The 113586-nt window shown below is 46.1% G+C and carries 104 protein-coding genes and 1 tRNA gene; 43 read left to right on the top strand and 62 right to left on the bottom strand.

Annotated features, from left to right (window positions below):
• Positions 1–240 precede the first annotated feature (240 nt).
• The gene (locus BC343_RS11620; protein ID WP_078347262.1) at positions 241–1206 is read left to right on the top strand and encodes an IS110 family RNA-guided transposase; all 966 of its coding nucleotides are present in this window, start codon (positions 241–243) and stop codon (positions 1204–1206) included.
• Positions 1207–1408: 202 nt separating this feature from the next.
• On the opposite strand, the gene dacB is transcribed toward BC343_RS11620, so the two are convergent.
• A complete protein-coding gene (dacB, locus tag BC343_RS11615; protein WP_078347952.1) occupies positions 1409–2833 on the bottom strand; it encodes a D-alanyl-D-alanine carboxypeptidase/D-alanyl-D-alanine endopeptidase in 1425 nt (474 codons plus the stop codon).
• Between the two features lie 89 nt (positions 2834–2922).
• Positions 2923–4353: an APC family permease gene (locus BC343_RS11610; protein WP_078347951.1), complete on the bottom strand. Its 1431-nt coding sequence runs from the start codon at positions 4351–4353 to the stop codon at positions 2923–2925.
• A 160-nt stretch (positions 4354–4513) separates the two neighbouring features.
• Between BC343_RS11610 and BC343_RS11605 the strand changes: the two genes are divergently transcribed.
• A complete protein-coding gene (locus tag BC343_RS11605; RefSeq protein ID WP_078347950.1) occupies positions 4514–6751 on the top strand; it encodes a sodium-translocating pyrophosphatase in 2238 nt (745 codons plus the stop codon).
• Between the two features lie 287 nt (positions 6752–7038).
• A complete protein-coding gene (locus tag BC343_RS11600) occupies positions 7039–8028 on the top strand; it encodes a nuclease-related domain-containing protein (RefSeq protein ID WP_162276855.1) in 990 nt (329 codons plus the stop codon).
• 10 nt (positions 8029–8038) lie between these two features.
• Here the strand turns inward: BC343_RS11600 and BC343_RS11595 are convergent, their stop codons facing one another.
• Both BC343_RS11595 and BC343_RS11590 read right to left on the bottom strand, forming a co-directional pair.
• Positions 8039–9106 (bottom strand): phosphotransferase, encoded by a 1068-nt coding sequence (locus BC343_RS11595; protein ID WP_078347948.1) that lies wholly within the window; start codon positions 9104–9106, stop codon positions 8039–8041.
• Positions 9106–9534 (bottom strand): MarR family winged helix-turn-helix transcriptional regulator, encoded by a 429-nt coding sequence (locus BC343_RS11590; RefSeq protein WP_202909777.1) that lies wholly within the window; start codon positions 9532–9534, stop codon positions 9106–9108. The genes BC343_RS11595 and BC343_RS11590 overlap by 1 nt, the downstream gene beginning before the upstream one ends.
• Positions 9535–9644: 110 nt before the next feature.
• On the opposite strand from BC343_RS11590, the gene BC343_RS11585 reads away from it, so the two are divergent.
• Positions 9645–10190, top strand: coding sequence for a glycosyl-4,4'-diaponeurosporenoate acyltransferase CrtO family protein (locus tag BC343_RS11585; RefSeq protein WP_078347947.1), 546 nt, complete (start codon positions 9645–9647; stop codon positions 10188–10190).
• A gap of 175 nt (positions 10191–10365) precedes the next feature.
• Here the strand turns inward: BC343_RS11585 and BC343_RS11580 are convergent, their stop codons facing one another.
• Positions 10366–10884 (bottom strand): hypothetical protein, encoded by a 519-nt coding sequence (locus BC343_RS11580; protein ID WP_078347946.1) that lies wholly within the window; start codon positions 10882–10884, stop codon positions 10366–10368.
• 150 nt (positions 10885–11034) lie between these two features.
• Complete coding sequence (locus tag BC343_RS11575) at positions 11035–11724, bottom strand: OmpW/AlkL family protein (protein WP_078347945.1); 690 nt, start codon at positions 11722–11724, stop codon at positions 11035–11037.
• Between the two features lie 148 nt (positions 11725–11872).
• On the opposite strand from BC343_RS11575, the gene BC343_RS11570 reads away from it, so the two are divergent.
• The 6 genes from BC343_RS11570 to BC343_RS11545 all read left to right on the top strand — a co-directional run bounded on the left by BC343_RS11570 (position 11873) and on the right by BC343_RS11545 (position 16367).
• Complete coding sequence (locus BC343_RS11570; RefSeq protein WP_078347944.1) at positions 11873–12151, top strand: hypothetical protein; 279 nt, start codon at positions 11873–11875, stop codon at positions 12149–12151.
• Positions 12152–12153: 2 nt separating this feature from the next.
• On the top strand, positions 12154–12609 hold the full coding sequence (locus tag BC343_RS11565; protein ID WP_078347943.1) for a DUF4348 domain-containing protein: 456 nt from the start codon (positions 12154–12156) through the stop codon (positions 12607–12609).
• A 356-nt stretch (positions 12610–12965) separates the two neighbouring features.
• Positions 12966–14522: an amino acid permease gene (locus BC343_RS11560; protein ID WP_078347942.1), complete on the top strand. Its 1557-nt coding sequence runs from the start codon at positions 12966–12968 to the stop codon at positions 14520–14522.
• Between the two features lie 177 nt (positions 14523–14699).
• Positions 14700–15269 carry a MarC family protein gene (locus BC343_RS11555; RefSeq protein WP_078347941.1) on the top strand — a complete coding sequence of 190 codons (570 nt, stop codon included), beginning with the start codon at positions 14700–14702 and terminating at the stop codon, positions 15267–15269.
• 18 nt (positions 15270–15287) lie between these two features.
• The gene (locus BC343_RS11550; RefSeq protein WP_078347940.1) at positions 15288–15494 is read left to right on the top strand and encodes a hypothetical protein; all 207 of its coding nucleotides are present in this window, start codon (positions 15288–15290) and stop codon (positions 15492–15494) included.
• A 612-nt stretch (positions 15495–16106) separates the two neighbouring features.
• Positions 16107–16367, top strand: coding sequence for a hypothetical protein (locus tag BC343_RS11545; RefSeq protein WP_143822156.1), 261 nt, complete (start codon positions 16107–16109; stop codon positions 16365–16367).
• A 222-nt stretch (positions 16368–16589) separates the two neighbouring features.
• On the opposite strand, the gene BC343_RS11540 is transcribed toward BC343_RS11545, so the two are convergent.
• The 5 genes from BC343_RS11540 to guaA all read right to left on the bottom strand — a co-directional run bounded on the left by BC343_RS11540 (position 16590) and on the right by guaA (position 23910).
• Positions 16590–17243, bottom strand: coding sequence for a DUF2306 domain-containing protein (locus tag BC343_RS11540; RefSeq protein WP_078347938.1), 654 nt, complete (start codon positions 17241–17243; stop codon positions 16590–16592).
• Between the two features lie 138 nt (positions 17244–17381).
• Complete coding sequence (locus tag BC343_RS11535) at positions 17382–19790, bottom strand: ABC transporter permease (protein ID WP_078347956.1); 2409 nt, start codon at positions 19788–19790, stop codon at positions 17382–17384.
• 205 nt (positions 19791–19995) lie between these two features.
• Entirely contained in the window at positions 19996–21177 is a 1182-nt protein-coding gene (locus BC343_RS11530) for an RsmB/NOP family class I SAM-dependent RNA methyltransferase (protein WP_078347937.1), read from the bottom strand.
• Complete coding sequence (locus BC343_RS11525) at positions 21174–22424, bottom strand: ABC transporter substrate-binding protein (protein ID WP_078347936.1); 1251 nt, start codon at positions 22422–22424, stop codon at positions 21174–21176. The genes BC343_RS11530 and BC343_RS11525 overlap by 4 nt, the downstream gene beginning before the upstream one ends.
• Positions 22381–23910, bottom strand: coding sequence for a glutamine-hydrolyzing GMP synthase (gene guaA, locus BC343_RS11520; protein WP_078347935.1), 1530 nt, complete (start codon positions 23908–23910; stop codon positions 22381–22383). Before guaA ends, BC343_RS11525 begins: the two co-directional genes overlap by 44 nt.
• A gap of 83 nt (positions 23911–23993) precedes the next feature.
• Between guaA and BC343_RS11515 the strand changes: the two genes are divergently transcribed.
• Positions 23994–24518 carry a GNAT family N-acetyltransferase gene (locus BC343_RS11515; protein ID WP_078347934.1) on the top strand — a complete coding sequence of 175 codons (525 nt, stop codon included), beginning with the start codon at positions 23994–23996 and terminating at the stop codon, positions 24516–24518.
• A 190-nt stretch (positions 24519–24708) separates the two neighbouring features.
• Here the strand turns inward: BC343_RS11515 and BC343_RS11510 are convergent, their stop codons facing one another.
• The 10 genes from BC343_RS11510 to BC343_RS11465 all read right to left on the bottom strand — a co-directional run bounded on the left by BC343_RS11510 (position 24709) and on the right by BC343_RS11465 (position 38763).
• Entirely contained in the window at positions 24709–25116 is a 408-nt protein-coding gene (locus tag BC343_RS11510; protein ID WP_078347933.1) for a VOC family protein, read from the bottom strand.
• Between the two features lie 146 nt (positions 25117–25262).
• Entirely contained in the window at positions 25263–27731 is a 2469-nt protein-coding gene (locus BC343_RS11505) for a DUF5686 and carboxypeptidase regulatory-like domain-containing protein (RefSeq protein WP_078347932.1), read from the bottom strand.
• 243 nt (positions 27732–27974) lie between these two features.
• Positions 27975–28964, bottom strand: a complete 990-nt coding sequence (gene mgrA, locus BC343_RS11500; protein ID WP_078347931.1) for an L-glyceraldehyde 3-phosphate reductase — start codon at positions 28962–28964, stop codon at positions 27975–27977.
• A 231-nt stretch (positions 28965–29195) separates the two neighbouring features.
• Positions 29196–30503 carry a bifunctional folylpolyglutamate synthase/dihydrofolate synthase gene (locus BC343_RS11495; RefSeq protein ID WP_078347930.1) on the bottom strand — a complete coding sequence of 436 codons (1308 nt, stop codon included), beginning with the start codon at positions 30501–30503 and terminating at the stop codon, positions 29196–29198.
• 69 nt (positions 30504–30572) lie between these two features.
• A complete protein-coding gene (locus BC343_RS11490) occupies positions 30573–31388 on the bottom strand; it encodes an energy transducer TonB (protein WP_078347929.1) in 816 nt (271 codons plus the stop codon).
• A gap of 83 nt (positions 31389–31471) precedes the next feature.
• Positions 31472–31873: an ExbD/TolR family protein gene (locus BC343_RS11485; protein WP_078347928.1), complete on the bottom strand. Its 402-nt coding sequence runs from the start codon at positions 31871–31873 to the stop codon at positions 31472–31474.
• Positions 31870–32583: a MotA/TolQ/ExbB proton channel family protein gene (locus BC343_RS11480; protein WP_078347927.1), complete on the bottom strand. Its 714-nt coding sequence runs from the start codon at positions 32581–32583 to the stop codon at positions 31870–31872. Before BC343_RS11480 ends, BC343_RS11485 begins: the two co-directional genes overlap by 4 nt.
• Positions 32584–32654: 71 nt before the next feature.
• On the bottom strand, positions 32655–33743 hold the full coding sequence (locus BC343_RS11475; protein WP_078347926.1) for an HU domain-containing protein: 1089 nt from the start codon (positions 33741–33743) through the stop codon (positions 32655–32657).
• Between the two features lie 38 nt (positions 33744–33781).
• Positions 33782–35647 (bottom strand): TonB-dependent receptor domain-containing protein, encoded by a 1866-nt coding sequence (locus BC343_RS11470; RefSeq protein WP_143822155.1) that lies wholly within the window; start codon positions 35645–35647, stop codon positions 33782–33784.
• Between the two features lie 14 nt (positions 35648–35661).
• A complete protein-coding gene (locus tag BC343_RS11465) occupies positions 35662–38763 on the bottom strand; it encodes a tetratricopeptide repeat protein (RefSeq protein WP_078347924.1) in 3102 nt (1033 codons plus the stop codon).
• A gap of 280 nt (positions 38764–39043) precedes the next feature.
• Here BC343_RS11465 and BC343_RS11460 point away from each other — a divergent pair, with 280 nt between their 5' ends.
• Positions 39044–40189: a DUF922 domain-containing protein gene (locus BC343_RS11460; protein ID WP_078347923.1), complete on the top strand. Its 1146-nt coding sequence runs from the start codon at positions 39044–39046 to the stop codon at positions 40187–40189.
• Here BC343_RS11460 and BC343_RS11455 read toward each other — a convergent pair.
• The 5 genes from BC343_RS11455 to BC343_RS11430 all read right to left on the bottom strand — a co-directional run bounded on the left by BC343_RS11455 (position 40168) and on the right by BC343_RS11430 (position 47203).
• Complete coding sequence (locus tag BC343_RS11455) at positions 40168–40536, bottom strand: response regulator (protein ID WP_238381762.1); 369 nt, start codon at positions 40534–40536, stop codon at positions 40168–40170. The genes BC343_RS11460 and BC343_RS11455 overlap by 22 nt on opposite strands.
• A gap of 757 nt (positions 40537–41293) precedes the next feature.
• On the bottom strand, positions 41294–44218 hold the full coding sequence (locus BC343_RS11445; protein ID WP_078347920.1) for a M16 family metallopeptidase: 2925 nt from the start codon (positions 44216–44218) through the stop codon (positions 41294–41296).
• A gap of 275 nt (positions 44219–44493) precedes the next feature.
• The gene (locus BC343_RS11440; RefSeq protein WP_078347919.1) at positions 44494–45393 is read right to left on the bottom strand and encodes a nucleotidyltransferase family protein; all 900 of its coding nucleotides are present in this window, start codon (positions 45391–45393) and stop codon (positions 44494–44496) included.
• A 73-nt stretch (positions 45394–45466) separates the two neighbouring features.
• Positions 45467–46582 carry a M42 family metallopeptidase gene (locus BC343_RS11435; RefSeq protein ID WP_078347918.1) on the bottom strand — a complete coding sequence of 372 codons (1116 nt, stop codon included), beginning with the start codon at positions 46580–46582 and terminating at the stop codon, positions 45467–45469.
• 204 nt (positions 46583–46786) lie between these two features.
• A complete protein-coding gene (locus BC343_RS11430; RefSeq protein ID WP_078347917.1) occupies positions 46787–47203 on the bottom strand; it encodes a GNAT family N-acetyltransferase in 417 nt (138 codons plus the stop codon).
• Positions 47204–47341: 138 nt separating this feature from the next.
• On the opposite strand from BC343_RS11430, the gene BC343_RS30745 reads away from it, so the two are divergent.
• Positions 47342–48283, top strand: a complete 942-nt coding sequence (locus BC343_RS30745; protein ID WP_162276854.1) for a DMT family transporter — start codon at positions 47342–47344, stop codon at positions 48281–48283.
• A 56-nt stretch (positions 48284–48339) separates the two neighbouring features.
• Here BC343_RS30745 and BC343_RS11415 read toward each other — a convergent pair whose 3' ends face one another.
• On the bottom strand, positions 48340–49629 hold the full coding sequence (locus tag BC343_RS11415; protein WP_078347915.1) for a hypothetical protein: 1290 nt from the start codon (positions 49627–49629) through the stop codon (positions 48340–48342).
• Between the two features lie 56 nt (positions 49630–49685).
• Complete coding sequence (locus BC343_RS11410; protein ID WP_078347914.1) at positions 49686–49955, bottom strand: hypothetical protein; 270 nt, start codon at positions 49953–49955, stop codon at positions 49686–49688.
• A gap of 84 nt (positions 49956–50039) precedes the next feature.
• Between BC343_RS11410 and BC343_RS11405 the strand changes: the two genes are divergently transcribed.
• Together BC343_RS11405 and BC343_RS11400 are read left to right on the top strand one after the other, a co-directional pair.
• Entirely contained in the window at positions 50040–50378 is a 339-nt protein-coding gene (locus BC343_RS11405) for a hypothetical protein (RefSeq protein WP_078347913.1), read from the top strand.
• Positions 50379–50631: 253 nt separating this feature from the next.
• Positions 50632–51522 carry a zinc metalloprotease gene (locus tag BC343_RS11400; RefSeq protein WP_078347912.1) on the top strand — a complete coding sequence of 297 codons (891 nt, stop codon included), beginning with the start codon at positions 50632–50634 and terminating at the stop codon, positions 51520–51522.
• 230 nt (positions 51523–51752) lie between these two features.
• Here BC343_RS11400 and BC343_RS11395 read toward each other — a convergent pair whose 3' ends face one another.
• Entirely contained in the window at positions 51753–52685 is a 933-nt protein-coding gene (locus tag BC343_RS11395) for a hypothetical protein (RefSeq protein ID WP_078347911.1), read from the bottom strand.
• 316 nt (positions 52686–53001) lie between these two features.
• On the opposite strand from BC343_RS11395, the gene pruA reads away from it, so the two are divergent.
• Together pruA and BC343_RS11385 are read left to right on the top strand one after the other, a co-directional pair.
• Positions 53002–54639, top strand: a complete 1638-nt coding sequence (pruA, locus tag BC343_RS11390; protein ID WP_078347910.1) for an L-glutamate gamma-semialdehyde dehydrogenase — start codon at positions 53002–53004, stop codon at positions 54637–54639.
• Positions 54640–54859: 220 nt separating this feature from the next.
• Positions 54860–55198, top strand: a complete 339-nt coding sequence (locus tag BC343_RS11385; RefSeq protein ID WP_078347909.1) for a hypothetical protein — start codon at positions 54860–54862, stop codon at positions 55196–55198.
• An 82-nt stretch (positions 55199–55280) separates the two neighbouring features.
• Here BC343_RS11385 and can (BC343_RS11380) read toward each other — a convergent pair whose 3' ends face one another.
• From can (BC343_RS11380) to holA, 3 genes are all read right to left on the bottom strand, one after another.
• Positions 55281–55946, bottom strand: a complete 666-nt coding sequence (can, locus tag BC343_RS11380; RefSeq protein ID WP_078347908.1) for a carbonate dehydratase — start codon at positions 55944–55946, stop codon at positions 55281–55283.
• 22 nt (positions 55947–55968) lie between these two features.
• Positions 55969–56724 carry a YoaK family protein gene (locus BC343_RS11375; protein WP_078347907.1) on the bottom strand — a complete coding sequence of 252 codons (756 nt, stop codon included), beginning with the start codon at positions 56722–56724 and terminating at the stop codon, positions 55969–55971.
• 573 nt (positions 56725–57297) lie between these two features.
• On the bottom strand, positions 57298–58320 hold the full coding sequence (holA, locus tag BC343_RS11370) for a DNA polymerase III subunit delta (RefSeq protein WP_078347906.1): 1023 nt from the start codon (positions 58318–58320) through the stop codon (positions 57298–57300).
• Between the two features lie 191 nt (positions 58321–58511).
• On the opposite strand from holA, the gene BC343_RS11365 reads away from it, so the two are divergent.
• Positions 58512–58964, top strand: a complete 453-nt coding sequence (locus BC343_RS11365; RefSeq protein ID WP_078347905.1) for a type I restriction enzyme HsdR N-terminal domain-containing protein — start codon at positions 58512–58514, stop codon at positions 58962–58964.
• A gap of 109 nt (positions 58965–59073) precedes the next feature.
• Here the strand turns inward: BC343_RS11365 and BC343_RS11360 are convergent, their stop codons facing one another.
• The 3 genes from BC343_RS11360 to BC343_RS11350 all read right to left on the bottom strand — a co-directional run bounded on the left by BC343_RS11360 (position 59074) and on the right by BC343_RS11350 (position 64371).
• The gene (locus tag BC343_RS11360; protein WP_078347904.1) at positions 59074–60882 is read right to left on the bottom strand and encodes a response regulator; all 1809 of its coding nucleotides are present in this window, start codon (positions 60880–60882) and stop codon (positions 59074–59076) included.
• 103 nt (positions 60883–60985) lie between these two features.
• Complete coding sequence (locus BC343_RS11355; protein ID WP_078347903.1) at positions 60986–63673, bottom strand: valine--tRNA ligase; 2688 nt, start codon at positions 63671–63673, stop codon at positions 60986–60988.
• A 269-nt stretch (positions 63674–63942) separates the two neighbouring features.
• Positions 63943–64371, bottom strand: coding sequence for a tetratricopeptide repeat protein (locus BC343_RS11350; protein WP_143822153.1), 429 nt, complete (start codon positions 64369–64371; stop codon positions 63943–63945).
• A gap of 177 nt (positions 64372–64548) precedes the next feature.
• On the opposite strand from BC343_RS11350, the gene BC343_RS11345 reads away from it, so the two are divergent.
• On the top strand, positions 64549–65880 hold the full coding sequence (locus BC343_RS11345; protein ID WP_078347901.1) for an MBL fold metallo-hydrolase: 1332 nt from the start codon (positions 64549–64551) through the stop codon (positions 65878–65880).
• A gap of 147 nt (positions 65881–66027) precedes the next feature.
• Here the strand turns inward: BC343_RS11345 and BC343_RS11340 are convergent, their stop codons facing one another.
• The 4 genes from BC343_RS11340 to BC343_RS11325 form a co-directional block, all read right to left on the bottom strand.
• The gene (locus tag BC343_RS11340) at positions 66028–66474 is read right to left on the bottom strand and encodes a DUF1572 family protein (RefSeq protein WP_078347900.1); all 447 of its coding nucleotides are present in this window, start codon (positions 66472–66474) and stop codon (positions 66028–66030) included.
• A 39-nt stretch (positions 66475–66513) separates the two neighbouring features.
• Positions 66514–67344: an isocitrate lyase/PEP mutase family protein gene (locus BC343_RS11335; RefSeq protein WP_078347899.1), complete on the bottom strand. Its 831-nt coding sequence runs from the start codon at positions 67342–67344 to the stop codon at positions 66514–66516.
• 127 nt (positions 67345–67471) lie between these two features.
• A complete protein-coding gene (locus BC343_RS11330) occupies positions 67472–67879 on the bottom strand; it encodes an endonuclease domain-containing protein (RefSeq protein WP_078347898.1) in 408 nt (135 codons plus the stop codon).
• A 243-nt stretch (positions 67880–68122) separates the two neighbouring features.
• Positions 68123–69664, bottom strand: a complete 1542-nt coding sequence (locus BC343_RS11325; protein WP_078347897.1) for an acyl-CoA carboxylase subunit beta — start codon at positions 69662–69664, stop codon at positions 68123–68125.
• A gap of 98 nt (positions 69665–69762) precedes the next feature.
• Between BC343_RS11325 and BC343_RS11320 the strand changes: the two genes are divergently transcribed.
• The 3 genes from BC343_RS11320 to can (BC343_RS11310) all read left to right on the top strand — a co-directional run bounded on the left by BC343_RS11320 (position 69763) and on the right by can (BC343_RS11310) (position 72578).
• A complete protein-coding gene (locus tag BC343_RS11320) occupies positions 69763–70095 on the top strand; it encodes a hypothetical protein (protein WP_078347896.1) in 333 nt (110 codons plus the stop codon).
• A 143-nt stretch (positions 70096–70238) separates the two neighbouring features.
• Positions 70239–71843: a SulP family inorganic anion transporter gene (locus tag BC343_RS11315; protein WP_078347895.1), complete on the top strand. Its 1605-nt coding sequence runs from the start codon at positions 70239–70241 to the stop codon at positions 71841–71843.
• Between the two features lie 12 nt (positions 71844–71855).
• Complete coding sequence (can, locus tag BC343_RS11310) at positions 71856–72578, top strand: carbonate dehydratase (RefSeq protein WP_078347894.1); 723 nt, start codon at positions 71856–71858, stop codon at positions 72576–72578.
• 133 nt (positions 72579–72711) lie between these two features.
• On the opposite strand, the gene BC343_RS11305 is transcribed toward can (BC343_RS11310), so the two are convergent.
• A complete protein-coding gene (locus BC343_RS11305; protein ID WP_078347893.1) occupies positions 72712–73257 on the bottom strand; it encodes a hypothetical protein in 546 nt (181 codons plus the stop codon).
• 203 nt (positions 73258–73460) lie between these two features.
• Here BC343_RS11305 and BC343_RS11300 point away from each other — a divergent pair, with 203 nt between their 5' ends.
• Positions 73461–73868 (top strand): EVE domain-containing protein, encoded by a 408-nt coding sequence (locus BC343_RS11300; protein ID WP_078347892.1) that lies wholly within the window; start codon positions 73461–73463, stop codon positions 73866–73868.
• Positions 73869–74150: 282 nt separating this feature from the next.
• Positions 74151–75230 carry a family 10 glycosylhydrolase gene (locus BC343_RS11295; protein WP_078347954.1) on the top strand — a complete coding sequence of 360 codons (1080 nt, stop codon included), beginning with the start codon at positions 74151–74153 and terminating at the stop codon, positions 75228–75230.
• A gap of 55 nt (positions 75231–75285) precedes the next feature.
• Here the strand turns inward: BC343_RS11295 and BC343_RS11290 are convergent, their stop codons facing one another.
• Positions 75286–76320 (bottom strand): quinone-dependent dihydroorotate dehydrogenase, encoded by a 1035-nt coding sequence (locus tag BC343_RS11290; protein WP_078347891.1) that lies wholly within the window; start codon positions 76318–76320, stop codon positions 75286–75288.
• Between the two features lie 91 nt (positions 76321–76411).
• Here BC343_RS11290 and BC343_RS11285 point away from each other — a divergent pair, with 91 nt between their 5' ends.
• The 6 genes from BC343_RS11285 (at position 76412) to BC343_RS11265 (ending at position 82186) form a co-directional block, all read left to right on the top strand.
• Positions 76412–77179: an SGNH/GDSL hydrolase family protein gene (locus BC343_RS11285; protein WP_078347890.1), complete on the top strand. Its 768-nt coding sequence runs from the start codon at positions 76412–76414 to the stop codon at positions 77177–77179.
• Positions 77180–77308: 129 nt separating this feature from the next.
• Entirely contained in the window at positions 77309–79228 is a 1920-nt protein-coding gene (locus BC343_RS11280) for an ABC-F family ATP-binding cassette domain-containing protein (protein WP_078347889.1), read from the top strand.
• 419 nt (positions 79229–79647) lie between these two features.
• The gene (locus BC343_RS11275) at positions 79648–80889 is read left to right on the top strand and encodes a type IX secretion system plug protein (RefSeq protein ID WP_238381761.1); all 1242 of its coding nucleotides are present in this window, start codon (positions 79648–79650) and stop codon (positions 80887–80889) included.
• A gap of 239 nt (positions 80890–81128) precedes the next feature.
• Positions 81129–81653, top strand: coding sequence for an acyl-CoA thioesterase (locus tag BC343_RS11270; protein ID WP_078347887.1), 525 nt, complete (start codon positions 81129–81131; stop codon positions 81651–81653).
• A gap of 6 nt (positions 81654–81659) precedes the next feature.
• The gene (locus BC343_RS31570; RefSeq protein ID WP_238381760.1) at positions 81660–81818 is read left to right on the top strand and encodes a hypothetical protein; all 159 of its coding nucleotides are present in this window, start codon (positions 81660–81662) and stop codon (positions 81816–81818) included.
• On the top strand, positions 81818–82186 hold the full coding sequence (locus tag BC343_RS11265; protein WP_238381759.1) for a macro domain-containing protein: 369 nt from the start codon (positions 81818–81820) through the stop codon (positions 82184–82186). Before BC343_RS31570 ends, BC343_RS11265 begins: the two co-directional genes overlap by 1 nt.
• A gap of 80 nt (positions 82187–82266) precedes the next feature.
• On the opposite strand, the gene BC343_RS11260 is transcribed toward BC343_RS11265, so the two are convergent.
• Together BC343_RS11260 and BC343_RS11255 are read right to left on the bottom strand one after the other, a co-directional pair.
• On the bottom strand, positions 82267–82440 hold the full coding sequence (locus tag BC343_RS11260) for a spore protein (RefSeq protein WP_078347886.1): 174 nt from the start codon (positions 82438–82440) through the stop codon (positions 82267–82269).
• 31 nt (positions 82441–82471) lie between these two features.
• A tRNA-Cys gene (locus BC343_RS11255) sits at positions 82472–82542 on the bottom strand.
• 316 nt (positions 82543–82858) lie between these two features.
• On the opposite strand from BC343_RS11255, the gene BC343_RS11245 reads away from it, so the two are divergent.
• Positions 82859–83350: a hypothetical protein gene (locus tag BC343_RS11245; protein WP_143822152.1), complete on the top strand. Its 492-nt coding sequence runs from the start codon at positions 82859–82861 to the stop codon at positions 83348–83350.
• A 1-nt stretch (position 83351) separates the two neighbouring features.
• Here BC343_RS11245 and BC343_RS11240 read toward each other — a convergent pair whose 3' ends face one another.
• The gene (locus BC343_RS11240; protein ID WP_078347883.1) at positions 83352–84101 is read right to left on the bottom strand and encodes a TrmH family RNA methyltransferase; all 750 of its coding nucleotides are present in this window, start codon (positions 84099–84101) and stop codon (positions 83352–83354) included.
• Here BC343_RS11240 and tamL point away from each other — a divergent pair.
• Positions 84092–86485 (top strand): translocation and assembly module lipoprotein TamL, encoded by a 2394-nt coding sequence (gene tamL / locus BC343_RS11235; RefSeq protein ID WP_078347882.1) that lies wholly within the window; start codon positions 84092–84094, stop codon positions 86483–86485. The two genes, BC343_RS11240 and tamL, sit on opposite strands and share 10 nt — an antisense overlap.
• Before the next feature lie 358 nt (positions 86486–86843).
• Here the strand turns inward: tamL and BC343_RS11230 are convergent, their stop codons facing one another.
• The 6 genes from BC343_RS11230 to BC343_RS11200 all read right to left on the bottom strand — a co-directional run bounded on the left by BC343_RS11230 (position 86844) and on the right by BC343_RS11200 (position 91867).
• Positions 86844–87383, bottom strand: coding sequence for a hypothetical protein (locus BC343_RS11230; protein WP_078347881.1), 540 nt, complete (start codon positions 87381–87383; stop codon positions 86844–86846).
• Between the two features lie 49 nt (positions 87384–87432).
• A complete protein-coding gene (locus BC343_RS11225; protein ID WP_078347880.1) occupies positions 87433–87927 on the bottom strand; it encodes a TspO/MBR family protein in 495 nt (164 codons plus the stop codon).
• 187 nt (positions 87928–88114) lie between these two features.
• On the bottom strand, positions 88115–88777 hold the full coding sequence (locus BC343_RS11220; protein WP_078347879.1) for a DNA alkylation repair protein: 663 nt from the start codon (positions 88775–88777) through the stop codon (positions 88115–88117).
• A gap of 2 nt (positions 88778–88779) precedes the next feature.
• Positions 88780–89235: a YciI family protein gene (locus tag BC343_RS11215; protein WP_143822151.1), complete on the bottom strand. Its 456-nt coding sequence runs from the start codon at positions 89233–89235 to the stop codon at positions 88780–88782.
• A 275-nt stretch (positions 89236–89510) separates the two neighbouring features.
• The gene (hppD, locus tag BC343_RS11205; protein WP_078347876.1) at positions 89511–90635 is read right to left on the bottom strand and encodes a 4-hydroxyphenylpyruvate dioxygenase; all 1125 of its coding nucleotides are present in this window, start codon (positions 90633–90635) and stop codon (positions 89511–89513) included.
• A gap of 74 nt (positions 90636–90709) precedes the next feature.
• Positions 90710–91867, bottom strand: a complete 1158-nt coding sequence (locus BC343_RS11200; protein WP_078347875.1) for a homogentisate 1,2-dioxygenase — start codon at positions 91865–91867, stop codon at positions 90710–90712.
• Positions 91868–92340: 473 nt separating this feature from the next.
• Between BC343_RS11200 and BC343_RS11195 the strand changes: the two genes are divergently transcribed.
• The 4 genes from BC343_RS11195 to BC343_RS11180 all read left to right on the top strand — a co-directional run bounded on the left by BC343_RS11195 (position 92341) and on the right by BC343_RS11180 (position 94997).
• The gene (locus BC343_RS11195) at positions 92341–92637 is read left to right on the top strand and encodes a hypothetical protein (RefSeq protein ID WP_078347874.1); all 297 of its coding nucleotides are present in this window, start codon (positions 92341–92343) and stop codon (positions 92635–92637) included.
• Positions 92634–92918, top strand: coding sequence for a hypothetical protein (locus BC343_RS11190; RefSeq protein ID WP_078347873.1), 285 nt, complete (start codon positions 92634–92636; stop codon positions 92916–92918). Before BC343_RS11195 ends, BC343_RS11190 begins: the two co-directional genes overlap by 4 nt.
• Positions 92915–93910, top strand: coding sequence for a fumarylacetoacetate hydrolase family protein (locus tag BC343_RS11185; protein WP_078347872.1), 996 nt, complete (start codon positions 92915–92917; stop codon positions 93908–93910). Before BC343_RS11190 ends, BC343_RS11185 begins: the two co-directional genes overlap by 4 nt.
• Before the next feature lie 199 nt (positions 93911–94109).
• On the top strand, positions 94110–94997 hold the full coding sequence (locus tag BC343_RS11180; RefSeq protein ID WP_078347871.1) for a flavin reductase family protein: 888 nt from the start codon (positions 94110–94112) through the stop codon (positions 94995–94997).
• A 227-nt stretch (positions 94998–95224) separates the two neighbouring features.
• Here BC343_RS11180 and BC343_RS11175 read toward each other — a convergent pair whose 3' ends face one another.
• The 6 genes from BC343_RS11175 to BC343_RS11150 all read right to left on the bottom strand — a co-directional run bounded on the left by BC343_RS11175 (position 95225) and on the right by BC343_RS11150 (position 100531).
• Positions 95225–95923, bottom strand: coding sequence for a L,D-transpeptidase family protein (locus tag BC343_RS11175; protein ID WP_143822150.1), 699 nt, complete (start codon positions 95921–95923; stop codon positions 95225–95227).
• Between the two features lie 128 nt (positions 95924–96051).
• Complete coding sequence (locus BC343_RS11170; RefSeq protein WP_078347869.1) at positions 96052–97362, bottom strand: erythromycin esterase family protein; 1311 nt, start codon at positions 97360–97362, stop codon at positions 96052–96054.
• Between the two features lie 23 nt (positions 97363–97385).
• Complete coding sequence (locus tag BC343_RS11165; protein WP_078347868.1) at positions 97386–98138, bottom strand: LytR/AlgR family response regulator transcription factor; 753 nt, start codon at positions 98136–98138, stop codon at positions 97386–97388.
• Complete coding sequence (locus BC343_RS11160; protein ID WP_238381758.1) at positions 98135–99169, bottom strand: sensor histidine kinase; 1035 nt, start codon at positions 99167–99169, stop codon at positions 98135–98137. Before BC343_RS11160 ends, BC343_RS11165 begins: the two co-directional genes overlap by 4 nt.
• Positions 99170–99315: 146 nt before the next feature.
• Entirely contained in the window at positions 99316–99651 is a 336-nt protein-coding gene (locus tag BC343_RS11155; protein WP_078347867.1) for a DUF4288 domain-containing protein, read from the bottom strand.
• Between the two features lie 46 nt (positions 99652–99697).
• The gene (locus BC343_RS11150) at positions 99698–100531 is read right to left on the bottom strand and encodes a LiaF transmembrane domain-containing protein (protein ID WP_078347866.1); all 834 of its coding nucleotides are present in this window, start codon (positions 100529–100531) and stop codon (positions 99698–99700) included.
• 365 nt (positions 100532–100896) lie between these two features.
• On the opposite strand from BC343_RS11150, the gene BC343_RS11145 reads away from it, so the two are divergent.
• Positions 100897–101865 (top strand): hypothetical protein, encoded by a 969-nt coding sequence (locus BC343_RS11145; protein ID WP_143822149.1) that lies wholly within the window; start codon positions 100897–100899, stop codon positions 101863–101865.
• A 2-nt stretch (positions 101866–101867) separates the two neighbouring features.
• Here the strand turns inward: BC343_RS11145 and BC343_RS11140 are convergent, their stop codons facing one another.
• From BC343_RS11140 to BC343_RS11130, 3 genes are read right to left on the bottom strand one after another with little or no spacing between them, the layout of a single operon-like run.
• Positions 101868–102941, bottom strand: coding sequence for an agmatine deiminase family protein (locus BC343_RS11140; protein ID WP_078347864.1), 1074 nt, complete (start codon positions 102939–102941; stop codon positions 101868–101870).
• Positions 102942–102955: 14 nt separating this feature from the next.
• Entirely contained in the window at positions 102956–103309 is a 354-nt protein-coding gene (locus tag BC343_RS11135) for a four helix bundle protein (protein ID WP_078347863.1), read from the bottom strand.
• Between the two features lie 55 nt (positions 103310–103364).
• Positions 103365–104234: a carbon-nitrogen hydrolase gene (locus BC343_RS11130; protein ID WP_078347862.1), complete on the bottom strand. Its 870-nt coding sequence runs from the start codon at positions 104232–104234 to the stop codon at positions 103365–103367.
• A 192-nt stretch (positions 104235–104426) separates the two neighbouring features.
• Between BC343_RS11130 and BC343_RS11125 the strand changes: the two genes are divergently transcribed.
• The 4 genes from BC343_RS11125 to BC343_RS11115 all read left to right on the top strand — a co-directional run bounded on the left by BC343_RS11125 (position 104427) and on the right by BC343_RS11115 (position 108399).
• Complete coding sequence (locus tag BC343_RS11125) at positions 104427–105392, top strand: lysylphosphatidylglycerol synthase transmembrane domain-containing protein (protein ID WP_078347861.1); 966 nt, start codon at positions 104427–104429, stop codon at positions 105390–105392.
• Positions 105393–105713: 321 nt separating this feature from the next.
• Complete coding sequence (locus BC343_RS11120) at positions 105714–107492, top strand: aromatic amino acid hydroxylase (protein ID WP_078347860.1); 1779 nt, start codon at positions 105714–105716, stop codon at positions 107490–107492.
• A gap of 22 nt (positions 107493–107514) precedes the next feature.
• Positions 107515–107691: a hypothetical protein gene (locus tag BC343_RS30990; protein ID WP_156088747.1), complete on the top strand. Its 177-nt coding sequence runs from the start codon at positions 107515–107517 to the stop codon at positions 107689–107691.
• 3 nt (positions 107692–107694) lie between these two features.
• Positions 107695–108399, top strand: coding sequence for an SDR family NAD(P)-dependent oxidoreductase (locus tag BC343_RS11115; RefSeq protein ID WP_078347859.1), 705 nt, complete (start codon positions 107695–107697; stop codon positions 108397–108399).
• A gap of 231 nt (positions 108400–108630) precedes the next feature.
• On the opposite strand, the gene BC343_RS11110 is transcribed toward BC343_RS11115, so the two are convergent.
• Positions 108631–108972 (bottom strand): single-stranded DNA-binding protein, encoded by a 342-nt coding sequence (locus BC343_RS11110; protein ID WP_238381757.1) that lies wholly within the window; start codon positions 108970–108972, stop codon positions 108631–108633.
• Positions 108973–109119: 147 nt separating this feature from the next.
• On the opposite strand from BC343_RS11110, the gene BC343_RS11105 reads away from it, so the two are divergent.
• Positions 109120–109500, top strand: a complete 381-nt coding sequence (locus BC343_RS11105; protein WP_078347857.1) for a hypothetical protein — start codon at positions 109120–109122, stop codon at positions 109498–109500.
• 228 nt (positions 109501–109728) lie between these two features.
• Here the strand turns inward: BC343_RS11105 and BC343_RS11100 are convergent, their stop codons facing one another.
• On the bottom strand, positions 109729–110931 hold the full coding sequence (locus tag BC343_RS11100) for a cation:proton antiporter domain-containing protein (RefSeq protein ID WP_078347856.1): 1203 nt from the start codon (positions 110929–110931) through the stop codon (positions 109729–109731).
• 154 nt (positions 110932–111085) lie between these two features.
• Here BC343_RS11100 and namA point away from each other — a divergent pair, with 154 nt between their 5' ends.
• Complete coding sequence (gene namA, locus BC343_RS11095; protein WP_078347855.1) at positions 111086–112153, top strand: NADPH dehydrogenase NamA; 1068 nt, start codon at positions 111086–111088, stop codon at positions 112151–112153.
• A gap of 154 nt (positions 112154–112307) precedes the next feature.
• Here namA and BC343_RS11090 read toward each other — a convergent pair whose 3' ends face one another.
• The gene (locus BC343_RS11090; protein WP_078346504.1) at positions 112308–113342 is read right to left on the bottom strand and encodes an IS110 family RNA-guided transposase; all 1035 of its coding nucleotides are present in this window, start codon (positions 113340–113342) and stop codon (positions 112308–112310) included.
• Positions 113343–113586: the final 244 nt, after the last annotated feature.

Here is a 113586-nt window from a genome sequence, read left to right as displayed (position 1 = left end):
TGTCATCCTATGTTTGCTTATAGGAAAAAGTTAAGTGTTTAGAGTAAATTTAAAGTAGAAGAAAAAGGGTAAAGAGAAAGATCACGAGTTGTCATTGGCTGTAGGAAGCCGTTCGAAATGCAGATCACTTTACCCCTTTGCTTACAAGCTTGAACAGTTCATTAGGCCACAAGAGCCTGTATGTAGGATTGATAAGCAGTAAAGCAGGTTCTTCTACAGTATTTATCTCAAAACAAAGTTATGGAAACTCATGCAAATTACATTGGTGTAGACATTTCAAAAGCGTCCTTTGACGTATCAGCCGGCCGACGCCATTATCAGTTCAGCAACGAAACTACAGGCTTCGACGGCTTCTTAAAGCTATTGGATACAGATAGCCATATCGTGATGGAAGCATCCGGCCCATATTATTTAAGGCTTGCTTGCTTCCTGCATACGAAGGGCATTAAGGTAAGTGTGGTAAATCCTTTGGTGATTCGCCGCTACAGCCAAATGCGTATGTCCCGGGCTAAAACAGATAAGAAAGACGCACTCCTGATCGCAGAGTATGGTGCCATGGCTAAGCCGGAGCAATGGGCCCCACCACAGCAGCATGTGGTAGAATTACAGCAAACAGAAGCCATTTTATCAGGATTGAGCAAGCAGCATACTGTGTTAAGCAACCAGCTTGAAAGCTTTACAGCTACAGGAATGATGCAAAAAGCACTGAGGCAGACGATACAAAAAGAGCTATGCCACCTTAAACAACTTATATCACGGCTTTCAGCTAACATGGAAAAGATCGTTCTTGAACATTATGGGCAAATGCTATCAGGACTGAAAAGCATACCTGGCATTGGCAAAAAAACAGCGATAATGCTCATCCTGGTAAGCGGTGGTTTCGAGCGTTTCGGCGATTGCAGTAAATTAAGCTCTTACATTGGGACATGCCCGCGCCTGTTCGAATCGGGCAGCAGTGTAAAAGGCAGGCCAAGAATATGTAAAATGGGCATGTCTGCGATCAGGGCCTCATTGTATGTATGCTCATGGAGCGCAAAACGCTGCAATAAAGCCTGCCGGGAGCTTTATGAACGCTTGCTGGCAAAAGGAAAAGCCAAAAAAGTTGCTTTGATCGCAGTCGTAAATAAGTTGCTAAAGCAAGCTTTTGCAATAGCTAAAACTAACTCAACATATCAGGAAAATTATTCAAATATTATTTGCTTTTAAACACAGTTCATTTCGATGAGCACGTGGGCAGGAAAGGAGCGGGAGGGCGAAGAGAAAACTTCGACACTTCACTTATCCATAATGCAAGCCCGCCTATCGCTCTTATAAGTTTTCTCCTCACGCCTCGCTTTTCCCTGCCCACTGTTCGTCGAAACGACATTTTTTATCAAACTTCTGTTCCCCCTTCAGGGGGGTAGGGGGCTCACTTCAACTCATTCAGCACCGCAAACATCTTCGCCCTTATGCCGCTGCCTGTGCCGTTGTAATTGTTCACCATAATAGAAAAACAAAGTTCGCGGCCGTTGTTTTTTTGGAAACCTGCGTAGGCTTGTACCCCGCTGATGCTGCCGCTTTTCATTTTCATATCGTTATAAACCGGCAGGCTTTCATAAAAATCGCCGAACCATTTTTCCTGGTGGGCGGCTTGTAATATGTGGGCAATGGTAGAAGACGTTATCCTGTCCTCGGGCGAGAGGCCGCTGCCATCGTAAATGTTCATGCTGCGCGGGTCTATGCCTTTGGCATCCCAGAAGTTTTTCATCGTTTCCACGCCATCGCTGGTTACGGGTGTTTTGCCAAGTTTGGTGGCTAAGGTTGCCAGCAATTGCTCGGCATAAAGGTTCACGCTTTTTTGGTTAAGCCAGTAAACGATCTTACTCAATTCGGGCGATCTGATAACCGTTAAGTTGCCGGTTGCAGCAGGTATAACCAATGCTTTCTCTTTTAGCGTTAATGAGGAAGCCGGTTCGGTGCTTATGGTTATGCCCAGTTTCTTCAGCGTATCGTTCAGGCGCAGGGCGGCATCGTAGGCCGGGTCGGGGATGGCGGCGGAGATACTTTTTTTGCTTTGATCGATAGCGTAAGTGCCGCGCAGGTACATGGTTTTGCTGTTGAAGCCCGGCAGGTAGGGGTAAGCCAGGTCGCCGGTTTTAGGGGCGCCGGTTATTAGTTCGCTTTTGTATTGCAGGTAATAGGTATCGGGCACGGTGCCTGCTACCGTAATGGGTTGGCCAACGCTACCTGTGTTCAGTTTTATATCGAACTGGTTTTCGCGCCAGCAAAGGCCTGCAATGCCAGCGCCATAGTACGTGCCAAGGTCCTGGTATATCCAGCCATCGGGGATGCTTTGGTGGTTGTATGCGCCATCGTCGCCAATAATTTTACCCTGTATTTTTTTAATGCCAGCTTTTTTAATGGCATCTGCCATAGTGGCCAACACATTGCCTTCTTTGGTAGCGGTATAGCGCCAGCTGCCCAGGGTTGGGTCGCCGCTGCCTTTGATGATGATATCGCCGGTAAGCGTGCCGTTTTTATCGATACTGCCGGTGTAGCCTAACTGAGTTTCAAACTGATAATCTTTCCCCAAAACAAAAAATGAGGTGATGCTGGTAACGGTTTTCAGGGTAGAGCCCGGTGCCAAACCCATATCCGGGTTGGCGGCAAATACCTGTTCGCCGGTTTTGGCATCAAGCACAGTTAATGAAAGGGTGGCATATTTGCACTGGCTATCTTGCTGTAGTTTATTGAAAGCTATTTGCAGTTTTTGCTGCAGGCTTTGGGCGTGCAAAGTATTCCCTGCCAAAAGCAGGCTTATAATGGCTATTGATTTTAGTCTGTTGATGTTCATTCGGTAAATGGTTTTCACGCAAAGGCGCTAAGCCGCAAAGAAAAACTTAAGTGACTTAGCGCCTTAACGCTTTGTAAAATGCCTTATTATTAAACTACCGCATCGTGTTCGGGTTTAACATTACTTTGCGATATAAAATAAATAGGTATGCCTAACAGCACAATGCCTAATCCCGGCCAGGTGAACGCCGGTTTGTAAATGATAAGCAGCATGCAGAATGCAAGCCCCATTAAGATATAGATCGCAGGCAGCACCGGGTAACCGAATGCTTTGTAAGGGCGGTCGGCATTGGGTAGTTTTTTACGCAGTTTGTAAATACCAATAATAGTGAGCACGTAAAATAGTACCACTACAAATGATATCATATCTAACAAGTCGCCGTATTTGCCGCTGAGGCAAAGGATCGATGCAACAACGGCCTGTATCCATAGGCCAAATTCGGGTACGCCATTTTCATTAAGGGTGCCGGTCTTTTTAAAGAAAACGCCATCTTTCGCCATCGAATAATAAACGCGCGAACCTGCCAATATTAACCCGTTGTTGCAGCCAAAGGTTGATATCATGATCATTACAGCGATCACCAATGCTCCCTTGCTGCCAAATATTACCAAAGATGCTGCCACGGCCACGCGGTCTTTTTCGGCATTTACGATATCGTTCAACGACAGAACACCGGTGTAAACAATGTTGGCCGATACATAAATAATGGTTACTATGAGCGTACCGAAAAACAAGCTCAGTGCTACGTCGCGCTTCGGGTTCTTCATTTCGCCGGCTATAAAGGTCACATTGTTCCAGGCATCGCTGCTGAATATGGAACCTACCATGGCAATAGCAATGGCACCCAATGCTGCATCCATCGTGTAAGCGCTTGTTGTACCATCTTTAGCAAGTTTATGCAGGTCCCAGGCGTTGGCCCAGTTGGCGCTCCATATTTCGGGTTTAAAGGCCAGGAAACCGAAAATGATCAAACCGAAAAGGCTCAATAGTTTAGTCAGTGTAAAAGTAGTTTGTATCAGCTTGCCACCTTTTACACCTTTGGTATTGATGAACGTAAGGAAGAAAATCAGCACGATAGAAACAATCTGGGCGGCGCTTATCTTTAAAAAGCCTGCATCTAAAAGGATGTTGTCCTCGCTGACCGGATGTATAAGGTAGGCTGTAAACTTACTAAACGCTACACCCACCGCCGCAATAGTGCCGGTTTGTATAACCGCGAAGAAGCTCCATCCGTATAAAAAGGCTGTTAGTTTGTTGTACGATTCTTTCAGGAAAACGTATTGCCCGCCTGCTTTGGGGAACATGGCGCTTAGTTCGCCATAACTTAAGGCGGCGGTAAGGGTCATGAAACCGGTTATAAGCCAAACGGCTATAAGCCAGCCGGCCGAGCCTACGTTGCGGGTGATATCCGCAGCCACAATAAATATACCCGAACCGATCATCGAACCTGCTACCAGCATAGTGCCGTCGAGCAGGCTCAATTCGTGCTTCATTTTACCTTTAGTAGAATCTGATGCCATCAATAGTTAAATTTTAAGTCCCTAATCTATTCAAAAACTTTAAATTTTGACATGCTATTGTAAAGAAATTAATTTTACTATTTTGCACCAACCAATTATACCTGCGCGCTGGCGTAGTTTATTTATTACCAGCTCATTTTTTATAAACTAACTAACTTATATGGATCTTTTGAACACTTACTTGATTTACTTAATTCCGGTATTTGGCCTTGTGGGGATACTCGTAATGGCAGTAAAATCTGCCTGGGTAACCAAACAGGAAACCGGTGATGCTTCGATGAGCGAACTGGCGGGTTACATTGCTGATGGGGCAATGGCCTTCCTGCGTGCCGAGTGGAAAATTCTGAGCTACTTTGTTATTGTAGCGGGCATTTTATTGGCCTGGAGCGGTACTACCGTAGAAACCTCCAGCCCGGTTATCGCTGTATCTTTTATTATTGGTGCATTCCTATCGGCTTTTGCCGGTTACTTGGGTATGCGTATTGCAACCAAATCCAACGTGCGCACTACACAAGCTGCTAAAACCAGCTTATCGCAGGCGCTTAAAGTATCATTCACCGGCGGTACTGTTATGGGCCTGGGTGTTGCGGGTTTGGCCATTATTGGCTTGGGTTCGTTATTTATCGTTTTCTACACCATGTACGTAACCAGCGTTGGCGGCAACGTAAATGGCGAACATATGGAAAAAGCGCTTGAGGTGCTGGCCGGCTTTTCGCTGGGTGCCGAGTCGATAGCGTTGTTTGCCCGTGTGGGTGGTGGTATATATACCAAAGCGGCCGACGTAGGTGCCGACCTTGTGGGTAAAGTTGAGGCCGGCATTCCCGAAGATGACGTGCGTAATCCTGCTACCATTGCCGATAACGTAGGCGATAACGTGGGCGACGTAGCCGGTATGGGTGCCGACTTGTTTGGCTCGTACGTAGCTACTATGTTGGCCACCATGGTATTGGGCCGCGAGATCGTATCTGCCGATAAATTTGGCGGTATAGCCCCGGTGTTATTACCAATGGTAATTGCCGGTTTGGGCCTCATCTTCTCGATAGTTGGCGCTGCCATGGTAAAAGTAAAACAAGAAACCGACAGCGTACAAAACGCTTTGAATATGGGTAACTGGGCATCTATCGTGCTTACCGCTATAGCTACATATTTTGTGGTAATGTGGATGCTGCCCGAAGGCAATTTATACCTAACCCGCGATTTGGACGCCACCGGTGCTGTTAAAGCAGGTTCGCTGGTGTTCACCAAAAACGGTGTGTTTGGTTCTATTGTGGTGGGTTTGGTTGTGGGTACTTTGATGAGTATCATTACCGAGTACTATACTGCTATGGGTAAACGCCCGGTGCTGAGTATTATTAAGCAATCGTCAACCGGGCATGCCACCAACATTATTGGTGGTTTGGCCATTGGTATGGAGTCTACCGTGTTGCCTATCATTGTTTTGGCCGCCGGTATATATGGTTCATATTTCTTCGCGGGTTTATACGGTGTGGCTATTGCTGCCGCCGGTATGATGGCTACTACGGCCATGCAATTGGCTATCGACGCCTTTGGCCCTATTGCCGACAACGCCGGTGGTATTGCCGAAATGAGCCGTCTGCCCGAAGAAGTGCGCCACCGTACCGATAACCTGGACGCCGTTGGTAATACTACTGCTGCAACCGGTAAAGGTTTCGCTATTGCTTCGGCCGCGCTTACTTCGCTGGCCTTGTTCGCGGCCTTTGTGGGTGTTGCAGGTATCGACCATATCGACATTTACAAAGCCAACGTATTGGCAGGTTTATTTGTGGGGGGTATGATACCGTTCATCTTCTCGGCCCTGTGTATATCTGCAGTAGGCCGTGCGGCCATGAGCATGGTGGAAGAAGTTCGCCGACAGTTCCGCGAGATACCGGGCATTATGGAGTACAAGGCACGCCCTGAGTATGAGAAATGCGTTGAGATATCAACCAAAGCTTCTATCCGCGAGATGGTTGCACCGGGGCTTATCGCACTGATCACCCCGATCCTTATCGGCTTTATTTTCGGCCCCGAAGTATTGGGCGGTTTATTGGCCGGTGTTACCGTAAGCGGCGTGCTGATGGGTATTTTCCAGAGCAACGCCGGTGGTGCATGGGATAACGCTAAAAAATCGTTTGAGAAAGGTGTGGAGATAAACGGCGAGATCTACTACAAAAAATCTGACCCGCACAAAGCATCTGTAACAGGCGATACCGTAGGCGATCCCTTCAAAGATACCTCGGGCCCGTCTATGAACATTCTCATCAAACTGATGTCGATCGTATCCTTAGTTATAGCACCGCACCTTAACAGTGCCGATGCAACCAACAAAATGATGCAGAAACAAGAGAAAGTACAATCGATGAATGTGCATACCGTGCAGGTTGATAAGAAATTGTAATTTATTACCTTGAATATTTGAAAGCCCCGACGGAAGTTGGGGCTTTTTTTGTGGGAAAAAGTTACCTTTAGAAACCGAAGGCCTTAACGCATAAGCTCATAAAGAAAAGTGTTTCATGCACGTAGTCTTTTTGTAGCCGCTCGATTTTTTTTGTAGGCCTCCTATGTACCATATTTTTTAATTAAGCATTTTATAGAAATTGGATGTGTAAGGTTTATAACGAAGTAGGCTGTTTAACTACTATCAAATCACATTTTCGCGAAAACGGCATTCATGATTCTATATTGTTGAATGAGTTGATCAGTTTTCAAAAAAGTTATTCCGTAAATCGTCAAGGCATAATTTCAAAGCATCAACATCTGGTCGAAGAGGAAAAGCGTGCACTTGCTGAGCAAATTCCGGTTTTAGAAAATTTGATACATGCAAAAGAAGCTGAGCTTAAACAGATCCATAGAATACTCCTGAATAACTTGGAGGATAGGTTAACAAGTTTGTCGCAAACAACTTCGAAAGATTTTGGGGCATTTATTGCGTTCATTAAAAGGGTTATCACCAGGCTTCAGATATGGTATTATAAAACTACTTTTCATCGCAAGTTCGGAAATGCACTGAAAGACCTTAAAAAGGCATGTGTCATTGCGAATAACCGTTATGAATATATCAATTCGAACTTTGAAAAAGCGACACAGGAAAGTGGTGCGGTGGAGTTAGCCGAAATTGATAAGAAGAAGAGTGTGATCGATGACGTAAACAACTCGATCTATGGTGCTATTGGAGAATTAAAAGTGGTTGAAGAATTAAAGAAACTACCTGATGACCATGTTTTGATAAATGACTTTAGCTGTACCTTCAACCCTCCGATCTATGACCACAATACGAATGGTTATATTTATTCTGTGCAAATAGATCACATTCTGATATCTCCTGCTGGAATTTTTCTAATAGAGACAAAAAACTGGAGTTTGGATTCTATAAATAATTTGAACCTTTATTCTCCGGTGCAGCAAGTTAGAAGAGCGGGAACGGCATTGTACAAGTTATTGAACAGCCAGGTCGCCGAGGGGAATTTATCGATCAATAGTCATCATTGGGGACATAGAAAAATTGCGGTAAAGAACCTAATTGTGTTAATGAATTATAAACCTGTTGAAGAATTTCAGTACGTCAAAGTGCTTACCCTAAATAAATTGGTAAACCATGTCAATTATTTTCAGCGGTGTTTTTCGGCTAATGAAACCGATAAAATAGCTTCCCAATTGTTATCGCTATTGGAATAATGTTTACCGCCTATCTGTCCTGCGGGCCATGAGCGGGGACGCTCGTGGCAGCGGATGCAGCTGATTGGAGCGTTGAAATATACTCTTTGAAAGCCTCTTCCTCTATAGCCTGCAAAGCAGCATTCAGCAAAGCTTTGCCATACAGCCATTGCCCCGTCGAGGTATCCAATGATAAGTTTCCGGTTCTTAAAAGCTGGCCTACTGCTGCGAGGCTGGTCTCGTTTGGGTCGGTATTATACGTTGCGTTCGTGGATTGTTGCTTTAAAACCATCTGTAAAAATATCTCTGCATATACCAGGCGGCATAGGGGTTTTATAATGCGGAAGCGGGCTAATTGATATAGCGATGGTTCGCGGGCGAAATAGGTGTTCAGCAACAGGTTTTCCATGTCAGGCGTGTAGACAAAAAAGTGAGCGGCCATGGCAAGGTCTACATAGCGGTCGTTGATGGATGACACGTCCCAATCTACCAGCCACAACTTGCTGCCATCGCATAGGATATTGCGCGGATTAAGGTCGTTATGGCTGAGTACCTTGTAGGTGTGATTCCAGGGGTACGCGTCTTTGATGGCTGCATAAGTATTTAAAAATGTTTTCGGTGCGTTGTCAGCAAGAAAGCCCTTATCAGCTAAAGAGTTCACCGCTTTGTCAAATACTTCTTTCAAATCGGTTTGCTCGCCGATTGCTGGGTATTCGATGTTATGCAGGGTTTTTATCTGTTTTGCTAATGCAATTATGGCTTGTTCGGGAGAGAATGCCGAACTAATGGGTTGGCTATTAATGAACGCGGTTATGAGTATACCATGCACATCATTGGCATAATAAAGCTCTGGTGCAACACCCGCTGCTGATGCAAGTTTATGCCTGGCGAGTACGCCTTTTAAATCTGTTCCTTCCTCCGGCAAAATCTTCAATAAATAACTGTTTGTTTCAGTATCGATGCGAAAAACCGAGGCTTCGGAAAGACCGCCGGATAATAAGCAAGCCTTTATAACAGGCTCAGTTGTGGTTTGTTGAACGGCCTTTTCAACGGCAGATAAAAGCGTTTCGGGTAGGAAGGGATATATAGCGGAAAGCATTATTTTAAATGGTTATTCAGGAAGTTGAACATCGGTTGTAAGGTGCCATCGTTCAGTTGTTGACCGGGTGCAATGCCTTCCGCAATATGCTGTGCGGTTTTTATGGCTTCTGTGTACAGCCGCTTGCCGGCCGGGGTAAGCACGGCAAAGCCCACGCGGGCATCGCGTTCACTTACCTCGCGGCTTACCCAGCCATTTTTTTCCATGGGCAGTAGCATACGGGTAATACCTGATGCGGTAACGCCAATGTGTTCGGCAAGATCTACCCTGCGCATTTTTTCTTTTGGCGCCTGTTGCAGGGTATGCAGCACCAACAGATCGTTAAAACCTAAGCCATGTACGCTCAACTGATCGAACTTCCGCGCCACTAAAGCCTGGAACCGCGATAGCTGCATCAACAATTCTAAAGATGTATTTATATTTGACATATACTTGATTAGTCAATTAATTTACAAAGAAAAGAAAAATTATTTGTTTAAATAGCATTGCTTGTTTTTTACGAGTTTAGTGGCAGCCCCGGTACCTAATTACTTAGCTGATGCGAAATACCCTAACCTTAATTTTTATTGTACTCATCACCATTGCATTAACCTATGCACTTGCGCATTTTATGAAGATGGACACCTTTGCGTTTGCCTGGGCGTTGAACTTCCTGTTGATGGGATGCGTAATGTCGTTCACCGAAAACGTGAAAGACGGATTTAATTCCGGCTATTACAACGAGCAGCCCTGGGAGAAAGGCGGGAAGCTTTACCGCGCGCTCGGCATAAACATCTACCGCAAATTATTGGTGTTAATAGGCTGGGAAAAGCTAAACAAAAAAGCCGCCCCGGTAGAGAGGAAAACAGATGCCTTAGTACACCTGCACCATCGCACCAAAAAGTCGGAACTTGGGCACCTCATCATTTTCATTATCGTAGCAGGCTTCAATGTTTATGTGGCCAATCAATTCGGTTTTGCAAAGTCGTTATCGCTACTGATAACTAACATCTTTCTGAATTTGTACCCCATACTTTTACAGCGATACAACCGGCCGCGGATTGCGAGGGCAATAGGTATCAGTAAGCAACGCGCTGGTTTTTAGGCTGCCGCAAGCGTCCCCGCTTATGGCCCGCAGGACAGGTAGCTACTATGCATTAACGCAATACAACGTCCGCTTTGCATCGTGCCAACTTTGCAAACGCGCCACGAGCGGGGACGCTCGCGGCAGCAAGAGTAAGCAGCTTGGCCTATGGTTCATAAAGTCAAACCTGAGAGATTTAATCTAACACATTCAAGGTTAGATCTTTTGAGATAACCGCATCGGCAAATTGCTTTAAAACGGGATAATAAATTTCCAGGAATTCGTCCCCGGGCAAAGTATATTCTGAGTTTTTTACTACCTCAAGGCTTCTTAAAAAATCCGCCGCATCAATTTCTTTGTTAATTGGTGCATGTATTGAGCGCCAACCCGTACACTCATTGTCTTGCTTTATAAACTCGGGAAGCTTCTGGTAGTCATCTGCATTTATTCCTTCATAATGCCAACGGCTCAAAAAACTGCCAAAAGTATCGCCGCCCATTATTACGGCCAGCTTCTCATCAGCAAACTGGGCCCATAAGATCAATTCGTTACCACAATCGGGTGCTCCGCAAACCGGACAAATACAATGTTCGGTAAGATCGGCAATGAGTTTTAATCTCATAACGCATTCTTCTAATACTCTTGCCGCACCGTGGGTACGTTTGGTATTATATTCAAAATATCTGCCCTCCTCAAAATCCAGATGCGATTCCATTATCATTGTTTCGAGTGATAAAGCTAATTATTATTCACTCGAAAATGCAAAGCCGCAAAGTTTCGAAACTTTGCGGCTTTAAATTGGAAGCTTACCCTTTGTGCACTCTGTGTTTTTTCTCAGTGCACTTTGTGGTAAAATTCACCGTTCCTACAACCTAAAACCCACACCCACACCAATCAGCCATGGCTTTATGTTTACATCGGCGGGGATATTCTGCAATTTGCTGCCCAAGCCCGGGTTGCTTGCAGGTGTAAGGTTAGCCGCATCAACCTTTACATTGGTTTTCAGGAACACCTTTTTTACATCTACATTCAGGAATACTTTTTTGGTAATATCATAATCGAACCCGGCTTGTGCCGCAAATGCCGCTTTGTTTTGGTATTTAATGCCTTGTACTACTGCACCTTTATTGGCACTGTAAAATATGGTGTAATTAATACCCGCACCTGCGTATGGCTTAAAGCTTGTGCCTGTTGGCAAATGATATTGCAGAGTAAGGGTAGGGGGCAGCAGCCAAACACTTCCCAGATCAACATCGGCAGCGGCCGGGCCGCCAATAGGTGTAAGGTTTGATGCCGTGGTATGCACCTTATGTTTGGTGGTACCCAGTATCAGTTCGGCAGAAAAATTATTGGCAAAGTAATAGGTAAAGTCCAGTTCAGGGATAACCGTGTTATTAATATTAACGCCGCCACCAATAACGCCGATGGTAGCGTTTTCCTGCGGGATAACGGCAACAGCACGTACACGTATGTCCCATTCATTTTTTTGTTGAGCAAAGGTGGCGAGGCCGCTGAACATGGCCAGTGCCAGAAGGTATAGTTTTAAATTTTTCATAATAACAATGATTTGTTGATCAAAAGTACTCCCGCGAGCCTGACCGGCACCTGACCACAGGCATCCGCAAGCATGAGGCATATCACTGCAGAAAACATCTTGCGGCATGTTTTTTATAAGTTGAAAGATATAAGTAGCTTTATGCGGTATGCCAAAGCCTATCTTTCGAATTATCCTTTACATCCTTTGCCTGTATGATATTTACCTGTACCTGCCCGATGTTTTAGGCATGTTCAATATCCGCTTTTACCCACCCGACCCGGATGTGCTTACTTATTTTGATGCCGCCATGATGCTGGTTGGAGGGCTAATTATCGGCTTGTTATTGCGCAGGCAGGAGGGACGGTTCAATAAGGTTTTGGGTTTGGCGATGATACTGCTGAACGTGGTATTGACGCCGTGGTTTTTATATAAAGCATTACCATAGAAATGAAGAAAATTATCCTATTTATCATCGTCCCTGCAATGTTATTGTCGGGATGCGGCGATAGCAAAAAAACGCCTGTAACGGCGAATGTTAAACCTGCACACAAAAAGCTACCGAAGCTGAAAAGACAACAGCAGGAAAATATAACGTCGAGTTTCGATGAGTTTTTTGCCAGGTTTAACAGCGATTCGGTTTACCAAAAAACGCATGTGAAATTTCCTTTGCGAATTGAGGTGCAAGAAGAAAAAGGCGATACCGTAAAATATCTGGCTGCTAAAGAATGGGTGAATGTAAAACTAATAAGTAAAGGCACGGATATTTTTACAAAAGAGCAGATCAGTAAAACGGAAGTTAATATTCTTTACCAGGTAGAGGATACGGGTGTGCATGTTAATTATTACTTCTACTATGAAGGCGGTAAATGGTTATTAGCAAATCTTAAAGATGACGGAGATTAACACATAGAGAAGCAAATAGGGAGCTTCGGTTTTCGGCGCGGTTTGTTGGCTGTCTGAATACTGCTGTATAAATTTAATAATTCGTGAAATTCGCTCCTTTTTGCAAAATTAGTGTTCACTCAAAAATAGCCACTACAAAACTTTGCGCCTCTTTGCGCTCGCTTACATGCAAATCCTCTGTGTACTTTGCGGTTAAATAGCTACCAATATCTGCTCAGGGCACTCTCATTATCAACTTTTTATTCTGTTTACCACAAACATATCCTTGTTACATTCTGCACTTTAAGTTTTCAATAAATTTAAGTACGTTTGGGGTAAGTGTTTTAAACTATTACTGATCTTACTAAAATTTAAAAATGAGTTTATTTATCAAGAAACCGTTGGCCCAGTTAATGGCGGCATCAGCGGAATCGGACAAATCACTGAAACGAACCCTGGGTGCCGGGTCGCTTATTGCGCTGGGTATCGGTGCTATTATTGGCGCGGGTATTTTTGTGCGTACAGCTGCTGCAGCAGGTGAGCACGCAGGCCCTGCGGTAACCATATCCTTCCTTATTGCAGCTGCAGGTTGCGCTTTGGCGGGTTTATGCTACGCCGAGTTTGCCAGTATGATACCTATCGCCGGTTCGGCATACACCTACTCTTATGCTACTATGGGCGAGTTTGTAGCCTGGATCATCGGCTGGGACTTGGTGCTCGAGTACGCTCTGGGGGCCGCAACGGTATCTATAGGCTGGTCGCAGTATTTCAACGAGTTTCTCAATACGTTCTTCCAGGTGCATATACCTTATGCGTGGTCGCACTCTCCACTCGAAATATCTAACACCACAGTAGGTATGTACGCTGCCGAGTTGGGTACACGCGGTATCGTAAACCTGCCGGCTATCCTTATCTTGTTCTTGTTATCATTATTGCTTATCCGCGGTACAGCAGAATCGGCAGTGGTGAACAACATTATTGTGGTAGTAAAAGTTGCCATTGTATTACTTATTATTGGCTTAGGCTGGTCGTTCATTAACCCAGCCCTGCACACCCCATACATGATACCTGCCGATGCCGGTGTGGTAAAAGTAAGTGCCGGTACGGTAGATTACTCCGAAACCTTTAATCACGGTTGGCTGGGCGTACTGCGCGGCGCAAGCGTTGTGTTCTTCGCTTTCATCGGTTTCGATGCGGTTTCTACTGCTGCGCAAGAAGCTAAAAACCCGCAGAGGGATATGCCAAAAGGTATCCTGGTATCGCTGGTTATTTGTACTGCGTTATACATCCTGTTCTCGCACGTGTTAACTGGTTTAGTTTCTTATAAAGATTTCCTTATCGCCGGTAAAGAAGCATCGGTTAGCTACGCTATTAAAGCAGCCATGCCGGGCTACGGCTGGTTGGCCAACTTTGTAACCGTATCTATTTTGGCTGGTTTCTCATCGGTTATCCTGGTGATGTTGATGGGCCAAACCCGTGTGTTCTACACCATGAGCACCGACGGTTTGATACCAAGTGTATTCTCAAAACTGCACCCTAAATTCCGTACGCCGTACAAATCGCAATGGTTGTTCTTCGTGTTCGTATCGCTGTTCGCAGGTTTTATTCCTGATAAATACGTAGGCGACATGGTGAGCATCGGTACGTTGTTCGCGTTCGTACTGGTATGTTTAGGTATCATGATCCTGCGCAAAACCGACCCGAATATCACCCGTCCGTTTAAAACACCTGCTTACATGATCGTTTGCCCGTTGGGTGCCATCATTTGCTTGTGTATGATTGCCAGCGAGGGCTGGGAAAACTGGGCAAGGCTTATCGGTTGGTTATTGATTGGCTTCATTATCTACTTCGGCTACAGCATCAAAAGATCGCATGTGCGCCGTGGTGTTGTTGAAGGTGCCGTTGATCCGGTAAACCCTAAATATGTTGAATAGTACAACGCTATAATTTTAACAAAAAAGGTTCTGCCATGGCAGAACCTTTTTTGTTTTTGGGCTGTTTTGTTTCGGCCATATCTGTACATAGTGTGTTCTTTTTATCGGCTTTCTATATTTTAATTGCATTTTTGTTAAGTATTCGCTTAAAGGTGAGCGAATAAAAGCCGAACGCCTATGCCACACTTTGTATTTAAGGAAATATTATCGGTAACGATGATCCTTTTTGCCATTATCGATATACTTGGCGCCATTCCCGTTATCATTCAATTACGACAGCGCGCGGGCCATATCCAATCAGAAAAGGCAAGCATTGCGGTGCTGATACTGATGGTAACCTTCCTGTTGGTGGGCGAAGAACTGCTTTCGGTTATCGGTTTGGATATAGCTTCTTTTGCCATTGCGGGTTCTATCGTGATATTTATCATCGCATTGGAGATGGTGCTAGGTGTCGACTTTTTTAAGGAAGAAGCCCCTGAGGCTGTCTCTATCGTCCCGCTGGCATTCCCGCTGATCGCGGGGGCGGGAACTATGACCACCTTGCTCTCGTTGAAATCGCAATATCAAACCCAAAACATCGTGGTGGGCATTGTGTTGAATACCATAGTAGTTTACCTGGTGCTGAAAAATGTGCACTGGCTCGAAAGGCTTTTGGGCAAAACAGGTTTGCATATTTTACGCAAAGCTTTCGGGGTGATACTGCTGGCCATCGCTGTTAAGTTGTTTAGGAGTAATAGCGGTCTTTAATACCACATACACATACAAATGATATTCATAGGAATAATAATCATCTTATTAATTGCCATGGCGGCTGCCATGTTTATTTCATCGAAAGTTAAACGAGGTTTACAGGCATCGGGCAATCAAAGTGCCGGTGCCATTGGTATATTCACGTTTGTATTTTGCTTTGTTGTTATTTTCTGTGCGATAGCTTTTGCTATTATTTACTACACGCGGTTTAGCTGGTCGTAGAGGAGAATAAATACTGCTTTTGATGTCGGTAAAGATTTAGTTTGAATAGGTAAAATTGGTAACTTAGAGAAGCCCTGAACATAAGGCATTTAATCTAAACCTATTATCCATTAAACCATGAGATCAGATATATTATTATGGCTTGCAACGTACAGCTCGGTATTTAGCCTTGTTGCACTTTTAGTTTATTTTGTAGCGCGCGCGGTTGAACGCAGGTTAAACAAATCGGGCAATAAATTATCGTTGGTATGGGGTGCAATAACTTTTATATTGGTTTGTTTCATTTTACTCTTCGTTATTGGACTTGCCTTTGTTATGAATTTTAGGTTAAGCAGATAAAACGATACCTTATCATGAACCTTCTGTTGATATCCGCTCCAATCCTTCTACTCAATATTGGTGCTGTGGAACTTGTAGTTGTATCGATCGCCCTTGCTCTCCCGGCTTATTTTGCATCGCGTTACATCTGGCGGAGTTTCAAAAATTCGGGTAAGGCAAAGGCAATAATATGGGCCGCTGCAACCTTTATATTCGGCTTTTTAGCTACTTTGTTTGTTGTATGGGTCATTATTGCAACAAACCTTCAGCTTAACAGGTAAACGCACACAGATCATGATCACAATTTTATCAGTTACACCCGCCATCTTGCTTTTTTTGGACACCGACCGGCAGATACAGATCGCTTTTATATTAACGCTGATCGCATCTGCCGTACCGAGTTATTTTGCGGGTAGGGTCATTAGCAGAAAGCTCAGGAAAGCAGGTAACAGGTTCCCCGGGTTGGCGGGTGTGCTGGCGTTCTTATTCTGCTTTGTGGCTATCTTCTTTATAATAGTGATCATTATTTTAAGCCAGATGGAGTTTCGCAGGTAATTACATATTTAAAAGATAGACAGTATGGGACTAATTTTTATCGTTGTTTATATATTTCCGATCATAGCCGCCGTTGCTGCTTTTTTGTTGCAAAAGCCACCCGCAAGAAATTAGAAAGAGATGGCAACACTCATCCCAAATTGCTGGCAGGGATCACCTTCGTGCTCAGTTTTGTTTTGATTTTAGCTGCGATGTCGTACCTGGTGCTTGCTAATGTTCAGTTTAGGCGGTAAGGTTAATGCGTCGTTTGTTTCTGTTCCTCCTTATCAGCCATTCGGCAAACAGCAAATTAGGCACAAAACCCATCCAGGCATCTATCATGTAAAGCGGCAGTGGGTCAATGGTGATGATGCTGGAGATAATGATCTTCCAAAGCCTTAAGGTAACCGCCGATAGCGTAAGCGCATAGCTGCGTATCATGTGTTCTTTGTGGGCCTTCACATTTCCGGCTTTTATTTCAACTACCGCTTTGTAGGTGAACCAAAACCAAAGGCAGTCCAGTATCACAAAGGCCGTTTTAGTAGGCAGCAGCCCATTGGCATAAATAGCCATGATCATAGCGGCCGGGAAATTTATGATCAGGATATCGTAGGCATAAATGCGCCCCATCACCCGGTGCAGCTTTTTATGATCGCGCAGTATATCGTTATTGAATTGCGTAAACCCTGCCAACAAACAAAGGATAACGGAGAACACATGGGTGTAAAAGGCGATCTTCCAGGGCAGGATGTGCAGGTAGTCCTTCTTAAATTGAAGGAAACCGATATCATCCCGCATAGGTAAATACTCCACAATACCCCGAAGCATTAAAAACGTAAACACGCAAAGCAGCATGTAAACTATGGTTGTTTTGAGGATGTAGGTTATGGTATGCATAGCTCAAGCCCCCAGCCTCCGCTGGCTAGCGGAGGAGCTTTTGACTTGCATGGAAGATATAGGTAATAAATAAAATCTGCAACAGTTGTTTGTCAATCAAATGCTCCCCCTTTAGGGGGCTGGGGGGCGGGGCTTAGCCTATTCACTCCTCAAACTCTTCACCGGGTTGGCTAACGCTGCTTTAACCGTTTGTATACTGATAAGTACCGCTGTAACCGCCGCCAGGGCCAGCACAGCAATGGCAAAAGGCATAGGCGAAAGGCTTATTTTACAAGCATAGTTATTCAACCAATGCTGCATGATGTACCAGGCCAGCGGACAAGCAACCAATGCGGCGATGGCCACCGTGCCTAAAAAATCTTTCAGGAACAAGGAGATGATATGCCCTACTGATGAACCTAACACCTTGCGGATGCCTATCTCTTTGGTGCGCTTTTGTACGCTGAGCGATATCAAACCCAACACGCCTAATAGCACAATAATGATGGCCAGCCCGGTGGCCAGGTAGGCTGCCTGCTTTAGTTGAAGTTCGGTTTTATACATTTTTGCAAGAGCCTCATCCATAAAGCCATATTCGAACGGCGCGCCGGGCATTACCTCTGCCCATTTCTTTTGCAGCACTTCCAGGCTGTTTTGTATATTGCCCGGTTTTAGTTTAATAGAGAAATAGCGGTAAAAGGTGGTTTGGTTGACGTTGTAGAACGTTATAGGCTGTATCTTGCTCTGCATCGACCCGAACTGGAAATCGGCCACTACACCGCAAATGGACAAAGGATCGGGACTGCCTATTGCTTTAAATTGTTGGCCAATGGCTTGCTGCGGATCGTTAAAGCCCAAGAGTTTTGCCTGCGTTTGGTTAATAACCACTTTCGCCGAATCGGCTTGGGTATATTGCGGCATAAAAAACTGACCGGCCAATACTTTTAAACCGTAAGTAATAGCATATTGGTTATCGGTCATCAGGGTTTGCGAATCGAAACCCGATGCCGAATCTGCATCTATTTTTGCCGCCCTGAAACTGCCGCCGTTATTACCGTCGGGTATTTCCCATGATAATGTTACCGAGCTTACCTGCGGCAATTGTGCCATTCGGTACCTGATGCCTTCCATTTTTTGTACCCCGGGTTTGCTCCAATCGCGCGGAAGCTGGGCGTAAACCACGTAGTCTTTATCGTACCCCAGGTTTTTGCTGAAGAACAGGTTTATTTGCTTCGAGACTACTATAGCTCCTATAAGTACTACTGCGGCTGTTGCAAATTGGAATGCAATAAGCGCTTTACGGAATATCACGTTATCTTTCACCTGGTTCAGTTTGCCTTTCAATGAGTCGACAGATTTAAGCGATGATAGCACCAATGCAGGGTAAAGCCCGGCTATCAGCCCGATAACTAAAGCCAGCAGGAACGGCAGCGGATAAACATAAAGCGGGAAAGAGAACAGGCCGCTAATGTCCGTATCTAAAAATGCTGCAAAATACGGTCTGCCTATTGCGTAAATACCAAGCGCAATCAGCGTGGCGATGAACACCATCAATACCGATTCTATCAAAAACTGCCAGATGAGTTGTTTGCGCAAGCCGCCTAAAACTTTGCGTATGCCCATCTCTTTCATACGCTGCGAAGAGCGGCTGATGCAGATATTTACAAAGTTGATAACCGCCATCAGCAGTATAAACAGAGCGATGGACGATAGCGTGTAAAGCATTGTTTTTATCAGTCCGTTGTTGGCTTCGAGGTAGTAGTCCTTCAGCGGGACAAGGTATTGGGTTAAGTTGGCGCTTATTTGTTCGGGAGCATTTTTCTTGAGTAGGCTACGCATAGGCCCATCAAGGGCTTCGGGTTTTACGCCGGGGCGAAGTTCCACTAAACCAACTATCATGGTATTGCTCCACCCGTCGAGGCTGCGGCCCATAAATTTTGCTGCTGCTCCGGGCAGGAAGAAAGTACTGTTACTTTGATCAATAACGTTGGTTACCGAGTTTTTGCCGAGTTTGGCCAATACGCCCTGCACCACAAAATCGTGTTTTTCGCCTTTAAAATTTTCAATGTTGAGGGTTTCGCCAACCACGTCCGTTTTACCGAAGTACTTAATTGCCCTATCCTCGGTAATCACTACCGAAAATGGATCATTAAGCGCAGTATTGGCGTCACCGTGCAGCAACTTAAAACCGTAGGTGGTTAGGAAGGTGCTATCGCCTACCTGCAGGCTTTCCCTAAAGTGTTTATCGCCTTTTGATACATTGGAACTTACGCCGTCCCAATGGTAATAGTTGGCCACTAAGGTGGGGTACTCATCCTTTAAGGCCTTGGGCAAAGGTGCCAGCGCCGTAAGGGTGTTACCCATATTAGGGTCGCGCCATTTGCTTTGGATGATGTACTGGTTTTCGGCGTTCTTCAGATCTAAATTTACGCCGGCTTCGTGCCATACATAGGCGGACACCAACAGGGTAAACGCAATACCTACCGACAAGCCGAAAATATTGATCAGTGAAAAAAGCTTGTGCTTGACGATGTTTCGCCAGGCAATAATAAAGTAGTTGTGAAGCATAGGTTGAAAGCCGTTATTGAACACCCGAATGTAGGCGGTTGATATTCAATACCGAAATGGATTAACATTATTTAACAAAAAGCGGAGCCCCCCAGCCCCCTGAAGGGGGAGCTTTTGATTAGCGCGGCTGTGATAATTGTTATTAAACAAAAAACGCGGTGCATAGCATCGCGTTTCTCGAATAAGCTTTTCAAAGGCTCCCCCTTCAGGGGGCGGGGGGGGCTTCGGGTTGGTTTAACCTCGCCACAAACATCGTATCAGCCTTGCGCTCATAACCTTTCAAAACCTGCATTTCTTCCAGTTGCAGGCCCAACTCGTTCACCATATAATTTACGGCGTCTTCGTTCTCGGCTTTAAAGGCAGAGCAGGTGATATAGATGAGCGGCTTGCCGGGCTTTAAGTGTTTGGCAACATTGGGGATGATGCTATGCTGCAGGCGCTTAAAAAAGTCGGTTTTATGTATCTCGAACTGGCTGATCATTTCGGGTGTGCGGCCCCAAGTGCCGCTGCCGCTGCAGGGGGCGTCCAGTATTATACCGTCGAACTCGTACTGGTAAAGCAACTGTTCGTTGTTCTCGGTAAGGTCCAGGAGTTTCTTTTGGTATTTGCGTATGCCTGCTTGTTGAAAACGTTCGTCGAGGTTGGCAAGTATCGACTCGCGTATATCCGACACCACCAGTTTGATATCCGGCTGCAGGCTGTGCAATAGCAACGATTTACCGCCCGAGGCTGCGCAGGCATCCCACCAGGCATCCCACTTTTGGGGTTTAAAGTAATTGGCTGTTTGTTGCGACGAATAGTCCTGCACCTCGTACAAGTGCTGGTTTTGAAAGATGGTTTCCAGTCGGGTGCCGTTAGGCAGTGAAAGGCAGTTATTGCCTTCGTCCTTAAATATCACACCGGCCTTGGTCAGTTCAGTTTTAACCTGTGCTTCGGCGCCTTTGGCTACCCGGATGTACAGGTCGGGCTGTACAAAAAACGACTTTAGAAATTCTTCTTTATCTATCCCATCCGATAATTGCGCACTCCATGGGAAAACATCTGCGAGTTTAAAATCAGGATGGGCAACCTTTACCATCGCTATCTTTTCATCGATACTGAAACCCACACAGGCCGCCCAATCGGGTTTGAAATGTTGCAGGAAAGAATTGGTTTGGCTGTTGCACAAAAACTCTGCAACCATCAGCCGCTCTTCGGTTGGCGTGTTATAAAGCGCTTTGCCCAAGCGGAAATAATTGTATATGAGGCGGCCGGCTACCTTTCGGTCGGTACTGCCCATTTGTTTATTTTGCCTGTAAAAGCCGGGGAGGAATTTACCTAAAGGGGTATCGGCCGGGTATTCGCCCAAAATTCGCTGAAAGGTTTTAAGCTGGTTTATGGCTTTCATTCTACCTCTTTTAGTTCAAAATTCTCGTACCGAAGGATGTCTACATGCGTATTTATCCAACCCTGTCCGGGCTTTTTCTCAAAATGGAAGTTGTTGTGCAGCCCTTTAAAATCATGGTCCTCTACTCGGCGGTAGCTATCATCGTCGCGAGCCAGTAGTTCGCCAAAGTACAAGCCCTCATCAAAGCCTTTTATGGCGTAATCGGTAGGGTCGGCGCGGTAAATGCGGCGGTATTGACGGATGAATGTATTTACAGCCGGCGACTTGTAATCCACTTTATCCGAGCTGGTAAGGTGGGTATTCAATCGTTGGAGCAGCCCGGCTTTCAGGAAAGCGTATTTTTCCCAGCTGGGATGCCCGAAAACCGTTACCGGGAATTTTTTGGCCAGGGTATCAAGCGATTTTAACGTCACCATTAAAAATGCCTGCTTGGTTGAAGGTACCAGGAATATGTTTTGGTCCTTCGCCGAAAGCTTGGCCACCAATGGCGTAAGGTTGCCGCGTGTAACGGTGAAAGGTATCACTTGTATCTTTCGCTTGCCCAGGCTATCGATAGTGCGTTTGAAAGGCGAGTTATAAAGCTTCTCGTCGCTAAAACCGGAGTTGAGGATAAATACCTTTTTAGGTTTCAGTTTATCAACAATGTACGTAGCGGCACCCTTGGCATGATATTCCAACGGCGGGGTCATGGTAACCAAATTTTGGTTATTAAACAGCGTAGGGGAGGCGGGCGACAATGGCGAAACAATAGGCTTGCGCGAATAATTGAACATACCCGCGAACAGGCGTATATCTTCGGGGAAGATAGGGCCTACTATCAGGTCGCCATTTTTTAACTGCGGGTTTAAGCCCAGGCTGTGTATTGCAGCATCATCCTTACTATCGTAAACCTGTAACTTAAAGTTCGCACCCTGCCCTGCAACCGAATCAAGCGCGAGTTTAAAGCCCTGGTAATACTCTACCGCCATATTGGCCTGGGTAAGGTCGGTACGGCTGTAGCTTTGCCCGGGTGCCAGTTTATCAAGGCTCAATGGTAATATCAACGATACTACCGAAGCCTTTGCCTCCACCGTTTTTACCGGAGGTTTTTCGGTTGGCTTTGGTTTTTCTGCGGGCTTTTCGGCAGGTTTAGTAGCAACGGGTACAGTACGCACTTTAGGCGAGCAAGCGCCCGCCAGCAGTGCAAATACTATAAATAACCACTTATTCCCACTCAATAGTGGCAGGCGGTTTCGAACTGATGTCATATACTACCCGGTTAATTCCTTTTACGTTGTTGATGATCTCGTTAGAGATTTTGGCCAGCAGGTTATAAGGCAAGTGGCACCAGTCGGCCGTCATGCCGTCTAACGATTCCACAGCTCTCAGGCATATTACGTTCTCGTAAGTACGCTCATCGCCCATTACACCTACCGATTGAACCGGTAAATAAATGGCGCCTGCCTGCCAAACCTTATCGTAAACACCGGCACTACGCAAATTGTTGATGTAAATTGCATCTGCCTGTTGTAAAATATCAACTTTTTCGGGTGTGATATCACCTAATATCCTGATGGCCAGGCCCGGGCCCGGGAAAGGGTGGCGACCAAGAATGTTTTGATCGATACCTAAAGCTGCTCCCACACGACGCACTTCGTCTTTAAACAAGGTGTTCAGCGGTTCTACAACCTTCAGTTTCATAAAATCGGGCAAACCGCCAACGTTGTGGTGCGATTTAATAGTAGCCGAAGGGCCTTTTACCGATACCGACTCAATAACATCAGGGTATATAGTGCCCTGGCCAAGCCAGCTTACGCCCTGTACTTCGTGAGCGGCATCATCAAACACCTCGATAAACACACGGCCAATGGCTTTGCGTTTTTTCTCTGGGTCGGTAAGGCCTGCCAATGCATCGTAAAAACGCTGTTTGGCATCAATGCCTTTTATATTAAGCCCCATGTGTTTGTACGAATCTAAAACCGACTCGAACTCATCTTTACGGAGCAATCCGTTATCGACAAATATACAGTGCAGGTTGGCGCCAATGGCCTGGTGCAGCAATACCGCCGCTACCGACGAATCTACACCGCCCGATAAACCCAATACCACTTTATCTTCACCAAGTTTAGTTTTCAGTTCGGCGATGGTGGTTTCGATGAACGAATCCGGTGTCCAATCTTGTTTGCAACCACAAATGTCTACCAAAAAGTTTTGCAGCAATTGCTTGCCGTCAATACTGTGCGTAACCTCGGGGTGGAACTGTATGGCGTAAGTTTGCGTACCGGTAATTTGGTAAGCCGCAACTTCAACGCTATCGGTGCTGGCAATAATTTCAAAATTTGGTGCAATACGCGCAATGGTATCCCCGTGCGACATCCACACCTGCGAACCCTTCGGTACATCTTTAAACAGCGGGTTGCCCTCTTTAATATAATCGAGGTTAGCACGGCCGTATTCGCGGGTGCTCGAGGCTAAAACCTCGCCGCCATGGAAATGGGCAATGTATTGTGCACCGTAGCAAACGCCCAAAATAGGCAGCGTGGTGTGGTGTTTCACAAAATCAAAATGCGGGGCATCTTCCTGGCGTACCGAATACGGGCTGCCTGAAAGGATGATACCTTGTACACTTTCGTCAACTTCCGGAACTTTGTTGAAGGGGTGAATCTCGCAGTAGATGTTGAGTTCTCTGACGCGGCGCGCGATGAGTTGGGTAAACTGCGAACCGAAGTCAAGAATGAGGATTTTTTCTTGCATGGGCAAAGATAGGAATTTTGTGTGATTTCGGATTTCGAATTTTCGATTTCGGAATATTTTATCAGGATAACTACCTTGCGCACATGGTCAGGCCCGCAACTTTCTCTGATATATCCTACCTCCGGCAGATGATAGCACTGTCGGTACGCGGATTAAGCACCAATTATTACACCGATGCCCAAATTGAAAGTGCCATTAAATACATTTTTGGTGTAGATACCCAATTGATTATTGACGGCACGTATTACGTAGTAGAGAAAGAGGGCGTAATAGCAGCTTGCGGCGGATGGAGCAAACGCAACACCCTCTACGGCGGCGACCAGCATAAAGAAGTAGAAGACCCACTACTTGACCCTGTTACCGATGCTGCCCGCATCCGCGCCTTTTTCGTACACCCCGATTTTGCACGGCAGGGGATAGGGCGGGTATTAATAACCGCTTGCGAAGATGCCGCCCGTGCCAACGGCTTCACCGTAATGGAACTGGGTGCGACACTACCCGGCGTACCCCTTTACGAAGCTATGGGCTACACCGCCCTGGAACGCTTGGATCCGGTATTGCCCGATGGCGAGGTTTTGGGAGTAGTAAGGATGAGGAAAGTTTTTTAATAAAAAAGTTTAAAACCACGATGTCATTTCGAGGGAAGCGAAACGACGAGAAATCTTGTTAGATAAAGTATTACCGCTATGAATGAACGCCTTGCATTACGGCGAACTTTGCATAATGAACAAGATTTCTCCTCACACAACGCACCTTCCCCCCTCTGTTCTTTCGAAATGACAACGTTTATGATAGTACCTATTCCTCACTCATCTCCACCGGCAGCGAATGTAGGGCTATCCTGTTGCCTTCGCTATCTAAAAACACGCCCATGTGGCCGTAGCTTGGCGAAATCTCTGTTTTGGGCACAACGATAGTGCCGCCGGCGGCTTCTATTTTATCTAATATGTTTTGCACATCGGGGTTCGCATTCAGGTAAACCAGCGGGCCGCTATCTGCCGATGGCTTGTAAAAATCGCCCGCGTAGCAAAGCGCGCCGCCTACACCCATCGGGCTTTCGAGCGGGAACATGCGCATTTGCAGTTTAAAATCGTCCATATCCATCGGTATCATCTCGATATCGAAAATGGTTTCGTAAAATTTCTGGGCACGATCAATATCGGCAACCGGTATCTCGAACCAGCTGATGGCGTTTTTAAATATCATGGCAAAGGTTATTTAGTTTGAGATAAATTTAGCTGATTAACATGTAATAAAGCAAGTTTTAATGATAGTGAATGGTTGATTTAGAGAGTGGTGAATGGTTCGTTACTTTTAACTATTCTCCACTCACAGCTCACTACTCACCAACCCTAAAAACTCAACCCTATCCTCAGCGCATTATCAACCCTGCCACCCTGGTTAAACGCCAGCCCGTACATTACCCTTATGCCGGTATTGGTTTGCAGGCCGAAGCCGAGCTCGGTGTAATGTTTTAGCGTTGGGGTGTACAGGTAATTTACATCCAGTATCTCCTGCAGTTTTAGCTTGCGGATGAGGGGCAGTTTGTTGGTGATGAAGCCTGAGAAATTATGTTCGAGGTGCCCTTCGAGGTATTTGTCGCCGGTGCTGTAGTTGTAATAGTTGAGCAGCAGGAAGTGATTGATGCCCGAATCGTAAAACAGCACTTGGTTGCCCGAGAAGTGTTTGTAATCGGTATAAAACAGGCTATTGGCATTGAAGAATTTTCCCGCCCCAAGGTAGAAGCTGGTTTTCCCGTAAAAGCCCAGCGGGATATCGGTTTTAGATATATCGGCAGATAGCAGGGTATAATCCACATCTGACCCTAACACATTTTTGAAGCCTTTTGTAAGGTTTAAGCCAATAGTTGGGTATGCCGATGGCAAATAGCGCCTGCCGGTGGGGTAGGTTTCGTACTTGTTGCTGAAGTTGTAGGAAGTCCGCAGTGCTACTTTGAACGACTGGTTTTGCGGAAACAACGGCGCATCTACAGCCGGGGTCAGGGGGTTGTTGGAGGTGAACTCGTTGCCTTTGGGGTGGAACAAGCTGTAATCGGCCATGTTGGGCAGCCACTTACGGTCGGCCCATTCTGCTGTTCCGCTGGCAATCCAGCCGCCGCTTATGCGGGTATTAATGCCGAAGGACGCGTATTGCTTTTGGTACAGCTTTTGAAAGTTCTCGCGGTTGAGCAGGCTATAGGCAGTGTTCATGAAACGGGTAATGGGCTGTCGGTTGTTCATATCCTCGATAGCCGAACCGCCGCCAACGTTGAAGGTGGTAGTCCCTGTTGATATGGTAAAGCCGCCGCTGCCCGTGAAAATTTTATTGGCAAAATTATAACCCGCCCGGCCGTATATCGAATAGTATTTGGTGGATAGGAAACGATTGGCGCTGTCTAAGCCCTTGGTGTATGACATGCCATAATCCAATGCCAGCCCCTGTACGGTATTGTAATAAACCGAGTTAATGATGGAGTTGAAGTTATAATATTGATGCTTGTAACGGTTGCGGTGTTGGTAACCGCTAACGAGCAGTTTATCAAAACTTACCTTATTGTTTTCTTTGTCCAACGAGTCAAGGTAGGTTTTCGATTCTCGCTTGGCGGCAAGCACGGCTTTCTTTTGATAGTCGGTTTTTTCTTCGGCAGTTAGCGGGATGGGGCGCTGTTGTTCCCAAAAGGCTGAGTCTTTTTTGTTTACGCCTTTGGTGATGAGCAGCGTTTCTGCAAATTGTTTTTTATCGAGTTTAGGGTTAATATCGTAATCTTTATAGATCGAAATAAAATACCCGCCTACGCGGAAACCGAATAAACCACCGGTGAACTCAAATTTGATAGAGCTTGGCATCCAAACATTGCTGGTTACCGGCACATATTCCTCGTTAACGCTCAGGGTGTCTACAAAGTTGATGTTGGCTTTCTTGGTGATGGTGAGTGCCAGGCTTTGCAGTCGCCAGCTATCGTCCAGTATGTAAATGTACCCGCTAAAGCATGGGTCGTGGTCGCGGCGGGGCGTTACTTTTATTTTGTTGATGGTTTCTCCATTCTCTATCGAAATGCCCATCCATTGGTATTTGTAGTAAAAGAGGGCGTTATCCGCAATGGGCGATACCAGCGGGCGGTTGCTCAATCCGTCCCAGGTTTGCATATTCTCGTAAAAATTCACCCTCAGGTCTGACGCGCGGTTGAAGCTGAAAGCCCGGTTACTGCCCGATACTTTAGAGGAAATAATTTCTTCGCGTATATTATCCGGGCGCATATAGTTGAGTTTGGATTGCGACTCGGACAGGTAAACAATACCCCGGCGGTTACTATCCAGCCCGGCCTCGCGCGTGGCCTTCTGCACATCAAACATCAGGAACTTCTTTGGGGCGGCCAGTAGTTTCTGTAAACCCTTGATATATACCTCGGCTGTGTAAGAGTTAACAGCGTTGAGGTAGCCTTTACGTTTTTTGATGGCCTTGCGGATGATGGCGTAGGCAGGGTCTTCGCCACCTGCCCGTACCGTAACTTCTTTTATTTGGTAGTCTTCGGCTTTTAAAGAAACATTAAGGCTTTGTGCGGCCTTTAGCTCCAACTTGCGGCTTTCCTGTCTGTAGCCAATGGCTTTAAACTGAACTTCATAACTCCCTGGCGCAAGGTTCAGGCTGTATTCGCCATCGCTATTGGCGGATGTGCCTTTGGTTGTGTTTTTAATATAGACGGTAGCAAATGGGATGGGCTTGCCGTCATCAGCAGTTATATTGCCGCTAAGGGTAATATCCTGGGCAAAAATTTTAGATGTAAACAGTAGTAGGAAGGCGAGTAAAAGGTGTTGTTTCATGCAGGCGCGTATAGGTGGCACTAAGATGTGCCTTATTCCTTAAAAACGTTAGATGCATAATGTTAATTATTGTTAAAGGGGGACAGGAAAAAAGTTGCCGGGGATATTAACAACTAATAAAAGCAAGCATTTTGCTTGCGTCAGCTGAAAGCTGACCTCATGCCGGCCACGAGTTGGAAACTCGCGGGAGCAAATGTTGTTATAGCGATGGGTTTTAAACCCATCGCTATAGTTACGAAGTAGTTATTTCAATATTCCTTCAATTTTTTCCAGTTCTTCAGCAGAAAACGCCTTATTATCCAGCGCTTTCAAAGAATCGGCCAATTGAGCGGGTTTGCTTGCACCGATAAGTACTGATGTTACGCGGCTATCTTTCAGCAGCCAGGCTATGGCCATTTGGGCAAGGGTTTGTCCGCGTTCAACTGCCAGTTCGTTTAGTTTTTTCACTTTAGCTATGGCTTCATCTGTTACCTGGTCGGTTTGCAGGAAGCCGGTTGACTTTGCAGCGCGCGAATCTTCGGGAATACCATGCAGGTATTTGTTGGTGAGCAAACCCTGGGCCAACGGCGAGAATGGTATACAACCTACGCCCTCGTCTTCCAAAACATTCAATAGCCCAGCTTCCGGGTCGCGAACGAACATGGAGTATTTTGGCTGATGGATGAGGCATGGCGTGCCTAATTGTTTTAATATGCTGATGGCTTTGTCGGCTTCTTCTGCATTGTAGTTAGATATACCTGCGTAAAGCGCTTTACCCTGGCGAACAATAAGGTCTAAAGCCATCATGGTTTCTTCCAGCGGGGTGTCGGGATCCGGGCGGTGATGGTAAAAGATGTCTACGTAATCCAATCCCATGCGTTTCAGGCTTTGGTCGAGGCTGCTTACCAGGTATTTTTTAGAACCCCACTCGCCGTAGGGGCCTGCCCACATGTGGTAGCCGGCCTTGGTAGAAATGATCATTTCATCGCGGTAGCCTTCAAAATCCTCTTTCAGTATTTTACCGAAATTGGTTTCTGCCGAACCCGGAGGCGGGCCGTAGTTATTGGCAAGATCGAAGTGGGTAATGCCGCTATCGAAGGCCAGGTGTAATATTTTGCGGAAGTTTTCCATTACATCCACATGCCCGAAGTTGTGCCAAAGGCCAAGTGAGATCTCGGGTAGTTTAATGCCGCTTTTTCCGCAGCGGCGGTATTCCATTTTGTCGTAACGGGTATTAGCTGGTTGGTAGGCCATAATGTTTGGTTTGTGTGGCTAAAGGTAGAGGAATTTGTCTTTTTCTGAACTCGAATTTCAGGTAATTTTTAGAATGAACAGAATGTAGCAAGTGGTCGCATTTGTACAACCTTTGTCATGCTGAGGGACGAAGCATCTATTCGCGAATTGGCATGGCGGCTATAGCATTGTGACTAACAGATTCTTCGCTCTCGCTCAGAATGACAAAAGTTTTTTATTTAACCAAGACTTTCAAACAGCCTCTGCCACCACAAAAGTACTCCCGCCAACAAAAACTAAATCATCGGCATCTGCAGCTTCACGGGCGGCGGCAAGTGCGGCGGTTACCGAAATATAGGCTTCGCCATGCAGACCAAAGCTGTCGGCTTTTTCCTTTAGGCTTTCGGCTTCTAATCCGCGGGGGATATCGGGTTTGCAGAAGTAATAAACTGCCTTTTGCGGGAGCATGCCCAATACTTTGGTAATATCTTTATCCTTCACCATGCCTATTACAAAATGCAGGTGTTTGTATGGTACCGAGGCGATGTTCTTTAGAACTTCGGTAATGCCTTCGGGGTTATGCCCGGTATCGCAAATGGTGAGGGGAGATGAACTGAGGGTTTCCCAACGGCCGTGCAGGCCAGTTAGGGTTTTTACCTGCTTTAAGGCAATGGCAAGGTGTTCATCAGTTATGTTGAAACCTTGGTTACGCAGTTCGTCTATTGCGGTTAAAACGGTTTTGAGGTTTTTAATTTGGTAGCTGCCGGGCAAGTCGAGTTGGAATTGAAGCACTTGCTCATCCGAGTAGGCAAAAGTGGGTAACACTTGCCTTTGCACTTCAACCGTCAAGAGATTTAAATTGTTGTTTTGCGATATGGTTTCCCATTCTTCGGAGGCAAACTCTATAGGGGCGTTTACGGCTTTGGCTTTGTTCAAAAACACCTCAGACACCTCTGGCTGATGTTCGCCAATTACCACCGGAACACCGGGTTTTATAATGCCCGCCTTTTCGCCGGCTATCAGCGGCAGTGTATCGCCCAGCATATTCATATGGTCCCAACCAATATTGGTGATTACCGATAGGAGCGGGGTAATGATGTTGGTTGAATCCAACCTTCCACCCAAACCTACTTCTACCATGGCAATATCAACCTGCTCTTTGGCGAAAACATCAAAAGCCAATGCCACGGTCATCTCAAAAAAAGAGGGTTCTATCTCCTCAAAATCCTGCTGATGGTTTGCCACAAAATCAATAACGGTTTGCTCACTTATCATCTGCCCGTTAATACGTATGCGTTCGCGGAAATCTTTTAGGTGAGGGGAGGTGTACAATCCCGTTTTATATCCCGCAGTTTGCAGTATGGCTGCCAGCATGTGGGATGTTGAACCCTTGCCATTAGTGCCGCCCACATGTATGCTTTTGAATTTATGCTGCGGGTTATCCAGCCGTTCGCAAAGCGCGAGTGTATTGGTAAGGTCCTTCTTAAAAGCAGAAGCCCCTACACGGGTAAACATCGGTAGCTGGTTAAACAGATAGTCGAGGGTGGCTTTATAGTCCATAGCTATGGTTTGTCAAAAGTAGAAATAAAATTCTGCTATGGTCTATTGTCCTTGGACTATGGATTAAACTTAATTGAGTTTAAACACAAAGGTCATTGTCCCCCTTTGGCTGTCCGGCGCTGTGTCTGATGAGTTGAATTGCGAGTTCAGCAATGCATCTTCACATTTCTGCAGTAGGTCGGCATCGGTAATAGTGGTACCACGTGCACCGGCGCGAGCGGTTACCACACGGCCGTTTTTGTCTACGGTAATATCTACCACCACTTTGCCGGCGTGGCGTTTATCGTCGCTCACACTTGGGCGGCTAACAAAACTGCGTTGTACCAAATTGAGGCTGCCACCATTGCCGCTACCTGTACCATCATAGTTATTGGTGAGGGTAGTACCGGTGGTTTTGCCCTGGTTGCCCGGTGTGCTGCCTGTACCATCGCCTTCGCCGCTGCCATTGTTGGTTTTGCCTTTGTAGAGGGCATTTTGGTTCACTTTTGGCGCTTCTACCGGCTTTTTAACAGGCTGGGTAGCTACTGTTTTGCTTGGCGCTTTAGAGTTTGCTGCCACTTCGGGTGCATCCTCGTTATTTTGGGTAACAACGTTTTTGTCGCTGCTTTCTTCAACCGGCTTTTCTTCGGTTGGCGGAGTTTCGGTTACTTTATCGGGTTTGGATTGATTGGCATTTTCGGCAACTGAAGGTTCATCTATACTCATATAGTCGCTGCCCATACCCTCATCTACAGTACCGTAATTAACCAATATACCGCCAGTGCCTTCCTGTTCAGGAGGTGGGTCTCTAAACACAATAAAATAGCACAGGGCGATCACTACTGCAAGTATCACACCTGTTGCAGCAAATGCTTTCGGATAATTATTTTCTTCCCTGTACTCCATTTTTTTAAGCTGAAAGCTTAAAGCATAAAGGCAAAAGCTTTTCCTTCTCAGGCTTTAAGCTTTAGACTTTCGGCTTTGAGCTTTTATCCCTTCGGTTCTGTTGCCAGTACCAGTTTTATATTTAGTTTTTGTGCTATATCCATTACGGCTACCACATCCTGTATAGCTACGGTGCGGTCTACGTATAATACTATGGTCAATTCGCTTGCCAATTTTTTATAGCCGCCTATCACGTTGGGGAGGTCGGCCACGGGCACTTCTTTTTTGTCTACAGTATACCGCAAGTCTTTATCTATAGAAACGTTGATAGTTTTTTTAGATACCGATTGCCCGCTTGATGATTTGGGCAGCATCAGTTTAATAACGTTGGGGTTGGTAACGGTAGAGGCTATCAAAAAGAACAAAAGCAGGAAGAACATGATATCGTTCATGGCCGAGGTGTGTACCTCTGCCGCCGCACCGCGTTGTCTTTTCCTTAAATTCATTTGCTCGGCTCCTCTAACAGGTCAATAAATTCAATAGCATCGGTTTCCAGTTTCAAAATTACTTTATCAACCATCATGTTTAGTACGTGGTGGCATACGTAGGCAACAATACCCACGAATAGGCCCGCTGCCGATGTTACCATTTTAACGTATAAACCACCGGATATTACACCCATGCTAATGTTATCTGTTTTAGAGATATCGTAAAATATCTTAATTACCCCTGCAATGGTACCCAAGAAGCCAAACATGGGGGCTATACCGGCCACAATGCCCAGGATGCCTATGTTCTTCTCCAGTTTTGATACTTCCAGTTTACCAACGTTTTCAATGGCACCCTCGATATCTTTTATAGGGCGGCCAATGCGCAGCAAACCTTTTTGCAACATGCGACCCAGCGGCGAGTTACTGTTTTTGCAGATAGCAACGGCCGACTCTAAATTGCCCGACATAATGCTGGCGCGAACCTGTATCATCAGGTGCGATTCGTCTTTAGAGGCTTTGCGGATAGTAAAAAAGCGTTCGAAGAATATCACTAAACCTAATACGGCCAGTATACCAATGGGTATCATTACCCAGCCACCTTTTATTAGTAGGTCGCCAAAGCGTAATTCTTCATCGGGGATTTTTGCCAGTTGCTGGCCGGCCTGTGCCGCTGTATCTAATAGTTTTTGTGCTGTATCTGCTGCCTGAGCGAATAATAAAGTCATTTGCTGTTAATGGGGTTTGTATTGAGGGGACATGCCCTATGCGGGCTTTCTTATTTGCAGTATCGTTTTGTCTATCCTTTGGGTTTTACCGATTGAACGTAGATGTCTTTTGCTTTAAAAGTTTTATTAGCAATATATTGGTTTTGTGCTTCAATTGCCAAACCTTGTGTTGGATACATACCTACCGATATATGTATCAGTTTACCAGGTAAATCGGTCACTACATGCGCCTGTATACCTTTTTTACGGAAATCGAGAATAGCAGCACCGGCCTCATCATTGGTTTTAACATTCTTCACTATCAATTCATAACGCGGAAGTGATGCAGTATCTTTTACGGCAGGCGAACTTTGTGTTACCGAATCCGGTTCAAGGTTACGTATTACCTTCCCGCTATCACGAGCAGTAGTGTCCACCGTCTCCATCACAATTTTTGGTGCTTCGGCTTGTGGTTCTTCTTTTTCGGCATTAGCCCCAAACGAGAAGTTGAAAGCCTTAGCGTCGTATTTTTTTATCATGAATACGGCTACAGCTGTAACTAACAGCGTAAGCAATACAAATATGATAAGCGTACGGCGGCGTTTTTTGCGGGTTAGCGCTATCAGGTATTCTTCCTGTTCCTGGTCAACATACTCCGGGTATTCGGGAGCAACATACGGTGCTTCCTGGTAAGCGGGTTGCTGATATGCCGGCTCGGGCGTGTACGTTTCAGGCTCCGGCTGGTACTGTTGATTTATTGTTTTTGCCCTGCCAAGCTTTTTAAGCGATATGGTAGGGTAGCCGTAAAACTCAGGGTCGGTAGTGGCAACGCCGTTGGGCTTAAAAAGCAGCTGCATATTGTGCATGGTAAACCAGCCCAAATCGGCCAGTTGAGCCTCGTCGGCAGCGGCTTGTTGTTTAAGGCCCAGCACATACTTTTCGGTAAAGTATTTTGATGATGCTACCGATATCTTCTTTTTCTCGGCAATATGCACCGCCAGTGCGTCGTCGTTATCCAAAAATTGGGGGTCGAACTGTACGCTATATCCGGGGGGATAAAACTTGCCCTCCCTGTCGCTGTAATAACCGTTAACACGGGTATGGGCGAAATAGCCGAGCCCGGGTACGTTAACATCGCCATGCAGCCCCAGCAGTTCGCTTATGTAATAGCCTACGTCCATGCGCTAAAAGTACGGATAATTATAAAATTTTGAAAAACCTAAAAAGCATAGCCCACACCCCCGAATACATTAAGCCCATAATTAGGGTAATATAGCCAGGTTTGGTTGCTGGTGCTTAAAATATTATTTACCTGTACAAATACCGATACCTTTTTGTTTACTTTATAAGTAGCACCGCCGCTCAGATCGGCAAAAGAGTTAATTGCTGAGCTTACTGCCGGGGTAGTGCCGCCCGGTAATACCAAAGGCCTATCCTGCGTTGCGCCACGGAAAAGCAGCGAACCATTGATGTCAACTTTATCGCTAATGTGGATAACCGTACCGGCAGTTAGCTTAAAGGTAGGCAGGTTCCAGGGTTTGGCTTCGGTAGCCAGTTTATAGTCTTTAACCTCCACGCGGCCAAACAGGTCGAAATCTTCAGCGGCCTTAAAGTTTAGTTCGCCGTTGAAACCGCTGATGCGTGCCTTGCCGCCATCGTAAACCACGGCGTATTGGTTGCCGGTGTTAGCAAAATCGTTTACGAACAATGGCAAGTTTTTTACCTGGTTGCGGAAAACTGATGCTTTAAAGCTCAGTCCCGGTGCCAGTGTACCTTTCAACCCGACGGCGATATCCAACTGGTCAACCGAGTTTTGCAGAGCGATGTTTGGGCCCAAAAATGGATTAACATCGGTATACTCCTGCATAGAAGCGCGTTTTACATCACCCTTAGCTTCGGCGAACAAGCGCACATACTTTGGCACCACCTGGAACTCCAGTTTTGCTGCCGGAAAAATGAAGAACCTATCGGAAAAGCCAAACTCTTTGGCAATGTTTACACCTGCATCAATTTTATAATTTTCGCCCTGGAATTTGATGTAAGGGTTGGCCCTAACAATGCTGTTACTTACCGAGTAAGCCACATCTTTTTGGCTGCTCAAATCTAAAGATGCTGCTAAACCTGCGTAAAACTGCTTAACTGTTTGGTTAAGAAAACCCGACACTACCACGTTGCTTTCTTTGGCGCTGTAGCTGTTGCTAAACAGGTAGCCCTTAACTTTTGCCGCGTAGGTAAAGGCGTTCTCCTCATCCTTGTAGTTTTTGGCAATTTCGCCTTCTGCACCAATGTTATTGAAAACCTGTTTCTGCGGATCAAAAGTGTAGCCCGTAGGTTCTACGCCAGATGTGTTATCTCCGTAGAAATAAGTACCGCGGCGTTTGTAGTTAATGCGCCCGCTTAGGGTATAATCCTGGTTTATGCTTTTGCCGAAAACGCCTATCTCATCGCGTATCTCGTTTTGTTTAAGTTGGTTGCCTGCCTGTGCAAAGTGCTTCAGGAAGCCACCAACCTGCAGGGCCTGGTCGCGGCCATTTGCAAAGTAACCTTCTGCATAGCTGGTTTTCATGCTGCCTAAACCTGCTTTTACGTAGTTATTCAGCAATACCGAATCTTGTTCGGCAGGGCGTTTCATGGCTTCCAGTTCGCCAATGTTATTGTCTTGCAGTAGCTTTTTGTCGATAGGCGTGTAAGACAACGGCGCCTTAAAAGTAGCGGCTTCTTCCAAATTTGGGTTGCGGCGTATTTTCACAGCCTCGGCCAATACAGGCTTGTAGGCTGTGGTTACTACTATCTCTTCGGTTAGGCCTGCGCCGGGTGTATTAGCATTGTTATTGTTTTGTCCGCCTTTTTTGGTGGTATCAACCGCTACAGTAGCGGCTGCATCGCCAAGGTTTTTGGCCGAAGCCTTTTGTTGCACCGCAGTAGTTGCTTTGGCAGGTTTTTTAGCCGCAGCCTTTTTTGGTGCGGGCTTTTGTGCTGTTTTAGCCGCCGGTTTGGTGGCGGGTTTCTTAGTTTGCGCGTTGGCCGCCACAAAGAAGAAACTCATCAACACAGCGAGCAGTATATAATTGTATTTCGTGGTCATTGCTTGTTCCTCTTTTATTCTTTGGTAGCTTGTTTAGTTGTATCGGCAGGGGCTGTAGGGGTTGGCGCCAGTTTTGGTGCTCCCGCTTTTTGCGGCGTTAGCTGCGCCAGCTTTTGTTTAGCTGTTGGCAGTATATCGTCGTTACCCTTGTAGTTTTCTATCACACTCTGTAGCGTTGCCTTGGCCTGGAAGTTGTCTTTCAGCCCAACGTAGTTATCGGCAAGCAGTATAAAGGTTTTGGCTATCCAGTAATCGTAATTCGGCATCTCTTTGGCCAAATCGAAACACGTTTTTTGAGATGCTTTGTATTTGCCGCGCAGATAGTCGATATAAGCCAGGTTGTATTTAGCTTCTGCAGCAGCAACCGATTTGGTGTTTTTAAGGGTGAAGTTGAACTCGGTAATGGCCGATGCGGTATCAGCTTTAGCTAAATAAGCTTTACCTGCGTAAGTACCGGTTTTAGCTATATCTTCCTCTGCCGATTTTTCGTTATCGCGTATCAGGTTAGCATATTTCAGCACATCATCGTGCATGTTTATCTGCGCGTAGCAGAACAACAGGTTATTGATGGCATAAGAGTAGTCGGCCTTGTACTCTGAATTGGTTTCTAACCTCTTCAAGAAAACAATGGCATCGTTATACTTCTTTTGCGACATGTATAATTTCGCCATGCTGATCAAGGCCTTTTCGCTGTAGGCGCTGGTCCAGTCGTTCAATATCACATTGTAATCTACAACCGCTTCGTCATATTTGCCCAGGTTTACTAAAGCTTGCGCGCGGATAAAACGTGCTTCTTTCTCGTATATCTGCTTGGTTGGGAATTTATCGAAGTAAGCGCCCACGGCGTTAACGGTACCCTGCCAATCGGCGCGGAGGTACAGGTTGTTGGCGGCTGCAAACATAATGTTCTCCTGGTCGGATGTTGAGTAGTTGCCAATGGCGGTTGTGCCTGCGTAGTTGATAAAGGTTTGTGCATCGCCTTTATCGGTATAAATTTTTTCTACCTGTTTCAGCGAGGTTTTTGCTTCATCGCTCGATGAGTAATCCGAAACTACCTTTTTGAACGAGGTAACCGCTTCGTCGTCGCGGCCGGCGTTGTAATCAATTAAACCAACGGTAGTAAGCGCACGCGGAACGTAGCTGCTGCGCGGATACTTTTGTATCATGGCTTGCAGGTCGGTTTTGGCGCGGTCGCCATCGTTTTTCAGGAAGTAGGTGTATGCTATCTCGAACGAAGCATCATCCGCATAATCCGAATTAGGGAATTTGGCTAACACATCATTCAGGGTTGCTATTTTAGCGTCCAGGTTACCTTGTAAGCCTTGGATGATACCACGCTGAAAGAGGGCGTAATCCTGGTCCTGTGTTTGACGGGCTATCAGGCGGTCGTAAGCTTCCATGGCGTTGCCATAGCTCTTCATCACAAAATAGCTGTCGCCAAGGCGGGCGATAGCGTCGTTTTCGCTGTTTTTATCTTTTACATCGCCGCGCAAAAACTTCTCGAAGTAGTTGGCTGCGGTGCTGTATTGCTCGCCACCAAAGGCCGCATAAGCCAGCGCGTAGTTGGCAAAGTTAGATAGCTGAGTATCCTGCGATTCGGGCATGGCCAAAAACTTCTTAAAGTTATCAACCGATTCGCCGTACTTGCGCACCTCGTACATGGCCTCGGCCATCCAGTAATAGGTGAGTGCCTGTATTTTGGTATCGATAGGGTTTTTAAGCGAACGGAGGAAAATACCAATACCGTTCTCAAAAGCACGTTCGTTGTAAAACTCTAAGCCGCGGTAGTAGGTAACTTTTTGGTATGCTTCCTGCGCACTTACAGATTTATTGGGGATAGGCTCCAATATTTCTACGGCTTCTTTATAGTTGCGCGAGTTAAGTAGTTCTTCGCCTAATAATATTTTCACCTCATCATTACGGCTGCTGCGCGGATAGTTTTTAAGGTATGCGCGGGTAGCGACAAGGGCTTCGTTATTAAAATCGAGCTCGTACGATAGTTTGGCGAATTGGTAAAGCGCGTCTTCCTGTATCTGCTTATCGTAATCTAATCTCGAGGCTACGCGGAAAGCGTTACGGGCACTTTGCTTGTTGTTCATTTTCAGGAACACATCGCCCAGAGTGTAGCTGCCGCTTTGGCTGTAGTTGTCGTTTTGGGCAACCAATTTTTCCAGTTCGCTGGCCGCTTTGGCGTAATTGCCTACTTTATAAAAGGCGTAACCTATTTGGTAGCTATCCTGCGTGTTTTGGGTTTTGCCCATATCGCGCTCCTGAAACTGGGTGTAGTAATTCACCGAGTTATCAAAATCACCTTTGGCAAAGTACGATGCACCCACTATGCGCATCATCTCGGTTTCGTTTTGCTGTTTGGTGTTTTTCAAGATAGGCACCGCGTAGGCGATAACATCGTTATAGCGCTTATCTAAAAAGTAAACCGCGGTAATGTAGTATGGGTAGCTGCTTTCGTATTTCTTCGAGTTTTTTAAACGCTCGAAGTTTTGAAGCGCAATGGCGTAATCTTTTTTAAGGTACGCTATATACGCAAAGTAGTAGATCGCATCATCGGTAAAGGCCGAGCGCTTGTTTCTTACTTCGCCAAAAAGTGGCTGCGCGTTTTTGTAATCGTTCAGCATAAAGTAGGCATAGCCCTTGCGGAACTTATACTCGGTGTTTTGCGAGCCGGTAAGCTCGCCATCTTCCACTTTGTTGAACCAGGTTAAAGCTTCTTCATATTTCTCCTGTTTAAAATACGAGCGGCCCACCTGGAAAAACGCCAGCTTGGTAAGCGGGTTTTCGGGGTGCTCTTTTATAAAACGGAGCAGCATGCTTTCGGCATCGTCGTTACCCAACTCCAGGGCGCAAAAGGCCTCGTAGTACTGGGCGTTCTCTTTAAGCAACGAAAGCTCGGTTTCGAATTTTGATTGGGGGACTGTTTTTAAGCGTGTTTCTTCTACCAGGCGGAATTGTTCGGCAGCGGCAGCGTATTTCCCCTTATCCAGCAGGTCGGCGGCGGTGTTGTAAACCTTGTTAACATGGAAAGAGGGGTTTTGCTGCGCCCGGGTAGATAAGGCAAAAAAAACAGGTGCAACAAAGGTGATGTACTTCAATTTGATCATAAAGTGCGTACTAATGATGGTGCTAAAATAGCTTAATCGCAAAAATGCAATCCACAATAGTAATTAACAAATGTGAATAAACACTTTTTTAAACGGCGGCAAATATGCGATGGTATGCCTGTGGAAAAAATAAAATTATACAGAATATTTTGAGAGGATGCAAGATGTTGGCAATTAGGTAGTAATGTGAAAAAGTAGGCTGAGTATGGCTTTGTATTTTTTCATTTTAATAAATACACATTTAAAATATTGGCATAATAACAACGTTTTATTTTACAGAATGTTCCCCATTAAACTATCTCCGGTAAAATTCTTTCTATCAGGCTGTGCTATACTTTTAATTGCTTCGGCATTTAAGGTAATTGGGCAAGCAGGTGTTTACATAGAACTGCAAAAGCCCGCGCAAACTATCAATCCCAAAGAATTTTACGTTAGCCGTGTTGATTATGAACGCACCGACAAATCTATGATAGGCACTCTTCTGCCCGCACAAATAATAACCGGTAAACCAACAGAGGAACTAAAGACCGAGTTAAAGGGCGGTGCTAAAAAAGCCATAACCGACTTTGTTGCAGCAAGCTTAGCTACCGATAAAAGCCTGCGCCCCATTATCATCAAGATCAAGAATTTTAAAGTTATAGAAACTGCCGGTGCGAGCGGTAGGGTAGATGGGCGAATTGCGTTCGCAATAACCTTTGGGTACGAACAATATGATGATTTCGTGAAGCTTGGCGACTATAGTACGTCGAGCACCTATCAACGCAGCTTTGGGCCTGCTCAAAATATAGAGCCCATGCTGAGCAGCACTTTGCTTAATGCCTTAACTTATCTGGATAAATGGATGGATAAACAGGCCGGCACAAATATAAAGCTGGCTAAAAGTGTGCAGCTATCTTTTACCGACTATAACGAAAAGCCTGAAGGCGATACTATTTACTATGATGTTGACCGCCCGCTAAAATGGGACGACTTTCAGCTGAAACCTCAACCAAGCCGGTACGCCGCCGAGGTATTTGCCAGCCTGGGTTACACCGAAGAAGCTAAGGTAGAAAATGGTATAGTGAAAGTGAAATTGCGTATGAAGGTTTATTTACCCAAAAGTGCCTGTTGGGCACGCGCCGAGGCCATGAATGCAAGCAGCTTATTGCACGAACAGCACCACTTTGATATTGTAAAAATTGTGGCCGAGCGTGTTAAGCAAAGGCTTTTGGCCGAGAGATTAGAACCCGCCAATTACGACGGACCTATTAATGTGACCTATTTTGATGCCCTGCGCGAAATAGATATGTTGCAAAAACAGTACGATGGCGAAACAGCGCACAGCACAAATGCCTACCAGCAGCAGCAATGGAATAAACGTATTGATAAAGAGTTGCAGCAATTGGGTATTACCCGTGGCTCGGCTCAGGCCGCGGGGCGCAACTGATTCTTTATTTTACTTAGTAAGTTGTTGATGTCGAATGGTTTGGCAATGAAATCATCGGGCGCGCCATCCTGACTTAAGGTACCCGAAATGTTGTGGCTTGCCGAAATTAATATCACCGGTATATCGTGGGTTTCGGCTTTTTTCTTTACTTCTTTGCAAAGCTCGCGGCCATCCATATTGCCCAGCATTATATCCAATAGTATTAAATCCGGTGCATTTTTTTCAATAGTGTCCAGTAAATAGTGCCCGTCTGATAAAGTATCCACCTCATATCCCGAGTCTTCTAATATAAACTGTAGTACCTCCAGTATGTCTGAATCGTCGTCTACAGCTAATATCCGCCCCATGTTCATGTTCTTTCTTGTCTAAATAGTATCTGCAAAACCGTGCTTATGACACGTTATTTTCTGTATCGCTGCAATACTCATACCAAAAGATCAATCGCTGTGTTTATCATCTTTTTTGATGATATAATAGGCTTTTTTGCAATTAGCGCAGAAGTATTTTTTATATGGGATAAAAAATAATACGTTTTTGTAGAACCAGCTACGATGCAGTTTATGGTGAAAGTGTTTGCCGCATTTAGGGCACTTAGAACTGAGTGGCTTTGTATGGGTTTCCAAAGGCTTCGGCTAAAATTATGTTAACAAAATGTAATTATAGCCAATTACAACGCAGGTGCAAATAAGTTATTGTAAAAAAAGAATTACACTTATGTAAGTATTTTTAACTAATGATTAATAAATGCGTATTGTGTGCGCTTGCATTTATAGCATCTGAAATTGCGGATAGGTAACCAAAAAAGAAATGTTTTTACAAACCAGCCACGATGCGCGCGGCTCTCCAACGGAGATTTGCATTTGGAACACACAGGAATAGCTTTCTTGCGGTTGTCTGTGTTTTCAGGTAGAGGTATAGTCATTTTTAAATACAATTAGGGGTTATTGTATCAAATACACTTTTAATTATTATGACAAATATAAAATATTTATTTAACTGTTGCTCATATTCTAAAATAAAAATATTCCTGCTGTTTGTAAGAAAAAAGGGGAGGCTTGCCGTTGAGCAAACTTCCCCTCTTTGCGTATTTTAAACGCCGGCGTTTTAATAGCCAAAAATGGCTTTTAGGCCCGGCTTGGTTAGTGCACCGTATTTTTTAAGGTCATCGTCGGTTACGCGTTTTTCTGATGCTACAATACAATAGGTGTATGGTTTACCCTTCAGTTGAGCATTATGGAAGGCCGTTACATCTGCCAATGTCAGCTTCTCAACTGCTGCGAAAGTATTTTTGCGGATATCGTAATCTAATCCCATACGTTTAGCACCCAAATAATTAAATAATATATCATCCTGTGTAATACGTTCGGTTTCTATCGATTTACGGATATTATCTTTAGCGGCCAGCATACCTTGCGGCGACTCGGGCATGGTGGTAAGCAGGTCATTCATGGCCTTTATTGCCTCGTTCATTTTATCGGCTTGGGTGCCTACATAAGCGGTAAAGCTGTCGTTATCGCCTTTTTTAGATGCCTGGCTGTAGTAAGCGTAAGTAGAGTAAGCCAAAGCTTTCGATTCGCGGATGTTTTGAAATACTATAGAGCTAATACCCGAGCCAAAGTAGTTGTTCAGTAATTCGGCCTCAGGGGTTTTAGCTGCATCGTACACATCCTCGTTGCGCACCCAGTTTATTTCTGCCTGTACCATATCATAGTCGGCAAATAATACCTGGTTTTCGGTCAGTTTAGCACGCACAAACTTTTTGGCTTCGGGGTTTGGTGTAAAGCTTGCAGGTGTTTTATGCAATTTAGCTAAGGTAATACCCGCCTCGCTTGCTGTTTGCGGGCCATAATACAAAACGGTATGCTTATAATTGGCAAGGCTGTGCAAAATGTCAACCAGGTCCTGCGCTTTCAGGTTGTCTATCTCCTCATCGGTAAGTACATTATTGAAAGGGTTACTTGGCCCATAAAGTGCATAGTTAACCAAGCCCTGCATTATTGCGCCTTTGTTCAGCTTTTGGTTTTCGCGTACTTTTTTAAGCCTGGCTTTGTAGCTGGCCAGGGCTTTTTCGTCGGGCTGGCAATTGGCCAACAGGTTTTCGAAAAGGGTAACCGTAGCGCCAAAGTTTTCCTGCAGGCCGCCAATGCTGATATTGGTATTTTCGGGCTGTGCGCTGATGCTAAAGGTTGATGCCAGTTTGTAAAATGCTTTGCTGATGTCTTCAGACGTTTGTTTATCGGTACCTAAGAACTGGATGTAGGCGGCAGCTACAGGCAATAGTTTGTTGTTCCAGCTACCCATGTCAAATCGGTAATAGAGGCGGAAGATGCTGTTATCTTTATTTTGTACCGATAATACATCTAATGGGCCTGCTTTGGCGCGCTGAATATCTTTATCATAATTTAAAAACAAAGGCTGCACCGGGTTGGCAGGCATAGCGTTTATCTTTTTAACGTAGGCCGATTGCTCGCCGGCGTTCACCTCCACAGGTGTAATTGGCGGTTTCTCTACCTTCAGTATGTTTTTGTCCTCGCCCTGGTGTTTGTATACAATTACAAAGTTGTTATCGGTAAGGTATTTGTTGGCAAAAGCCACCACCTGTGCCACGGTAACTTTTGATAGTTCGTTGATGTTGGCCAGGTCGGTACGCCAATCGATGCCTGATGTAAAATCGCTCATCAGGTTACCTGCGCGTTGCCCATAGCTTTCGTTTTGCTCTATGGTGCTTTTCTTCAGGTTGTTTACAATAGATGGTATCAGGTCGGCAGCGAAATCGCCTTTTTTAAGTTTGGCTATTTCGCCCAGCATCAAAGCTTTTACATCATCCAACGATTGGCCTTTTACCGGCGTTCCGCGCAGCATTAGTACGCTGTAGTCTTTCAATACATAAGGGAAAGCTGATGCCCCAAGTAATTTTTGTTTTTTGGTAAGATCAAGGTCGAACAAGCCGGCTTTACCATTGGTAAGGATAGAACCCACCAGGCTAAGCATGCGGGCATCTTTAGTGCTTGCCCCAGGGAAACGGAAGGCAATAGTGAGGTTCTCGGGGTTAGGGCCGTAAACATCGCGCTGGATAGGGGCTGTAATGGGTACTTCCGGTTTAAAAGTGTAAGCCGGAACCGTTTTAGGCGCCATGTAATTAAAGTTGGCCGCCACTTTTTTGATCATTACATCGGGGTTAAAATCGCCGGCGAGAATGATACCCATATTATTGGGTACGTAATAATCGTAATAGTATTTGCGGATAGCCTTTAACGACGGGTTTTTGAGGTGCTCGATGGTGCCAATAGTAGTTTGCTTACCGTAGTTGTTATTTGGGAACAAAGCTTCGAACATAGCCTCTTGTGCTTTACGGCCGTCGTTATCAAGCCCACGGTTCTTCTCTTCATAAACAGCTTCCAGCTCGGTATGGAAGATACGCAACACCGGTGCGCGAAAACGCTCGGCCTGCATGGTTAAAAATTTATCAACTGCCGATGCGGGGATATCTTCGGTATAAACCGTTTGTTCGAACGACGTGAAGGCGTTGCTGCCCTGCCCGCCCATGGCGGCCATCATTTTATCGTACTCGTTGGCAATGGCAAACTTGGCTGCCTCGCCCGATGTTTTGTCTATCTCTTTGTAAATCTCTTTACGTTTGGTTTCGTCTTTAGTAGAGTTGTATTGTTCGTACAAATCGTCAATTTTATCGAGCAGCGGTTTCTCTTTAGCCCAGTTAAGCGAGCCGAATTTATCGGTGCCCTTAAACATCATGTGTTCCAGGTAGTGGGCAAGGCCGGTGTGGTCGGCAGGGTCGGTTTTGCTGCCGGCTTTTACCGCAATGTATGCCTGTATGCGCGGCTGCTTATTGGTGGGGCTTAGTATAACCGTAAGCCCGTTTTTCAGCGTGTAAAAACGCGAGTGGGTGGGGTCGTTGGTTACGTATTTGTAGGTATAGCCGCCGGCTGTGGCGGTTTTCCAAAGGTATTGGGTTTGGGCAGATGCGTAACTGCCTAAAAGTAAAAGGATGAAGGTTAATTTTAATTTCATATTGGAGGTGTGTAGGTTATAAAGATAATGAATAACATGCATCTTTAGCGTTATTGATTATTTAACCGCAAAGGGCGCAAAGTTTTCGCAAAGAAGCGCAAAGCCTGCTTGATGGCTAAATTTATCAAACCCGCTAAACCAAAAGAAAAATCTTTGCGCTCTTTGCGTTAGCCATCACGCAATTCCTTTGCGCACTTTGCGGTAAAAAAATAACGCCCAAATAAAAAATCCCGCCCAAAAGCTGGACGGGATCTTTTTTTATTGTTTGTGCAGTATTACGACCAAAGGTTCGACGGGTAGGTACCGTTATTTACCAGTTCGGAAATGCTTGCCTGTACAATTGGTTTATCTTCTTTGTAAGTTACACCGAACCATTTTGCATCGGTAGGGATAACTTCGAAAGATGCCTCGCCTGTTTTAATTAAGCCATCTGCTACCAGCGGGATGAAGAACTCTGCTTTAGGGTTCTCTTTGTTAGCTTCAACAAAAGCTTTGAACATAGGCTCGCTTTGTTTGAAAACGGCCGGAGTAAAGCCCCAGAAGTTCATCGAAACGCGGGTGTTCGGGTCCAGCGGATATTCCACACCTTCGTCTTCGTATGCTACGCTACCATCTTCTTTAAAGTATACTTTAAGGCGCTCGTTAATAGCAACCATTTTACCATCCTCAACCTGGCACACACCGCGCGATACGGTACCGTAATCAGACAGGGTACGGTCTACCTGGTAACCAATAATGGCATAAGCATCATCGGCAACATCGGTAGTTAAAAATTTTGCCATTTTCTGGAAAGCGTCGGCACCGTAAAAATCATCAGCGTTGATAACGCAGAAAGGCTCGTTTATTTGGTTGCGGGCAGCTAAAACCGCGTGGGCAGTACCCCATGGTTTTGCGCGCTCTACCTCATAATCGATACCAAATTGGGTAAGGTCGTAGTTTTGGTAAACGTAATCCGTTTCTACACGGCCGGCCAGTTTAGGCTCAAAAATAGCTTTGAACGCATCTGCAAACTCCTCGCGGATGATGAACGATATTTTACCGAAGCCGGCATTGATAGCATCGTAAATAGAATAATCGATGATGGTTTCGCCATTTGGGCCAAAGCCATCAACTTGTTTCATGCTTCCGTAGCGGCTGGCCATACCAGCGGCGAGGATAAGAAGAGTAGGTTTCATATTTTTGAGAAAAGTTTATATTAAAGCTTAAAAAGTTGCCAATAATAGTTATTTTAAATATTCTTTTTAAGAATTACTTAATATATCTAAAGTCTTGCCCTGCTTTTATGTTCAAAAGCGATTCGTAAATAAGGCGGATAACGTTATCCACATCGTCCTTATGTATCATCTCCACGGTTGTGTGCATATAACGCAATGGCAGCGATATCAGGGCTGATGGTACGCCATCGTTAGAGTATGCAAAAGCATCGGTATCGGTACCTGTACTGCGCGATGAAGCCTGGCGCTGGAACGGAATATTAGCCTTCTGTGCCGACTCGATCAGCAATTTATTTAGGTTGTTTTGCACCGCCGGGGCGTAAGAAATAACCGGGCCTTTACCTGCGCTCAGGTCGCCCTGGGTTATCTTGTTTATCATGGGCGTATTGGTATCGTGCGTAACGTCGGTAACAATGGCCACATGCGGTTTTATGCGGTGTGCTATCATTTCGGCACCACGCAGGCCAATTTCTTCTTGCACGGCGTTCACAATGTATAAACCGAATGGCAAGGTAATGTTGTTCTCTTTCAGCAAACGGGCAACCTCCGCTATCATAAAGCCACCGGCACGGTTATCCAACGCGCGGCCAACGTAGTAACGGTCGTTAAGCACCATAAATTCGTCCTCGTAGGTAATAACGCAGCCTACGTGTATACCCAATTTTTCAACTTCATCTTTACTGGTGCAACCGCAATCTAAAAAGATGTTTTTAAGGGTAGGAGCTTCCTCTTTTTCGCCACCTAAACGGGTGTGTATGGCCGGCCAGCCGAATACAGCTTTTACGATGCTATTATCGGTATGGATGTTAACGCGTTTTGAAGGCGCTATCTGATGGTCGGAACCGCCATTGCGGATAACATATATTAAACCATCGTTGGTAATGTAGTTTACAAACCACGATATCTCATCGGCGTGGGCCTCTATTACCACCTTGTACTCGGCCGTAGGGTTTATCACGCCCACAGCGGTACCGTAATTATCAACAAAATGGTCGTCGATGTAAGGTTTCAGGTAGTCGAGCCAAAGTTGCTGGCCCGTCCACTCAAAGCCGGTAGGCGAAGGGTTATTGATATATTTTTCGAAAAATGCGAGGGATGTTTCGGTAACTACTGCAGGTTTCTGCTCGGTTTCTGGTTTCTTTTTAGCCATTGATAGTGAGTATGGGGCCGCAAAGGGCCATGCACAAATATAGTAAAGCGGTTTAAAAAGCCGCAATACCCTATACGCGGTATTGCGAATAATGTTTTTTACTTAACATGAAATTAATATGCTAAGCTCACCTTTGCGGCAGTTAAAAAATAAGATCAGTTAATTGAGAGGGGTGGAAGCGCGAGGCGGTCCGCCCCTTTTACTTTATTGAGCCGGCAGGTGCTTTTGCATAATGATATAATCGAAGCCGTTCTTATGAAAAACCTCACCCACGGCACTGAAACCAAATTTATTATAAAAACCTATAGCTGATAAGCGGGCATTGCACCAAAGCAGTTCGCCCTGTTCGCGCTCCACAAATTCGGTGATGTATTGCAGTAGTTGCGCACCAAGGCCTTGCCCTTGCACCTCTTCTGCCACCGCAAATTTGCGGAATTGCCAGTCGCTTTCGTGTTTAAAGAGCGATACCACGGCAACTATCCATTTGTCTTTGAACGCGGCAAAGTGGTAACCATTGTTATCCTCCTCCATGCCCATTTCGTTGGGCTTTTGGTTGGGGTATAGTACCTCGTGGCGCAGTTTCCAGGTATGTTCGGGGCGTACTTGTTCGATGATGATCATTTGGAAAGTCGGAAAGTCCGAAAGTCGGAAATGTCCGAAAGAATTAAAAGCATATTTGTATCAGTACAACTTTTTATTCTTCTTTCGGACTTATCGAACTTTCCCGACTTTCGGACAAAAAAACTATTTTGCAGGGCAATGGATACCACCGCCCCAAAATCACTTTTTCCTCCGCAATTGATCAACTGGCTCATGTTTCTTTCTATCTGCCTGATATGGGGCAGCTCGTTCATTTTAATGAAGCTGGGTTTGTACGATGATGAGCATAAACCTTTGCTAAGTGCAGTGCAGGTGGCCGCTATCCGTATCATCACCGCAGGTATAGTACTCACGCCCGTGCTGCTCAGGCATCGCGAAAAAATACCCTTTAAACTTTCCGGGTGGCTGGTATTTTCGGGCTTGTTCGGCAGTTTTTTGCCGGCATTTTTATTCACCATCGCCGAAACACGGATAGACAGCGCCTTGGCCGGGACGCTGAACTCGCTCACACCCATATTCGCCATCATTTTCGGATTTATCTTCTTCAGGCATAAAATACCGCTGATGCACGTAGTGGGTATCATCATCGGCTTTGGCGGTATAGTATTGTTATATTTTGTGAAGAAGCATACGGGCGTAGGCCAGATAAGTTATGCTGCGCTGGTTATACTGGCCACCGTGTTTTATGCCCTCAATATTATTGCCGTAAAGCGTCACCTAAACGGCGTAAGTTCGGTGGTGATCACTTCGTTTAGCTTAATTGCGGTGTCGTTGCCCTCCATTGTAATACTTTGGCGGACAGGCTTCTTCGGCTTGCCGCTGCACGAGTACCGTTATATGAAGGCCTGTTTGGCTGTTTGTACATTGGGCATGTTAGGCACCGCACTGGCCTGGATGTTGTTTTACGCCTTGGTGCAACGTGCCAGTGTGGTTTTTACTTCTACCGCCAGTTACGGTGTACCCTTCGTGGCCTTTGGTTGGGGTTGGTATTATGGCGAAACCATTATCCTTGGGCAAATAGGGTGTTTGTTTATTATACTAGGCGGGGTGTACTTGACCAGATTGGATCCGAGTAGGTGGCGGAAGAAGGCGATTATATAAAAAATCAGCAATTATAGCGATGGGTTTCAAACCCATAGCTATAATTGCGGCGCCCGCTACCTGTTAAACGGAAACTCGTTCACCCAATGGAAACCCCGGTTGATGAGTATAAATTTCTCCAGCGGGTATTTTTCCATTACAATATGTAACGAATCTTGCTCGAACGTTCCCGTTAATCTCAACGTGTCTTTCTTCACTTGATAAGTGAAGCGCGCTTTATTGATCGTATCTGCATACGTATTCATCACGATGGTATGCTTAACGGTATCTATCTCAAAATTATAGCGCGTGAGGCTATCGTTCATGAACTTTATCCTCGCCGCACCGGGGTAGTTAATGGTGAATTTATTCCAACGGCTGGCATCGGTAGTAAGCGGAGCAATGGTATCCTTGTTACGCACAAAGCTTTGCACATTATACAAGCCATATAAGGGCGGCTTTTTGGCTTTGTCGCCGTATTCTTTCATGGCCTGCACATCGCTCATAGCATTGCCGAAAAGCGTATAAATGATCAGCACGTATTTTATAACGCATAGTGTAATATTCTTCCAGCGGGCTTTAAACTTATGCGGGCCAAGGTTGGCGGCTTCGGCGGGTTTGTTGAGGAAGAAGAAGTTGATAAGCCTGATGGCATCTTTACTCAGCAGGAATATACACATTATTACCAGCATGGTAGACAGCAGCTTTACCGGCACATCAAAACAATAGTTTATGGCCATAATATTGCCGGCCACAACCAAACCCACCACAGCGCCGAGCGTAGCCGTTCTGCGGAAAAACAATAACAAGCCGCAGCTTAATTCTGCAAGGCCGGTGAAGTAATTGAAGCCGGTAGAGTAGCCCATATAGGTCCAGGCCAGCCCCATGGGCGACATGGTGCCCAGCGGCTGTATCAGCCTGTCCGGCGAGGGCCCGGGGAATTGCAGTTTAATGATCTTTACGCCGCCATACACCACCATAGTAATGGCCACATAATAGCGCACAATTACCGTAAGCCAATAAAAAAGCTTGTTATAATTACGCGCCTTCCTGTCAATTACCGACCATAAGGCCGCGCTAACCGCAGCAGTAAAAACCATAAAAAGCAGCAGCACATAATCGTAAGTGGTATCGCCGCTGCCGCCGGTAAATCGGGTGATAGGTTCATCAAGGTGCAGTATATGCGCGCCTATCCAAACTACCAGCCAGTGAAAGGGCTCGATATAATACTCGTACACCATATCAACTTTGGGCAATACGCCGTTTGGGTTAAGGGTAACGTAGAGGATAAAAAATACCAGGAAAAAGCGGCAGGCAATTTTGCGCGGCAGGCTCCAGTAAAGTGGTTCGTCGGCAGTGTTAGTCATAAAGCGTGTATAGGTAGCGTAAGATAGCGCTTTTATGCTAAAATTACCCCTGTAACTTATAAACTGCTTAGAAATGCATTTGCGTTTATTACGCCGTATTCCTCGCCTTTTAATTTCACCAAAATTGCTCCGCCGTGTTTGTGCAGTTGCAGCCTGCCTTTAAATAGTTGGGTTTCTTCGGATGCAAGAAAGCATTTAATGTTGGCGGAGGTTTCCATTCGGCAGGCGAGCTCATGAGGGCCATTGGTTATAACCAGGCGCAGCTTTTTGCCGCTTGGTTCAATTTGAAGCTGATTATTTCCCGTTAAGCTGAAGGTAGCTGCCATGGTAGCTAATATACAGTTATTATCAACAGTGCAGGCGGCAAACCATTTAAAAACTGCCTTGTTGACAAATATATTTTGTAGCCGATGACACCTTTGTTTTTCACCGTTGGAGCCGATTTGCCGGTAATGGTTATCCCCAATACCGAAGCCCATTTAGACGGGCATGCCGTACTCACTTACACCTACAATATTTACCGCGATAATGGTTTTGAAGATGCCGCTACGCTGAAACTAAAAGAGAAAGAGTTGCTGTTGGATAAGAAAACAAGCCCCAACTATATGGGCTACATCACCTTCGAACGCCCCGGAACACTATTCACTTATACGGCCGATGGCAACCACGATCTTTCAACCGAAGAAGTAAAGGAGGTAATAGATAACATTAGCCATTACCGCGACCATCCGGGTTTGTTGGATGTTTAGTGGGATGTGCATGTATTTGTCTGAACCATGATCCGCTTGATTTATGGATTCTCTGATGTTATTTGGGGCAGGTTTTTACCGCCAAAACAAGCTTCTGTTGATTCAAATAATTCGTTGAATTCGAGTTCAGAAAATTCAAGTCACCGCCTAAATACACTTCAATTTTTACTAATACGAAACTTTATTTCTGTAATATGGTTGTCATTTTATATATGTGATAAAATAACGCCATTTTTTACCTAAATGAAGTATTATGCGTAAAACCTATCTAACCGCCGCGCTTATCGTTCTGATAGCATCGGCATGCAACAAAAACCAGGACGCGGGTATGTTGGCCGCCACCGAAACTGCTACCGACGCAAGCACGCCGCCATCTGATGAATTGGACTTTGCTGCCGACGCGGCCATACCGCATGTATGTATCGACAAATTTGCCGGCACCGAACCCATTATAATGGATAAAGAAGACGGCGGCCCGCAAACCGAGGCGGTGTTCCTGAAAGGCACTAAATGGGAGAACGGCAAAACCCTGCGCGTTTTCTTCATGAATGGCAGCGAATTCCTGCAAGGCAAAGTAATGAAGTACGCCCGCGCCTGGGTAGACTATGCCAATATCCATTTCCTGAAGGTTGATAACAAAGCACAGTCGGACATCCGAGTTGGCTTTAAGATAAATGGGGATAAGGGTTCATGGTCTTACTTTGGTACCGATGCCGAAAAGTATCGTAAAGGTTTGCAAACCATGAATTTTGGCTGGTTCAATGCCAATACCGAAGAAAAGGAATTTAGCCGCACCATAACCCACGAGTTTGGCCATGCCCTTGGTTTAGGCCACGAGCAGTTGAGCCCGGTTGAAGAAATAAACTGGGATAAACCCAAAGTATACGACTACTACATGGGCCCGCCAAACAACTGGACCCGCGCACAGGTAGATGCCAACATATTCGACAAGTATAAACCAAGCGAGGTACGCAACACCAAATTCGACCCGTTATCAATAATGCAATACCCCGTTCCGGCCGAACTTACTACCGATGGCAAAGCCATTGGCTGGAACTACTACTTGAGCACCAAGGATAAAAACTTTATCGGCGCCATATATACCGGTGGGGGAACCACGGTAGGCGAGCCTGCGAATTTTTAACAGAGATAGAATTGAATTAGGAAGCTGCCCGAGAAACCGGGCGGCTTTCTCGTTGAACAGACATTCCTATTAGCCGATTTGTCATTGCGAGCCGCAGTGGGATGGGGCTGTGAAGGAGGGCGGCGTGGCAATCTCATAGGACGGGCAGACATGCTTAGGCACGAGTACTCCACGCACGCTTCCATCGCTGCATACTCGCGCCAGGCTTGGGGATGGCTTGGGCCAAGTAATTATTTTTCCTCCAGCATATTTAACATATTCAGGAAGTTTTCGGTCGGTGTAAATTGGATCTTATCTTCTTCTATCTTGTAAGGTTGATATTCAAATTTACCGTTCGCATACCAAAATAAATTACTGCTAATTGAGCCGGGGCCTTCCTCGTTCATGTTATATATCAGCGGAATGAGTTTGTTGATAGCACTGATAACCTCAAGATTGTTTATGGGATACATAATTACGCAATGCCTGTGAGGTACGCCAACCAACATGCCATGTTTGCCCGCGAATTGCGGGTAAATTTCCAGGTTGAAGACAATGTTGCCGGTGAAAAAATGTTCGCCTTGTGCAAGCCATATTGTTAATCCGTCAAAATCCTCTTTTAATAACTCTATGGAGCAGTTCCGCTCTACATTACTCTTGCCAACGTCCATAAGTTCTTTATAGTTTTTTCCCCATTTTTCTGCCTGCTCGGGTTTAATGGAAACAATGCCGTCGGGTAAGTCGAAAACCAACGCTGCAAATATGTTGCCCGCAAGTGCTTCGCCAATAACGTTTTCATAACCTACGCTGTCAAAGTACGAAGTATGGTACAGCCGCACTGCCAAGTACTGCTCTATCTGCTCATAATCGTCAATTACTTTTTGAAACTCTTTGTCGAATTTGTTTGCCCGCAGCATAGTTTCAAAATGCTCATCAACTATTTCGGTATAACTTCTGCCATCATTAAACTTGCATTGCTGTGCAACGTTCATCAGCCCAAGTACATTAAAGCCAAAGTCGTTCGGACCGGCGTTAATTACACCATCGCCAAGCGTGTAGGTTACATTTTTTTGGTAGAAGTATTTCTCAACGGCCTTTAAAAACCTTTCGTATTCGTCGGCATTCAGGAACAATGCCCAATCAGGTACCTCCAGCTTATTTTTTCGTTTGAATAATGAAAACATGATTATGTAATTGATAGAGCAATGTAGCGATTTTGATTTGTATAAGTTTTTTCATTTAATGAGGGGAGACTATTCAGAATCGCTCCTGCATTTGCTTTTCACACAATCGCGCCCCCTCCCTGCGTTTGTGCACACACCAGCCACACACCTCGCGCATACTTGAAGCTTCGCCGCGCATCTGAAAATCCCTCAATCAAGCGAATCAAGGTTCAGGAACTTCAACAGTATCATTACTGTCACAAAACCCATCTGCGTACTTCCTTATTCGCACATCTGCATATTTCCCCGTATCTTTGCAGCTTTAAATTAAACACCTATGCTTAAAGGATTTTTTAATGTTCCGGCACCTGTTAACGAGCCTGTTTTAAACTACGGCCCGCGCAGTGTGGAACGCGCTGCTTTGCAGGCCGCACTGGCCGATGCACGCGCACAGCAATTAGATATACCTATGTACATTGGCGCAGATGAAGTGCGCACCGGCAAACTGGTAGAGCTTCGCCCGCCGCACGATCATAAACACCTGTTGGGCACATTCCATTATGGTGATAAAAGCCATGTAACGGCTGCTATTGATGCCGCCCTTGCTGCTAAAGCCGACTGGGAAAACCTGCCATGGGAGCAACGCGCTGCTATTTTCCTGAAAGCTGCCGAACTGATAGCCGGCCCTTACCGCTACAAAATAAACGCCGCTACTATGCTTGGCCAAAGCAAGAATGCTTACCAGGCAGAGATAGATTCGGCTTGCGAACTGATAGATTTCCTGCGCTTTAACGTGCAGTACATGACAGAGATATATCAGCAGCAACCCCCGGTATCGGGCAAAGGTGTTTGGAACCGCGTAGAGCAACGCCCGCTGGAAGGCTTTGTGTTCGCGCTTACGCCTTTTAACTTTACGGCTATTGCGGGTAACCTACCTGCCAGTGCTGCCATGATGGGTAACGTAGTGGTTTGGAAACCTGCCGATACACAGGTGTACGCTGCCAACGTAATTATGCAAATATTTAAAGAGGCCGGCGTGCCCGATGGTGTTATCAACCTCATTTATGCCGATGGCCCCGAAGTTGGCGACGTGGTATTTAACCATCCCGATTTTGCGGGTATCCACTTCACGGGTTCTACCAAAGTTTTTCAGCACATTTGGCAAACTATTGGCACCAACATACACAAATACAAAACCTATCCGCGTATAGTAGGGGAAACCGGCGGTAAAGATTTTGTGCTGGCTCACCCAAGCGCCAATGCCGATGCGGTTGCCGTTGCCTTGTTGCGTGGTGCATTTGAATACCAGGGGCAAAAATGTTCGGCAGCAAGCCGTGCCTACATCCCGGCAAGCTTGTGGCCTGCGGTAAAAGAGCACATGGTACGCGAAATGGCCACCTTTAAAATGGGCCCAACCGAAGATTTTGAGAACTTTGTTAACGCCGTTATCAGCGAAGTAAGCTTTGATAAACTAGCTAAATACATCGATGCTGCCAAAAAAGACGAAGGCGTTGAAGTAATTGCCGGTGGTAACTACGATAAAAGCCGCGGCTGGTTCATTGAGCCTACCGTGCTGCAAGTGCAGGACCCATATTATGTTACCATGTGCGAAGAACTCTTCGGACCGGTATTAACCATCTACGTTTACGAAGATGAGAAATGGGACGAAACCTTAAGCATCATCGATAAAACATCTATATATGCGCTAACCGGTGCTGTATTGTCGCAAGATCGTTATGCCATTGCCGAAGCTACTTACAAACTGCGCAATGCTGCGGGTAACTTCTACATTAATGATAAACCAACAGGTGCTGTAGTGGGCCAGCAGCCATTCGGCGGTGCACGCGGCAGCGGTACCAACGATAAGGCTGGCTCCATGATCAACCTGCTGCGTTGGGTATCGCCACGTACCATCAAAGAAACGTTTGATTCGCCGAAGGATTACAGGTATCCGTTTTTGCAGAAAGAAATATAATATTGGTTGATCAACCGCAAAGTGAGTGAACGCGAATTGCACGAATTAAAAAAGAATTATTACAGATCGATACGGCTACATTGCCGCCTGATCTGTAAAAATTAGTGTAATTCGACTCAATTAGAGAAATTAGTGTTCACTCTCTTTGCGTTTTTTCTTTGCGTCCTTTGCGGTAAAAAATCACGGCCTGTAGTATCTTTATTCCACCAAACCAAAAGCAATGAGTTGGAATACAGATACATTATGGGTAGACGTAGCCATAGTAACAATTTTCTACCTGCTGGGGCATATCTACTTCGGGCATTTTGAGGAGCGAAGCCCTAAATGGCGCAAACTGGCCAAATACCTGCTGACGCTTGCCATTATTTTACCTATATCAACCTATTTAGGCAGGGCTTACGCTTTCGGCCTATTGGCTTTGGCCGTATTGCCCGTAATTTATATACATGCCGTAGTACTCCCCAAAAAAGGCATCAACGGCCTAACCGGCGAACCCAAGGGAAAATACTACGACTTCCGCGGTTGGAGCCGAGATATCTTCGGCGGCGAAATTAAATAAAACAACAAAGCCGCATAGGCATCCCCACGCGGCTTTACTGTTTCGTCTTGAATCTTGATTCTTACCTCTTGATTCTCAATCCCTATTTTTCGAATCTGAACACCTCGTCCAGCTTAGAGTTATTGTCGGCACTAACTTTCATATCGTTAATAAGGCCGGTAGACAGGCTGTATACCCAACCGTGTACTTTAAGTTCCTGTCCGTTTTTCCAGGCGTTTTGCACAATGGAGGTTTTGCACAGGTTGCTTACGTTCTCTATTACGTTAAGCTCTACCAGTCGGTTAGCGCGTTCGGTTTCATCTTCAATAGCATTCAGTTCGGCAGCGTGAACGCGGTAAACATCCTTAATGTGGCGCAGCCAGTTATCAATCAGCCCGAATTGTTTGTTGCTCATGCTGGCAATTACGCCACCGCAGCCGTAGTGCCCTGTTACTATAACATGTTTCACCTTTAATACGTTCACGGCATAGTCCAATACGCTCAGCATGTTCATATCGGTGTGTATTACCATGTTGGCAATATTGCGGTGTACAAATATCTCGCCCGGGTTGGTGTGCGTTATCTGGTTGGCAGGCACGCGGCTATCGGCACAACCTATCCATAAAACAGGCGGTTTTTGGCCGTTGGCAAGCGTGGTGAAATAGTCGGGGTCTTGTTGTAGTGTGTCGGCCACAAACTGGCGGTTACCTTCTAAAAGGCTTTCGTAGGTAATGTGGCTGGTGTCGTGTATCAGTGTTTTTGCGCACATGGTAATATAGGTTTAATGATGTTTATTTTGTTTTTGATAGTTTCTGCTTTTTAGGGTAAAATACCTGGAAAACCTTGTGGTACAATACAGGCAGCAAATCGTAGTACAATATAGTGAGTAGTATAACCGGTACAAAGTAAAGTACTTTAAACTCGTAAAGATTAAAGCAATACCCGCCAACCACGCCGCCAAAAATAAAGAAAGTGAGGATTGTTACGCGCACATATATTTTGTTTTTTACAACCTCTTTGTTTTCTGTACGCGGGTGAAGCCAATCGGCCAGTTCACTACCCAGGTCGGTAAACAGGCCCGTAAGGTGGGTTGATTTAATAAGCCCGCCCGATATGTTAGATACCAGGCCGTTTTGCAGCCCCATGGCAAATAATAATGCCCCGATAACAATACGGCGTTCCTCTATGGTTTCGTCGTAAAAATGATTGCCATAAAAGGCCACGAACAGCAGTACCACTATCTCGATAATAATAGGGGCGGAGTGTGCCTTATAAGTGCTGATATGCTTTAATGATCGTACTGTAAAGCTGGAGGTGAAAGAGCCCATCATGAACATACAGAGCCATACGCCGAAGATTACCACATCGCTAAGATCCTGCTGTAAAATGTTTTTAGCGAGGTTGGCCACGTGCCCGGTTACGTTTGATGTAAAGGCCAAAAAGGCCAGCAGCCCCACCACATCTATTATCCCCGCAACAAACGCGGTAGACGATGCCAGCATCAGGTTTTGTTTTAACGAACGTTTGGGTTGCGGTTGCCTTAACATGCTTTTTAGTAGGGGTTTAATGTTTTACAGAAGGGTAAACGGAGAAAGGAGTAAAATGTTTATGAGCGGATGTGCAGAAGATAAGGAAGATGTGCAGATATGCAGGTTTCAGATGATTTCACCACCATGTCATTGCGAGCCGCAGTGGGTGGGACGGCGTGATAGGGCGGCGCGGCAATCTCATAGGACAGGCGGTTATGAAGGCTTTTACATGCCCTGTTCTTAAATGAAAGCATCGGCTCGCTCATTCGCCGCGAGGGGGCTGTTACTTTTTCTTGATAAAAAGTAACCAAAAATCAAGGCAGCAGAGAGGCTTCTTTGCCGCACGAGCCTTTGCCCTGCAAACCGGCCAGAACCACGGGCTGGGAAAATTTGCCCCTTGCTTCGCCGCTCTTGCCCTTCGCTTCAGCAAACATTCCCTATGCCCTTCCCGCGCACAAGGCCACCACGTTCTGCCCGTTTTCGCCCGAAGCTTTTCTGCTGCCGTTCTAAAAACTTTCTACTAAACAGTCAATCAGGAAATCTTTGAATCGGAAAATCAAGGTTCAGAAAATTTGGCGGTTACGCTCGCAATCAATGCAATATCTTAAACATCAATTCCCGCATCAAACCACCCGGATCGGTGTTAGAATCAACGCCTTTGCTTTTGAGGTCGTATTCGCGGAGGCTGCTTATTACCTGAAATGTTTTGCCGAGGCTGTAGCCACGGGCGGCTTGCTCGTAATCTTTAACAAAGTAAGGGCTTACGCCAAGCTCGCGCGCCAGGTTCTGTTGCGACTTATCTTTTACATAATGATAAGCCAGCACCTTAGTAAAAAAGTTGTTTAGGTTGCCTAAAACCAGTACTATAGGGTTGGCCTTGGGGTTAGCCTCAAAGTAGTTTACAATTTGGTTCACCTTGTAAGCATCCTTTCTTACCAGTGCGGATTGCAGTTCAAAAACATTGTATTCTTTACTGATGCCAATGTTATCCTGTATATGCTTCAGGCTTATTTCCTCGCCCTGTGCAATGTTCAGCATCAGCTTATCCAGTTCGTTGGCCACTTTCGAGAGGTCGTTGCCTAAATATTCGGCAAGCATGGCCGAAGCCTGGGGGGCTATCTTATATTTTTTGTCGGACACGTAGCCCTCTATCCAACCGGGTATTTTATTATCATACAAAGCGGCCGATTCAAAAACGAGCCCGTTCTTATCAATGGCCTTATATGTTTTTTTGCGCTTATCGAACTTGCCATATTTGTAACAGAAAACCAAAATGGTGCTTGGCAGCGGATTTTCGAGGTATGCCAGTAGCGGGTTGATGTGCTTTTTATCGTCATCATCTTTTCCCCACTTCATGTCCTGCGCCTCTTTTACCATCACAATTTGGTAGTCGCTCATCATAGGATAACGCTTGGCAGCGTTAATGGCCGTCATCACATCGGTATCTTTGCCGTAAAGCACGGTTTGGTTGAAACCTTTTTCTGCATCAGAGAGTACCTTATGCTCGATGTAGTTGCTCACCAGGTCGATAAAATAAGGCTCCTCGCCATGCAGCAGGTACAGGGGTTTAAATTTACGAGCCTTAAGATCTTTCAGTATTTCGAGAGCGGTCATGCTAAGTCAAAAGTAAAAAGTTAAAAGTAAAAAGTAGCGTTTGTGGAAAGATAAGGCTTTGGGCTTCGATTCCGCAGGGCCCCTTATCAGGAAACCCAGCGGCGACGCTAAAAGTAAAAAGCGGAGTTTGTGGAAAGATAAGCGCCGACACCGGCCTCCTTTTGAATTTTTACTTTTTACTTTTGACTTAAATGTTACAGCCGCTCAACCTCCCCCCGCATCCTTTTAAACTAACCGACGATAACGGGCAGCTGAGCGTGTTCGACGAATTGCGCAAACGCAAGATCATCCTTACGCCCGAGGAATGGGTGCGCCAGCATTTTGTACAATATATCATCCGCCATAAGCATTACCCCAAATCGCTGATAAAGCTGGAAGGCGGACTAAAGCTGCACGGCATGGCTCGCCGTACCGATATTGTGGTACATAATTCCTCCGGTGAGAAGATATTATTGGTGGAGTGCAAGGCCCCATCCGTAGCCATTACTCAGGCTACCTTCGACCAGGCCGCACGCTATAACATGGTACATAAAGTGCAACTGTTGGTAGTCACCAATGGCTTGCAGCACTACTATTGCCGGATAGATTTTGAGCAGGAAACTTATCAGTTTTTAGAGGAGTTGCCTTCTTACAAGGAGTTGTAAAATACCAAAATTTTGTCATCCTGAGCGATAGCGAAGGATCTATAAGCTATGCATTACGGGTTTGCAAGCTTGCGATTAGATGCTTAGTCCCTCTGCATGACAGGGCATATTACACCGTCTTCGCACCCACCAAATTCTGGATCTTCTCCATCAGGTCATCGGGTTTGAAAGGCTTGGCCACATAATCGTTCATGCCGGCGCTGGTTACCTGGTCTTTGATGTCGAACAGTGCCGAAGCCGTAAGCGCGATGATCGGGATATTGGCCTTAGCCGGATCCGGCATTTTGCGTATTTCGATGGTAGCATCAAAACCGTTCATTACCGGCATTTGAAGGTCCATCAGTATAATATCAAAATTGCCGTACTGCATAATTTCTACAGCGCGTTCGCCATTTTCGGCAATGGTGGGTACTATCTTCCATTTGCTGAAGAGTTTCTTCATCAGCATTACGTTCACCGGGTTGTCCTCGGCTATCAGTACACGTAGGCTGCTCAATGCATCGGCTTCGGCTGCAGCGGCTTCGGCAGCTATTTGTTGTTTTTGAGCAGGTGCGGTTACTGCCTCGGTAGATACCGGGAACTCCATATTGAATGAGAACTCCGACCCTTCGTTTACGACGCTATGCACATGCATTTGCAGCCCTTGTAATTCCAGCAGGCGTTTCACAATGGCCAAACCTAAACCTGTACCCCCATACTGGCGGGTAGTGGTGATAGATTCCTGCGTGAAGGGCTCAAAAATGCTCTCGAGGTTCTCTTTTTTGATGCCAATACCGGTGTCTTTTACCGAGAAGTTTACCGTAATAGTATTGTGCCTGTCCTCTATACAGGTAACACGCACAGCCACGCTTCCTACAGCTGTAAACTTAATGGCGTTACTGGTAAGGTTGAAAATGATTTGCGTAAGGCGTGTAGGGTCGCCAAATATTACTTTACGCCTCAGGGCGCTATCTATGTCGAGTTTGAACAGCAGCCCTTTTTCTTCAGCCTTGATCATTTGTCCGCCGCAGATGTTGTGCAGCAGATCTACGAGGTTGAATTTTATCTTCTCGAAAACGATTTTGCCAGATTCTATCTTGTTAAAATCTAATACGTCGTTAACAATGGCCAGCAGGTTATTCGCCGAAAATTTGAGTATCTCCAGGTTTTCGCCCTGGTCTTGCCGCGGGCTGTTCATCATCAGCAAATTGGTCATGCCGATAACGGCATTCAGCGGCGTACGTATCTCGTGCGACATAGTAGAGAGGAACTCCGATTGCACCTGCGACGATTTCTCTGCCTTCTCAATCGCTTTCTCAAATTTGATGTTCAGCGCTGCCTGCTCTTCGCTGGTATCTTTAAGTTCCTTTATGTTTTTAAGGAAGGCCGTGTAAAAGTGGCTCTGGATAAAAATAATGAGGATAAAATTGGCGAACACCCCAATGATGATGGTGGCTTCGTCAACGCGCTCGGGCTTGAAGCTGATGTAATAGTTATGATCGTAAACCATTACTAAAAACAGCAGCACGGGCAGCAAGTTAAGCAGCGAGTAGAACATGCCCCAGTTTACCCCGAGCATGTAAAAGCTGAAAACAACTACCAGGATGATGATTTGGATGACGATGATATTCACGTCCTGCATCACCACAAACACGGTAGACAGGTTCACCAACGTGCCCAGTGCCAGCAATATGTGCGATATTTGCAGCCACTGTGGTTTATAAGTAAGATACTTAAATAAACCCGCAACGCAAACCATCAGAATGCCCGACGTAGCCGAAAGTAAAGGCAAACCTTGCAGGTAAACACTTAGGAACAAAGCCCCAAGTGCTACAAATACCAACAGGAAACCATAATAAAGTAAACGAATGCGCGCCTGGTCGAGTATCGACTGGTCCTTGGAAAGTATCTTATAAATTGAGAAGTTGAAAAAATCCACTTTAATACTTCGCGCCGTTAAATTATTAAAATCAGAAAAAATATGGCGTTCAATATACGCAATAAATTACGCATAGGTTATAAACAGCCATAAATCATTGCAATTAACAAGCCAAATTGCGCAAGGCTTCTTCCACTGTATTCAATTTCGATTCGGCATCCGCTTTCTTTTTAAGCTCATTTTCAACGATCTCGGGTTTCGCATTCGCCATAAATTTCTCGTTACCCAATTTACCGTTCACCGCGCGTAAGAAACCTTCCAGATAAGTTTTCTCTTTTTGCAGGCGTTCTGTTTCTGCAACTACGTCTATTTCAATATTTAAGGTAACATAAAACTCATCGGTGCCGGCAATAAAGCTAACTGCGCCTGCAACCGCTTCATTAACAATATTAAAGTCGCTTATATTCCCCAAATGTTTAATTATGGGTTGATATTTAATATAGTCGACGCCCGAGTTTGCTTTAACAGCAAGCGGCAGGGCCTCTTTTGGCGATAATTGTTTACTGTTACGAATATTTCTTACCTGCGCAACTACCTGCTGGGCAATTTCAATTTCGGCAATTAACTGCGTGCTAATTTCCCCAATTTGGGGCAATTGTGCCACAATTACGCAATCGAGGGCTTCGCGTTCCCCAAATAGCTCATCATGCCACAGCTCCTCGGTCAGGAAAGGCATAAATGGGTGCAGTGCCTTCAGTATGTTTTGGAAGAAACCTATGGTAGCTGCGTAAGTTTCGGCATCTATGCTTTGCTTTTCGGCACCGGCCTGGTAAACAGGTTTCACCATTTCGAGGTACCAGGCGCAGAAATCGTCCCAAACCAGTTTATAGGTGGCCATTAAGGCTTCCGATAGGCGGTATTGTTTGAAGTCTTCCTCTATCTGGGCCATGGCCTGGTTAAAGCGGCTATCGAACCACTCAATGGCTATTTTGTTATTATTGGTGAGGCTGCTGTCAACCGCCCAGCCTTGAATCAGTTTAAAGGCATTCCAAATTTTGTTGGCAAAGTTGCGGCCCTGTTCGCAATAGCTTTCGTCGAACATCAAGTCGTTTCCCGCAGGCGAACACATCAGCATACCTACACGCACGCCATCGGCACCGTATTTACCCATCAGTTCTATAGGGTCGGGCGAGTTGCCCAACTGTTTCGACATTTTGCGGCCCAACTTATCACGAACGATACCGGTAAGGTACACATTGGTGAAAGGCTTCTGGTTACGCAACTCGTGGCCCGACATAATCATTCTGGCCACCCAGAAGAACAATATCTCCGGCGCGGTAACCAAATCGTTAGTAGGGTAGTAGTAGTTTATCTCGGCATTATCCGGGTTACGCACACCATCAAAAACCGATATTGGCCAAAGGCCAGATGAGAACCAGGTATCTAAAACATCTTCCTCCTGGCGCAGGTCGGCAAGGGTAAGTTGCGGATTGGTTTGTTTTGCTTCTTCTAACGCTTCCTCAATAGTTTTGGCCACAACAAATTCGCCGTTGGGCAGGTAGTACGCCGGTATGCGCTGGCCCCACCAAAGCTGGCGGCTAATGTTCCAGTCGCGCACGTTCTCCATCCAGTGGCGGTAGGTGTTTATAAATTTGTCGGGGATAAGCTTTACATCGCCTTCTAAAACATAATCCAAAGCGGGCTGCGCCATCTCCTTCATTTTGCAGAACCACTGCATGCTCAACTTAGGCTCAATAGCTGCACCTGTACGTTCGCTAACGCCAATTTGCGAAGTATAATCTTCACTTTTGGCCAGTGAGCCGGCTTCTTCCAGCAATACCGCAATTTTTTTACGGGCGGCAAAGCGGTCTTCGCCAACCAGTATCTGTGCTTTTTCGTTCAGTGTACCATCGTCATTTAAAATATCAATGATCTGCAGGTTGTGCTTTTGGCCCAGGGCGTAGTCGTTCAGATCGTGCGCCGGGGTAACCTTTAAACAGCCGGTACCAAAATCCATGGTAACGTACTCGTCTAAAATAACCGGTATCTCGCGGTTTATCAACGGGATGAACACGCTTTTGCCATGCAAGTGCAGGTAACGCTCGTCGTTAGGGTTTATACATATCGCAGCATCCGCCATAATAGTTTCGGGGCGGGTGGTAGCTATCGTGATGAAGTCTGAAGTTGCAAGTTCTGAGTCCGAAGCTGACTTTAGACTTTCGGCTTTAGACTCCGGACTCAAAGCATAGCGTATATAATAAAGCTTCTGGTTAACCTCTTTGCGGATAACTTCCTCGTCGCTAACGGCGGTTTTACCTTGCGGGTCCCAGTTGATCATGCGGACGCCGCGGTATATCAACCCCTTTTTATGCAGGCGAACAAAGTAATCGATAACGGCTTCGCTCATGTCGTCGTCCATGGTAAACTTGGTGCGTTCCCAATCGCATGAGGCGCCCAGTTTCTTCAACTGCTCCAGTATGATGCCGCCGTATTTCTCTTTCCATTCCCAGGCATATTTCAGGAACTCCTCGCGGGTGAGGTCTTTTTTATTAATGCCGCGCTCTTTCAGCATGGCCACAACTTTGGCTTCGGTAGCAATGCTGGCGTGGTCGGTACCCGGCACCCAGCAGGCGTTTTTGCCCTTCATGCGGGCGCGGCGGATGAGTACATCCTGTATGGTATTGTTAAGCATGTGCCCCATGTGCAGCACACCGGTAACGTTTGGCGGAGGAATTACAATGGTATAAGGCTCGCGCTCATCGGGCACCGAGCGGAAAAAATTGTGTTGCAACCAGTAATTGTACCACTTGTCTTCGGCTTCTTTCGGAGAATATGTTTTGGCAATAGTCATAGCCCGCAAAAATAACTATTTGCGCCAAATTGTTAAGCCTTAATACAGAATGCTCCACGCGGGGTATCACTATTAAGAATGAGTATTTATAACGCTCATTTACAATAATGTGCAACTGGCTAAGTTTATAAAGTATATCAACAGCACAGAGGTATGAAAACTATACAGGTAAACCGTTTGTGGGCAGCTATGCTAAAATTATCGCGGGTAGCGATTGTGTTGAGGTGGTTTAACAGGTAGGGCTACTATCCTAAAGTTGTCTTTTACAGTTATACGGATTCTAACATTCTCAGTGCAGTGATAGCTATTTCGTTTTCCGGGTATTGGTGCAATACATCTCTATACACATCTTTTGCTTCAGAGCCTCTATTGGTTTGAGTTAGGCAAAACCCAATATTACATAAACCCATTTCGCGGTAGGTCAGCTTAGATGCGCTGAGAAGAGTTATAAACCTATACTTATCCACCCAGGCATTTTTCGTGAAAAATGCTACGCTTTTTTTAAAGCCTCCAATTGCTGCTTCGTAATTTCCTTTCCTAAGATCGTTTATAGCTTTTCGGTGCGCTTTGGCCACTAAAGTTCGAACGGCGTAAATAATGATATAGTAAACTAAAATGGCCCAGATAATCCCGGCAATTTCATCTTCGGTATCAAATAAGTAGAATAATGTAACTAACAGCAATATCTGCGGTATCATGTAATACCAGATCCGTTGAGTGCGTAAGGTAGGTGCGGCGGCCATTTATCAATTCTGAATAATGGCAGAAAGATATAAAATATTGCACCTTTCTTTCTCATTTCTTTTTACCCCCGCCCAACATTCCCCACAACAACCATTCCCGCCGAAACGCTATCTTTGCGCCCATTATTTACTATGATAGTTAACCAGTTTTATGATAAGGGTTTGGCCCATGCTTCTTATGCCATTGTGCGTAACGGGCGTATGGTGGTGATAGACCCTGCCCGCGATCCGCAGCCTTATTACGATTTTGCCAAAATACACAGCGCCGATATTTTGGGCGTGATAGAAACCCATCCGCATGCCGATTTTGTAAGCTCGCACCTGGAGATACACCAAACTACCGGCGCAGTGATATACGCCAGCAAACTGGCGGGCGGTACCTTCCCGCACGAAACCTTCGACGATGGTGACGTGATACAACTGGACGATGTAAAACTGAAAGCTATTAATACGCCCGGTCATTCGCCCGATTCTATCTGCATTTTGCTGGAAGATGAAAAAGGTAAGGACCGCGCCATATTTACCGGCGACACTCTTTTTGCCGGCGATGTTGGCCGCCCCGACCTGCGCGAAACAGCGGGTAACATCACCGCAAAAAAAGAAGAACTTGCCCATGCTATGTACCGCAGCACCCGCGAAAAACTGATGGTGCTGCCCGCCGATGTTACGGTTTACCCAGCCCATGGCCCCGGTTCGCTTTGCGGCAAAAGCATGAGCCCCGATCTGCAAACTACCATTGGTAAAGAACTGCGCGATAACTACGCCCTGCAACTTATGGACGAACTGAAATTCGTACAAACCCTGCTTGCCGACCAGCCCTTCATGCCCAAATACTTCGGCTACGATGTAGAGCTGAACAAAACAGGCGCTCCCGGCTTTGCCGAAAGTATTAACAGCGTGCCGAGAGCAGCTAACGATATCGAATTAGAAAAAGGCATATTGGTAATTGATACCCGCCCAAGCGATAAATACCGCAAAGGGCATGTTAAAAACAGCATTAACTTGCAGGACGGCGAGAAATTCGAGACCTGGTTAGGCTCTGTTGTTGGCCCCGACGAGGCGTTTTATTTAATTGCCGATACAGATGATGCGTTAGATGTAATGATTCGCAAAGCTGCCAAAATAGGTTACGAGAAAAACATTAAAGCAGCGCTGCATACTCCTGAAAGCGCGACCGTAAAGTCGCCGGCTATTAACGTAGAAGAATTTAAAAGCCGCACTGCTGATTACACCATTATAGATGCCCGCAACTGGGCTGAGATAAATGCCGGTAAAATATTCACTGAGGCCTTAACCATTCCGTTGCCCGAACTGCGCGAGCGAGTAGGGGAGATCCCGACGGATAAACCCATTGTGGTGCATTGCGCAGCCGGTTACCGTTCGGCTGCTGCCGCCGGTATTATTGCTGCTAAGATAAAAGCAGTACCGGTTTATGATTTGAGCGACGCGGTGAAGGAGTTTTAGCCGGGAGTTCATGGTTTATAGAAGATGGTTCATGGCAGCAGAACCTTCATCGCCGTCGACTAAAGATCGACTGCAATGAAGGTGGTGTACTGACAACCTTGCTCGCACTTCATTGCCGTTGATTTCCGGTTACCCGACTACAGATATCTAACTATCCAACAACCGCCTATGATAATTTACCTGCCCTAAATGGTAGCTAAGGTGCATGGCCAGGTGGGTGAGGAAGTATTCGGTGGTTATAGTTTCATCGTTTATTACCTGCGGGTAATCTGAAGCCAGTTGGTCTTCGGTGAGTATGCTTAATGCAGCATCAACTATCTCAATGGTGCTATCGATATTATCCAGTATTTCCTGCCTCGGGACATTCTTCAAAGAAAACTCTTCGGGGCGGTTGCGTATGTAGCCGGTTTTGCCAAATTCGGCACCGATGTACGTGTTAAGGTTTCCTATTAAATGCAATGAAAGGTTACCGGCAGAGTTAAGGATATTCTTGTCTATAAGCCAGATGTTTGCCTCGTTGCTGTATAATTCCAGTTCTTGTTTCAGTTTGCCAAGGTCGCGGCGGAAGAGTTTTCTTAATGTATTGGTAAGCATAGCTTTTCTTTTGAATGGATCCTGATCAACAACCCGGGGTTATCTTAATAGTTTGTTTACCTCCCCGTAAGGGATTATCCCGTTAGCAAAATCGAAAGTGCCTTTATCTTTTATTTCGGTGGCGGCATTTATAAAAGCACCGTAAGCGGCTCGCGCTAATGATGAACCCAAACTCACTCGTTTCACGCCCAGGTCTTCCAGTTGGCTTAACGAAAAACTTGTCCCCGATAAACCCATCACTACATTAACCGGTTTGGGTGCCACGGCTTTTACCACTAAGGCAATCTCTTCCGCTGTTTTTAATCCGGGTGCAAATAGCACGTCTGCCCCGGCTTCGGCGTAAGCTTCGAGCCGTTTGATGGTATCTTTCAGGTCGATAACGCCATGGATGAGGTTTTCGGCGCGTGCAGTAAGCATAAAAGGGAAATCTAAACTTCGCGCAGCTTCAACCGCGGCTTTAATGCGTTCCACCGCTAACTCGAACGGATATATGGGCGAATCGGCTTTACCGGTGGCATCTTCAATGGAGCCACCCACAACACCCGAGTTTGCAGCAAGCAGGATAGCTGCAGCGCAGCCTTCGGGCGTATCGCTGTAGCCGTTCTCCAGATCGGCAGCTACGGGCAGGGGCACCGCGGCGCTAATGGCTTCGCTGTTTGCCAAAGCTTCTGTTAGAGTAACAACGCCCTCTCCATCCGGTTTGGCTAAGGAATAAGCAAGCCCCGCACTGGTAGTGGCCAAGGCCTCAAAACCTAAGCTCGCCAGCATGCGCGCCGAGCCTGCATCCCACGGGTTGGGTATAGCAAATATGCCGCTGCGCTGATGCAGGGCTTTAAAGGTAAGGGCTTTTTGGTGTTGGATTGATGTCATAACGTGTTCATGATTTCAGGTACGAGGATCTATAATGATGTGCAAAAGCGGCGGCCCGTGCGATTCCCTCCCTTGGGAGGGTGCAGGGAGGGGTTTAGCCACAAGAACTAACCACCATGCATAAGTTCTACAGGGAAGTTTTCGGTAATTTGATGCCCGGATTCTTTCGTATGACCTCAACCACAGCTCCTTCAATACTACGTATAACATTTTGCAAATCGTATTTCACTTCTGCTTCAGTAAACCTAATAAACGTTATCCCAAAGCTTTCTAACTTTCGTTGTCGTACTTCGTCTTTTTCAAAAGCTTCCTCCCCGTGGTGTGACATGCCATCTATCTCTATCGCCAGCATTAACTCTTTGCAATAAAAATCTACAATGTAGTTATCAATGCAGCACTGTCGGTCGAAGTCCAGTCCCCAAAGTTTATCTTCTTTTAATTCGTTCCAGAGCAATATCTCGCCGAAGGTCATGTTTTTACGGAGCTTTCTTGCTAATGGCTTCAGGTTGGAATTATATGGGATGATCTTGATCATTTCTTTATTAAAAAACACTGTAACCCCTCCCTACACCCTCCCAGGGGAGGGAATCGCGCTTGCCGCCGCCTCTTTTTACATTCGTCATTTACAGTCAGTATCAACCCCTTCCTACACCCTCTCAAGGGAGGGAATCGCGCTTGCCCTCTGCTTTTTTGTATTCGTCATTTAAAGTCAGTATCAACCCCTCCCTACACCCTCCCGGGGGAGGGGATTGCACTTGCCCTCTGCTCTTTTTGTGTTCTACAACGGAATATTCCCATGCTTCTTCCGAGGGTTATTCACTACTTTATTTTCCAGCATTTTAAAGGCGTGGATAAGTTTGGTGCGGGTTTCTGATGGCTCTATCACTTCATCAATAAAACCACGCTCGGCGGCGCGGTAAGGGTTAGCGAATATGTCGGCGTATTGCTGCTCTTTTTCGCGCCATTTGGCTTCCGGGTCATCGGCTTGGGTAATTTCGCGTTTAAAGATGATCTCGGCAGCGCCTTTGGCACCCATTACGGCTATCTCGGCAGATGGCCAGGCGTAGTTCATGTCGGCACCTATGTGTTTGGAGTTCATTACATCGTATGCTCCACCGTAAGCTTTACGGGTAATTACGGTAATGCGCGGTACAGTTGCTTCGCAAAAGGCGTAAAGCAGTTTTGCCCCGTTGGTAATAATAGCGTTCCACTCCTGGTCGGTACCCGGTAAAAAGCCGGGAACGTCCTCAAATACAAGTAAGGGGATATTAAAGCTATCGCAAAAACGAACGAAGCGGGCACCTTTTACGGAGGAATGATTATCCAGTACGCCTGCTAAAAATGCAGGCTGATTAGCCACTACGCCAATGCTGCGACCGGCAAGGCGCGCAAAGCCCACCACAATGTTTTCGGCAAAATCTTTATGCACTTCTAAAAAGCTGCCTGCATCTATCACTTCTTCTATCACCTCGCGTATATCATAAGGTTGCGAAGCATTTTCGGGCATAATATCGGTTAGTGCAGGGCGGCTTTCATCCCCCGGTTGGTAGGGCAGGGAAGGGGCGCGTTCTTCGCAGTTTTGGGGCATGTAGCTCAATAGCTTTTTTACATGCTGCAGGGCATCTATCTCGTTGGCGCAGGCAAAATGCGTAACGCCGCTTTTAGTGGCGTGAGTATGCGCGCCGCCCAGTTCTTCCGAGCTTACCACTTCATGCGTAACGGTTTTTACAACGTTGGGGCCGGTTACAAACATATAGCTGGTGTGCTCCACCATCAGTATAAAATCGGTGATGGCAGGCGAGTATACGGCACCGCCGGCGCAAGGCCCCATAATGGCCGATAGTTGCGGTACTACGCCGCTGGCCATGGTGTTGCGGTAAAATATATCGGCATAGCCGCCCAGCGATACTACACCCTCCTGTATACGCGCACCGCCCGAATCGTTAAGCCCGATAACGGGGGCGCCGTTCTTGAGGGCCATCTCCATTATCTTGCATATCTTTTCGGCATGTGTTTCGGAAAGCGAGCCACCGAAAACCGTAAAATCCTGCGAGAAAACGTACACGGTGCGCCCGGCTATAGTGCCATAACCGGTAACCACGCCATCGCCGGGGTATTTTTCTTTCTCCATTCCGAAATCGGTAGAGCGGTGGGCCACCAGCATGCCTATCTCCTGAAAACTGCCTTCATCAAGCAGAAAATGGAGGCGCTCGCGTGCTGTGAGTTTGCCTTTTTTGTGTTGTGCTTCTATACGGGTGCGGCCGCCCCCTTCAAGCGCCAGTTGGCGCTTTTGCTGTAGTAATTCTAACTTTTTGTCCACTATTAGCCTGTTAGGTATGGCGCTAAAATTAGCAATTAAATCCAAAGAAAATGTTTCAGCTATTTTTGCATTTGAAGTTTTTGTTATATTTGCTGAGCATGAAAAAGAGGAATCTTAAACTTCCTGTAGTGGTATTGTTCATCAGCATTTTTGTTGCAAAAATGGCTATGAGTATTGCCCCTGCGTTTTTATGCCTCGACAATAAGGCCGTTAATGCGGTGATCATGCAGCTGGAACACGAATCGAAAACCGAGAAAGAGGATCCTGAAAAGGATGCCTTTAAAGAGAAAAAGGTTTTTGATGAAACCGAACTGCATTTTACTGTTTACCGTACCTTTGTTGCCGAAACTAACGTGCTGCATAACCAGGAGCACGCCCTGTACGCCGAAATTTACCACCCGGTAGTACCCACCCCTCCACCCAACGCATAATTCTACTTTGCCGGTTTGTGCGAGCAAGCCGGGCAACCTGCCGTATATAATAATTGTATGCGGTTGAAACAGCATGTTTTGCCTGCGTTCGTTTCGCGGCTTTTCATTGGCTGAAGTCCCCACACCCTTTTAATTAATTTATTATGCAAATCGATCAAGTAAGCACTGCTGATGGCGGGCTTAACCTGAAAAAATATTTCCTTTCTAAAAATTTAAAGAAAGATTTGCCCGCCAGTTTGGTTGTGTTTTTGGTAGCACTTCCGCTGTGTTTGGGCATTGCGCTGGCATCGGGCGCGCCGCTGTTTGCCGGGTTATTAACCGGTATAGTTGGCGGTATAGTAGTAGGTACTTTAAGCGGTTCGCAACTAAGTGTTGCCGGGCCTGCTGCGGGCTTAACCGTTATTGTACTCAACTCTATTAACAAAACAGGCGGGTACGAAAACTTTATACTTGCCGTAGTAATAGCCGGTGTGTTGCAAATGCTATTGGGCCTTATAAAGGCGGGTACCATTGCTAACTATTTCCCATCGCCGGTTATTGAGGGGATGCTTGCCGCAATAGGTATCATCCTTATTATGAAGCAGCTTCCGCACGCTGTTGGCTATGATGCCGACTACGAGGGCGATGAAGGTTTTGACGAGCCGGCCGACGGCAACAACACCTTCAGTGCTATTATGAGCGCCATGCGGAAGATAAATTACGGTGCGGTAATTATTGCGCTGGTATCGTTGGCTATTATGATTTATTGGCCAAAAATTAAAAAAGTAGCCCTGGTGCCTGCGCCGCTGTTAGTGGTAATTGCAGGCGTTATACTGGGTTTGGCATTCTCGGGCACGGGCTTTGCATTACAACAGAAACAACTGGTGAGCATACCATTGGTAAACAGTAGTTCCGAGTTTTTCGGGCTATTTAAAAGCCCCAATTTTGCCGCCATTACACATAAAGAAGTTTGGGTTACAGCCTTTACTATAGCCATTGTAGCGAGTTTAGAAACGCTGCTGAGTTTGGAAGCGGTTGACAAAATTGACCCTATTAAAAGAATATCACCGACGAACCGCGAGCTACTTGCTCAGGGGGCTGGCAATTTAGTGAGCGGTTTGCTTGGTGGTTTACCCATGACGGCCGTTATCGTGCGCTCGTCGGCTAACGTAAATGCAGGCGCCCGCACAAAAGTGAGTGCCATTACGCACGGGCTGATGCTGCTGCTATCGTTGCTGTTCATCCCGTCATTAATTAACATGATCCCCCTTTCTTGTCTCGCTGCCATCCTGCTCCTGACGGGCTATAAACTGGCGCGGATAAGCCTCTTTAAACACATGTGGCACAAAGGGCTCGATCAATTCATCCCCTTCGTGGTAACAATTGTGGCCGTGGTATTTACTGATTTGCTTATTGGTGTAGGCATAGGCATGCTGGTGGGTATATTTTATATACTGCGTACCAACATGCGCAACCCATACTTTTACCAGATAACTACCAAAGGCGATAAGAAAACCATTACCCTGAAGCTTGCCGAAGAAGTATCGTTCCTGAACAAGGCGGCTATACAGGTAACACTTACTAACCTGCCTAAAGGCAGCGATGTAATTATTGATGGCTCCAACTCGCGGTTTATTGATACCGATGTGCTGGAGATCATCCAGAATTACCGCCACAACGCCTACACCAAGGGTATAGTAGTGCAGCTTATCGACATTAAGGACAAGTATGAAGTACCGCCCTTGAAAGAGTTAGTATTTAAGTTTTAAAAACCTATTACCATGAGCAATACAGAAAAGAACAATGGCCAGGGCAAAGCTGCCGAAGCCAACCAAATATCGCTCGCCCAAAAGGCCAGCTACGATAAACTGATAGCCAACAACGCCCAATGGGTAGAAAAACGCATCAGCGAAGACCCTGATTATTTCATCAACCTTGCCAAAGGCCAAAGCCCCGAAGTGTTGTGGATAGGCTGCTCAGACAGCCGCGTGCCTGCCAACGAGGTAACCGGCACTAAACCCGGTGAAGTGTTTGTACACCGCAACATTGCCAACGTGTGCAACCATACCGATATGAACATGTTGAGCGTGTTGGATTATGCCGTAAACGTATTAAAAGTAAAACACGTAATTGTTGCCGGCCACTACGGTTGCGGCGGTGTTGCCGCTGCGTTGAGCAACAAGCAGTTCGGTATTATTGATAACTGGCTGCGCCATATTAAAGACGTTTACCGTTTACATGCCCACGAACTTGACCGTATTACCGATGAGAAACAAAAAGTAAATCGCCTGGTAGAGCTTAACGTTACCGAGCAGGTGTATAACCTATGCAAAACATCCATCATACAAAATGCGTGGATGCATCGCCACGATCTGGAGGTACATGGCTGGGTGATAGACTTGGGCAGCGGCCTTGTAAAAGACTTAAAAGTAACCAGCAGCAGCCCGCATAACCTGGGCTATGTATATGAATTTGAAAATGCCGAAGCAGTAGCTGTGCATTAATAAAGAGACCTTTTGAGGTGCGAGTTTAAATTAGCCCCGGTTTGCAGGAATGTGGATCGGGGTTTTTTGTGTGGGGAGTTTAAGAAAATATCGAACCGACTGCGCTGACCAGTCGGTTCGATATTTTGATTTGTTACAAGCCAAAACCATAAGCAATACGTGCGCCTATTACGCCATTGCGGTAGCCATTGCCGGAGAAGTTTTCGTAGCGGAGGCTAAAGTCCCAGTTTTTTGATGCATAGCCCACCGATGGAGAAAATAGGTATTTGCTATCGCCTCCGCCATTATCTACCTGGAAGCCTATACCTCCTTCTGCACCAAGGTAAATGTGCTGTGTTACAAACGCCTTAAAGCCTACTTTAACCGGTACGACATTCAATTCCCATTGGGTTTTATAGGTTTGTGTGCCGCTGTTTAGGTAGATGTCCTTCGGGAAAAAGTGATAAATGCCCGATGTGAACGTTAAGGCGAAACGGTTTGATATGCCGTATTGTAAACGCGGAGTAAGGCCTAAACCAAAATTGGCAGTTTTAGTAAAGTTGCCGACAGGGGCTAAGCCATCTAAGCCTATACCAAACCGTAATTTACCTTTTTCAATTGATTGGGCGTTTGATCGGGTACCCACGAATAACGCTAATGCCGTTAATGATGCTGCAAGGAGTTTTGTTTTTTTGTTCATTTTAAGTTCGAGTTATTTTTGATTAGCATGAACGGTAAAAACATGGAAAATTGTCCCCTTTAACTTTATTTAACATTAAAGCCAGCCAGCGTTTTTAGGCGTACCCGTCCTAATGCATAGCTCGCAATGCTTCCGGGTAAATAAAAACTTGTTATTTTTGGCGACTATTTGTTATTACTCAAGTAGCTTATACATCATCACTCATGAATCATTGGCTCGTAAAATCGGAACCGTTTAAATATAGCTGGGAAAAGTTTAACCAGGAGGGACGCACCTTTTGGGATGGCGTGCGCAATTACCAGGCGCGTAATAACCTGCGTGCCATGGCCACCGGCGACCTGGTGATGTGGTACCACAGTAATGAGGGTAAAGAAATTGTAGGCATAGCACGCGTAGTAAAAGAAGCCTACCAAGACCCAACAACGAATGATGCCAACTGGGTAGTGGTTGACCTTGAACCCGTTGAAAGCCTGAAACGCCCCGTAACTTTAGAAGAAATAAAAGCCGACGAACCCCTTAAGGATATTGGCCTGGTACGCCAGGGCCGCCTATCGGTAATGAGCCTCAAACGCGAAGAATTTGACAGGATACTGGAACTGGCAGAGAAATAGCCTTTCGGGGCTTTGCAGGGGCGAAACGCAAAGTATTGCGTCTCTACAAAAAAACAAATCGGTGAAATCAAACCTTCATCGGTGAAATCCCAACAAAAATCTTTGCGTCCCATTGCGTAATCTTTGTGGCCTTTGCGGTTAAATAACCACCACACCCCGCTTTTTAATTTTTTTTCAAAAGCCTCCACTTGTTTTGAAAATAATTAAAACATGCAGTATATTTAGATGCCTGATGCTGTTCACCTAAAACGGCAGGTTTGGTTAAATCTCAAAAATATCAACATGAATAAACGGGAGTTTTTAAAAGCCGGCTTGTTCGCCGCTGCCGCAACACAAATACCAGTAGCCGTCAACGCCGAAGTTGCCAAAAAGAAAAAGAAAGGCCCTAAAAACTGGGTGTGGACCAACCCCAACATGAAAGATACCGACGAAGAGTTGGTTAACCGCTTCACCGCTTACAAGGCTTCGGGTATTACGGGTATCTTCTTCGAGGCAGATAGCGAGCGCCATTTTCGCGCGGCAAAGGCGCAGGGATTAGAGGCTCACCGATGGATATGGACCTTTAACCGCGCCGAACTTTTAACCGAGCACCCCGAATGGTATAGTGTGAGCCGCAAAGGCCAATCGTGCGTGGATAACCCTCCTTACGTGAAATATTACCGCTGGTTGTGCCCATCGCGCCCCGAAGTGCAGGAATACCTGGAGAAAACCGTAACCGATATTTTGGCCTCCGACTATGTTGATGGCATCCACCTGGATTATGTGCGCTATTGCGATGTTATACTTCCCGTAAACCTTTGGGACTTTTACAAACTCGACGAAACCCGCGAATTACCCGAATATGATTTTTGTTATTGCGATACCTGTAAGGCTAAATTTAAAGAGGCTTACGGCATTGATGTAGATAAACTGCAATACCCGGATGCATGCCTGTCGTGGCGTTTGTTTAGGTATAACAACATTACCCGCGTGGTGAACAGCGTTGCCGCTATTGCGCATAAAAAGAAGAAACAGATAACCGCAGCCGTTTTCCCGACACCTGAGGTTGCCCGCCGCAATGTAAGGCAGGATTGGACCAATTGGAATCTGGATGCCGTTTGCCCCATGATATATCACGGTTTTTATAAAGAAGGCGTAAGCTGGATAGGCGATGCCGTTGCCGAAGGCGTACATTTTTTGGCAGGAAAATTCCCGCTTTATGCAGGGCTATACCTGTCGGATTTTAAGAATGATGCCGAGATACGCACCGGTATTCAAAACGCCCTGAGCCGTGGCGCAGCGGGCATATCGTTCTTCGGTAATGTATCGCCAACGGTGTTGGATATATTGCACGGGGAGATGCAGAGCAATAAGAGGGCGTAGAAGATCTTGTTTAGATTTGACAACTTTCAAAAAGTTGTCAAATCTTTATCGTTTATTACGAGAGTAACCTCTTACATATCCTCCTGATCAATCCCGGGCCTTCGTAAATAAAGCCGGTATACAGTTGTACTAATACAGCGCCGGCATTTAATTTCTCTACGGCATCCTCTGCCGAATGTATACCACCCACGCCGATAATTGGGAATGAGCCACCTGATGCTTTGTGAAGATAGCTGATAACTTCCGTTGAACGTTTGGTTAGCGGGCGGCCACTTAATCCGCCGGTCTCTTCTTTAAATTTGGATGTTAGCCCCTCGCGGCTGATGGTGGTGTTGGTGGCTATAATACCTGCAATGCCGGTTTGTTTTACAATGTCGGCTATATCGTCCAATTGTTCGTTGGTAAGATCCGGCGCTATTTTAAGAAGGATGGGGCGGCTGATGCCGTTTTTGCTATTGCGTTGCTGTAGCGTGTTCAGGATGTTCATCAACGGCTCTTTTTCCTGCAGGGCACGCAGGCCGGGTGTGTTGGGCGAGCTTACGTTCACCACAAAATAATCAACCACATCAAAAAGCCTGTCGAAGCATTTGATGTAATCGCTCACGGCATCCTCGTTGGCGGTTACCTTGTTTTTGCCAATGTTGCCGCCGATGATCAGCGCGGTTTGGCCCGCCTTCAAACTTTTGCGGTACGCGGCAATGCGTTCGGCCGCAACGTCTACACCTAAATTGTTAAAGCCCATACGGTTGATGAGGGCTTCATCTACCGGCAGGCGAAACATGCGGGGCTTGTCGTTACCGGGCTGGGGCAGGGGGGTAACGGTACCAACTTCTATAAAACCAAAGCCCAGGTTACCCATTTCGGCTATCATTTCGGCGTTTTTGTCAAAACCAGCGGCGAGCCCCACCGGGTTCTTAAATTTCAGCCCGAATACTTCGCGTTCCAGCCTTTTATCATCGCTCACCCAAACGGCCTTGCTGATGGCGGTACCGCCGGGCATTTTATTAAAGCGTTTTAAATTACGGGTAACAAAATAGTGAACGTTCTCCGGGTCGAACTTGAACAGCAGGGGTTTAAGCAGTTGATACATGCCGCGAAGTTACCGTTTTAACTTTTAAGGCCGAACATCAAACAGAATATTGTACTTTAGTTGGCACCCAAGCTATCGGGTAAATACATCTATGAAGAATATTTTCACCAACTCGCGCCGCAGTTTCCTTAAAAGCGCAGCCATCGGCACCGTTGCCAGCCTTACCATCCCGCAAATAGTTGAAGCCGCTACAGGTAATGCATCGGGCAAAAAGGTGCAGCTGAATGATAATGATGTGATACTGTTCCAGGGCGATTCGATAACCGACTGGGGCCGCAACCATAAAGCTACCGAACCCAACACAACCGATATGTTAGGCACGGGTTACACTACCTATGCGGCAAGCGAACTGCTGTTAAAACATCCGCAGAAGAATTTTAAGATATACAACCGAGGCATCAGCGGCAATAAAGTTTATCAACTGGCCGAACGCTGGGAAGCCGATTGCCTGGCCATAAAACCAAACGTACTGAGCATTCACATTGGCGTGAATGATTTTTGGCACAGCCTGACCAGCGGCTACAAAGGTACTATAGATACCTACATTACCGATTATACCGCCCTGCTGGAACGTACCCGACAGGCACTGCCCGGCGTAAAATTCATCATAGGCGAGCCTTTCGCTTTAAAAGGTACCCGCTTTGTTGACGATAAATGGTACCCTACTTTCACATTGTTCCAAAAAGCGGCTAAAGATTTGGCGGAGAAATTTGATGCCCCACTGATACCGCTGCAGAAAGTATTTGATAAAGCCCTCGAAACCGGTTCTGCCAATTACTGGACGCTCGATGGCGTACACCCCAGCGTAGCCGGTTCGCGGCTGATGGGCGAGGCGTGGTTGAGTTGTGTTAAGAGCTAAAAGCTAAAAGCAGAAAGGTAAAAGTCTAAAGCTTAAAGTCTAAAGTAAGGCATCAAGTCAGCTTTTGGGCTTTCGGCTTTTGGCTTCAGACTTTCCGCTTTCCCCTCAAAAGCGTATCTTTGCGGCCAAATGATCGCTATAAATAATCTTACGTTCGAGATAGGTGCGCGTGCACTGTATGATGAGGCTAACTGGCATATAAAACCCGGTGAAAAAATTGGCCTGATAGGTGCTAACGGTACTGGCAAAACTACCTTGCTAAAGATTATTGTAGGTGATTACTCACCTACCTCGGGCACGGTATCAATGGCTAAGGACCTTACCATGGGTTACCTTAACCAGGATCTGCTCTCTTACTCATCTGATAAAAATATCGTACACGTGGCTATGGAAGCGTTTGAGCGCCAAAACCAACTGCACGATGAAATAGAGACCCTGCTGAAAAAGCTGGAAACCGATTACAGCGAAGACCTTTTAAACAAACTGAGCGACAAGCAGCACGAGTTTGAACTGCTGGACGGCTATAACATTGAATACAAAGCGCGCGAAATTTTAGCGGGTTTGGGTTTTAATGATGCCGAGTGCCAGCGCAAGCTTAGCACTTTTAGCGGGGGCTGGCGTATGCGTGTAATGCTCGCCAAAATACTTTTACAAGCTCCGGATATCCTGCTGCTGGATGAGCCTACCAACCACCTTGACTTACCTTCGATACAATGGCTGGAAGATTATCTGAAGGCTTTTAATGGTGCTATCATTATTGTATCGCACGATAGGTGGTTTTTAGATAAGGTAATCAACCGCACTGTAGAAAGCCGCAAGGGGAAACTAACCGTTTACGCAGGTAACTACAGCTTCTATTTAGAAGAGAAAGAATTGCGTGCCGAGATACAACGCGGTGAGTTTAAAAATCAGCAATCGAAAATAAAGCAGGAGGAGCGCCTTATCGAGCGTTTCCGCGCCAAGGCATCTAAGGCAAAAATGGCACAGTCGCGCATTAAGATGCTCGATAAAATGGAGCGTATAGATGACGTGGATGATGATAACCCGGAAGTAAACTTCAGCTTCAAGTTCAGCAAGCAGAGTGGCAGGCATGTAGTTACCATGGAGCACATCACCAAAAAGTATCCTACCATAGATATTCTGGACGATGCCGAGGCCATCATCGAAAAAGGCGATAAAATTGCTTTGATAGGTGCAAATGGTAAAGGTAAATCAACCCTGTTACGCATTGTTGCCGGTGCCGATACCGAATTTAAGGGAACATCGCAAACCGGGCATAACGTTACACAAACCTTCTTCGCGCAGCACCAGCTGGAGTCGTTGCACCTCGAAAATCAAATATTGCAGGAGTTGCAGGCTTTTGCGCCGAAGCATACCGATACCGAACTGCGGTCGATACTGGGTTCGTTCCTGTTCACAGGCGATGATGTGTTCAAGAAGATAAAGGTATTATCGGGTGGCGAGAAATCGCGCGTGGCGCTGGCTAAAGCGCTTACTGCCGATGCCAACTTTTTGGTACTGGATGAGCCTACCAACCACTTGGACATGGCATCGGTGAACATCCTGATACAGGCTTTGCAGCAGTACGAAGGTACAGTGATAGTAGTATCGCACGACAGGTACTTCCTGGATAATGTGGCCAACAAGATTTGGTTCATTGAGGACCAAAAGATAAAACAGTACCCCGGCACCTACGCCGAGTACGACGAGTGGAACGCCAAACGCAAACTGGAGCCAAAAGCCGCAGCGCCAGCGCCTCAGCCTAAAAAGGAAGAGAAAAAAGAAGCTGCCCCTGCTAAACAGCAAGGCGACAACAAGCATCAGCAACTGAAAAAGCTGAACCAGGACCTTGCTAAACTGGAAGAGAGCATTGCTGCTATTGAGAAGGATGTAAAAGATCTGGAGACCCAGCTGGCCGACAATACCATATTTAACCAGGCCGATAAAATGAAGCAGGTAAACAATAACTATCAGCTGAAGAAAATGGAACTTGGTGCTCAACAACAACGCTGGGAAGCACTTGCCGAACAGATAATGGAATTGGAGTAAGCCCCCCGGCCCCCTAAAGGGGGAGCTTTTGAAAAGCGTGCTGCCGCCTCATAACGAGGCGGCTTTTTTATTTTGCCCCACTTTGTCATTGCGAAGCCCTTGCGGTGGACTGTGAGGTGGCGGGCTGTGGCAATCTCGTGGTTGGATAGTACATCGAAATAAATTCCTGCCATGCGCGTTTTTCTGCTATTATTGTGATAATGAAAAAAGCGCTTTACCTGTATTTCCTTCATATACTCTCAAGAATATCAAATAGTTTTGCGTGGTTCCCCTCTCGAGAGGGGGCGCGATGGCAGGTGCGGCTGCAGGGGTGTGTTAGCCACTATGCAACTAACGCAAAGTATAGGGCGATAAACACACCCCTCCACCCCTCTCAAGAGGGGGATCGCATAGGCCCCAGCTTTTTAAAATTCCCGACTTTGCTGATCTTGCTTCTGCAGAGTGTTCTGTGCTTCGCCCAATCCCCCTATGGCAACGATGTTTTCCGCCACGAAATAAAAAGTGTGGAGTTTTATAAGGTAGATAAACAGGCCGCTGCGTTCCCGGTGATCAGCCTCAATAGCGACGATAAGGTAACTCTGGGTTTCGACGACCTGAGCGGCGGCAGCCGTAATTTTTATTACACCCTTGAGCATTGCGATGCCAATTGGAACTCCTCGCGCCTGTCGCCTGCCGAGTACCTGCAAACCTTTATGGACGACAGGCTTTTCAATTACACCTATTCATCGGGCACGTATCAAAAGTATACCCATTACGAGCTTACGCTGCCCAACCAAAATATCGCGCTCAAAATAGCGGGCAACTATGTATTGAAAATTTATGAAGATGGCGACCAAAAGAAAATGATACTTACCCGCCGCCTGTATGTGCTCAATAGCCGCGTGGCAGCCGGCGGTACCATTGTGCCGCCAAATAATGTAACCACCCGCCGCACCAATCAAAAGCTGAATTTTACGGTAGATTACGCCGGCATCAACGTGCAAAACCCTAACCGCGATATCCGTGTATTGGTGATGCAGAACACCCGCCCCGAAACCGGGAAGATGAACACCTTACCCACCTATATCCGCGGTACGCAACTGGTTTATAACGATGTTAACATTAACGAATTTGCCGGCGGGAATGAGTTCAGGCACTTTGATACACGTACGCTAAAATTGAACTCAGAGCGTGTTGGTCGCATCTATCGCGATACCGCAAATACCGTAATGCTGCTGGGCGACCCAAGCCGCAACCTGCCCAATTATACATTACTGTATGATAACGATGGTAAGTACTACGTAATAAACCAGGACGGCCGCGATTCGCGCACGGATGCCGATTACGCGCATGTTTATTTCAACGTGGGTACCAATAAACCCGAGACGGAAGGCACACCTTACATCATAGGCCAGTTTAACGATTTTAAGATAAACGAAGCCAGCCGCATGCAGTTCGATAGTCGCGGCCGCTTTTATACCGATCTGCTGCTGAAACAAGGCGTGTACGACTATATGTACGTATGGGTGAACAACGCCACCAAACAACCCGACTACTTCGCGCTGGAAGGCAATTACTTCGAAACCGAGAACGAGTACCAGCTACTGGTATACGCCCGCCCCGCCGGTGCCCGTTGGGAAGAACTGGTAGGCTATAGTTTATTGCGTACGGTGAGGCCATAGTACTGTTGGTTAATTAACGACGGTGGTTAATTAACCGCAAAGTCCGCAGAGGACTTGCGAGATGGTTAGCGCAAAGAACCGCAGAGGGTTAAACTTATGTGTATATATCCATTCATGCCTACCTCAAACCAACTTTAGAATCTTTGCGCTCTTTGCGTTTTTTCTCTGCGTTCTTTGCGGTAAAATAGCCACAACGTCCCTACCGCCAACTGCCAACTGAAAAACTTATCTTTGCCCCTATGAAAATTAAAGCGCCCAAAGAATCGTACACCATTATGAATGAGTTGGTTTTACCCAACGATACAAATACCCTGAACAACTTAATGGGCGGGCGCCTGCTGCACTGGATGGATATTGCTGCCGCTATATCGGCCCAAAAGCACTGCAACAGCGTAGTGGTTACGGCATCGGTAGATAATGTGTCTTTTCACCAGCCAATTAAATTGGGTGATGTGATCACTATTGAGGCCCGCGTAACACGTGCCTTTACTACATCGGTAGAGGTACGTATGGATGTGTATGCCGAGAACGTACCGTTGGGTATCCGCAATAAAAGTAACGAGGCCTTCTACACGTTTGTAGCGCTTGATAAGGATGGTAACAAGGTTAACGTGCCCCAATTGCAGCCGGAAACCGAGGATGAGATAGCACTTTTTGATGGTGCCCTTCGCCGCCGCCAGTTAAGGCTTATCTTGGGTGGTAAAATGAAGCCCGATGATGCTACCGAACTGAAAGCTTTGTTTTTTGCTGCGCAGAAAAAGTAATCCCGTATGAATATTCGCATAAAACTCCAGCAAGGCGATATCACCAAACTACAGGTGGATGCTATTGTAAATGCTGCCAACAGCCGCCTGATGGGTGGTGGCGTGTTGATGGCGCTATACACCGCGCAGGCGGCCCGCAGATACTGGAAGAATGCAAGGCGATAGTGAATCGTCAGGGTGGATGCAGAACCGGCAATGCGGTTATCACTTCGGGCGGTAACTTGCCGGCCAAGTATGTTATTCATACCGTTGGTCCAATTTACAATGGCGGGAAGAATGTGGCTAAGGAAGAAGAGCAGTTGGCCAATTGTTATAGCAATAGCCTGAAGCTGGCATTAGCTAACAATATTAAAACCGTCGCTTTTCCTAACATCAGCACGGGCGTGTACCGTTTTCCCAAACAACGGGCTGCCGAAATTGCTGTAGAAACGGTAAGTGATTTTCTGGAAGGGCGTGCTGAAATAGAAGAGGTGGTTTTTATTTGTTTCGATGATGAGAACGTGGATATCTACAAGGGGTTGCTGAACTCATAAACTCTTTTATCAAATATCCCTCAACAAAAAAGGTGTACCGAACTTCGATACACCTTTAAGGCTTTTTGCGAAAGCAGGAATTATTTGCCTGCAGCGATAGCTAAAACTGCATTGTTTTTTGCTATCTGGCTGTCTTTTTTCTCAGCAGAGCGGCTGCCCAACTCAATGTTGGTAGCCAGTTTCAAAAACTGAACTTCTAAGCGAGAGAAAGTTTTATTCCTTCTGTCTTTTCTTTTTAAACGAGTAACGCCCATGATCTTTTTATTTAATAATTTTTTAACCCTGAGGTCGGAAGCGGATTCGAACCGCTGTACGAGGTTTTGCAGACCTCTGCCTAGCCACTCGGCCATCCGACCTTTTTTAGGACTGCAAAAATAGTAATTATTATTTGCCAATCAATTTTTATTGATGCTTTTTTATAGAGTGTTGATAAGTTTGAGTGTAGGGCGCTTGTAATGGGGTGATTAAAGTGGCTCATCACTTTAGTTTCTGCTAAAAACATTACATTTATGCTATAGTATCTAAACTTCATCATCAATGCAACCCTTATACCGACAACTTATTTTTGGGGCAATAACGCTGATCTGCATTATTTCTACGTGCAATAAATGCCAAAAGCAAAAAAACAGGCAGCGTGAGCAAGAGCGGTGGAACCCTAATACCGAGCAGCAGATGTATGATATTTTCTACGAGCAGTCGGCTGCGCTTGGTGCTGATGCAGCAGCCAGGGACCGATACGCTGCGTGCTGCCTTAGTAATATGAAGGTACTGTTCCCAAATGGTTTAAGGGATTTTAACGGCGATATGCCCGATAGTGTAAAAATAGCTGTAATGAAAATGGGCGCAGCTTGTGCAAAGGATTTTCGAAACAGTGTTAACAAGTGGGAGCCCGAGATAGTGAATCAACTGAAGCTTACCTTTTACAGCTACCCGGAAGTGAAGCTGCTGAAGGATACAGTAAAAGCGGAGTATGTAGATTGCCTGGCACTTAAAGTAATAGCACAGTTCCCCAATGGGGTAGCTAAAGGGGATGAAAAGGCATTTAGGGATTGCGTTGTAAGCGCGCGAAAAGAATGTATGAAATTGTTGGCCAATAAATATGAAAAATTGAGAAAAACAAAAGTGCCACCGCTGCCGGCCACTGCAGACACCGTTGCCCGCTAAGTTATTTAAGGCTTCGGCCAGCCACTTCCGAGCAAAATATGGCAGTAGCTATCGCTACGTTCAACGATTCGGCGCCGCCAATGCGCGGAATGGTTACGCGGTGGCTTACCAGCGGTTCAATTTCGGGGCGGATGCCGTTGCCTTCGTTGCCCATTACCACTAAGCCTTCGTTGCCGAAATTTGTTCTGTAGATGCTCTCGCCATTTAGCAGCGCACCAAAAACGGGTAGGTTGGTGCTTTGTAAAAATGCCTTTAAATCGGTGTAGTGTATGCTCATTCGGGCTAACGACCCCATGGTGGCCTGTACTACTTTGGGGTTGTAGGCATCAACGGTGTCTTCGCTGCAAATTATGGTAGTAATGCCGAACCAATCGGCCGTGCGTATGATGGTGCCCATATTACCGGGATCCTGAACGCCATCTAAAACCAGTGTAAACTTATTTTGCAGTTGCTTGTTACTAAGGCCTGTATCCTCGGGTAAATAAACCGTGGCAAGGGCATCCGCCGGGTTCTTTAGCGCACTTACTTTTTGCAATTCGTTCAACGATATCTCCTGAAAGTTTATTTTTCGGGATAAATTGAGCAATTTTGGGGCATTACCCGGCGTATGGTAAATGGTATGAATGCGGTAGGGAGAATTTGCAAATTCGGTGATAGACTTATGGCCTTCCACCAAAAACAGTCCATTCTCCCGGCGAAACTTTTTATGTTGTAAAGACGTTAGTAAACTGATCTGAGATTTTGAAAGCATATTTAACACCCGGCCATTACCGTATTGCAATATTAAGTATTTTGGTGGGTATTATTTCGGGCTGTAGTGTTACCCGCGGAATTAAGCCCAATCAGGCTATTGTACGCAAGCTTACCATAAAGGGCGTTGATGGCGAATTTGCCGAAGCTGCCGTTAATTATGTTGACAAAGAGCAGCAACCTAACAATTGGCTCAACCTGCAATTTTATTATACCTTCAGTAAAAAAGGCAAACGCAACATAGGCGAGGCGCCGCGCATTTTGGATAGTAGCCTGGTAGAGTTTTCGCGCCTGCAGCTGGAGAAATACCTGCACAATAAAGGCTATCTCAAAGCAAAAGTTGCCGACTCTATTGTTGTAAAAAAACAAAAGGCGGAGTTGGTTTTTACCGCTACCGAGGGGCCAATGTTCCATATCCGTAATTATAAAGACAGTATTGCCGACCCAAAGGTGAAGGACCTTTACCGCCGCACCAAGGCCGCGTATTCGCACGTAAACCCCGGCAGCAGGTTTGATACCGATAGTTTGGCTTACGACCGCGACCAGTTTTTCCAGGTGATGAAGCGCAACGGTTACTTTGATTTTTACCGCCAGTATATCAACTACGAGCCCGACTCGAGCTACAACCAAAGCATTGTTGATTTGGTGATGACTATTGATAACCCTGCCGATAAGCCTGCTCACCAGGTGTACAGCATCAATAACACGCTGATAACCGTATCGCAAAGTAATGGCCGCAAAACCGGAAACCCCGATACCATTCAGGTTGATTCACAATTTCGGTATGTTGATTACTCGGGTAAATTTAAACCACGCACTATAACCGACTATATTTTTCAGAAGAAGGGGCGCACTTACGATATTGATATGCAAACGCTAACCACAACGCGTTTGTCGGAACTAAATGTTTTCCGCACGGTGCCCAGCCCCGTTTATACCAAACTGCCCGATAGTACCAACCGGCTGGATACTCGGCTGGATATTGTGCCCCTGAAACGTATGAGCGATAGGGTGGAGGCCGAGTTTCTATTTAATGGCGGGCGTTATGGTTATAACCTGGGCAACACCTTTACCAACCGCAATATGTTTAAACAGGCAGCTGCGCTGCAGGTGAAACTTAACTGGAGTATTTTGTTTGACAGCGGGCGCAACGCCGGCGATAACAAGGGTATCCAAAACCAGGAGTTTAAAGCGGGGGTGAGCCTGATATACCCGCGCATTGTATCGCCGTTTGATTTTCCTAACCTGGCTAAATTCGGAGTTCCGCATACTACTTTTTCTACCAACTTCTCGTTGTTTTACCAAAAAGGGTTGGTGCAGCGCCGCAGTTGGGTTAATGCTGTTACCTACGACTTTTTTGACACCCGCACCAAGCAGCACTCTTTTACGCCTATCAGCGTAGAGTTTGCCAGCGGTAGTATTGATGCTGTGGCAAAAGCCGAGTTGTTGAGGCAAAACCGTTACTCTTATGTGTACCTTATTGGCCGCACAACCTTTACCTCGGGTACGCAGTATACTTTCCAGTACAATGGTATCAAACTGAACACCTACGAAGATTTCTTCTACTTCCGCGGAAGCCTTGATATGGGTGGCGGTACACTTAATTTGCTTAGTAAGGCTTTTAACACCCCGCGCGATACCCTTGGCCAGCGCACTATTTTTGGCAACGCCTTTTCGCAATACATTAAAACCGATTTTGATTATCGCCTGTACAAAAGCTTCGGCGGCGAAAAGCAGTTTGTGTTCCGCTTTAACCCGGGTATTGGTATACCATACGGCAATAGCAACCAGCTGATATTTGAGAAGAACTTTTATACCGGTGGCGCTAACGACATCAGGGCATGGCTACCGCGTACGCTTGGTCCGGGCCAATTTAACCGTGCCAGCTATGGCGTAGGCGGCGTGGCGGATACTACCCGCGCCCGGCTCAAATACCTCGACCAGTTTGGCGAGATAAAAATGCTGGCAAACATTGAGTACCGGTACAAACTGGTAGATAACTTCTTTGGCTCCAAGCTAAAAGGTGCCCTGTTTATGGATATGGGCAACGTATGGCGCCTCAACAAAACTGCTGATAACCCCAATGGCGAGTTCCGGTTCAGCAATCTTTGGAATTCTACAGCTATTGGTATAGGCACCGGCCTGCGGTTCGATTTGAGCTTCTTTATCTTCCGCCTCGATGCTGCCTTTAAATTTAAAGACCCTCAATTCAGTGGTTCCGACCAATGGGTGCTCATCAAACACTCGGATGAGCTGTTTAAATCGGGCGACTTCAAGAAAGCATATCTTAAAGCCAATAGCACCGGCGTAGATGCCAAAGGCAATTATGTAGGCGACAGCTACAACTTTATGCAGCTGAACTTTGGTATAGGGCTACCCTTCTAACACGATTAACTGATTAGCGCGGTTGTTTTACAGGATTAAGGGATTGATGGATTGAGGCAGGATTTTTTTGCTGGGATTTCACAGATTGGAACCTTGATTCGCTTGATTTAAGGATTATCTGATTCGATGGTTTGTAACCTGCCATATTGGATCATGATTGACGCTTTGCATCGGAGAATCCTGAAATCAAGCGCATCATGGTTCAGAAAATTGCGATAGGGATAGAAGCGGATACCGGCCCAGAGCGTAATGCCTGCAGGCGTATGAGCGCATAGCCCGGGCTGAAAGCATCGCCATCATTACAGGGTTCGCTTTTAACCTTTTTAACTTCTCGAACTTTTTCAACTTTTTCTTAACCTCACCCCGCAAATATCCCCTTCAATCCATCAAACACGCTTTGGAAGAACGTTGGTATACTTAGCCCGTTGTGGTAATTGAAGTATAGGAATATGCAGAAGATTACCAATGCGATGATGATGAATCGCTTAAACATGTAGCCGATAAGTATCAGCGCGGCAGGAATAGCTATTAATAGCATCCAACTTATTTTTACCGGGGTGAGTTTGCTATCGTGCCTGTATACGTAATAAAGCATTGAAGTTGTGCTCTCGTCGTTTTGGTGGCGGGCGTAAATGAAGCTCGATTTTTCCAGTTTATGGCGATAGAAGGCGGTGCCTTTCTCGAACTTTAACGATTCTACAAAGCCGTTTATAGTGAAGCTGAAGGTGCCGTTCACATCTTCCTGTATGTTTTTGCCGGTATCTACAGCTACTATGGCTATCTCGTCTTTAGCAAAGGGGTTTTCTTTTACCACAAAGTGCTTAATGGAAATGGCATCTGCAAAGGCAAAACCCGATGCAACAAGGAGCAGGCAGCAGGTAAGTAATAATTTTTTCATCTGTATAGTGTGCGGCCTAAAGCCTGCAATAAAAATAGTATTTTTTTGCTCACTTGTTCATCATATAAATAAACGCGTTAAGCGCCGTAGCGTAGCTCACCCATAATAAATAAGGCAGCAGCAACCAGGCTGCCGCTTTGCTAAACCTGCCAAACCATGCCATATTAAGGATGATGAGCACCAGTAGTAATACAATATTTACCAGCCCGCCCGATATTTGATGCATACCGAAGAACACGATAGACCAGGCGAAATTAAGCAGCAGCTGTGCGGCATAGGTAATAACTGTTATACGGTACTGTGGCGAGCCATCGCGGCGTTTCCAAACCAAATAAGCTGCAGTGGCTATCAGGATGTAAAGTGTTGTCCAAGCCACCGGGAAGGCCCAGTTGGGTGGCGTAAAGCCGGGTTTGTTGAGGGTTACATACCAGCTCTTAATTTGGGGGCGGGTAAATAGCGATGCCACTACGCCGATGGCAAGTGTTATGGCTAAGCTGATAACAAAAGGTATGGGCTGAAATTTGGTGGTTTTCGGGGTGGTCATGATTGTTGATACAACAATGGCTGTTGCAAAAAGTTCAGGGTTGATGAGGGATGCTTGCTATGACAATTTATTTTTCTTGTCATCCTGAGCGATAGCGAAGGATCTGTTAGCCACAATGCAATAACCGCTATGCAAATTCGCGATTAGATGCTTCGTGCCTCAGCATGACAAGATGTTTTTAGCCGCCTCAATTATCACGCTTCAGCAACTCCCTTAACGCATCATTAGCTATCCATTTAGCGGCTTTACTATCCTGCTGCAAAATGCGATGGGCGGTTGCGATGGCTTCGGCTCTTAAAAAGGCGTTGCGTTTGCCTATTTGGCGCAAGGCCCAGTTAACGGCTTTTTTTACAAAGTTGCGCCCATCCCAGGCTTCGCGCTCCATGATGGGGAAGAATTGCATTAACTCTTCATTAGTCGCTTTTTTATGGTGGATGGCATATTCTGCCATCAGCACAAAGCCTGTGCGTTTTACGTATTCTTCTTCTCGGGCGCTAAATTCAAAAGCCTTGGCCACGGCAAAGGGAGTACGGTCGAAAAGGTTGCCGCAAACTTGGTCGCACAGGTCCCATGAATAGAATTGTGCTGTCCACTCGTCAATTTGTTGTGCGGTAACTTGTGCCGGGTCATCCACCATAGATGCCATAATGCGTGCCTCGTGTATACCGGTGGCCCAAAGCTGCAACGCCAATTGGTGGTTCTTTTTATAAGCTTTGGCAATTTTGCGCACCTCGGGTATTCTTACGCCAAGGGCATATTGGTCATCGATACCAAAGCGCTGCATGCCTGCCAGGTACTTAGCGTTAGCGCGCGCCTTTAGTAGGTTGATGATGTGCTGTACTTCATCCATGCTTAGTCGGCAACGCTTTTCTTTTCGAGGGTTTTGTGGATAGCGTTTACCTGTACCAGCGCGGCGCTGCAATAAAAAGGATGGAGTTCCATCACCAAGGTTCCGGCTTTAATAGCAGGGTCGGTAGCGGTGAGTTTCTGTGCTTCTTCAACGCTTTCTACCGCAAATATGAAAATGCCACGTATGGGCTGCTCGTCCATAAATGGACCGGCTACTACCAGCTTACCCTCGTCGGCCAGTTTCATAATATTGCGCAGGTGTGCCATTTGCAATTCTTGGCGTTGCTTGGCGTCGGTAATTTTGGTAGGCCCTTCTTTCAGGAAAGCCATTACATATTTCTTCATACCATACTCGTCGGCGCCAACTTTTTGGGCAAGGGCAGCATCGTAAGCCGGTTTATTTTGAGCAAAGCAAGCCATGCCAATGAGTAGCAGGGGTAGGAGGAGTATTCTTTTCATAATAATGGGGTTTAAGGAAATGTTGTATAAAGATAGCGATGTTAATTTTTACCGCAAAGGGCGCAAAGTTTTCGCAAAGAGGCGCAAAGCCTGGTTTGTGGCCGTTTTAATTATGCAAAGTTGTGGTATTAATAGATATCGGGATGTTCGCCTACATCAGTTATATAAAAAGAGCGCGAAATAAAAACTTCGCGCTCTTTGCGTTTTTTCTTTGCGCACTTTGCGGTTAAATTGTCTCTGATGAGTCGTTTAGAAATGTTTGGACTCAGATCTAACTACAAATTCCCCCTCAATTCCTGTTCCCGCTCTATCGCTTCGAATAGCGCCTTAAAATTCCCCGCACCGAATGATTTGGCGCCCTTGCGCTGGATGATCTCGAAGAACAGGGTGGGGCGGTCCTCCACCGGTTTGGTGAATATTTGCAGCAGGTAGCCTTCGTCGTCGCGGTCTACCAATATACCGAGCTTTTTCAGGGGCTCAAGGTCTTCGTCTATGTGGCCAACGCGGGCGGTGAGGTCGTCGTAATAAGTGGTGGGTACTGTTAAAAACTCTACGCCACGGCTTTGCAGGTCGCTTACGGTTTTTACGATATCATGTGTGGCCAGGGCCATGTGCTGCACGCCTTCGCCCTCGTAAAACTCCAGGTACTCTTCTATCTGGCTTTTCTTTTTACCCTCGGCAGGCTCGTTTATCGGGAACTTTACGTAGCCATTCCCGTTGCTCATTACCTTGCTCATCAGGGCCGAGTATTCGGTAGATATCATCTTATCATCGAACGTTAAGATGTTGCGGAAACCCATAATGTCTTCATAAAAATTCACCCAATGGTTCATTTTATGCCACCCTACGTTGCCCACGCAATGGTCTACATATAGCAATCCGGTTTCGGTAGGCTGATAATGGGTTTGCATACTTTGATAACCGGGCAGAAACGCACCGTGGTAGTTTTTGCGCTCTATAAAAAGGTGCGCGGTTTCGCCATAGAGCTTTATACCGCTGGTGCGCACTTCGCCGTGTTCGTCGGTAATTACCTGTGGCTGCTGGTATGGTTCCGCACCGCGGGCAACGGTTTGCTCAAAGGCATCAAAAGCATCATCCACCCATAGGGCTAGCACCTTTACGCCGTCGCCGTGTTTTTTAATGTGATCGGCAATGGGATGGTCTGAGTGTAGTGGCGTAGTGAGCACCAATCGTATTTTGCCCTGCTGCAATACATACGAGGCGCGGTCGCGCACGCCCGTTTCGGGGCCGGCGTAGGCCAGGTCCTGGAAACCAAAGGCGGTTTTATAATAATGTGCCGCCTGCTTGGCGTTGCCCACATAAAATTCAACATAATCGGTGCCGTTCAAAGGCAGGAAATCTGTTGCGGTTGTTTTTTTATCTAATGTTAGTGTGCTCATGGTTTAATTTGTGAATGAGTGATTTAGCGAATGAGGGAGTGAAAAGTTTTGCCTTTTTACTTTTGCCTTTTTACTTATACCACCCAACTCTTGTAATAATTTTCGTCTTCTATTTTTAGGGCATCTTCCGTTAGCATCAGCGGGCGGAAGGGGTCTATCATTACGGCCAGTTCGTCGGTAAATTCTTTCCCTATCGATTTTTCTACCGAGCCTGGTGCCGGGCCGTGCGGTATGCCGCCCGGGTGCAGGGTTATTTGCCCCTTTACTACGCTTTTGCGGCTCATAAAGTCGCCATCTACATAGTACAACACCTCGTCGCTGTCTACATTGCTATGGTTGTAGGGCGCAGGGATAGCAAGCGGATGGTAATCGAACTTGCGGGGCACGAACGAGCAGATAACAAAGTTGTTCCCCTCGAAGGTTTGGTGCACCGGTGGAGGTTGGTGTACGCGACCGGTTATTGGTTCAAAATCGTGTATCGAGAAAGCCCATGGGTAATGGTAGCCGTCCCAACCCACAAAATCGAATGGGTGAGTGCCGTAGATGTATGGGTAAATAAGGCCCTGCTTTTTAATAAGTATCTTAAAATCGCCTTTCTCGTCAAACGTTTGCAGGTTGGCCGGTTTGCGTATATCGCGCTCGCAATAGGGCGAATGTTCCATCAATTGACCGTATTGGTTACGATAGCGTTTGGGCGTGCGTATGGGGCTGAAGCTTTCTACAATAAACAAGCGATTGTCGGGTGTATCGAACTCCATTTGATAGATTGTACCGCGCGGTATTACCAAATAATCGCCATAGGCAAACTTCAATTGACCGAAGCCTGTTTTAAGCGTACCGCTACCTTCGTGAATGAAGACCACCTCGTCGGCCTGGCTGTTTTTGTAGAAGTAGTCCGTCATGCTTTGGCGCGGAGCAGCCAGGGATATATGCAGGTCGGCATTTACCAGTACGGGTTTACGGCTTTGCAGGTAATCATCTGCCGGGGCAATGTTAAAGCCAATGAGGCTGGTATGCTTCAAGTGTTTTTCGCGCGCTATTTTGGGCTCAACCGAATAGGGTTCGCCCAGCGCCTTCACAATAGTAGGCGGGTAAGCATGGTACACCAGCGAATACAGGCTGGAGAAACCCTCGGTAGATACCAGCTCTTCGGCATATAAACTGCCATCGGGCTTACGGAATTGGGTATGCCGCTTATGCGGGATATCCCCCAAAGTATGGTAAACAGGCATGGTAAATTGGTTTGTTTAGAAACGTTTGAGAAGTTGGAAAGGTTTGTGGGGGAGTTGGAAAGGTTGAGAGAAGTTAAAAAAGGTTAGAAACGTTTATAAAAGTTAACCACTACAGGTTCACTTTTATAACAATTTCAACTTCTAAAACTTTTCCAACTAAAATCTAATACTGCGCAAAAACGGCAGTAGCCAGCACTGCATCCCTGAAGGACGAGGCATTGCTCATGGAGGTGAGGCCCAGCGAGAAATAAAATTCTTTTCGGATGCTCATATTGGTGATGTAAAGGTAGGCGGCGGGAATTTAAGATGCAAATTTTATTTGGTGAGTGGTTGATTTAGAGAGTGGTGAGTGGTTCCAAAATGGATTCGCCGTCGTAGGCATCACAGGTGGTAAATCAAACCACTCTCCACGCAACCACTTACTTAATCAACCAAAATAACTATGTTTGGCTTATCCATCTATAAAAACCAACATGATCCGGAAAGAAGCCGTAATTATTGGAGTTGTTGCCTGCGTTATTTTAACTTACCTGTTTACCAGCGATAAAACCGCCACCGAAGGCTATATGGGTGTAGGTTTGCCCTGGAATTTTTACCGCTATACAAGTGGCCGATCCGGCTATGTTAACCATAGCCAGACCGGTTTTAACATGAGTAATTTTATATTAGACCTTACCGCGCTTGCCGCTTTGATATACGGCATCCATGTTTTTTTGGAGCGCAATGTGAAGAAGAAAACCCGATCAGAAAAGCCAACATATTTACCATGAGCCGGAAAAAAACAACCTTGCTTGGGCTACTGGTTTGGGTAGTTATAACTTTCATCTTCTCGGAGTTCCACTCTGCTTCCGACGGAACAGACCACATTGGTTTCCCGTTTTACTTTTACAGCTATTTTTCTGGAAAATCAGACGATCCATTAGCGTACGGTATCAAAATTGATTTCATTAAATTATTTGCCGATTTGCTTATTGCCGCCGCATTCATAATTGTGTTCAATATGCTTTCTCAAAAAGTATCTAAACCATATAAAACCAATCCTGACTTATGAAATTAGTATCCTACAAAACCGAAGACCGCGAGCACCTGGGCGTTTACATTAAAGGGCATATATACAACCTCAATAGTTGCGATAAACTTATTCCCGATAGTATGAACGAGTTTTTATGGGGAGGCCCAGAACTGATGGAGCATGCCCTTAGGGTTAACGAAGATCTGTTAAGCGGTAAGTTAACGGGTAAGGAAGAATTGTTTTACGAGTTGATAGCGCCCGTACCCCACCCCAGCAGTTGCCGCGACGGTTACGCCTTCCGCCAGCATGTGGCTGCCGCCCGCCGAAATCGCAAGGTAGATATGATACCCGAGTTTGATCAATACCCCATATTTTATTTCACCAACCACAATGCCATACAAGGCCCCGGCGAGATAGAGTGCATGCCCGACCATTTCGAAAAACTCGATTTTGAATTAGAAGTAGCGGTAGTGCTCAACAAAATAGGCCGCAACATAAAAGCGGAGGATGCTGATAGTTATATAGCCGGATACATGATCATGAACGACATGAGCGCCCGCACCCTGCAAATGGAAGAAATGCTGCTCAACCTTGGCCCGGCGAAAGGGAAAGATTTTTCTACTGTAATTGGCCCATGGCTGGTTACGCCCGACGAACTGGAACCATACAAAGTAGAAGCCAAACCCGGCCACACCGGTAATACCTATAATCTGCAAATGAAGTGCGCTGTAAATGGTATTGAAGTGAGCAGCGGCAACATGGCCGATATGGACTGGACCTTTGCCGAGATTATTGAGCGCTGCGCCTACGGATGCGATGTACTCCCCGGCGATGTAATAGGCTCGGGCACGGTAGGCACCGGCTGCTTTTTGGAACTAAACGGTACGGGTTTATTGAATGACGCCAACTACCAACCCCAATGGCTGCAGCCAAACGATTTGGTGGAAATGGAAATTACCGGTTTGGGCGTTTTGGGGAATATTATTAAAAAGAGTGAGATTGAGTTTTCAATACTTAAATTGAAGAAATAGCCACTTGCCTAACCACCATGTCGTTGCGAGGCTCACGCGGGGGGCTTGTGTGGAAAGGCGAGCCGTGGCAATCTCATTGGACATTCAGTCAGGCCGGGTTGCCGTGCGTGCGGTAATGCTTAGCTACGAGATTGCCACGTCGCCCCGGCGCTCAAACCCTCACCGCTCCTCGCAAAGACATAGTTTATTAAATAGCTATATGAAGACCTTAAATACTGCTGACCTTACTCCCCTCCAACTGCAAAACTACCTGCATTATGCCATAGCGCCGAGGCCAATATGTTTGGCATCTACGGTGGATGCAGAGGGGAACGTCAACTTAAGCCCTTTCAGTTTTTTTAACATGATGAGTACTAACCCGCCTGTTTGCGTGTTTTCGCCGGCGCGTAGGGTGAGGGATAATACCACTAAACATACATTGGAGAATATATTGGAGGTGCCCGAGTGCGTGATCAATATTGTTAATTACGATATGGTGCAGCAGGTATCGCTCTCCAGTGTGGAGTATGCTGCCGGGGTAAACGAATTCATGAAATCGGGGCTAACCGAGGTGCCATCCGAATTGGTTAAACCGCCCTGTGTGGCTGAATCGCCGGTGCAATTTGAGTGCTTAGTAACTAATGTAATAAGCCTTGGCGATGGCCCCGGCGCGGGTAATTTGGTGGTTGCCGAAATTAAACTGATACACATTAAGGATGATCTGCTTGATGCCGACGGCAAAATAAACCAGCACAAAATGGATCTGGTGGCCCGCCTCGGTGGCGATTGGTATTGCCACGTTACGGCCGATAACCTTTTCCAGGTGGCTAAGCCTGTACGCACCATGGGTATTGGGGTAGATAGTATTCCGGCTACCATCCGTAATTCCACCGTGCTTACGGGTAATAACCTTGGTCAATTGGGTAATGTAGAATCTCTGCCTACCGATGAAGAAATAGATGCCTACGCTCAACGCGACGAGATAAAAGAACTATTTGATGCTACCATCGGCGACAGCCAAACCCGTGACCTGCAGCTGCACCTGCATGCCAGGCAATTACTTGATAAAGGCTTGGTAATGGAGGCCTGGATGGTGTTGCTGATGTAAAAGTAACTCTGTTCACTACTCTAATCTACACTGGTCGAAGTTTCCAACTTCGACCTAAAATACCTGAAGCTTTCAGCTTCAGAATAGCACTTAACTTGATGCTGTTGACAGGAACTTGCGCCGCGTTTCGCAAGCAGGATGCTTGCTATATTTTAGGTCGAAGTTGAAAACTTCGACCAGTAACGGGGAATTGCACGGGGAGACGCGAGGTATCGCGTCTCTACAATTTAAAAAACGTACCTCTTCCTCACCACCTTAGCCGCAGCCGGTACATGCTTCTTCTCAAAAAGATCATATCCCGGTTTCATTGTCTTCCAAAAGGGGAGGGCAGTGGAGGTAGCAAAGGCCTGCATGTGTGCATTATCCATCCGGAAAGGGAAAATATCCAGGCTCACCTTATCCTGCCCGGCTTGCAGGGCTTTGTAAACCAATGTGTAAATTTCTTCGATCCGTGCATCCGTCATGGCGTAGCAACCTATCGAAGCGCAATGCCCGTGTATCATAATGGCATCGCCGGTGTAGCCGTTTTGCTGCTCCAGTTGGTTGGGGTAGCCAATGTTTATGGCCAGGTGGTAATTACTTACAGGGTTTAGCTGTTTGGGGCCAATAGTGTAAAAGCCCTCGGGGCTTTTGCCGTCGCCGCGTTTAGTTTTGGTGCCCAGGCCTCCAGAGTAAAAACAAATATCGTATCGTTTAAACAGGGCATAAGTGCTTCCTTTCTTCGCCCATACCTCAAACTCATTGCTTTGTTTAAATATGCGCAGATAAATACGGTAATTGCTGTTAAAACCCGCTTCGGCCAATTCGGTTTGGAGTTTTGGCCAAACGGTGTTGCGCACATCGCTGGCGCGTTTGCTATCGGGCAGGTCGGCAGGTTTATTTAGCGTAAAAAGCGAAAGGAAGAGGACGAAAAATAACTTAGGCATATTGTTATAACTGATAGCCAAACATACCTAAGAGTTTAGTTTTATCAAAGAAAAAACAGAATAATATTCTTTAGATTTTTAAATAATAAACTTTTATTCTTAATTGTTAATTTAAACAGATTTTTATTTCAATTTACTTTCAGCGGGTCTTCTAATTTCTCGCAACGATAAGTATCCCTAATAAAGAAAATACCATCAAAAACCTTATTCCACAATCCGGTAGTGGTGTAGTGGCCCAGGGCTGCTGTTGGGAACTTTTCGTCGGCAGTAGGGAACTGCTTATTGAAGTTGTTAAAGTCGGTAAACGCGAACTTATAGCCTTTAGCATTTAGCCAGGCCTCTAAGCTGTTTTTGTTGCGGGTAGATACCTTATACCCTTTACTATAGATACGGCCGCCGGTGCCCTCGTAGCTGGCAAAGCCAAGGTTGTACACTTCACCGGGAGCATTCAATGTCTCTGCCAAAAAAGCTCCCATGGTTTTTTTATCACGGTATATTGATGCATCCACATTTTCTAACGATCGTGCTATATGGTAGCTGGCCGCCCACACTATAATTTTCTCGCCTTTAAATTTATGCTCTATCAGCCATTTTAAATTAATAGCCATTTGCGCATCCCTTCCCGCAAGGTCGGGCTTGCCCGTTTCCATTTCAAACTTTATGCCCTTAGCCTGCTGTATCAGGTTATCTATTACCAGCAGCCAAACATTCTGCCCATCTAACTTTGCCTCAAGTTGCGCCCTTATAGATCTTAAGGCTTCGAGGCACTCATTTACCCTGCCGATAGTTGCAGGTTTTTTAAAACCCCAACGTTTTGAAGAATCTATCAGTGGCAATATACCATCAACATAATTGGGTTGTTTGGTTATAGGCAGATCATTTGCCCTCAACAAACTATCTAAATTTTTATTGAGGTTTCGAATAGGGTGACCGAGGTATTGCTGGCTATCGAATCCCGATATCAGTAGTGGGGTTGGTGTTTGATAAGTGCCGGGAATGTATTTGTAAAAAAGCGTTTCGCAGGTGTTGCAAAGCGTCCAGATGGGGAATATGTTTTGCAGCAGGTATTTGCTTATTGCAGGCTTATTTTTATCCAGTTTATCCCATCCTTCATTCAAACCATAAAAGTCGGCCTCGAATGCAAGTACGTTGAAACCTTTCTTTTCGTGCAGGTATTTTATCAATCTTGTTTTTGCCAGGAAAGTGGGGGCATCGCCGTGGTCCTGCTCGCCCAGCATTACTACCCTTTTATTGCCTATAGCATTGCCAATAACCTCCAGATCGGAGTAGTTTACAGAATCAGGCTCAATGGTTGCTATGGTTTTTGTCGCGGTATCTACGTAGCTGCGGATAAGCTTTTGGGCGCGCACCGGCATTGCGAACAGCAGCACTGCACAAAACATCACCATAAGCTTTAACTTATGCAGCCGGTATAGCATAGGTAACAATCTAAGCTGAGTTTTTATATTCCCAACACCTGCTTCAACTTCACGTACCCGGTTTTGCTAACCGGTATTTTGGCGCCCGATTTCAGAATAGCCAAATGGCTGTCTTTCTCGTAAGGGTCCAAGCGCGTTATTTGTTGTATGGCGATGATGTAGGAGCGGTGTACGCGAACGAAATGCCGCGGGTCGAGGGTCTTCTCGAAGAAGGCCATTGTTTTGTTTTTCAGGAAGGCGCCCTCGGCGGTTATTACACTTACATAATCGTCGTCGGCCTGCAGGTATTCTACATCCTGTACCGATATAATCTTCACCTTAGTGCCGGTCTTCACCACAATACGCTCGTTTTGCGCAGGCGACTGGGCGGCTTCTTCCAACAGATTTTCGGTAGCTTTTGCCGTAGCAGCCGGCGTTGCCGTGGCGGTGTGCTGCAAGTATTTTTCTATGGCTTTGCTAAAGCGTTCTTTACTGAAGGGTTTTAGCAGGTAATCAACCGCATGCGCTTCGAAGGCTTTTATAGCATATTCGTCAAAGGCGGTGGCAAATATTACAGCAGGCGGCGTTTCTACCAGCTCCAGCATCTCGAAGCCGTTTATTTTAGGCATTTGTACATCCAGAAATATCAGGTCGGGCTGGTGTTGCTGTATGGCCTTTAAGCCTTCAAAACCATCGCCGCATTCCTGCAATACCTGTATTTGGGGGTAAGCCATCAGGTATTCCAGTACAACCATGCGTGCCAGGGGCTCGTCGTCAATAATTAAAACGCGTGTCATAACTGCGGTATTTTTATAATGGTTGTAAATATATTATCATTTGCGTGGGTTTCCATGAGGTCGTTGCGGGCAAATATCAAATAGAGGCGGCGTTGTACCCCGCTGAGGCCGAAACCGGTACCCTTACGCGGGCGCGATGTTTGCGAATCGTAGGGGTTTTGTATGGTCATGATGAGGTAGTTATCCTCCAGTTCGCCACTAATGCTAATAGTTACTTCACCCGTAGTATCATAAAGGCCAAATTTTATGGCATTTTCTACCAATGGCTGCAACAGTAGCGATGGTATCAGCGCTTTTCCGCATTTATCGTGGCAGCTTATTTCGGTTTGCAGGCGGTGCCCAAAGCGTACTTTCTCTATTTCGAGGTAAAGGTTCAGGTGCGCAAGCTCATCACTCAACGGCACCAGCAGTTGGTCGTCTTTTTTCAGGGTGCCACGCAAAAAGTCGGATAATTGATGCACCATTTTGCGCGCTTCTTCGGGCCTGAAGCCGATAAGTGCATTGATGGAATTGAGGCTATTGAACAAAAAGTGCGGCTGCAATTGCTGGCGCAGGTTATAAAGTTCGGCATCGCGGGCCAGTTTCTCGGCCTCGGTTTTGCGTTGCTCGGTTTTCTTATGGTCAAGCTGGGAGTAGAATAGGGCGCTGATCATGGCCATCCAGCCTATGGCCAAAAAATCAGTAAACATACGGATAATGAACGATTGCTTCAGGAAGTTATCATAAACCACACCAAACCCAAAGAAGGGCAATAGGTAGCGGCTGGAGGCAGCACAACCGGCGGCCAGGGCACCGCACCAAACCAGCAAGTAAACATAGCTGCCACGCTCGGGCTGGTAGTAGCGCAGGTTATTATTAATAAGCCAACAGGCCAGCGATAGCAGCAGCGTGCTCACTACGGCATCGGCCAAAGCCACCATCCATAAAAAGCCAAAACTATGCAGCAGGTAAGCTTGCAATGCGGCCCATACCACACCACATATAGCAAAGCCGCCGAATAGTTTTTTTCCTGATAATTGTTCTGATGCCAAAACGCTTGGTTTATTTTATTTAGAGTAACGTGCTTTTCTTTTTTCCCTCTTGAGAGGGGGCGCGTTGGGCGAGTGTAATGGGAGGGGTGTGTTGGCAACGCGCGGGATAACACACCCCTAACCCCTCTCAAGAGGGGAACTTTTACTTAGTTCTTCACCCCAAGTAATGCCGATTTATGGTGCGCCCAGGCAATGTACAGGTCAGGATCCGGCGCTTCGTGTATGTTGTAGTAGAGCTCAGTGCCGTCGGCAAGGCCGCTGATGGGGTTTAGTTCGGCCACATCAATAAACTGCCATTTAACGGTTTGCTTTTGCACATTCATAAAGCTGTCCTGGTTGGCATGGCCAATAAGGCTCGCCTTTTCAAATGCCTGTATCTCGCTGTCGGCATTTATCAGCCTCAGTTGCTCGTCGAACTGGGCGTTATGGTCGCCGTTGCCGCTTATCACCCTGAAAACTAATTTTGCTACGTACCAATTCATTACTGTTAGGTTTTATATTAACTGATATGAGGTTTGCTGTTCCTGATTAATAGCTGCGTATTTCCAACCCGGCGAATAACGATACGCCTTTAATGATCAATACTTTGTCGCTTTTAGCAGTTTGTATGCTTTTCATGCGTTTATCGTCGGTTCCTGCAAAGATGGCTGTCATATCTACAATCACCTGCCAGTTGGACGGAACGATAATTTTTGTGCCGCCGAATACCTGTGTTACATCTATGATGGCCCGTTGGTTAATATCGGCATGGGTAAAATCAAGCTCGGTGCCGCCGAAGATGTTGGTGATATCGCCACCGCGGAAGTTTTTAGAGAAAATACTCTTGTTTACTCCGCCGAAGATGGCAGTAGCGTCGATAATATCATCGTGCGATAGTGGCGGTGTTGTGCCGGTAGTGTTGCTATCAGTTGGGGGTACACCGGCTGATGGGTTATAAGCTGCATCACCAAAATCTGCCAAGGGTTTTTCTGCACTGTAGGCACCTGCCTGGTATTTTTTGTCCCAAAAATCGGGTTCGCCAAATTGTTCGGTAGTTTTCTTTTTGCGCATGATTATCCAGAAGCCGAGAGCAATCAAGGCAATTGGCCAAACAAAACCGTCGGCATCGTTAATATTCTCGGTGATAAGAAATATTGCACCAAGGCCGGTTAATATAACCCAGTTTGATTTTTGAAAATTGCTTTTAGAGCCCATCCATAAACCGCCGCAAACCAGCCATAATGGCCACAGGTCTACGCGATCAGGTAAAAAAAGGACGCCTAATTGCTTCAGCAGAAAAAAGCCGCCTATAACGAGCAGAATTGCCCCAGCCATGGCTTTGCCATCGGCTTTTTTAGGTTTTGGATCTATGTTGGTGTTCATGATGTGTAAATATTAATGTTATCCAAAACTAAACTAACAATTGAGATATGCAAACCCCTAATTGGCGATGTAAGTATAGATGTCGGTAAGTGAGGATAAATTGTCGGTGAAAAAGTTTGCTTCTGATACTTTGTAAAAGTATATCTTTAAAAACCTAAATAATTACAATGGATAAGGAATACACATTATCGAAGTGGTGGAAGTTTTTTTATGGGCTGTTTTCTTTAGCCTTAATTGGATTCGGGATCTTTTTGTTAATTAAAATTGGAAGTAATGGCAATCTCGCCGGCGGCATCGTATCGGGATGCGTGCTTATTACTGTAGGTACTACAATTGGCCTCTACGTTATTAAAAGGAAAGTTGTTATGTCAACAAACGCCATATCCGTAAGCGGTATTTTGGGCACAAGGGAGTTTTTTAACAGCGATGTAAAAGGCTTCAGGGTAGAGGAGAAAGCGATCTTAATTTACGCGGTAGAGTCGGATACGCGCAGGATAATGATAAACGATTATGACGCCATTGGTAACAGCCGGGAGATGATAGGTGAGCTTGAAGCGAGGTATCCTGATCTGAACGCTATAGAGTACCAGGCCAGCCTGACAGATATTTTGCAAAGCGATGAGTTTGGCATTTCGGAAGATGAACGGAGGGACAGTTTAAGTTCTGCCGGGCGCTTAGCAAGGTTTTATAACATCTTTGGGCTTATAGTACTTATCGGCTCCGTCTTTTTTATTGAAGCCGTAATATTCAGCGATCTGTACTCGGTAATGATCATAATTTATCCTTTAGTGGGAATAGTGCTTATGGTGGCCAAAAAAGGGCTAATTAAATTTGCGACGAAGAGAACCAGCCCTATTTATAGTTTGTATTATTCTATGTTCATTTCTTGTATTTTTTTGGTGGTAAAACCCCTGATCAAATATAACCTCATAGATCTTAACACCGTTTGGGTGCCGATGGGTATCATTGCCGGACTGTTTTTTGGAGCATTGTATTGGAAAGGGAAAGCCGATGCTGCAAACGCAATGAAGGGGCAGGTAATAATGATGGTTTTTGTGGCCTTAGTTTTTGGAGTTGGGTTTACAACAACCATAAACTGTATGTTTGATACAGCCAAGCCACAAACCTTTACCGCCAGGATAGATGATGTATATATAACAAGAGGGAAAAGGACAATATATCATGTAACCTTAGGTCCATGGGGATTGGTGCACGAATCCAAATCGATCCAAGTTCCCGAAAATGTATTTTACCGGATGACGGTGGGCAATAATGCGGAGATAGAACTAAGGCAGGGCTTGTTAGGCATGCCTTGGTACCAGCTCAAAAATTGATATTACACCGCCGGCTCCTGTTGGCTTAAGCAATGAAAACTGCCCAATCCCCATATGATATCTGTTGAATCTATACCTACTACTTTCCTGTCGGGGAAGCAGGTTTGAATAATATCCAGTGCTTTATCATCGTGCTTGCTGCGGTAGGTTGGTACCACAACTGCCGAGTTGCCAATGTAAAAGTTTGCGTAGGAGGCGGGCAGGCGCTGGTCGTCGTAAATCACCGCATCGGGCATGGGCAGCTCCACAATGTTTAGCTGTTTGCCGTTGAGCAGGCGCAGGGTTTTCAGCGTTTGCAAGTTTTCCTGCAGTATGTGGTAATTCTCGTCGTTCTTGTTCTCTTCTACCACGGTAACCACGGTGTCGGTGTTCACAAAGCGGGTGATATCGTCAATATGGCCATCTGTATCGTCGCCAATGATGCCATCGCCCAGCCACAGTATTTGTTCCACGCCGTAATACTTTTGCAGGTAGCCTTCTATCTCGCCCTGGTTAAGGTGCGGGTTACGGTTTTCATTGAGCAAACAAGCAGTGGTGGTAAGCAACGTACCCGCGCCGTTAAAATCAACCGAGCCGCCTTCCATTACAATACCCGGGTGGTACACCGGCAGGTTAAAATGGTTGGCAATTTTGGTTGGGATAACATCGTCCAGATCGAAAGGCGGGTATTTGCCACCCCAGGCGTTGTAGCCCCAGTCAACAATGGCTTTCTCTTTGGTTTCGTAATTCACTAAAAAGGCAGGCCCGTGGTCGCGGCACCAGGCATCGTTGGTGGCGAAGTGGAAGAACTCTACTTTGTTCAAGTCAACTCCTGCTAATTGCAGTTGCTGTTTAGCGAACCATTCCATCGCCGCATCGGCCACGTTGATACGTACCAACTGCCCCTCGGTTACCACTTTTATAAACTCGCAGTATTTGGGGTAGATCAGGTCGATTTTACCCGGCCACGAAGCCTCCTTGTGTGGCCAGCTAAGCCACATAGCGGTTTGCGGTGCCCATTCGGCGGGAAAGTGAAGCTTGGAGTTCGAAAGTCCGGAAGTCGGCAAGTCCGAAAGACGAATATTGTTTTTAGCCATTGATTTAATGGTATTTATTTTAATGAATTGCGAAGTCCGTTAAGCATTGCCAATATCTCCTCGCATTGTTGATAGAGTTTGGTAAAGTCATCGTCGGATATCAAATGACGCCTTTTCGCAAGATATAAGCATCCAACTACTTCAATGTCCGACCTTAGAGCATAGCCTAAGAATTTATTAAACTCAGGGTTTGATTGTCCGGTAGAGCCTTCAGCGATATTTAATGATACCGAATCAGCAGCTCTTTTAATCTGAGACGTTAGTACGAATAGTTCATCCTTTGGGAAAGTCTTAACCAGCTCGCTCACATCTGCAGATAGGTCTACAGCTTTTTGCCAAACGATTAACTTTTCAAACTTGAAACTCATAGAGCTATTTTTCCCTTTCGGACTTACGGTCTTTCCGACTTTCGGACTTCTTTAATTAGTCTCCGTCTATTAAACGTTTCGTGATCGGCTGATATGAATCAATCCTTCTGTCGCGAAGGAACGGCCAATGGCTGCGGTAGTAGTCAGATTCATTCAAATCCAGTTCCATTACTACTATCTCTTCCTGGTCAGGCGTAGTTTGGTGCATAATAGCGCCGAACGGGTTGGCAAAGAACGATCCGCCCCAGAATTTTACGCCGGCCTCTTCGCCTACGCGGTTCACGCTTACTACGTAAACACCGTTAGCTACAGCATGCGAACGCTGGATGGTTTGCCATGCGTTGTATTGCTCTACGTTGGTAGCTTCGTCTTGCGTGGTAGCCCAGCCTATAGCGGTTGGGTAGAATAATATTTCGGCACCCATTAGTGCGGTAATACGGGCAGCCTCTGGATACCATTGGTCCCAGCAAATCAGCACACCAATGGTGGCAAATTTGGTTTTGAAAACTTTGTAACCCAAATCGCCGGGGGTGAAGTAAAATTTCTCGTAAAAGCCGGGGTCATCCGGGATGTGCATTTTGCGGTATTTGCCCAGGTACTGGCCATCGGCATCTAAAACCGCGGTTGTGTTGTGGTAAACGCCCTGTGCACGTTTCTCAAACAGCGAGGCAATAATAACCACACCAAGCTCGCCCGCCACTGCCGATAAAGCATCAGTAGAGGGGCCGGGGATAGACTCCGCCAAAGCAAAATTGTCGTAATCCTCTACATCGCAAAAGTAAAGCGACGTAAAAAGCTCCTGCAGGCAAATGATCTGCGCACCTTTGGCAGCAGCCTCGCGTACTTTTACAATAGCCTTATCAAGGTTTTCCTGTTTGTTTTTGGTGCAGGTCATTTGCACTATACCAACTTGTACTTTTCCCATAGCGTTTATGAAATTTGCCGCAAAGGTACCGCTTTTATCTTTTATTTCACCGATTTAAGGAATGATTACACCGATTGCACCGAATGATTACATGGGGTTGATAATGAGCTAACAAAAGGATAATTGTTAAAATCTGTGAAATCAAATCTGCGAAATCGGTGTAATCCAAAAAAAACATAGCTTTGCATCCGAATGAAAGATTTGGCTGAAATTGAGGTAGAAGAAACGGAAATGGCTGTAAAGCCCAAAACCTGGAAAGATACCCTGTGGAGCGTTACCAAGGTGGTGCTTAAATTTGCGGTTACCAGCGTGCTGTTGTATTATGTATTTAGTAAGGTACCGCTGCAAAAAGTTAAACTAAGGCTGGTGAATGCCAATTACTGGTGGATGTTTGCTGCTTTGGTTTGTTACGCCGCCTCAATGGTGTTTTCGTCGTGGCGCTTGTCAAGTTATTTCAAATCCATCAAGCTTAATCTCGATCCGCGCTTCAACTTCCGTTTGTATTTGCTGGGGTTATTCTATAATTTCCTGCTTCCTGGCGGCATAGGGGGCGACGGATATAAAATATACCTCCTCAACAAAAACTATAAATTACCCGCCAAAAAAGTGTTCTGGGCTATCATGTTCGACAGGCTGAGCGGCTTGTGGGCAATTGGGCTGATAACCGTAGCGCTGATATTTTTGATACCACAGATAGATGTACACATAGGTATTCCGCTGTCGATATTTACAGTGGCTTCTATCATCTACTACGGCGTTGCTTATAAATTCTTCCGCGAGTATACCCACTATTTTTTTGAGGGGCACCTGAAAGCGCTTGGCGTGCAGTCCATGCAGGTTATTGCTATCATCTGCATTTTGATGGGGCAAGATTTTACAGGTAAGTACTCTCCATACCTGTTATCATTTTTGGTATCGGCACTGGCCACTATCATCCCTATCAGCGTTGGTGGTGCCGGTATTCGCGAAACCGTTTTTCAACAGCTGAGCCGTGTTTTCCCGATGGATATGGACCTGGCGGTTTTCCTGCCCATATCGTTCTATCTTATTTCGGTTATTGTGGCTTTGTCGGGTATTTACTACCTCATCCGCCCAAGCCGGTTAGAGGAAGGATTGCCTAAACACGATATTACGGTGGAGGAAGAGGCGGGCAAATAGGAATTGCCAAATCGCGCCGCTAATTTTATTCACCCCCGGTGTTTCCCGTAAGCTTACGGGACTGCCCGACCCTCTCTTCGCTACGCGGAAAGAGGGTGAGCTCCATTTTTTTACACTCTTTACGAAGTAGAGAGGGTGGCCCAGCGATAGCGTCGGCCGGGTGAGTCGACTCGCCGGGAAGGGCAAATAAGCCATCTGTTCGGAATAAAATTCGGTAGCCTACGCTTCAAAAAATAATAATATTCCGAAACCAAAAACTCTCAAATCATAATCGGTTATTTGCTGTTTCTGTACCAATAAGAAACCAAAAAACTCATTTTAATGAGCCGATCTGCCGATTTTAACAACCCGCAGGTAGCTGCGCTGCCTGCCCATTTAAAGCAATTTATTGTTCCGCAGCACTACGAGCATTACACGCCTGTAGACCATGCCGTGTGGCGTTACGTAATGCGCCAAAATTATAGTTATTTAAAGGATGTAGCTTACTATCCGTACATCCCCGGCCTGCAAAAAGCGGGTTTAACGATAGAGAAAATACCCGACCTGCAGGAAATGAACGACGCTTTGGCCAAAATTGGCTGGGGTGCGGTCACTGTTGATGGTTTTATACCGCCCGCTGCCTTTATGGAGTACCAGGCCTACCGGGTACTGGTAATTGCTGCGGATATACGCCAACTGAAACACATCGAGTACACGCCTGCGCCTGATATTATTCATGAATCGGCCGGGCATGCGCCCATTATTGCCGACAAAGATTACCATCAGTACCTCAGTTATTTTGGCTCGATAGGGGCGAAGGCGATGTTCAGCGCGCAGGATTTTGAACTGTACGAGGCTATACGGGCGCTATCTATCCTGAAAGAAATGCCCGATGCCGACGAAGCAGAAATAAAACAAGCGGAAGAATCGGTTGCTCATAGGCAGGAAAACATGGGCGAGCCCTCAGAAATGGCCCTGCTGAGCCGCCTGCATTGGTGGACGGTGGAATACGGGCTGATAGGAACGCTTAGCGAACCGAAGATATATGGTGCGGGTTTGCTATCTTCCATTGGCGAGAGTGCCAGTTGTATGATGGATGAGGTGAAGAAATTACCTTATACCATTGATGCCGTTAACTATACTTACGATATTACCAAAACCCAACCGCAGCTTTTTGTAACACCGACTTTCCAAAACCTGATAGATGTGCTGGAGCAATTTGCCGATACCATGTCGTTCAGGCGGGGTGGGGCATATGGTCTGCAGAAGGCAGTCGATAGCAAAAATACCTGTACGGCAGTTTATAGCTCGGGTCTGCAGGTATCGGGTACGTTTACAGAGTTTAAAACCGATGCCCAGGGCGATGTGTCGTTCCTGAAAACCACAGGGCCAACCGCATTAGCCGTAGGCAACAAACAACTAAAAGGGCATGGCAAAGGTTACCATAAAGATGGCTTCAGCTCGCCGGTAGGCAGGCTGAAAGGGCAAGAAAAAGCTTTGGAAGGCCTAACCGCTACAGAGTTAAAAGCCGCCGGAATTGAAACGGGTAAAACTATTGAACTGGAATTTGAACATGGTATAAAAGTATCGGGTAAAATAAAAAGCATTCATATCGAAGCTGATAAAATTCAGATCATCACTTTCACTAACTGCACCGTGACGGACGCCGATGGCGGCTTGTTGTTCGACCCAAGCTGGGGTGTTTATGATATGGCTGTGGGCGAGAAGATAACCTCGGTATTTTGCGGCGCTGCCGATAAAGATGCTTTTTTAGAGGTAGCCTACAGGTCGGCCACGGCAACGCATCACCCCGAGTACGACGAAAGTACCCTGCAATTGCATAAACTTTACCAGCAAGTACGCAACCGTCGCCACCGCGGCGGCGACTTTGGCTATTTGGGTAACGTTTGGTACATGCTGCAAAAATTCCATCACGATGATTGGCTTTGCGCCCTCGAAATACTGGAACTGCTGGAGCACCATGATGCCGAGCCAAAACTTGCAGCAGAGATAAGGCAGTTCTTGGAAAACAAAGCCGCCACCGAGCCGGAATACAAAAAGCTGATAACCGATGGCTTGTATCTGATAGCACACCCGGTGGAAGAGAAATTGGTGGTTTAAGATAAATTTGTACCTTTAAACTATGACTGACGAAGAAACAAGTAGGCAGTTACGCCTTAAACGCCTCCAGAAATTTATAGAGGATAATCAGCATTTAAATCCGTTTGCTGAGATAGATGACTCTGTTGAGTGGCAGCGGGAAATAAGAAAAGAATGGGAAAGGGACTTCAGTAAGTTGGATCCCCCTATTGAACGTTAACCTATGAATATCATTATAACAGGCGCCAGCAGCGGCGTTGGTTTCGAAGCTGTATTAGAACTTATTTTATCGGGCAAGCATAAGGTGATGGCACTGGCGCGATCGCAAAGCAGATTGGAAAAATTGCTGGAGATAGCCAAAGGACTAAACCCCGATTGCGAGATATATGCCATCGCTTTCGACATTGTGCACGACGATTACGACGGGCTTCAGCAATTCATCGCATCCAACTTTGATAACCGGGTAGATGTGCTGGTAAACAATGCCGGCGTGCTCATCAACAAACCCTTCATTGAACTCTCAGAAACCGACTTTGTAGAAATGCTGCAAAGTAACTACATCGGCCATGTACGCATAATACAAGCCCTTCTTGGCTTTATGGTAGAAGGTTCACACATCGTCAACATAGGCAGCATGGGCGCCTTCCAGGGCAGTGCAAAATTCAACGGACTGGCAGCATACTCGGCAAGCAAGGCCGCGCTGCACACGCTTACAGAATGCCTGGCGCAGGAACTTGTTCCGCAGGGCATCAAGGTAAACTGCCTGGCTTTAGGCTCCGCACAAACCGAAATGCTGGAACAAGCCTTCCCCGGTTACGAATCGCCGGTAATGGCATTTGAAATGGGCAAATACATTGCCGATTTTGCTGTTACCGGGAGCCGGTTTTTTAACGGGAAAGTGTTGCCGGTGGCGGTGACAACGCCGTAATTTTGGCTTGTTGAGTTTGATCAGCATGCTTATTTAACGACAGAGTTCGCAGAGAGAAAAACACAGATGTACACAGAGCCTTGCATGTGGTAATGAGTTTGCATAATGGCTATTTGTTTTTCCCTATCGGATCTGTATCTGCGTGAGAAAAACTCTAATCAATTTGCAAAGCCTCTGCGAATCTCCGTGCAACCTCTGCGAACTCTGTGGTAAAATTGAAGACAAAGTTTTTTACGCCTTACTCCCCATCTTCACAAACTCATTCACCACTATCTCGGTCATATACCGTTTGTTGCCATCTTTGTCGTTATAGTTGCGGCTGGTTAGTTTACCTTCTATGGCTACGGCATCACCTTTTTTAAGGTAGCTTTCGGCAAGGGTGGCTTGTGCGCCCCAGAAAACTATATTGTGCCATTGCGTATCGGTCACTTTTTCGCCTTTATCGTTTTTATAGCTATCGGTAGTGGCTATGGATATACGCGCCAGTTTGCGGTTGTTGTCGAAGGTTTTTACTTCGGGGTCCATACCTAAATTACCAATAAGCCTCACGCTGTTTTTTAATGCTGTCATCATCGTAAATTTTAAATTATGTTATCATTTTAATTGATAGTACAAAGGTGGGGTGGGGCGAGGGGCTTAGTCGTATAGTAAATACTTATAAGCGATTGTATCCGTTTGTAAGCGTTTGCAAACGGATAAATAATACATTAACTTTATGAAGTGAATACCCAACGAACCTGTTTAGATTGCGGCGAGCCGCTGCATGGGCGTGCAGATAAAAAATTCTGTAACGACATGTGCCGCAATAGCTACAATAACCAGCTCAACAGTAATAGTTATAACCTGGTGCGCAATATTAACAACATATTGCGCCGCAACCGCCGCGTGATGGAGGAGCTAAACCCATCGGGTAAAACCAAAACCACGCGCGATAAAATGCTGAAGAACGGCTTCGATTTTGATTACTTCACCAGCAGTTATAAAACACAGGCTGGTGCGCGATACTTTTTCTGTTACGAGTATGGTTACCTGCTATTGGAGAATGACGAAGTGTTGCTGGTAGTAAGTAAAAAGGAAAAAGAGAAATTTGGGGAGGGGTAATGTTGTAATATTAATAATGATTGCATAGCGGGATATTCATAAGACGTTCCTATAGAACGTACAACTTTTCCTGTCCTTTCTTTCTACTACCCATAAAACATCCCGAAGGGATGAAAAGGCGCTTCGTTCAATCGGAACGATTTATCGGTAGAAAAATCAAAAATTTATCCTTTTACGTTCCATCGGAACGTTTTATATTAACCACTCAGCTTCGGGTTCATAGCACTCCTACACATCTTCAAACTCCTGCGTACCGCTACTTTGCCTCCGCGTGCCCAATAATCCCAGGCTCATAATAACACTGGTACCCAATATCACCACAAACAATATCCCTGTACCAATTGCCGGCATTTTGATGTTGGCCGGGATGTTATAAAATAACAATACACTGATAAGGCCGCGGGGGATGATGACTAGTTCGGGCAGCAAGGTGGTTTTTAAAACTGCTTTGATGTAAATGAACCTGACCAGGTAAATAATAAGCAGCACCATACCGCCATTGGCTATTACCGAACCATCGCGCAGCTGAAAAACATCCATGGTGTAACCGAAGATGATGAAGAAAAACGTCCGCATTAAAAAGGCGCTTTCGGCAGATAACTGGAATAGCTGCTTAATATCCTGCCCAAGCGTTGGGTAAATAAATATCCGCCGGAACCAGGGAAATTTTATCTGTCCGGCATTGTTCAAAAACAGGCCTAAAGCCAGCACAATAATAAGCGCCGACAGATGGTACGATTGCCCTATGCTGTAAACCAATATCAGTATGGCGATAATTAAGAACGATTTAATATGGTGTGTTAACCTGCCGATAAGATAAAGCAATAAAAGACAGGAACCAGCGGCAACAACCAATATCAACGCCAGTTCTACCCCAAGCGTAGCAAAGGAGCCGAACGTGATTTGCTTATTGTTACTCAGCATAAAGTTGAACAGCACCACCGTAAGGATGTCGGAGAACGACGATTCGTAGATGATGAACTCCTTTTTATCCTTACTCATGCCCGATGCCGAGGGGATGGCAATTGCCGAACTCACCACGCAAAAAGGAATAGCATTGATGAAGCATTTGTAAATGCTTTCGCCACTGATATAGTAAAAGCCTGCGGTTATAAGTGCTACCGTACAAAGCAATATAGTAAGCGCTGAAACGAAGGACCGCTTGATGACGGCATTTTTGCTTTTGCTGTATTTAAGTTCAAGCGCACCTTCAAAAACGATGAGTATTAATCCCAGCGTACCCAAGGCAGGGAGTATAGGTGTAAAGTTGAGTTTCCGCATGCCGAAGTAATCGCTGACCAGGTGGATGCAAATGCCAAGGAATAGCAGCAGTATCACCGAAGGGATTTTGGTTTTCCCGGCAATAAGGTCGAACAGGTAACTGAAAATTACCAGTCCGCTAAGAATGATAAGCGTAGCGTAAGTAGTCAAATTATAACGTGCTTAGGGTAACACAATATATGCAATAAAGAGGATGTAACACCGTTTCGCCTATAATTGTTCGTATTAACCCTGTTATAGTATTTTACAAAACTGTGAAACGTGCATAGCTGTTTACTCAGCATATTTGTACAAAATCTACATCATGCCGCACTTATTCTCTCCCTTAAAAATAAAGAGTATCGAATTAAAAAACCGCGTCGTAGTATCGCCCATGTGCGAGTATTCCAGCACCGACGGCTTTGCCAACAACTGGCACCTGGTGCATTTGGGTGCCCGCGCCGTGGGGGGTGCGGGGTTGCTTATTACCGAAGCAACGGCGGTATCGCCCGAGGGGCGCATCAGCTTTGCCGACCTGGGCATCTGGAAAGATGAGCACATAGCCAAACTAAAAGAGATAACCAATTTTATTGAGGAGCAAGGCGCTGTTGCGGGTGTGCAACTGGCTCATGCGGGGCGTAAGGCCAGCCACGCCGAACCCTGGACGGGCGGCAGGCAAATATCCTCAACCGAGGATAATGGCTGGGTAACTTACGCACCAAGCGCCATACCGTTTAAGCCCGGCGAAGAGTCGCCATTGGAACTGGACAGGGAAGGTATTGCCAAGGTGATAACCGATTTTCAATCGGCGGCGGTGCGTGCGCTGGCGGCGGGTTTTAAGGTGATCGAGTTGCATGGCGCGCATGGCTATCTTATCCACCAGTTTTTATCGCCAATAAGCAACCAGCGTACCGATGGTTATGGCGGAAGCTTTGAGAACCGCGTGCGTTTGTTGTTAGAGATAATAGATGCGGTAAAAGAAGTTTGGCCCGAAGAGTACCCGCTGTTCGTGCGCATCAGCGCTACCGAGTGGACCGAAGGCGGCTGGGCGATAGATGACTCGGTAGCCTTAGCCCAAATATTACTCGAAAAAGGCATCGACCTGATAGACACCAGCACCGGCGGTAACGTACTGGGTGCACGCATTCCGCTAAAACCCGGCTACCAGGTAGAATTTGCCGAAGCCATTAAAAAGCAAGCAGGCATACCAACCGGCGCTGTAGGCTTGATAACCACCTCCGAACAAGCCAACGAAATTATTGAAACCGAACAAGCCGACCTGGTTTTACTGGCCCGCGAATTACTCCGCGACCCGCATTTCCCGCTGCGTGCCGCGCACGAGTTGGGTGTGGAGATAAAATGGCCCAATCAATACGATAGGGCGCAGTGGTAATAGCATAGTTGGCTATTTAACCGCAAAGTACGCAAAGAAAAACCGCAAAGATTCTGTGTTGATTACCAAATGATTTTTTACTTTTGTTGTCTAAGGCGGCTTTATGCCAGCCTGTTTAGGGTGGTTGGCTTTAGCTTTAACCACCCTAACTATTTTATGAGGTTGCTTCCTCGCTTTGTACTTGCAGGTAGCGGCTGTCGTACCTCTCGCCTGTTTTCCAAAGGGTGTAAACCAGTTCTAATAACTTCCTCTGCACCGCTACCGCCGCTTTCATTTTAATTCCATGTTTAGATACTAACCTCACAAACACTGCTTTGAAATGCTTGTCGCTACGTATAGCGGCTAATGCAGGCATATACATTGCCTTCCGTAAATAACGGTTCCCTCGTTTGGATATACGAGGCTTACTTTTTACCGAAGTGCCCGAGTCTTTAACTTTTACATCCAACCCGCTATACCCTACCAGTTGCCTTTTATTGCGGATCAGGTTGAAGCCATTCGTTTCTGCAAGGATGGTAACTGCCGTAAGCCACCCTACGCCGGGGATAGATGTAATAGTACGTACTCTTTTAGTCAATTCGGCATCTTGCTTTATCAGGGCATCGATCTCTTCTTTAACTTCTTTTTCCTGGCTGTTGAACAGCCCGATACGATCTTTGAGCCTGGCTACGCTCCTTTCGTTAGGGTATGCTTCTGCCTGCTCGGCGTGCAGCTGGTTCTTAGCCACCGTACGTTCTGCTATCAATTGCCCCCTTTCCCGGGTTAACTGCCTTAATGTTTTGAACCCCTTCTCCGGTTGCTGCCAGTCCTCCAGTTTTGTACCAAGCCCGAAATCGCAAATGCCTCTTGAAGCAGTTTTATCAGTAATGGTTTTGATATCCAGCGACCTTATATGGTTGCTGATCTTATTGGGTAGTACTATGCTAACCTCGTAACCGTTGTCGGACAGGTAGTACGCCAGCTTCTCATGGTAAACGCCGGTGGCTTCCATCACATACCTTACGCTGGTAGTGTTTACGCTATGCTTGCTTACCCAAACCAGCATAGCCTTAAAGCCCGATTCTTTATTGGCGAACGATTTACAAGCGTAAATATCCTTCTCAAGGGAGCTGCCTATCCTGCCTAACGATACTACTAATTCCTTTTGTGCCACATCAATGCCGGCAACTTGCTTTAAAACACTTGTCATCACCTGTTAATATCTATTTTAATAAGTGAATAACCCATCTTCGTTTTGTCTCCTGGTTGGATATCCAAGCTATACCGCTATGCAGTATGCCTTACATTCTGTTCAAACTCCAATGGGCAAAAGAGCATGAGGCCGTATCTTTGCGAGAACATACTTCATGAGTTGTTTGAGCACAAATCGGCTCTCATACTCCTTCACTCAATACAAAATTATTAGCTATATTAATTGGTAACAAACATAGGAG

The sequence above is a fragment of the Mucilaginibacter pedocola genome (assembly GCF_002013915.1).
Classification (GTDB): Bacteria; Bacteroidota; Bacteroidia; order Sphingobacteriales; family Sphingobacteriaceae; genus Mucilaginibacter; species Mucilaginibacter pedocola.
Note: the sequence above shows the minus strand (reverse complement) of the source record. Positions and strands in the feature narration are given on the sequence as shown.

What these genes read in the sequence shown, in the direction of transcription:
- BC343_RS11620 (WP_078347262.1), top strand. Translation starts at nt 241, where the DNA reads ATGGAAACTCATGCAAATTACATTGGTGTAGACATTTCAAAAGCGTCC.
- dacB (WP_078347952.1), bottom strand. Translation starts at nt 2,833, where the DNA reads ATGAACATCAACAGACTAAAATCAATAGCCATTATAAGCCTGCTTTTG.
- BC343_RS11610 (WP_078347951.1), bottom strand. Translation starts at nt 4,353, where the DNA reads ATGGCATCAGATTCTACTAAAGGTAAAATGAAGCACGAATTGAGCCTG.
- BC343_RS11605 (WP_078347950.1), top strand. Translation starts at nt 4,514, where the DNA reads ATGGATCTTTTGAACACTTACTTGATTTACTTAATTCCGGTATTTGGC.
- BC343_RS11595 (WP_078347948.1), bottom strand. Translation starts at nt 9,106, where the DNA reads ATGCTTTCCGCTATATATCCCTTCCTACCCGAAACGCTTTTATCTGCC.
- BC343_RS11590 (WP_202909777.1), bottom strand. Translation starts at nt 9,534, where the DNA reads ATGTCAAATATAAATACATCTTTAGAATTGTTGATGCAGCTATCGCGG.
- BC343_RS11585 (WP_078347947.1), top strand. Translation starts at nt 9,645, where the DNA reads ATGCGAAATACCCTAACCTTAATTTTTATTGTACTCATCACCATTGCA.
- BC343_RS11580 (WP_078347946.1), bottom strand. Translation starts at nt 10,884, where the DNA reads ATGGAATCGCATCTGGATTTTGAGGAGGGCAGATATTTTGAATATAAT.
- BC343_RS11575 (WP_078347945.1), bottom strand. Translation starts at nt 11,724, where the DNA reads ATGAAAAATTTAAAACTATACCTTCTGGCACTGGCCATGTTCAGCGGC.
- BC343_RS11570 (WP_078347944.1), top strand. Translation starts at nt 11,873, where the DNA reads ATGCCAAAGCCTATCTTTCGAATTATCCTTTACATCCTTTGCCTGTAT.
- BC343_RS11565 (WP_078347943.1), top strand. Translation starts at nt 12,154, where the DNA reads ATGAAGAAAATTATCCTATTTATCATCGTCCCTGCAATGTTATTGTCG.
- BC343_RS11560 (WP_078347942.1), top strand. Translation starts at nt 12,966, where the DNA reads ATGAGTTTATTTATCAAGAAACCGTTGGCCCAGTTAATGGCGGCATCA.
- BC343_RS11555 (WP_078347941.1), top strand. Translation starts at nt 14,700, where the DNA reads ATGCCACACTTTGTATTTAAGGAAATATTATCGGTAACGATGATCCTT.
- BC343_RS11550 (WP_078347940.1), top strand. Translation starts at nt 15,288, where the DNA reads ATGATATTCATAGGAATAATAATCATCTTATTAATTGCCATGGCGGCT.
- BC343_RS11545 (WP_143822156.1), top strand. Translation starts at nt 16,107, where the DNA reads ATGATCACAATTTTATCAGTTACACCCGCCATCTTGCTTTTTTTGGAC.
- BC343_RS11540 (WP_078347938.1), bottom strand. Translation starts at nt 17,243, where the DNA reads ATGCATACCATAACCTACATCCTCAAAACAACCATAGTTTACATGCTG.
- BC343_RS11535 (WP_078347956.1), bottom strand. Translation starts at nt 19,790, where the DNA reads ATGCTTCACAACTACTTTATTATTGCCTGGCGAAACATCGTCAAGCAC.
- BC343_RS11530 (WP_078347937.1), bottom strand. Translation starts at nt 21,177, where the DNA reads ATGAAAGCCATAAACCAGCTTAAAACCTTTCAGCGAATTTTGGGCGAA.
- BC343_RS11525 (WP_078347936.1), bottom strand. Translation starts at nt 22,424, where the DNA reads ATGACATCAGTTCGAAACCGCCTGCCACTATTGAGTGGGAATAAGTGG.
- guaA (WP_078347935.1), bottom strand. Translation starts at nt 23,910, where the DNA reads ATGCAAGAAAAAATCCTCATTCTTGACTTCGGTTCGCAGTTTACCCAA.
- BC343_RS11515 (WP_078347934.1), top strand. Translation starts at nt 23,994, where the DNA reads ATGGTCAGGCCCGCAACTTTCTCTGATATATCCTACCTCCGGCAGATG.
- BC343_RS11510 (WP_078347933.1), bottom strand. Translation starts at nt 25,116, where the DNA reads ATGATATTTAAAAACGCCATCAGCTGGTTCGAGATACCGGTTGCCGAT.
- BC343_RS11505 (WP_078347932.1), bottom strand. Translation starts at nt 27,731, where the DNA reads ATGAAACAACACCTTTTACTCGCCTTCCTACTACTGTTTACATCTAAA.
- mgrA (WP_078347931.1), bottom strand. Translation starts at nt 28,964, where the DNA reads ATGGCCTACCAACCAGCTAATACCCGTTACGACAAAATGGAATACCGC.
- BC343_RS11495 (WP_078347930.1), bottom strand. Translation starts at nt 30,503, where the DNA reads ATGGACTATAAAGCCACCCTCGACTATCTGTTTAACCAGCTACCGATG.
- BC343_RS11490 (WP_078347929.1), bottom strand. Translation starts at nt 31,388, where the DNA reads ATGGAGTACAGGGAAGAAAATAATTATCCGAAAGCATTTGCTGCAACA.
- BC343_RS11485 (WP_078347928.1), bottom strand. Translation starts at nt 31,873, where the DNA reads ATGAATTTAAGGAAAAGACAACGCGGTGCGGCGGCAGAGGTACACACC.
- BC343_RS11480 (WP_078347927.1), bottom strand. Translation starts at nt 32,583, where the DNA reads ATGACTTTATTATTCGCTCAGGCAGCAGATACAGCACAAAAACTATTA.
- BC343_RS11475 (WP_078347926.1), bottom strand. Translation starts at nt 33,743, where the DNA reads ATGGACGTAGGCTATTACATAAGCGAACTGCTGGGGCTGCATGGCGAT.
- BC343_RS11470 (WP_143822155.1), bottom strand. Translation starts at nt 35,647, where the DNA reads ATGACCACGAAATACAATTATATACTGCTCGCTGTGTTGATGAGTTTC.
- BC343_RS11465 (WP_078347924.1), bottom strand. Translation starts at nt 38,763, where the DNA reads ATGATCAAATTGAAGTACATCACCTTTGTTGCACCTGTTTTTTTTGCC.
- BC343_RS11460 (WP_078347923.1), top strand. Translation starts at nt 39,044, where the DNA reads ATGTTCCCCATTAAACTATCTCCGGTAAAATTCTTTCTATCAGGCTGT.
- BC343_RS11455 (WP_238381762.1), bottom strand. Translation starts at nt 40,536, where the DNA reads ATGGGGCGGATATTAGCTGTAGACGACGATTCAGACATACTGGAGGTA.
- BC343_RS11445 (WP_078347920.1), bottom strand. Translation starts at nt 44,218, where the DNA reads ATGAAATTAAAATTAACCTTCATCCTTTTACTTTTAGGCAGTTACGCA.
- BC343_RS11440 (WP_078347919.1), bottom strand. Translation starts at nt 45,393, where the DNA reads ATGAAACCTACTCTTCTTATCCTCGCCGCTGGTATGGCCAGCCGCTAC.
- BC343_RS11435 (WP_078347918.1), bottom strand. Translation starts at nt 46,582, where the DNA reads ATGGCTAAAAAGAAACCAGAAACCGAGCAGAAACCTGCAGTAGTTACC.
- BC343_RS11430 (WP_078347917.1), bottom strand. Translation starts at nt 47,203, where the DNA reads ATGATCATCATCGAACAAGTACGCCCCGAACATACCTGGAAACTGCGC.
- BC343_RS30745 (WP_162276854.1), top strand. Translation starts at nt 47,342, where the DNA reads ATGGATACCACCGCCCCAAAATCACTTTTTCCTCCGCAATTGATCAAC.
- BC343_RS11415 (WP_078347915.1), bottom strand. Translation starts at nt 49,629, where the DNA reads ATGACTAACACTGCCGACGAACCACTTTACTGGAGCCTGCCGCGCAAA.
- BC343_RS11410 (WP_078347914.1), bottom strand. Translation starts at nt 49,955, where the DNA reads ATGGCAGCTACCTTCAGCTTAACGGGAAATAATCAGCTTCAAATTGAA.
- BC343_RS11405 (WP_078347913.1), top strand. Translation starts at nt 50,040, where the DNA reads ATGACACCTTTGTTTTTCACCGTTGGAGCCGATTTGCCGGTAATGGTT.
- BC343_RS11400 (WP_078347912.1), top strand. Translation starts at nt 50,632, where the DNA reads ATGCGTAAAACCTATCTAACCGCCGCGCTTATCGTTCTGATAGCATCG.
- BC343_RS11395 (WP_078347911.1), bottom strand. Translation starts at nt 52,685, where the DNA reads ATGTTTTCATTATTCAAACGAAAAAATAAGCTGGAGGTACCTGATTGG.
- pruA (WP_078347910.1), top strand. Translation starts at nt 53,002, where the DNA reads ATGCTTAAAGGATTTTTTAATGTTCCGGCACCTGTTAACGAGCCTGTT.
- BC343_RS11385 (WP_078347909.1), top strand. Translation starts at nt 54,860, where the DNA reads ATGAGTTGGAATACAGATACATTATGGGTAGACGTAGCCATAGTAACA.
- can (WP_078347908.1), bottom strand. Translation starts at nt 55,946, where the DNA reads ATGTGCGCAAAAACACTGATACACGACACCAGCCACATTACCTACGAA.
- BC343_RS11375 (WP_078347907.1), bottom strand. Translation starts at nt 56,724, where the DNA reads ATGTTAAGGCAACCGCAACCCAAACGTTCGTTAAAACAAAACCTGATG.
- holA (WP_078347906.1), bottom strand. Translation starts at nt 58,320, where the DNA reads ATGACCGCTCTCGAAATACTGAAAGATCTTAAGGCTCGTAAATTTAAA.
- BC343_RS11365 (WP_078347905.1), top strand. Translation starts at nt 58,512, where the DNA reads ATGTTACAGCCGCTCAACCTCCCCCCGCATCCTTTTAAACTAACCGAC.
- BC343_RS11355 (WP_078347903.1), bottom strand. Translation starts at nt 63,673, where the DNA reads ATGACTATTGCCAAAACATATTCTCCGAAAGAAGCCGAAGACAAGTGG.
- BC343_RS11350 (WP_143822153.1), bottom strand. Translation starts at nt 64,371, where the DNA reads ATGATACCGCAGATATTGCTGTTAGTTACATTATTCTACTTATTTGAT.
- BC343_RS11345 (WP_078347901.1), top strand. Translation starts at nt 64,549, where the DNA reads ATGATAGTTAACCAGTTTTATGATAAGGGTTTGGCCCATGCTTCTTAT.
- BC343_RS11340 (WP_078347900.1), bottom strand. Translation starts at nt 66,474, where the DNA reads ATGCTTACCAATACATTAAGAAAACTCTTCCGCCGCGACCTTGGCAAA.
- BC343_RS11335 (WP_078347899.1), bottom strand. Translation starts at nt 67,344, where the DNA reads ATGACATCAATCCAACACCAAAAAGCCCTTACCTTTAAAGCCCTGCAT.
- BC343_RS11330 (WP_078347898.1), bottom strand. Translation starts at nt 67,879, where the DNA reads ATGATCAAGATCATCCCATATAATTCCAACCTGAAGCCATTAGCAAGA.
- BC343_RS11320 (WP_078347896.1), top strand. Translation starts at nt 69,763, where the DNA reads ATGAAAAAGAGGAATCTTAAACTTCCTGTAGTGGTATTGTTCATCAGC.
- BC343_RS11315 (WP_078347895.1), top strand. Translation starts at nt 70,239, where the DNA reads ATGCAAATCGATCAAGTAAGCACTGCTGATGGCGGGCTTAACCTGAAA.
- can (WP_078347894.1), top strand. Translation starts at nt 71,856, where the DNA reads ATGAGCAATACAGAAAAGAACAATGGCCAGGGCAAAGCTGCCGAAGCC.
- BC343_RS11305 (WP_078347893.1), bottom strand. Translation starts at nt 73,257, where the DNA reads ATGAACAAAAAAACAAAACTCCTTGCAGCATCATTAACGGCATTAGCG.
- BC343_RS11300 (WP_078347892.1), top strand. Translation starts at nt 73,461, where the DNA reads ATGAATCATTGGCTCGTAAAATCGGAACCGTTTAAATATAGCTGGGAA.
- BC343_RS11295 (WP_078347954.1), top strand. Translation starts at nt 74,151, where the DNA reads ATGAATAAACGGGAGTTTTTAAAAGCCGGCTTGTTCGCCGCTGCCGCA.
- BC343_RS11290 (WP_078347891.1), bottom strand. Translation starts at nt 76,320, where the DNA reads ATGTATCAACTGCTTAAACCCCTGCTGTTCAAGTTCGACCCGGAGAAC.
- BC343_RS11285 (WP_078347890.1), top strand. Translation starts at nt 76,412, where the DNA reads ATGAAGAATATTTTCACCAACTCGCGCCGCAGTTTCCTTAAAAGCGCA.
- BC343_RS11280 (WP_078347889.1), top strand. Translation starts at nt 77,309, where the DNA reads ATGATCGCTATAAATAATCTTACGTTCGAGATAGGTGCGCGTGCACTG.
- BC343_RS11270 (WP_078347887.1), top strand. Translation starts at nt 81,129, where the DNA reads ATGAAAATTAAAGCGCCCAAAGAATCGTACACCATTATGAATGAGTTG.
- BC343_RS31570 (WP_238381760.1), top strand. Translation starts at nt 81,660, where the DNA reads ATGAATATTCGCATAAAACTCCAGCAAGGCGATATCACCAAACTACAG.
- BC343_RS11260 (WP_078347886.1), bottom strand. Translation starts at nt 82,440, where the DNA reads ATGGGCGTTACTCGTTTAAAAAGAAAAGACAGAAGGAATAAAACTTTC.
- BC343_RS11245 (WP_143822152.1), top strand. Translation starts at nt 82,859, where the DNA reads ATGTATGATATTTTCTACGAGCAGTCGGCTGCGCTTGGTGCTGATGCA.
- BC343_RS11240 (WP_078347883.1), bottom strand. Translation starts at nt 84,101, where the DNA reads ATGCTTTCAAAATCTCAGATCAGTTTACTAACGTCTTTACAACATAAA.
- BC343_RS11230 (WP_078347881.1), bottom strand. Translation starts at nt 87,383, where the DNA reads ATGAAAAAATTATTACTTACCTGCTGCCTGCTCCTTGTTGCATCGGGT.
- BC343_RS11225 (WP_078347880.1), bottom strand. Translation starts at nt 87,927, where the DNA reads ATGACCACCCCGAAAACCACCAAATTTCAGCCCATACCTTTTGTTATC.
- BC343_RS11220 (WP_078347879.1), bottom strand. Translation starts at nt 88,777, where the DNA reads ATGGATGAAGTACAGCACATCATCAACCTACTAAAGGCGCGCGCTAAC.
- BC343_RS11215 (WP_143822151.1), bottom strand. Translation starts at nt 89,235, where the DNA reads ATGAAAAGAATACTCCTCCTACCCCTGCTACTCATTGGCATGGCTTGC.
- hppD (WP_078347876.1), bottom strand. Translation starts at nt 90,635, where the DNA reads ATGAGCACACTAACATTAGATAAAAAAACAACCGCAACAGATTTCCTG.
- BC343_RS11200 (WP_078347875.1), bottom strand. Translation starts at nt 91,867, where the DNA reads ATGCCTGTTTACCATACTTTGGGGGATATCCCGCATAAGCGGCATACC.
- BC343_RS11195 (WP_078347874.1), top strand. Translation starts at nt 92,341, where the DNA reads ATGATCCGGAAAGAAGCCGTAATTATTGGAGTTGTTGCCTGCGTTATT.
- BC343_RS11190 (WP_078347873.1), top strand. Translation starts at nt 92,634, where the DNA reads ATGAGCCGGAAAAAAACAACCTTGCTTGGGCTACTGGTTTGGGTAGTT.
- BC343_RS11185 (WP_078347872.1), top strand. Translation starts at nt 92,915, where the DNA reads ATGAAATTAGTATCCTACAAAACCGAAGACCGCGAGCACCTGGGCGTT.
- BC343_RS11180 (WP_078347871.1), top strand. Translation starts at nt 94,110, where the DNA reads ATGAAGACCTTAAATACTGCTGACCTTACTCCCCTCCAACTGCAAAAC.
- BC343_RS11175 (WP_143822150.1), bottom strand. Translation starts at nt 95,923, where the DNA reads ATGCCTAAGTTATTTTTCGTCCTCTTCCTTTCGCTTTTTACGCTAAAT.
- BC343_RS11170 (WP_078347869.1), bottom strand. Translation starts at nt 97,362, where the DNA reads ATGCTATACCGGCTGCATAAGTTAAAGCTTATGGTGATGTTTTGTGCA.
- BC343_RS11165 (WP_078347868.1), bottom strand. Translation starts at nt 98,138, where the DNA reads ATGACACGCGTTTTAATTATTGACGACGAGCCCCTGGCACGCATGGTT.
- BC343_RS11155 (WP_078347867.1), bottom strand. Translation starts at nt 99,651, where the DNA reads ATGAATTGGTACGTAGCAAAATTAGTTTTCAGGGTGATAAGCGGCAAC.
- BC343_RS11150 (WP_078347866.1), bottom strand. Translation starts at nt 100,531, where the DNA reads ATGAACACCAACATAGATCCAAAACCTAAAAAAGCCGATGGCAAAGCC.
- BC343_RS11145 (WP_143822149.1), top strand. Translation starts at nt 100,897, where the DNA reads ATGTCAACAAACGCCATATCCGTAAGCGGTATTTTGGGCACAAGGGAG.
- BC343_RS11140 (WP_078347864.1), bottom strand. Translation starts at nt 102,941, where the DNA reads ATGGCTAAAAACAATATTCGTCTTTCGGACTTGCCGACTTCCGGACTT.
- BC343_RS11135 (WP_078347863.1), bottom strand. Translation starts at nt 103,309, where the DNA reads ATGAGTTTCAAGTTTGAAAAGTTAATCGTTTGGCAAAAAGCTGTAGAC.
- BC343_RS11130 (WP_078347862.1), bottom strand. Translation starts at nt 104,234, where the DNA reads ATGGGAAAAGTACAAGTTGGTATAGTGCAAATGACCTGCACCAAAAAC.
- BC343_RS11125 (WP_078347861.1), top strand. Translation starts at nt 104,427, where the DNA reads ATGAAAGATTTGGCTGAAATTGAGGTAGAAGAAACGGAAATGGCTGTA.
- BC343_RS11120 (WP_078347860.1), top strand. Translation starts at nt 105,714, where the DNA reads ATGAGCCGATCTGCCGATTTTAACAACCCGCAGGTAGCTGCGCTGCCT.
- BC343_RS30990 (WP_156088747.1), top strand. Translation starts at nt 107,515, where the DNA reads ATGACTGACGAAGAAACAAGTAGGCAGTTACGCCTTAAACGCCTCCAG.
- BC343_RS11115 (WP_078347859.1), top strand. Translation starts at nt 107,695, where the DNA reads ATGAATATCATTATAACAGGCGCCAGCAGCGGCGTTGGTTTCGAAGCT.
- BC343_RS11110 (WP_238381757.1), bottom strand. Translation starts at nt 108,972, where the DNA reads ATGATGACAGCATTAAAAAACAGCGTGAGGCTTATTGGTAATTTAGGT.
- namA (WP_078347855.1), top strand. Translation starts at nt 111,086, where the DNA reads ATGCCGCACTTATTCTCTCCCTTAAAAATAAAGAGTATCGAATTAAAA.
- BC343_RS11090 (WP_078346504.1), bottom strand. Translation starts at nt 113,342, where the DNA reads ATGACAAGTGTTTTAAAGCAAGTTGCCGGCATTGATGTGGCACAAAAG.